Source organism: Pseudanabaena sp. UWO311, from assembly GCF_006937785.1.
GTDB lineage: Bacteria > Cyanobacteriota > Cyanobacteriia > Pseudanabaenales > Pseudanabaenaceae > Pseudanabaena.
Genome location: NZ_SJEE01000004.1, coordinates 57,672 through 173,014, shown reverse-complemented (window position 1 = coordinate 173,014; position 115,343 = coordinate 57,672). Strand labels below are relative to the sequence as shown.

General features: G+C 42.6%; 91 protein-coding genes and 1 pseudogene (2 of these 92 cut by a window edge). 31 read left to right on the top strand and 61 right to left on the bottom strand.

The genetic code is table 11. The annotated features are described in order from the left end of the window. On the top strand, window positions 1-2,381 hold the 3' portion of the coding sequence (locus PseudUWO311_RS05410; protein ID WP_142654185.1) for a PAS domain S-box protein. It extends 292 nt beyond the left edge of the window; only the last 2,381 of its 2,673 coding nucleotides appear in the window; its start codon lies off the left edge, out of view; the stop codon is at window positions 2,379-2,381. A 32-nt stretch (window positions 2,382-2,413) separates the two neighbouring features. Then, the gene (locus PseudUWO311_RS05405; protein ID WP_142654184.1) at window positions 2,414-3,010 is read left to right on the top strand and encodes a Uma2 family endonuclease; all 597 of its coding nucleotides are present in this window, start codon (window positions 2,414-2,416) and stop codon (window positions 3,008-3,010) included. Between the two features lie 80 nt (window positions 3,011-3,090). On the opposite strand, the gene PseudUWO311_RS05400 is transcribed toward PseudUWO311_RS05405, so the two are convergent. The 8 genes from PseudUWO311_RS05400 to sfsA all read right to left on the bottom strand — a co-directional run bounded on the left by PseudUWO311_RS05400 (window position 3,091) and on the right by sfsA (window position 12,762). Then, window positions 3,091-4,719: a B12-binding domain-containing radical SAM protein gene (locus PseudUWO311_RS05400; protein WP_142654183.1), complete on the bottom strand. Its 1,629-nt coding sequence runs from the start codon at window positions 4,717-4,719 to the stop codon at window positions 3,091-3,093. A gap of 83 nt (window positions 4,720-4,802) precedes the next feature. Continuing rightward, window positions 4,803-6,392 carry a B12-binding domain-containing radical SAM protein gene (locus PseudUWO311_RS05395; RefSeq protein WP_142654182.1) on the bottom strand — a complete coding sequence of 530 codons (1,590 nt, stop codon included), beginning with the start codon at window positions 6,390-6,392 and terminating at the stop codon, window positions 4,803-4,805. A 61-nt stretch (window positions 6,393-6,453) separates the two neighbouring features. Then, window positions 6,454-6,909 carry a YlqD family protein gene (locus tag PseudUWO311_RS05390; protein ID WP_103666990.1) on the bottom strand — a complete coding sequence of 152 codons (456 nt, stop codon included), beginning with the start codon at window positions 6,907-6,909 and terminating at the stop codon, window positions 6,454-6,456. Between the two features lie 109 nt (window positions 6,910-7,018). Next, a complete protein-coding gene (locus PseudUWO311_RS05385; RefSeq protein ID WP_142654181.1) occupies window positions 7,019-8,896 on the bottom strand; it encodes an AMP-dependent synthetase/ligase in 1,878 nt (625 codons plus the stop codon). Between the two features lie 112 nt (window positions 8,897-9,008). Further along, window positions 9,009-10,124: a hypothetical protein gene (locus tag PseudUWO311_RS05380; RefSeq protein ID WP_142654180.1), complete on the bottom strand. Its 1,116-nt coding sequence runs from the start codon at window positions 10,122-10,124 to the stop codon at window positions 9,009-9,011. Window positions 10,125-10,398: 274 nt separating this feature from the next. Continuing rightward, window positions 10,399-10,623 carry an Hfq-related RNA-binding protein gene (locus tag PseudUWO311_RS05375; protein WP_142654179.1) on the bottom strand — a complete coding sequence of 75 codons (225 nt, stop codon included), beginning with the start codon at window positions 10,621-10,623 and terminating at the stop codon, window positions 10,399-10,401. Window positions 10,624-11,064: 441 nt separating this feature from the next. After that, window positions 11,065-11,592: a hypothetical protein gene (locus tag PseudUWO311_RS05370; protein WP_142654178.1), complete on the bottom strand. Its 528-nt coding sequence runs from the start codon at window positions 11,590-11,592 to the stop codon at window positions 11,065-11,067. A gap of 456 nt (window positions 11,593-12,048) precedes the next feature. Continuing rightward, the gene (gene sfsA / locus PseudUWO311_RS05365) at window positions 12,049-12,762 is read right to left on the bottom strand and encodes a DNA/RNA nuclease SfsA (RefSeq protein WP_142654177.1); all 714 of its coding nucleotides are present in this window, start codon (window positions 12,760-12,762) and stop codon (window positions 12,049-12,051) included. Between the two features lie 85 nt (window positions 12,763-12,847). Here sfsA and PseudUWO311_RS05360 point away from each other — a divergent pair, with 85 nt between their 5' ends. Further along, complete coding sequence (locus PseudUWO311_RS05360; RefSeq protein ID WP_142654176.1) at window positions 12,848-13,735, top strand: ion channel; 888 nt, start codon at window positions 12,848-12,850, stop codon at window positions 13,733-13,735. A 41-nt stretch (window positions 13,736-13,776) separates the two neighbouring features. On the opposite strand, the gene PseudUWO311_RS05355 is transcribed toward PseudUWO311_RS05360, so the two are convergent. From PseudUWO311_RS05355 to PseudUWO311_RS05340, 4 genes are all read right to left on the bottom strand, one after another. Further along, window positions 13,777-16,830 (bottom strand): response regulator, encoded by a 3,054-nt coding sequence (locus PseudUWO311_RS05355; RefSeq protein WP_142654175.1) that lies wholly within the window; start codon window positions 16,828-16,830, stop codon window positions 13,777-13,779. Between the two features lie 2 nt (window positions 16,831-16,832). After that, on the bottom strand, window positions 16,833-17,255 hold the full coding sequence (locus tag PseudUWO311_RS05350) for a response regulator (RefSeq protein WP_142654174.1): 423 nt from the start codon (window positions 17,253-17,255) through the stop codon (window positions 16,833-16,835). A 3-nt stretch (window positions 17,256-17,258) separates the two neighbouring features. Continuing rightward, entirely contained in the window at window positions 17,259-23,054 is a 5,796-nt protein-coding gene (locus PseudUWO311_RS05345) for a PAS domain S-box protein (protein ID WP_142654173.1), read from the bottom strand. A 131-nt stretch (window positions 23,055-23,185) separates the two neighbouring features. Next, on the bottom strand, window positions 23,186-24,946 hold the full coding sequence (locus PseudUWO311_RS05340; protein WP_142654172.1) for a GAF domain-containing protein: 1,761 nt from the start codon (window positions 24,944-24,946) through the stop codon (window positions 23,186-23,188). A gap of 374 nt (window positions 24,947-25,320) precedes the next feature. On the opposite strand from PseudUWO311_RS05340, the gene PseudUWO311_RS05335 reads away from it, so the two are divergent. After that, window positions 25,321-28,602, top strand: coding sequence for a CBS domain-containing protein (locus tag PseudUWO311_RS05335; protein WP_223807448.1), 3,282 nt, complete (start codon window positions 25,321-25,323; stop codon window positions 28,600-28,602). Between the two features lie 19 nt (window positions 28,603-28,621). Next, the gene (locus tag PseudUWO311_RS05330; protein WP_142654171.1) at window positions 28,622-29,758 is read left to right on the top strand and encodes a hybrid sensor histidine kinase/response regulator; all 1,137 of its coding nucleotides are present in this window, start codon (window positions 28,622-28,624) and stop codon (window positions 29,756-29,758) included. 180 nt (window positions 29,759-29,938) lie between these two features. Here PseudUWO311_RS05330 and PseudUWO311_RS05325 read toward each other — a convergent pair whose 3' ends face one another. The 7 genes from PseudUWO311_RS05325 to PseudUWO311_RS05295 form a co-directional block, all read right to left on the bottom strand. Next, window positions 29,939-32,530, bottom strand: coding sequence for an ATP-binding protein (locus PseudUWO311_RS05325; protein ID WP_142654170.1), 2,592 nt, complete (start codon window positions 32,528-32,530; stop codon window positions 29,939-29,941). 295 nt (window positions 32,531-32,825) lie between these two features. Further along, entirely contained in the window at window positions 32,826-35,126 is a 2,301-nt protein-coding gene (locus tag PseudUWO311_RS05320) for an ATP-binding protein (RefSeq protein WP_190303401.1), read from the bottom strand. 154 nt (window positions 35,127-35,280) lie between these two features. After that, window positions 35,281-39,351, bottom strand: a complete 4,071-nt coding sequence (locus PseudUWO311_RS05315; RefSeq protein ID WP_142654168.1) for a PAS domain S-box protein — start codon at window positions 39,349-39,351, stop codon at window positions 35,281-35,283. Window positions 39,352-39,361: 10 nt separating this feature from the next. After that, window positions 39,362-39,784 (bottom strand): response regulator, encoded by a 423-nt coding sequence (locus tag PseudUWO311_RS05310; RefSeq protein WP_142654167.1) that lies wholly within the window; start codon window positions 39,782-39,784, stop codon window positions 39,362-39,364. Window positions 39,785-39,789: 5 nt separating this feature from the next. Then, window positions 39,790-40,905 (bottom strand): sensor histidine kinase, encoded by a 1,116-nt coding sequence (locus tag PseudUWO311_RS05305; protein WP_142654166.1) that lies wholly within the window; start codon window positions 40,903-40,905, stop codon window positions 39,790-39,792. Window positions 40,906-40,970: 65 nt separating this feature from the next. After that, on the bottom strand, window positions 40,971-42,299 hold the full coding sequence (locus tag PseudUWO311_RS05300; RefSeq protein ID WP_142654165.1) for a sensor histidine kinase: 1,329 nt from the start codon (window positions 42,297-42,299) through the stop codon (window positions 40,971-40,973). 47 nt (window positions 42,300-42,346) lie between these two features. Further along, window positions 42,347-42,796, bottom strand: a complete 450-nt coding sequence (locus tag PseudUWO311_RS05295) for a response regulator (protein WP_142654164.1) — start codon at window positions 42,794-42,796, stop codon at window positions 42,347-42,349. Between the two features lie 442 nt (window positions 42,797-43,238). Here PseudUWO311_RS05295 and PseudUWO311_RS05290 point away from each other — a divergent pair, with 442 nt between their 5' ends. The 4 genes from PseudUWO311_RS05290 (at window position 43,239) to PseudUWO311_RS05275 (ending at window position 50,219) form a co-directional block, all read left to right on the top strand. Continuing rightward, window positions 43,239-44,222, top strand: a complete 984-nt coding sequence (locus PseudUWO311_RS05290) for an ABC transporter substrate-binding protein (protein WP_190303400.1) — start codon at window positions 43,239-43,241, stop codon at window positions 44,220-44,222. Window positions 44,223-44,240: 18 nt separating this feature from the next. After that, a complete protein-coding gene (locus tag PseudUWO311_RS05285) occupies window positions 44,241-47,219 on the top strand; it encodes an ATP-binding protein (protein WP_223807447.1) in 2,979 nt (992 codons plus the stop codon). A gap of 74 nt (window positions 47,220-47,293) precedes the next feature. Beyond that, window positions 47,294-48,295, top strand: coding sequence for a diguanylate cyclase domain-containing protein (locus PseudUWO311_RS05280; protein WP_142654163.1), 1,002 nt, complete (start codon window positions 47,294-47,296; stop codon window positions 48,293-48,295). Between the two features lie 106 nt (window positions 48,296-48,401). Continuing rightward, entirely contained in the window at window positions 48,402-50,219 is a 1,818-nt protein-coding gene (locus PseudUWO311_RS05275; RefSeq protein ID WP_142654162.1) for an EAL domain-containing response regulator, read from the top strand. A 250-nt stretch (window positions 50,220-50,469) separates the two neighbouring features. Here PseudUWO311_RS05275 and PseudUWO311_RS24320 read toward each other — a convergent pair whose 3' ends face one another. The 11 genes from PseudUWO311_RS24320 to PseudUWO311_RS05205 all read right to left on the bottom strand — a co-directional run bounded on the left by PseudUWO311_RS24320 (window position 50,470) and on the right by PseudUWO311_RS05205 (window position 59,572). Next, window positions 50,470-53,274: a PAS domain S-box protein gene (locus PseudUWO311_RS24320; RefSeq protein ID WP_223807446.1), complete on the bottom strand. Its 2,805-nt coding sequence runs from the start codon at window positions 53,272-53,274 to the stop codon at window positions 50,470-50,472. 81 nt (window positions 53,275-53,355) lie between these two features. Then, window positions 53,356-53,604 (bottom strand): response regulator, encoded by a 249-nt coding sequence (locus PseudUWO311_RS05250; protein ID WP_223807458.1) that lies wholly within the window; start codon window positions 53,602-53,604, stop codon window positions 53,356-53,358. Between the two features lie 72 nt (window positions 53,605-53,676). Next, window positions 53,677-54,303 carry a Uma2 family endonuclease gene (locus PseudUWO311_RS05245; RefSeq protein ID WP_142654160.1) on the bottom strand — a complete coding sequence of 209 codons (627 nt, stop codon included), beginning with the start codon at window positions 54,301-54,303 and terminating at the stop codon, window positions 53,677-53,679. Window positions 54,304-54,351: 48 nt separating this feature from the next. Beyond that, window positions 54,352-55,569 (bottom strand): M20 family metallopeptidase, encoded by a 1,218-nt coding sequence (locus PseudUWO311_RS05240; RefSeq protein WP_142654159.1) that lies wholly within the window; start codon window positions 55,567-55,569, stop codon window positions 54,352-54,354. Between the two features lie 126 nt (window positions 55,570-55,695). Then, window positions 55,696-56,040: a type II toxin-antitoxin system PemK/MazF family toxin gene (locus PseudUWO311_RS05235; RefSeq protein WP_142654158.1), complete on the bottom strand. Its 345-nt coding sequence runs from the start codon at window positions 56,038-56,040 to the stop codon at window positions 55,696-55,698. Beyond that, window positions 56,033-56,266, bottom strand: a complete 234-nt coding sequence (locus PseudUWO311_RS05230; RefSeq protein ID WP_142654157.1) for a hypothetical protein — start codon at window positions 56,264-56,266, stop codon at window positions 56,033-56,035. Before PseudUWO311_RS05230 ends, PseudUWO311_RS05235 begins: the two co-directional genes overlap by 8 nt. An 84-nt stretch (window positions 56,267-56,350) precedes the next feature. Then, window positions 56,351-56,704, bottom strand: coding sequence for a type II toxin-antitoxin system PemK/MazF family toxin (locus PseudUWO311_RS05225; RefSeq protein WP_190303399.1), 354 nt, complete (start codon window positions 56,702-56,704; stop codon window positions 56,351-56,353). Then, the gene (locus PseudUWO311_RS05220) at window positions 56,691-56,951 is read right to left on the bottom strand and encodes a hypothetical protein (RefSeq protein ID WP_142654155.1); all 261 of its coding nucleotides are present in this window, start codon (window positions 56,949-56,951) and stop codon (window positions 56,691-56,693) included. Before PseudUWO311_RS05220 ends, PseudUWO311_RS05225 begins: the two co-directional genes overlap by 14 nt. Window positions 56,952-56,963: 12 nt before the next feature. Beyond that, complete coding sequence (locus tag PseudUWO311_RS05215; RefSeq protein ID WP_142654154.1) at window positions 56,964-57,824, bottom strand: tetratricopeptide repeat protein; 861 nt, start codon at window positions 57,822-57,824, stop codon at window positions 56,964-56,966. A 197-nt stretch (window positions 57,825-58,021) separates the two neighbouring features. Beyond that, a complete protein-coding gene (locus PseudUWO311_RS05210) occupies window positions 58,022-58,717 on the bottom strand; it encodes a GvpL/GvpF family gas vesicle protein (RefSeq protein WP_142654153.1) in 696 nt (231 codons plus the stop codon). Between the two features lie 30 nt (window positions 58,718-58,747). Next, window positions 58,748-59,572 carry a DUF1997 domain-containing protein gene (locus PseudUWO311_RS05205; protein WP_142654152.1) on the bottom strand — a complete coding sequence of 275 codons (825 nt, stop codon included), beginning with the start codon at window positions 59,570-59,572 and terminating at the stop codon, window positions 58,748-58,750. Between the two features lie 82 nt (window positions 59,573-59,654). On the opposite strand from PseudUWO311_RS05205, the gene PseudUWO311_RS05200 reads away from it, so the two are divergent. From PseudUWO311_RS05200 to PseudUWO311_RS05190, 3 genes are all read left to right on the top strand, one after another. Further along, a complete protein-coding gene (locus PseudUWO311_RS05200) occupies window positions 59,655-60,947 on the top strand; it encodes a hypothetical protein (RefSeq protein WP_142654151.1) in 1,293 nt (430 codons plus the stop codon). A gap of 59 nt (window positions 60,948-61,006) precedes the next feature. Further along, entirely contained in the window at window positions 61,007-61,399 is a 393-nt protein-coding gene (locus tag PseudUWO311_RS05195) for a RidA family protein (RefSeq protein WP_142654150.1), read from the top strand. Window positions 61,400-61,483: 84 nt separating this feature from the next. Then, window positions 61,484-63,457: a bifunctional aldolase/short-chain dehydrogenase gene (locus PseudUWO311_RS05190; RefSeq protein WP_142654149.1), complete on the top strand. Its 1,974-nt coding sequence runs from the start codon at window positions 61,484-61,486 to the stop codon at window positions 63,455-63,457. Window positions 63,458-63,993: 536 nt separating this feature from the next. Here PseudUWO311_RS05190 and PseudUWO311_RS05185 read toward each other — a convergent pair. After that, entirely contained in the window at window positions 63,994-64,587 is a 594-nt protein-coding gene (locus tag PseudUWO311_RS05185; protein ID WP_142654148.1) for a sulfite oxidase-like oxidoreductase, read from the bottom strand. Window positions 64,588-64,841: 254 nt separating this feature from the next. Here PseudUWO311_RS05185 and PseudUWO311_RS05180 point away from each other — a divergent pair, with 254 nt between their 5' ends. Together PseudUWO311_RS05180 and PseudUWO311_RS05175 are read left to right on the top strand one after the other, a co-directional pair. Next, entirely contained in the window at window positions 64,842-65,444 is a 603-nt protein-coding gene (locus PseudUWO311_RS05180; protein WP_142654147.1) for a DciA family protein, read from the top strand. Between the two features lie 3 nt (window positions 65,445-65,447). Then, the gene (locus PseudUWO311_RS05175; protein ID WP_142654146.1) at window positions 65,448-66,695 is read left to right on the top strand and encodes an ATP-binding protein; all 1,248 of its coding nucleotides are present in this window, start codon (window positions 65,448-65,450) and stop codon (window positions 66,693-66,695) included. Between the two features lie 28 nt (window positions 66,696-66,723). Here PseudUWO311_RS05175 and PseudUWO311_RS05170 read toward each other — a convergent pair whose 3' ends face one another. After that, a complete protein-coding gene (locus PseudUWO311_RS05170) occupies window positions 66,724-67,725 on the bottom strand; it encodes a phosphoribulokinase (RefSeq protein ID WP_142654145.1) in 1,002 nt (333 codons plus the stop codon). 385 nt (window positions 67,726-68,110) lie between these two features. On the opposite strand from PseudUWO311_RS05170, the gene PseudUWO311_RS05165 reads away from it, so the two are divergent. The 3 genes from PseudUWO311_RS05165 to PseudUWO311_RS05155 all read left to right on the top strand — a co-directional run bounded on the left by PseudUWO311_RS05165 (window position 68,111) and on the right by PseudUWO311_RS05155 (window position 71,349). After that, window positions 68,111-68,848 carry a phosphoadenylyl-sulfate reductase gene (locus PseudUWO311_RS05165; RefSeq protein WP_142654144.1) on the top strand — a complete coding sequence of 246 codons (738 nt, stop codon included), beginning with the start codon at window positions 68,111-68,113 and terminating at the stop codon, window positions 68,846-68,848. A gap of 129 nt (window positions 68,849-68,977) precedes the next feature. Continuing rightward, window positions 68,978-69,865 carry an alpha/beta fold hydrolase gene (locus tag PseudUWO311_RS05160; protein ID WP_223807445.1) on the top strand — a complete coding sequence of 296 codons (888 nt, stop codon included), beginning with the start codon at window positions 68,978-68,980 and terminating at the stop codon, window positions 69,863-69,865. Between the two features lie 470 nt (window positions 69,866-70,335). Then, complete coding sequence (locus tag PseudUWO311_RS05155) at window positions 70,336-71,349, top strand: hypothetical protein (protein WP_142654143.1); 1,014 nt, start codon at window positions 70,336-70,338, stop codon at window positions 71,347-71,349. A gap of 11 nt (window positions 71,350-71,360) precedes the next feature. On the opposite strand, the gene PseudUWO311_RS05150 is transcribed toward PseudUWO311_RS05155, so the two are convergent. The 5 genes from PseudUWO311_RS05150 to PseudUWO311_RS05130 form a co-directional block, all read right to left on the bottom strand. After that, window positions 71,361-72,344 carry a beta-ketoacyl-ACP synthase III gene (locus PseudUWO311_RS05150; RefSeq protein WP_142654142.1) on the bottom strand — a complete coding sequence of 328 codons (984 nt, stop codon included), beginning with the start codon at window positions 72,342-72,344 and terminating at the stop codon, window positions 71,361-71,363. Window positions 72,345-72,424: 80 nt separating this feature from the next. Continuing rightward, window positions 72,425-73,471 (bottom strand): phosphate acyltransferase PlsX, encoded by a 1,047-nt coding sequence (gene plsX / locus PseudUWO311_RS05145; protein WP_142654141.1) that lies wholly within the window; start codon window positions 73,469-73,471, stop codon window positions 72,425-72,427. A gap of 146 nt (window positions 73,472-73,617) precedes the next feature. Beyond that, window positions 73,618-74,529 carry a prohibitin family protein gene (locus PseudUWO311_RS05140; protein WP_142654140.1) on the bottom strand — a complete coding sequence of 304 codons (912 nt, stop codon included), beginning with the start codon at window positions 74,527-74,529 and terminating at the stop codon, window positions 73,618-73,620. A gap of 2 nt (window positions 74,530-74,531) precedes the next feature. Continuing rightward, window positions 74,532-75,155 carry a Uma2 family endonuclease gene (locus tag PseudUWO311_RS05135; RefSeq protein WP_142654139.1) on the bottom strand — a complete coding sequence of 208 codons (624 nt, stop codon included), beginning with the start codon at window positions 75,153-75,155 and terminating at the stop codon, window positions 74,532-74,534. A gap of 73 nt (window positions 75,156-75,228) precedes the next feature. Next, window positions 75,229-76,563 (bottom strand): amino acid ABC transporter substrate-binding protein, encoded by a 1,335-nt coding sequence (locus PseudUWO311_RS05130; protein WP_190303398.1) that lies wholly within the window; start codon window positions 76,561-76,563, stop codon window positions 75,229-75,231. Window positions 76,564-77,028: 465 nt separating this feature from the next. Between PseudUWO311_RS05130 and PseudUWO311_RS05125 the strand changes: the two genes are divergently transcribed. Further along, a complete protein-coding gene (locus PseudUWO311_RS05125; protein WP_142654137.1) occupies window positions 77,029-77,628 on the top strand; it encodes a nitroreductase family protein in 600 nt (199 codons plus the stop codon). An 86-nt stretch (window positions 77,629-77,714) separates the two neighbouring features. Here the strand turns inward: PseudUWO311_RS05125 and psaK are convergent, their stop codons facing one another. The 3 genes from psaK to PseudUWO311_RS05110 all read right to left on the bottom strand — a co-directional run bounded on the left by psaK (window position 77,715) and on the right by PseudUWO311_RS05110 (window position 81,376). Then, entirely contained in the window at window positions 77,715-77,987 is a 273-nt protein-coding gene (psaK, locus tag PseudUWO311_RS05120; protein WP_142654136.1) for a photosystem I reaction center subunit PsaK, read from the bottom strand. 196 nt (window positions 77,988-78,183) lie between these two features. Then, window positions 78,184-79,812 carry a transglutaminase domain-containing protein gene (locus PseudUWO311_RS05115; RefSeq protein WP_142654135.1) on the bottom strand — a complete coding sequence of 543 codons (1,629 nt, stop codon included), beginning with the start codon at window positions 79,810-79,812 and terminating at the stop codon, window positions 78,184-78,186. Window positions 79,813-80,254: 442 nt separating this feature from the next. After that, window positions 80,255-81,376: a fatty acid desaturase family protein gene (locus tag PseudUWO311_RS05110; protein WP_142654134.1), complete on the bottom strand. Its 1,122-nt coding sequence runs from the start codon at window positions 81,374-81,376 to the stop codon at window positions 80,255-80,257. 134 nt (window positions 81,377-81,510) lie between these two features. On the opposite strand from PseudUWO311_RS05110, the gene PseudUWO311_RS05105 reads away from it, so the two are divergent. Beyond that, complete coding sequence (locus PseudUWO311_RS05105; protein WP_142654133.1) at window positions 81,511-82,644, top strand: SAM-dependent methyltransferase; 1,134 nt, start codon at window positions 81,511-81,513, stop codon at window positions 82,642-82,644. Between the two features lie 68 nt (window positions 82,645-82,712). Here the strand turns inward: PseudUWO311_RS05105 and PseudUWO311_RS05100 are convergent, their stop codons facing one another. The 13 genes and pseudogenes from PseudUWO311_RS05100 to PseudUWO311_RS05040 form a co-directional block, all read right to left on the bottom strand. Next, complete coding sequence (locus tag PseudUWO311_RS05100) at window positions 82,713-84,479, bottom strand: ABC transporter ATP-binding protein (RefSeq protein WP_142654132.1); 1,767 nt, start codon at window positions 84,477-84,479, stop codon at window positions 82,713-82,715. Window positions 84,480-84,537: 58 nt separating this feature from the next. Beyond that, window positions 84,538-85,116: an SMI1/KNR4 family protein gene (locus tag PseudUWO311_RS05095; RefSeq protein ID WP_142654131.1), complete on the bottom strand. Its 579-nt coding sequence runs from the start codon at window positions 85,114-85,116 to the stop codon at window positions 84,538-84,540. Window positions 85,117-85,257: 141 nt separating this feature from the next. Then, a complete protein-coding gene (locus tag PseudUWO311_RS05090) occupies window positions 85,258-85,647 on the bottom strand; it encodes a type II toxin-antitoxin system VapC family toxin (protein WP_142654130.1) in 390 nt (129 codons plus the stop codon). A gap of 4 nt (window positions 85,648-85,651) precedes the next feature. Beyond that, window positions 85,652-85,891 (bottom strand): DUF2281 domain-containing protein, encoded by a 240-nt coding sequence (locus PseudUWO311_RS05085; protein WP_142654129.1) that lies wholly within the window; start codon window positions 85,889-85,891, stop codon window positions 85,652-85,654. Window positions 85,892-85,920: 29 nt separating this feature from the next. Next, complete coding sequence (gene uvrA / locus PseudUWO311_RS05080; protein WP_142654128.1) at window positions 85,921-88,785, bottom strand: excinuclease ABC subunit UvrA; 2,865 nt, start codon at window positions 88,783-88,785, stop codon at window positions 85,921-85,923. 81 nt (window positions 88,786-88,866) lie between these two features. After that, a complete protein-coding gene (locus tag PseudUWO311_RS05075; RefSeq protein ID WP_142654127.1) occupies window positions 88,867-89,223 on the bottom strand; it encodes a CU044_2847 family protein in 357 nt (118 codons plus the stop codon). A gap of 50 nt (window positions 89,224-89,273) precedes the next feature. After that, window positions 89,274-89,491, bottom strand: a pseudogene (locus tag PseudUWO311_RS05070) (toxin-antitoxin system HicB family antitoxin). 38 nt (window positions 89,492-89,529) lie between these two features. Then, the gene (locus PseudUWO311_RS05065; RefSeq protein WP_142654126.1) at window positions 89,530-89,829 is read right to left on the bottom strand and encodes a type II toxin-antitoxin system RelE/ParE family toxin; all 300 of its coding nucleotides are present in this window, start codon (window positions 89,827-89,829) and stop codon (window positions 89,530-89,532) included. Between the two features lie 6 nt (window positions 89,830-89,835). Next, entirely contained in the window at window positions 89,836-90,093 is a 258-nt protein-coding gene (locus PseudUWO311_RS05060) for a type II toxin-antitoxin system ParD family antitoxin (RefSeq protein WP_142654125.1), read from the bottom strand. 272 nt (window positions 90,094-90,365) lie between these two features. Continuing rightward, window positions 90,366-94,655, bottom strand: a complete 4,290-nt coding sequence (locus PseudUWO311_RS05055) for an AAA-like domain-containing protein (protein ID WP_142654124.1) — start codon at window positions 94,653-94,655, stop codon at window positions 90,366-90,368. Continuing rightward, window positions 94,652-95,077, bottom strand: a complete 426-nt coding sequence (locus PseudUWO311_RS05050; RefSeq protein WP_142654123.1) for an HNH endonuclease — start codon at window positions 95,075-95,077, stop codon at window positions 94,652-94,654. The genes PseudUWO311_RS05055 and PseudUWO311_RS05050 overlap by 4 nt, the downstream gene beginning before the upstream one ends. Beyond that, window positions 95,074-95,472, bottom strand: coding sequence for an STAS/SEC14 domain-containing protein (locus tag PseudUWO311_RS05045; protein WP_142654122.1), 399 nt, complete (start codon window positions 95,470-95,472; stop codon window positions 95,074-95,076). The genes PseudUWO311_RS05050 and PseudUWO311_RS05045 overlap by 4 nt, the downstream gene beginning before the upstream one ends. A gap of 50 nt (window positions 95,473-95,522) precedes the next feature. After that, complete coding sequence (locus tag PseudUWO311_RS05040; RefSeq protein WP_142654121.1) at window positions 95,523-97,124, bottom strand: AAA-like domain-containing protein; 1,602 nt, start codon at window positions 97,122-97,124, stop codon at window positions 95,523-95,525. 176 nt (window positions 97,125-97,300) lie between these two features. Between PseudUWO311_RS05040 and nth the strand changes: the two genes are divergently transcribed. From nth to PseudUWO311_RS05020, 4 genes are all read left to right on the top strand, one after another. Then, window positions 97,301-97,963, top strand: coding sequence for an endonuclease III (nth, locus tag PseudUWO311_RS05035; RefSeq protein ID WP_142654120.1), 663 nt, complete (start codon window positions 97,301-97,303; stop codon window positions 97,961-97,963). Window positions 97,964-98,172: 209 nt separating this feature from the next. Then, a complete protein-coding gene (locus tag PseudUWO311_RS05030; protein WP_142654119.1) occupies window positions 98,173-98,646 on the top strand; it encodes a photosystem I reaction center subunit XI in 474 nt (157 codons plus the stop codon). Window positions 98,647-98,746: 100 nt separating this feature from the next. After that, entirely contained in the window at window positions 98,747-98,857 is a 111-nt protein-coding gene (locus PseudUWO311_RS05025) for a photosystem I reaction center subunit VIII (RefSeq protein ID WP_071590184.1), read from the top strand. Window positions 98,858-99,035: 178 nt separating this feature from the next. Beyond that, the gene (locus tag PseudUWO311_RS05020) at window positions 99,036-99,545 is read left to right on the top strand and encodes a pentapeptide repeat-containing protein (RefSeq protein ID WP_223807443.1); all 510 of its coding nucleotides are present in this window, start codon (window positions 99,036-99,038) and stop codon (window positions 99,543-99,545) included. A 49-nt stretch (window positions 99,546-99,594) separates the two neighbouring features. Here the strand turns inward: PseudUWO311_RS05020 and mraY are convergent, their stop codons facing one another. After that, window positions 99,595-100,698 carry a phospho-N-acetylmuramoyl-pentapeptide-transferase gene (gene mraY, locus PseudUWO311_RS05015; RefSeq protein WP_142654118.1) on the bottom strand — a complete coding sequence of 368 codons (1,104 nt, stop codon included), beginning with the start codon at window positions 100,696-100,698 and terminating at the stop codon, window positions 99,595-99,597. Window positions 100,699-100,943: 245 nt separating this feature from the next. Here mraY and PseudUWO311_RS05010 point away from each other — a divergent pair, with 245 nt between their 5' ends. The 5 genes from PseudUWO311_RS05010 to PseudUWO311_RS04990 all read left to right on the top strand — a co-directional run bounded on the left by PseudUWO311_RS05010 (window position 100,944) and on the right by PseudUWO311_RS04990 (window position 105,769). Then, on the top strand, window positions 100,944-102,299 hold the full coding sequence (locus PseudUWO311_RS05010) for a 16S rRNA (cytosine(967)-C(5))-methyltransferase (protein ID WP_142654117.1): 1,356 nt from the start codon (window positions 100,944-100,946) through the stop codon (window positions 102,297-102,299). A 158-nt stretch (window positions 102,300-102,457) separates the two neighbouring features. Continuing rightward, window positions 102,458-102,928: a helix-turn-helix domain-containing protein gene (locus tag PseudUWO311_RS05005; RefSeq protein ID WP_142654116.1), complete on the top strand. Its 471-nt coding sequence runs from the start codon at window positions 102,458-102,460 to the stop codon at window positions 102,926-102,928. Then, window positions 102,928-103,482, top strand: coding sequence for a PIN domain-containing protein (locus tag PseudUWO311_RS05000; protein ID WP_142654115.1), 555 nt, complete (start codon window positions 102,928-102,930; stop codon window positions 103,480-103,482). Before PseudUWO311_RS05005 ends, PseudUWO311_RS05000 begins: the two co-directional genes overlap by 1 nt. Before the next feature lie 232 nt (window positions 103,483-103,714). Next, a complete protein-coding gene (locus tag PseudUWO311_RS04995) occupies window positions 103,715-104,755 on the top strand; it encodes a 30S ribosomal protein S1 (RefSeq protein WP_142654114.1) in 1,041 nt (346 codons plus the stop codon). Between the two features lie 156 nt (window positions 104,756-104,911). Further along, a complete protein-coding gene (locus PseudUWO311_RS04990) occupies window positions 104,912-105,769 on the top strand; it encodes a cysteine peptidase family C39 domain-containing protein (RefSeq protein ID WP_142654113.1) in 858 nt (285 codons plus the stop codon). 85 nt (window positions 105,770-105,854) lie between these two features. On the opposite strand, the gene PseudUWO311_RS04985 is transcribed toward PseudUWO311_RS04990, so the two are convergent. Continuing rightward, window positions 105,855-107,243 carry a glycoside hydrolase family 10 protein gene (locus PseudUWO311_RS04985; RefSeq protein ID WP_190303397.1) on the bottom strand — a complete coding sequence of 463 codons (1,389 nt, stop codon included), beginning with the start codon at window positions 107,241-107,243 and terminating at the stop codon, window positions 105,855-105,857. 290 nt (window positions 107,244-107,533) lie between these two features. Here PseudUWO311_RS04985 and alr point away from each other — a divergent pair, with 290 nt between their 5' ends. From alr to PseudUWO311_RS04970, 3 genes are all read left to right on the top strand, one after another. Then, a complete protein-coding gene (gene alr / locus PseudUWO311_RS04980; protein WP_142654112.1) occupies window positions 107,534-108,691 on the top strand; it encodes an alanine racemase in 1,158 nt (385 codons plus the stop codon). Between the two features lie 239 nt (window positions 108,692-108,930). Further along, the gene (locus PseudUWO311_RS04975) at window positions 108,931-109,710 is read left to right on the top strand and encodes a uracil-DNA glycosylase family protein (RefSeq protein ID WP_142654111.1); all 780 of its coding nucleotides are present in this window, start codon (window positions 108,931-108,933) and stop codon (window positions 109,708-109,710) included. Beyond that, a complete protein-coding gene (locus tag PseudUWO311_RS04970) occupies window positions 109,710-110,015 on the top strand; it encodes a DUF2288 domain-containing protein (protein ID WP_142654110.1) in 306 nt (101 codons plus the stop codon). The genes PseudUWO311_RS04975 and PseudUWO311_RS04970 overlap by 1 nt, the downstream gene beginning before the upstream one ends. A gap of 334 nt (window positions 110,016-110,349) precedes the next feature. Here PseudUWO311_RS04970 and PseudUWO311_RS04965 read toward each other — a convergent pair whose 3' ends face one another. From PseudUWO311_RS04965 to PseudUWO311_RS04940, 6 genes are all read right to left on the bottom strand, one after another. Further along, a complete protein-coding gene (locus PseudUWO311_RS04965) occupies window positions 110,350-111,024 on the bottom strand; it encodes an esterase/lipase family protein (RefSeq protein WP_142654109.1) in 675 nt (224 codons plus the stop codon). Between the two features lie 60 nt (window positions 111,025-111,084). Then, window positions 111,085-111,288 (bottom strand): hypothetical protein, encoded by a 204-nt coding sequence (locus PseudUWO311_RS04960; protein ID WP_009625027.1) that lies wholly within the window; start codon window positions 111,286-111,288, stop codon window positions 111,085-111,087. After that, complete coding sequence (locus tag PseudUWO311_RS04955) at window positions 111,285-111,878, bottom strand: Uma2 family endonuclease (RefSeq protein ID WP_142654108.1); 594 nt, start codon at window positions 111,876-111,878, stop codon at window positions 111,285-111,287. The genes PseudUWO311_RS04960 and PseudUWO311_RS04955 overlap by 4 nt, the downstream gene beginning before the upstream one ends. Next, window positions 111,847-112,764 (bottom strand): glycosyltransferase family 2 protein, encoded by a 918-nt coding sequence (locus PseudUWO311_RS04950; RefSeq protein ID WP_142654107.1) that lies wholly within the window; start codon window positions 112,762-112,764, stop codon window positions 111,847-111,849. Before PseudUWO311_RS04950 ends, PseudUWO311_RS04955 begins: the two co-directional genes overlap by 32 nt. Before the next feature lie 79 nt (window positions 112,765-112,843). Continuing rightward, on the bottom strand, window positions 112,844-114,469 hold the full coding sequence (locus PseudUWO311_RS04945) for a glycosyltransferase (RefSeq protein ID WP_142654106.1): 1,626 nt from the start codon (window positions 114,467-114,469) through the stop codon (window positions 112,844-112,846). A 355-nt stretch (window positions 114,470-114,824) separates the two neighbouring features. Beyond that, window positions 114,825-115,343, bottom strand: partial view of a ribonuclease III family protein gene (locus PseudUWO311_RS04940; protein WP_142654105.1) — the 3' portion only. Its footprint extends 201 nt past the window's final position; the window shows 519 of its 720 coding nt (coding positions 202-720); its start codon lies off the right edge, out of view; the stop codon is at window positions 114,825-114,827.

Below are 115,343 nucleotides of genomic sequence, written 5' to 3'. Positions count from 1 at the left end.
TCTTACCACCCTATCTCAGTATTTTAGGTCAAGTATTTCCCGAAGAAGTTTTTCCTCAACAATATCATCAAGCTTACTCTTTAGGAAAAGCTCGCTCCATTGCTAACGTTAAGCAGGCTGATGTAGAACCTTGTCTTGCAGATTTTGTCAAACAGTTTGGAGTTCAAGCTAAATTAGTAGTTCCCATTATTCAAGAAAATCGTAAAGGGAATGAGTCAGACACTGCTCAGCCCTATCTCTGGGGATTATTGATTGCTCATCAATGCAATCGCCCGCGCCAATGGGAAGATTGGGAAGTAGAACTAATGAAGCAACTTGCTACTCAAGTTGCGATCGCTATTCAACAATCAGAGCTTTATAAACAACTTCAATATCTCAATACTCAACTAGAACAGCGTGTCCAAGAACGTACAGTCGAACTAGCGACTGTTAATGTTTCTCTGCGAGCAGAAATCTCGGAACGCCAAAAGACGGAAATTGCTTTGCGTCATACTAACGATACCTTGCAAGCTTTAGTTAGTGCATCTCCTCGCGCTATCTTGATGCTCGATTTGGAAGGAAATGTTAAGATCTGGAACCCTGCTGCTGAGCAGATGTTTGGTTGGACAGAATCTGAAGTTATTGATCGCCCCAGTCCGATTAGCCTCGATGAGCCAATTGATGACTATACGACCATCCAAGGTAGTGTTCTGCAAGGTAAAACCTACACAAGAGTGGAGCTATGTCGTCATCGCAAAGATGGAAAAGAGATTAATATTATTTTTTCTGCCGCGCCACTACCTGATACAAATGGTGAAATCAGCGGACTTGTGGCTGTAATTGCTGATATTTCTGAACAAAAAAGACAAGCAGAACAAGTGCGGCTATTGCAATCTGTCGTAGTCAATACCAATGATGCAATTATCGTTACCGAGGCTGAACCTATAGATGCTCCAGGTCCCAGAATCCTTTATGTAAATGAAGCTTTTACAAGGATCACGGGATACAAGCCCGAAGAGGTATTAGGGCAAACACCGAGGATTTTACAGGGAACAAAAACAGATCAGGTTCAGCTCCAGAAAGTTCGTAATGCCCTCTCTCGATGGCATTCTATCACGGTTGAAGTCATTAACTATCGTAAAGATGGATCGGAATTTTGGAATGAGTTTAGCCTAGTGCCCGTTGCTAATGCCCAAGGTTGGTACACCCATTGGATTGCTGTGCAGCGTGACACTACTGAGCGCAAGCAGGTCGAGCAAGCACTTCGACAAAGCGAAGAACGTTTCCGATCGCTGATCGAAAATGCCTTAGATATTATTATGATCCTCGATCCTGATGGCACAATTGGCTATGTTAGTCCTTCTGTCGAAAAAGTTTTAGGTTATGCTGTAACTGAACTTGTAGGAGCAAATGTAAATGCATTTATTCATCCAGAGGATTTGCCTATCTCTCAGAGTTTTCCGCAAGTGACATTGCGCGATCGCCTCACCAATACCAATCAAACCGAAATTCTCAATCCCTTCGAATTTCGGCATCGTCATCAAGATGGCTCTTGGCGGATTCTGGAAGCCATTAGTCAGCCCTTTGCGGATAGTGCCGCAACTTTGCGCGTTATGGTCAATGCTCGTGACATTACCGAACGCAAACGCCTTGACGAAATTTGGCTCGCCCTCGAAAGAGAGAAAGAACTAAGTGCCTTAAAAACGCGCTTTTTCTCAATGGCATCCCATGAGTTTCGCACGCCATTGAGCACAGCCCTAGCGGCTGCACAGGTTCTCGAAAACTCTCAACAGGAATGGGATAACACTGAAAAAAGATTGCGTAATTTACACCGCATTCAAGATTCAGTAAGGAATATGGTGCAGTTACTGGATGATATTTTGACAATCAATCGTGCTGAGACAGGAAAACTCGCATTTAACCCTAAACCTCTAGCACTAGAAGCCTATTGCAGTCATTTTGTCGAAGAGATGCAACTCAGCGCTGGCAATCTGCACCAACTCACTTTTAGTTGTCAAGGCAATTCTCAACATGTGGCTCTGGATGAAAAATTATTGAGATCAATGCTCTCAAATTTACTTTCCAACGCCATAAAATATTCTCCACAGGGTGGGAATATCTCTTTTTCACTAGAATTTCAATCAGATAACCTCATAATTCAAGTCCAAGATCAAGGAATTGGTATTTTATTGGAAGATCAAAAACAATTGTTTGAGCCTTTTCATCGAGGCAAGAATGTTAAAACTATCTCTGGTACTGGTTTAGGATTAGTTGTCGTCAAAAAATGTGTGGATTTACATCAAGGGAATATTTCCATCAGTAGCGAAGTTGGACGAGGAACAACCTGTGTAATCAATATTCCCTTAAAATCCAAGCCCCTGAATGGGGATGTCTTGTTATAATTACTACATCGCTCTGCCAAGGAAAAACTATCATGACTCAAGCGATCGCTCCCCCCGAAATACCAACCAATGTCAAGGAAGATAGCCTTCCATGGACAAGTGCTGACCTAGAGCTACTACCTGAAAACGGCAACCGTTATGAAATTATTAATGGAGAACTTTGCGTGACTAGAGCGCCTCACTGGAAACATCAAAAAACTTGCGGCAGACTTTTTACTGCTTTAGATATTTGGTCGATCGCTACAAAATTAGGCGAAACAGCCATGGGAGCAGGTGTGATCTTTGGTGATAAAGATGATGTTATTCCTGATGTGGTATGGGTGAGCAAAGAAAAATATGAAGCTTTGATTGATGAGTCAGGACATTTACTTGGTGCGCCTGATCTTGCGATCGAGATCCTGTCATCAGGCAAAGAAAATGAAAGACGCGATCGCGAAGTTAAGTTAAAGCTCTATTCATCTCAGGGTGTATTGGAATATTGGATTGCCGATTGGAGAGCTAAGCAAATCCAAGTATATCGCCGTGAGAATGGCATTCTCAAACTAACCATGACTCTATTTGTAAGTGATACAATCACTTCACCATTATTACCAGAATTCTCTTGTCCCTTAGCCCAGATTTTTGAATAAAGAAAAAGCGACGCTTAGCGTCGCTTTTTCTTTATTCAAAAATAGCGGTGCACGGCAAAGCCGTGCACCGCTATTTAGTACTATTTAACTTCTTGCAAATCTTGCAATTGCTCTACTGGTTCAACCTTTGGGAGAACCTTCGGTTGAACGATAGGAGGATTAGCAAGATAGTCAGCGAGCTGTGCTTCAATCTGTTGACGGACAATCATACGATATTCGAGAAAATGTTCTGCTTGAGAACAAACTGATAGATAGCTAATGACCACGTTAGGATAACGCCTCATCAAGTCAAAGAGATTAATCCAGAATTGGAAGCGGGTTTTGCGGACAAAACCTTGTCGCCATGCCAAGATTAACAATGCACGAATGGCTGTCCATTCTGTTTTTTTCTTCTTATCAGTCTTTTCTCGCTTGAGGCTTTTATAGGGTGATTCACCCAAAATCAAGAAATGGCGGTAGGTGCGATTGAGAAAAACCAAGGGATCGTAAAGAGTCCAGAAGGCATGAACATATTCATTGGCGATGTCTTCGAGCGGACGGGTAGGTACGAAGTTCATCAAAGTGGCTTGATGTCCATTACTGTTTTGCTTAATCATCCGCCCTTCTTTATTCAATCGATGCCATAGTCCTGTATCGGGCAAAGCTTGCAGCATACTGAATAGTGCTGTAGGAACGGCGGTTTCTTCAACAAATTGAACAATGCGATCGCCTGCACCTTTTTTCTCACCATCAAAGCCGATGATAAATCCAGCCATGACGCGAATGCCCGCTTTGGCGATGTTAATCACTGATTCTGAGAGTGGATCGCGATTGTTTTGAAACTTCTTGGTCAGCGCCAAACTATCAGTGTCAGGGGTTTCAATACCGAGGAAGACGGAACCAAAATTACATTCCACCATCATCTGCATCATTTCAGGATCTTGGGCAAGATCGACCGATGCTTCTGTGGCAAAGGAGAAGGGATAATTGCGCTCCTTCATCCAAGGTTTTAGCTCTTGGAGCATGACTTTCACATTGCGCTTATTGCCAATGAAGTTGTCATCGACCATAAAGATACTGCGTCGCCAGCCGAGATCGTAGAGATATTGCAATTCGGCAAGAATTTGTGCGGGGGTTTTCGTACGGGGCTTGCGTCCATAAAGAACGATGATGTCGCAAAATTCACATTGGAAAGGGCAACCGCGAGAAAACTGTACCGACATTTCGGCATAGCGGTTCATTTCGAGCAGCTCGAAACGAGGGATCGGCGTTTCGGTTACCGCAGGTCTTTCACCATTGGCTCTGAGGATACCTGAGCGATCGCCTCTTTCAATTGCTTCGACAAACATCGGCAAAGTAATTTCGCCTTCATCAAGGATCAAGAAATCTGCACCCGAAACTTTCGCTTCTTCAGGGAGAGCTGTGGGGTAGGGGCCACCTACGGCAACTAATTTACCGCGTTTCTTGGCTTCTTGAATTTGGACTAAGAAATCTTCCTTTTGGACGATCATTGCCGAGAGGATCACTACTTCCGCCCATTGCCACTCGGCTTCGGTGATATCACGAATATTGCGATCGACTAGCTTAAATTCCCAAGTTTGTGGCAAGATTGCAGCAACTGTAACCATGCCAAGAGGTGGTAGTTGAGCCTTATAACCAACTAATTCTAGAGTTTTTTCAAACGACCAAAAGCTTTTGGGGAATAAGGGATAGACGAGTAAAACACGCATTATTTATATTTTGGGGTTGGGTTTGATTAATGTTGTACTGTAAATATTATAAGGGGCGGTGCGAAGCACCTCCCTTTATGAGCTTAGCTAGCAAGAAGATCAAGCTCCTTTTTAGAAACATCCTGAAGTTTTTTCAGACGTTCTTCTTCTACCCAATAAGCAGCAAGCTGTACTTCAATTTCATTGCGCACGATGTCACGGTACTCCATGAAATGTTCATTGTGAGCGCAGACAGTTAGGTATTGTTCCCAAACTGCAGGATTTTTCTTGATCATGCTAAACAAATGATGCCAGAATTTCCAACGAGTATTGCGTTTAAATCCTTGCCGCCAAATAACGATCGCCAGAGCCTTGAGATCGATCCAGCTAGGAGCGCGATCTGGTGGTTTAACTCTAGGTGCGCCCATCTTCAGGTAATAGCTGTAAACCCGATCAAGGTATGCATTCGGCTCATAAATAGCACAAAAGGCTTCAACATATTCCCGCGCGATTTCTTCGATTGGGCGAGTCGGCACAAAATTTAACAGCGTGGTCTGGTTGATATTGCCATTTCCACTCCGTAAGCGTCCTTCTTTTTCGAGGCGATGTGAGAGTGCCGTATGAGGCAGCGCTTGCAACATTGCAAAAGTGGTGGCAGGAATGCCAGTTTGTTTTACAAATTGGACAATGCGATCGCCTGCGCCAGATTTTTCACCATCAAACCCAATAATGAACCCCGCCATTACCCTCAATCCTGTCTTTGTAATTGTTTCGACAGCTTCAAACAAAGATGAACGTGTATTTTGGAACTTTTGAGTGAGTTGCAAGCTTTCTTCGTCGGGAGTTTCAATACCAACGAACACGGCATCAAAACGACATTCCATCATCAAATCCATCAGTTCTTGATCCGCCGCTAGATCTACAGATGCTTCAGTGATAAAACTGAAAGGATATTGATGATTTAGCTGCCAAATTTTTAACTCTTGTAGCAACAACCTGACGTTACGCTTGTTACCAATAAAGTTGTCATCAACCATAAATACGCTACGTCGCCAACCTAGCTCATTGAGACGGTCAAGCTCTGCAAGTAATTGGGCTGGGGTCTTAGTACGGGGTTTGCGTCCATACAGCACGATGATGTCGCAGAATTCGCATTGGAAGGGGCATCCCCGCGAGAACTGAATCGACATCGAGTCATAAGCATCTAATTCTAAAAGATCAAAGCGAGGCACAGGAGTACCAGTAATATCTGGCTTTTCAGTAGTGCGGAAAATGCCACTGGGTTCTCCCTTGGCGATCGCCTCCACAAACATTGGCAAAGTAATTTCCCCCTCATCCAAAATCAGATAATCAACTCCTGCACTTTGAGGGTCTTCAGGCACAGAAGTAGGATAGGGGCCACCACAGGCAACTTTTTTGCCGCGTTGCTTTGCTTCTTTGATTAAAGACAAAAGGTCATCTTTTTGGACGATCATCGCCGATAAAATAACTAGATCCGCCCATTGCCACTCCGCCTCTGTGATTGTGCGTACATTGCGATCGACTAGTTTAAAGTTCCATTCTTGGGGCAAGATTGCCGCAACCGTGATCAACCCTAGCGGTGGTAGTAACACTTTCCGATTTACTAGCTCTAAGATTTTTTCGTAAGACCAAAACGTTTTTGGAAAAAGTGGATAAACCAGTAGAACGTTCATGCGTTTAGGGATAAGTGGGCGGATACAAAAAAAGCCTGCTGAACACAGCAGGCTTTTTAATTTAGACAGCAGGAAAACCCGTACGGATATCTTCGATGATGCCGTCGCGGAGGACGATTTCTACTCGCATTTGGGCAATCAAGTTATCACCTTTACCTGCGGGGAAGTAGCTGTCAAGCTGCCCTTGGGAAACTTCCTGCTCTAGTTCCAGATTTTGAACTTGAGTCAATTGGGTTAACAATTGATTTTTTTGTTCTAATAATTCTGCCTTGACCCGATTCATTTCGGCGCGAATACCTTCGATCGCATTGGAAACTTCGGCAGAAAATGGTTTGATGCTTTGGCGTTCAATTTCGTTAATCTGACGTGAGCCTTGAGCATCGACTTGCTGCACTTGACCATCAAGTTGAGCAATTTGTTGTTGCAGTTGTTGCTGCATTTCCTCTTTCCAGCGCTGCGTCACAATTACTTGAATATTGGCGGTGCGACGCAATAAAAGCTGATTAGAAAAATCCATCGAATTCACACTTATCTCCAAATTTAGTAGTGTTTAATGTGAGAGCGGCAAAGCCGCTTTCACATTATGAAGTAGTTTTTAATGTGCAAGCGGCTTTGCCGCTCTCACATTATGAAGTAAACATTTTGACAATAATATCTTGATAACGCTCAAATACGATGTTACGTCGGATCTTGAATGTTTGCGTTAGGAACCCATTATCGATGGTAAAAGGCTCAGGTAAAAACTCAAAAACACCGATGCGATCGTTAATGCTATACCCTGGGCGGTTTTGGACTTCACGATTAAGTTCGTCGCGATAGAGATTACGAATTTTGGGATTATTTAACATTGGCAAAATATCCACCAAATTAGAATCAGCAGGAACTAAACCTGCGGCTTCTAATGCCGATAGATTAGGAACAATCAAGACACCCAACTGCTTTTGGTCTTGCCCCACCAGTACTACCTGATCGATATAGGCACTACGTATACAAGCATCTTCGATCGGCTGCGGCTCAATATTCTCACCATTAGTTAAAACGATCGTATCCTTGGCGCGACCTGTGATGACCAAATCATCCCAGTTACTGACATAGCCCAAATCTCCTGTATCAAACCAGCCCTGCGGATCGATCGCTTTTGCCGTGGCTTCAGGATTTTTGTAATATCCCTGCATCACTTGGGGCCCCCGAATTAAAACTAGCCCTTGCTGACCGATTGGCACATCGGCTCTTGTAGACATATCGACAATACGTGTTTCGGTATTGGGCAATGGCTGTCCATCGCCGCCACGAATATTGCGAGATGGACGACGCACATGGGTAATCGGAGAAGTTTCAGTCAAGCCATAGCCGCCCAAAATCTCGATACCGACAATTTCATAGAAGTCTTCGAGGTGTTCTGCGATCGAGCCGCCGCCGCTAACGATGTATTTGAAATTCCCGCCTGTTGCTTCGCGTACTTTTTGATAAACCAATTTGTTACCAAGCTTATGGACTGCCCATAAACCCAAAACTACCAGCGAAGCCTTCAATTTATCCGCTAAAGAAGGATAGAGATTTTCCACATTTACGCCTTGGACAATTCGCTTGGCGGTAATGTATTTCTGGCTCGTTTTTAGAAAGAAATTTACCAAACGCTGCTTCTTAGCAGGTTGCTCCCGAAAATTTTTCTGTACTCCTTCATAGATTGATTCCCATAAGCGGGGCACGGCAACCATATAGTCGGGCTTATGTTCTTTGAGATCCTTTTTGATGGTGCGGAGATTGGTGTAAATCTGCGTGCAGCCTTGGGAAAAGATGAAATATTCAAAGGTGCGCTCGTAGGAATGCCATGTCGGTAAGATACTTAATACTTTTTCGCCGACCTTTAGTTGTAATACTGACTGCGCCCCTTCCACTTCGTACAAGAAATTCCCGTGAGTGAGCATTACGCCTTTGGGTCTAGCTGTTGTTCCTGAGGTGTAGATCAGCGTCGCCAGTGTGTCGCGCTTTATGTCTACATTACCTAGATCTTTGCTACTGCCTCTTGTCAGTAGTTGCTGAAAGTTCAACGCGCCTTCTGGTGGTGTTTCGTCTGAGAGCAAAATAATCTGCTTGACGGGCAATGTGTTTAGTTCAGGTTCGAGTTTTTTGAGGGTGGCGAGATTCTCAACGACGATCGCGACGCTATCACTATGCTCAATGATATAGAGCAATTCGCTACGTTCAGCTTGAGAGCTACGGGTGGCATTAGCTGCCCCGATCGCTAAAATCCCTTGGTCAGCAATCAACCAACGCGGTGAGTTATCAGCAATTAGGGCAACTTTTTCGCCAAACTGGATACCCAGCGATCGCAAACCAGCACCAAAGGCATTAATTTGCTCAAAGGTATCTTTGTAAGAAATTCTGACAGGGGGCTTAGCATGGGGATCATAAAGTGCGATCGCATCGGGATGATTCTTTGCACCATGTTGCCAGAGTTGCCAGAGGCTAGAGGCTTGCGAAGGAGGAAAGGATGTATCCATAATTTAGAGGCGGATCTCACTAATGTTTAATTATTTTTGATTACTAGGAATTGTAGTTAAAAAATAAGCATTAACTTAAGAATTGGATTATTTCTATAACCATTGGTTATTTTCAATGGATTGCATTTGATTTCTCGTATATTTCCTTGAGCAACCCCTTCTGGTTACGACCGCTTTTAGTTTTACCACCAATAACTAGAAGCCATAATTCTGTAAATTGCCATTTGTATATTGGCATAGGATGCGCCGTCAAGTTGCGTAATTTTGCGATTTGATCAATTTTACTAGCGGCTTTTTGGTTGCCTGAGAGCCAGTTAGAAACTGGATGATCCCACTGCTCTAAAAATTCATTTACTAATTGGCGATCGCTGGTAGATATTTTCTGATCATTAACTTTGTGATAGTAAAGACGATCGCGATCGGCAATAGATAAACTGTCTCTATTTAAAATTTCATCACTAAAAGTATCCCATTCCTTCGCAATCAAATAAGGCAAACTCCCAATGGTATATTTTCCTCTATTTTTGAGAATCACTCCAGCGATCATAAAGTCTTTACGCATCGGATTTTGTTTGCAAAGAAAATGATAGAAGCTCTTAAAAAAAGACTGTACAATTTCTCTCTCGACAACGCTGGCAATATATAAACAGGAGGGTTTGTAGTCTGAAAAATCTTCTGTGAAAATGTCGGATTCAACTAAATACTTATGCTTATAGGCACTAAATAGATCATTTTTACTAGATATTTCAATATTTTCCCAAGCTTTAGCTCCAAGCCTTTTAATTAGTTTTGATTCAGTCTCTTGTTCGTCATAATTAAAGGCGGCAATGTTTTGCTGATCGGCTAAAGTTTTGAGTTGATCTCTGAGTTGTAATATCTCTCCTCTTTCTGTATCTGAAAGATTAGCCTTTTCCCTGAAAATAGCGATCTCTGCATTAAGCAAGCGAATTTCCTCATCTTTATCCTTGAGGAGTTTGTACTTTTCGGCAAGATCGAGAGCATTGACAGCGGCTTTGATTAAGTTGTAGTAATTATTTTTTAAAATATCTACTTCCTGTGAAGTAGCCCGACTTTTGCCGCGCAGAGCTGTTTTTTGACCTTGCCGTATGGCTAAAATTTCACCTTCGTGATTGCGGATGCGTAATTCCTTTTTCTCCCCTTGATCATCAGGAAGCACCACAACCATGCATTCATACTTACGCTGACTGTAATAAAATTCTACTTTCATGATTTACTCGTTAATAAGAGCAGCGCTTCGCGCTGCCCCTATTAGATTTCAGCTTGAGGTAATTGATCGGGATTAATCCAATTTTTCCCACTTGATGACGAGTGGAGATTTCACAATAGATTGTGGTGTCGCAACCATACATCCTCAAAGAATCTATTAAAGAATCTATTTAGTTACAGTGCTTTGCGCTGCTAACAAATTATCTAGCTAAGGCTCACGATGCATGTGAGCCTTACACAATTACACCTAGCTTTGCGCAGATCTCAAAAGTTAGTTAGCCTTTGATGAAGGCGATCGCATGTTGCCAAATCACGATCTTATGTCCAGATGCATCCATGCAAATACATTGATCGTCAATCCAAACAAGCTTGCCACGCAATTCATCACCTGTGGTTAGTTTTACTTGGACTTCGTTTTTGTCGCGAATAATGGCATGAATGCGGCGAATACTTGGCAGCGCCGTATTGAGTCCGATTTTAGTTGCTGTTGGTGCGCTCATCGTCTTACCTATGGCAGTTTTACGAATACTATCATTATGAAACCGATTTTGGATTTTTCAGCGACTACAGCGCTGAAAAATCCAAAATCAGTTTTGATGAGAGTCGGTCTTTGGCGGACTTTCATCAAAACTGATTTTATACCTAAGCACAAAGAAGCTACGCCTCTTTGTGAATCAAAACCCAAGAATTGATTGGCGGCACGAAGCGCCGCCAATCAATTCTTGGGTTTTGATTTGTCCTAATACCAATTCACAGAAGTGTTGTCACACTTTTGTGAATTAAAAACCAAACCCTGTAAGGGTTTTAAAAACACAAAATGGCTGCGCCACTTTGTGTTTTGGTATGACTACAGATATAAAAATGAAAATTGCTAAAACTAAAGGCAGCTCCAAGAGCTGCCTTTAGTTTGTTTTTTGAGGACATAATCAAATTAGCCTTTACTAGAATCGTAAACCCAAACCAGTTTGTAAAGAAGTTGCCGATGTTCCAGGAGAATTGCGATAGGCATCAAAGGCGAAGATCACATTGCCAAATAGGACAAGATTACTATTAGGTACTGTGTAATCAATACCGGGCTGAATCACAAAGCTATTTTTGTTACCTACAGGTGTTGTATCAACAGTATTAGAAAGCGCTACACCAGCACCAATATAAACATCGGTATCGAAGTTTAATGGCACATCAAAGGAAACTGTTGGTACAACTGCGGTGCTATTACCAACTAAAATCTGGGTTCTGATCGAAACAGGGAGTTCTAAAAACTTATAGCGAGCTGCAATTAGACCCGATGTGCGAGAACTTTCGCCTGCGGCAGAATTGCCACTTGTAAAGCCAAAACTAGCACCTGCGCCTACGTAGCTGCCATAAGCGGGCTGAGCCTGAACTGAGGGAACTGCCGCGATCGCTGACATGCATCCCAATGCAGTCAAGCCGATCAAAATTTTATTTAAGTTAGTTATATTTTTCATTGATATCACTTCCTTGTGTGAGAAACGATTTATTTACTTAGTTTTTTACTTGGTTTTCTGAGTAACCCCGTCAGGGAGACAGACTATCATAAGTTGGACAGTTTGGCGAAAAAATTTAGCAAAAAATATAGTAGAGTGCAAAGCGCCCCACTTTGTATCCCCCAACTGGATATAGCAAAAATAGAGAAAAGGCTGTATTATTAAGGATCTATCTAGCAGCCTCTGCTATTGATCAAAAACTTACCTATACAAAACTTGTCTCTTGACATATGGCAGAACTAGCAGTTTGTTTTGTTTTGAGTCTTGGTGTTCCTTACACATTCTGGAAAATCGTTAAACCTTTTACAGATGCGTAACTGCTTAACTCAAAAAAATAGAGGAGACGCTTTGCGTCTCCTCTATTTTTTTGAGTAGTCATAGGCGGAGCGAAGCGCCGCCTATGACTATGTTTTTGGGCTAAATTTCTAAATTTGCTAAGCCTAAGTATGTAATTTTTGTCGGCTCGATCGCAAATCGACAGGGCAATACCTTAACGCCTTTGGCGATCGCTTCTTTTAAAAGCCTTGCATATTCGGGATCAGCTTCTGCTCCTGCGGCAAAGCGATCGCAATCCCCTCGATTGATAAAGAAAATTAAAGCAGCAGATGTATCTTCTTTAATTACTGACATCAATTCACGTAAATGTTTTTGTCCTCTTGTTGTCACCGTATCAGGAAATAAAGCTAAGTTTCCCTTACACCAAGTTGTATTTTTAACTTCTACATAGGTTCTTTTAGCAGTAGCACTAGCAGTCAAGAGGAAATCAATACGACTCTTTTCGTTACCATAGCCAACTTCACCTTTTACTTCAGTATAGGGTTCTAATTCTGGAAGTAAATGGCGATCTAACATATGCCCAATTACCCGATTTGGAAGACTCGTATTAATCCCAATCCATTGTTCATCTAAATAAATTGCTTCCCAACTATAGGCAAGTTTACGCTTAGGATTTGAGTGATGAGAAACCAAAACAGGACTGCCAATTTTACATACACCCGTCATTGGGCCAGTATTAGCACAATGCGCAGTAATTAGTTCACCATTATCTAGTTCTATATCGGCAAAGAACCTTTTATAACGGCTGACCAAACGACCTGAGATGAGATCAGCGTAAGTATGAACTTGTGACATTTTTAGTTGAATTAGTTTGATATGAACGGCGCAAGGCGCTGACCATATTAACATGAAGAGAAAGTCACTTTGGCAGTAAGTTAGTATGAGAATCAAACGTAACCTCCATCGTCCTGTAATCAAATTAGAACAGCGTGATGGCGTTCTGCAAGTTGTCGGCGGAAACTCTTGGCATTCTTATTTTCGCGATCCTTATCATCTATTGTTAACAATTCCTTGGATTGGATTTGTGGGAATCGTGGTGGGATTTGATATATTTCTCAATGCGGTTTTTGCTGTTCTCTATTTACTAGATGCCAATGCGATCGCAGGCATTCCAAAGGTAGGCTTTATGGAAGCTTTCTTCTTTAGTGTTCAGACTCTTGCTTCCATTGGCTATGGAGTAATGAATCCCCAAACACTTTATGCTAATCTGCTGGTCACCCTAGAATCGATCGCAAGTTTGATGTTATTTGCGGTGATCACGGGAATAGCCTTTACCAGATTTGCCAAATCTTCTTCTCGTGTGATGTTCAGTCGTGTTGCTACGATTCATAACTACAATGGTATGCCGACTCTAATGTTTCGTGCTGCTAACGAGCGACGTAATAATATTCTCGAAGCGAAACTGAGTGTTTATCTGATGATTGATGAAGTGACGGAAGAAGGGCAGATGATGCGGCGCTTGCATGAATTAAAATTAGTGCGCGAGCATTCTCCTGTCTTTTTACTATCATGGACAGTGATGCATACTATTGATCAGAGTAGTCCTTTGTATGGTTTGACTTTAGAATCAATGGAACGATTACATGCTCAAGTCCTTGTATCTCTGACTGGTGTTGATGAAACAGTTGAAGGTACGCTTCACGCTCGACACTTTTATGCAGCACGCAACCTCATGTTCGATCGCCGTTTTGTCGATGTGATTCATATGGGAAATGATGGACATCGCTATCTAGATTACACTTATTTCCACGAAACGATAGCTATATAATACCAAAACAAAAAATGGCGTAGCCATTTTTTGTTTTGGTATTATTCGTCGTTGCATATTTTTAAGTGGGTTTGGATCATTTGGTCTAAAGCTTTAAGTTTTACAGGCTTAGATAGATAATCATTAGCGCCAGCTTCTAAGCACCTTTCGCGATCGCCTGCCATCGCTAGTGCAGTCAGAGCAATAATCGGTATATCAATCAAATTAGGTTCACAGCGAATTTGCTGAATTGCCTCTATTCCATCTATACCTGGCATCTGAATATCCATTAAAATCAAGTCAGGTTGATGGGCTTTGGCGATCGCGATCGCTTCTAGTCCATCTTTTGCTAAGAGCATTCTATAACTCTTAGCTTCTAGATAGCTAGAGAATGTCATGATATTTGTTTCGTTATCTTCCGCGAGCAAAATCAATGGCGACCATGCTGCTGGATCTCGTTGGCTCTGCTCAGAAGTATCTTCTATATTTAGGTCTGGCTCAAGAGAAAGATTTTGAGGAGATGAGATGACTTCATCGTAGGGAAGAGCAAACATAAAGCTACTACCCACACCTATTTCACTGGCTAGCCATACCCGCCCCCTATGTAGTTCCACAATTCGTTTCACTAGCGCTAGCCCCAATCCCGTTCCTTCATATTTGCGATTTAGGGAACTATCAATTTGCATAAAGGGTTGAAATAGTTTCGAGATATTTTCAGCAGCGATGCCAATACCAGTATCAATCACAGCAACTTGTAAATAAGCCATGGTAGTTTTGGCAAAGGCTGTGGGCATTTGTTCGGAGGTAATTCGTGATATATCTAAGGTAATACTTCCACCTTCAGGCGTAAATTTAACGGCATTATTCAGCAGGTTGATCAGGACTTGACGGATACGCCGCTCATCAACCATTAAATCTGGTAAATCCTGAGGTATTTTTTCTATTAATTGAATGGATTTTTGGAATGCCTGCTGTTTGATAAATACTAAGCTTGATTGGCATAACATTTGAATGGATGTAGCTGTCAGATCTAGGGTGATTTTTCCTGATTCAATTTTTGCGACATCGAGAATATCATTGATCAATGATAAGAGATGATTTCCACTGCGTTCAATTGTTGATAGTGCTTTGACTTGGCGATCGCTGATGGAGCCTAAAATCTGTTCTTGCATTGCTTCGGTCATCCCCAAAATAGCATTGAGCGGCGTACGCAGCTCATGGCTCATATTAGCAAGAAACTCATCCTTGAGCCTTGTTGCGCGGATGAGTTCTTCATTTGTGTGGGCGAGCTTTTGGTAGCTCTCAGATAGCATTGCTTCAGCTTGCTGCTTTTCTGCTATTTCCAGTTGTGCTTGTTCCAATAGACTTGCTTGCTGAATGGCGATCGCTAACTGATCGGATATCTGATAGCAAAAGTTAATCTCCTGTTGGAGCCAATGGCGAGTTGACGCGCATTGATGGATGCATAACAAGCCCCACAACTCTTGACCGCAAAGCAACGGCATCACGATATTTGCTTTCACCTGAAACTTTGCCAAGATATCAACGTGACAGACTTGCGAACCATTCTTATAGATATCATCGACGATATAGGCTCGTCCCTTAGTGTAGAGTGCGGCATAGTTTTCGCCAAAGGTATGGTCATGAACCCTAATGGCTAAAGCTGATGGGAACCCTGCGACAAGAGCTTCAGAGACAAATTCCCCATCATCAAAATTAGATTCGGGATAGAACTTAAAGATCCCGACGCGATCGGCATTAAGGAAATTCTGCATTTCCTGTGCAGCAGTATCAAAAATGGTTTGCAGATCTAACGATTGCCTTATCCTTTGGGTGATTTCCGCCATCAAGATTTGCTGCTTTATTTGTTGTTGCAATTGGGCTTCAGATTGTTTGCGATCGCTTATATCCATCACAATCCCAAACAGTCTCGTCACTACATCTTCTGCATTCCAGACAGCTTCCACTTTGACAAACACATAACCCCAAGAACCATCTGCGCGAATAATTTGTAAATCTATCTCAAAGCTTTCCCCAAGCTGAATTGCCCTATCGATGAGTTGGAGAACTCGTATGCGATCATCGATGGGGAAATAGGCTAGCATCTCTTCATAGTTTGGCACTGGGACGTTAGGATCGAGCCTAAAAATCCGAAAAACTTCTATCGACCAAGAATTTTGTCTGGTTGGTACATCTAACTCCCAACTACCAAGACGGGCAATTTGCTGTGCTTCTCGCAAGCGGCTCTCACTTCTTTGTAAATCAGCAGTCCGCTCCTGTACTCTTTTTTCTAAGGTCTCATTAAGTTTTAGCAACATCTCAACTGACTGTTTACGTCCGCTAATATCGAGATGCGTCCCCGTCATCCGCAGTGGCTTCCCATCAGTATCCCATTCTACTACCTTGCCACTAGCCAAAACCCACACCCATGCACCCAGCTTGTGGCGCATCCTGAGTTCACACTCGTAAGTCTCAGTTTCTTTGCGGAAATGTTGCTCTAAAGCTAAGGTGGCTTTCTGTAGATCATCAGGATGCGTATTTTGCCGCCATGTTTCAACATTGAGCGGATCTAGCTCCTCAATGCTATAACCAATTATCTCCGCCCAACGATCGTTAAATGTCACAGCTCCAGTCTGAACTGCCCAATCCCATAAGCCAATACCCGAAGATTCAACTGCTAGTTGCAGGGTTTCTCTAGTGCGCTCTAACTCTAGAGTTTGTTGTTGACGCTCTATACGGATCTTGGAATCCTTCATGCTTCGGCGTATCGCCTCGGCTAGTCGGTTTAAGTGATCTTTTTGCAGGTAGTCATCTGCCCCTTGCCTCATAAGATCAATTGCTAAAGATTCATTGATTTTTCCTGAAATGACTATAAAGGGTAGATTGAGCTGTCTTTGCTGGAGGATCTCGAATACTTCAGGTGCTGTAATTTGAGGTAGATGATAATCAGCAATGATCACATCCCAAGTTCGCTTATTCAGAGCATTATGAATTGCTTCAGAGGTCTGTACTCGCTCCCATTCAACGCTAAAATCTCCACGATGTAACTCTCGAACGACCAAAAGTGCATCATCTTCTATATCCTCGACGATTAAAACATTTAAAACATCAAGCATGTTTATCTCTCTAAAGTGATTGGTTCATTAATACCTGTCCAGTAAATTGCTAATTGCCCTACAGCTTCAGTAAATCGATCAAATTCAATTGGTTTCCGAACATAGCTATTTGCCCCTAGGTCATAGCTGTCAATAATATCCCGCTGTTCACTTGATGAAGTGAGGATTACTACTGGTAGTAGACGAGTTTTTGCATCAGCTCGGATAGCTCTTAAAACATCCAGACCATCAATTTTTGGCAATTTTAAGTCTAGAATCATAACGATAGGAAGGCAATTTGTATTAAATACTGTGGCTAGAGCTTCTTCTCCATTACGAGCGATGAGAATTTCAGCAGAGATATTGGCTCGACGCAAAGCCCTGATAGCCAAACGCTCGTCATCGGGATTATCTTCAACTAATAAGATGGTCGCTTGAGTTGCCATGATTTAGCCTCCTGCTCTAGACGATGTATACGGTACTGTAAAGTAAATTGTCGCACCTTTTTCTACAAATCCCTCAGCCCATACTTTTCCACCATGTCGATGGATGGCTCTCTGTACGCTTGCCAGACCGATACCAGTACCTGCAAATTCATTGGTGTTATGTAGACGCTGGAAGACTCCGAAGAGCATTTTAGCAAATGCCATGTCAAATCCTGCCCCATCATCACGGATAAAATAGACTAATTGATCTTCTAGATGCATTACGCCAAATTCAATGCGTGAAGACACATGATGGCTAGTAAATTTCCAAGCATTTTGGACTAAGTTACTGATCACAACTCGCATCAAAGTGAGATCGGCTGATACGAATATGTTCGGAATGATGACTACTTCTACTTCTCGTTCAGGCTCTAATACTTGTAGTTCACTTACTTGTTCTTCAACCAATGCACTTAGATTAACATAACTATATTGCATTTCCGATCGCGATACGCGGGAGAGCCGTAATAGGTCTTCAATCAGCATTCCCATGCGTTTGATATTGCGGCGGATGCGATCGAAGTAATCTCGCGCCTCGTCATCAAACTTGTCATAATAATCTTCAATTAATGCATTGCTATAGCCATCGATCGCCCTAAGAGGAGAGCGGAGATCATGGGAAACAGAATAAGCAAAGGCTTCTAGCTCTTGATTGGAAGCTTGTAGCTGGGCAGTGGTTTGCAAGATTTGAGATTCAGCAAGTTTGCGATCGGTGATGTCAATGTTAATCCCAACCATACGCTGCACTTCACCCTGCGCGTTGTGCTGCACCATTGCATAGCCTTGAATAAAGCGGATTGTTCCGTCGGGATGCACTACTCGAAATTCGGTGTCAAAGTCTTTTTCACCCTTTAGGGCTTGTTGGAGTGCCAATTCACTGACGCTACGATCGTCTGGATGTAAGCTGTTTGACCAAGCTTCATAGGCACTCGTGAACTGATTGGATTTGATGCCATAGAGTTCGTACATGCGATCATCCCAAGTGAGGATGTTTTGCACGACATCCCAGTCCCAAATGCCGATCGCGGCTGACTTTGCGGCTAAGGTGAGACGCGCAGAAAGGTTTTGTAGTTCTTCTTCTTGTTGTTTGCGTGCAGAAACATCACGACAGACACAAATCAGCAAGCCATCTTCGGTCAAGGTGAGTGATAACCCCTCAATAAAGGTAGTTCCATCTTTACGGATAGCGATCGCTTCGCCTTCCCAATGTCTCTTAGTCCCTAGGACTGGGAACACTTCGCGCTCAAAACGCTGAAGCTCTTCTGAGGAATAGAGCATTCTCCAGTTTTTGCCCAAGAGCTCTTCTGGGCGAGTATAGCCAAATAAACTAACATGTGACGAGTTTAGGTAAATATAGCAATCGTCTTTGAGGATCGCAATGCCATCCACAGCGGCTTCGATCGCAGTGAGTTGTTGTTTGAGCCGCTGCTCTGCTTGCTTACGTTCGCTAATGTCCTGTGCAGTCCCAATGGTCAGCTTTATCTGTCCGCGATCGTCTCGGCTAAATACTGTGTCGCGACTATAGAGCCATCGCCATTCGCCATTAGCATGACGCATCCGATATTCAATTTCAAAAACTTCCTCCGATTGCGCAGCTTCGATTTGTTGATAGTAATCAGGTATTTTCACAAGGTCTTCGGGATGCATCAAGTTTGTGAATAGAGCCGCTCCCATCGCTTGAATCTCAGTGGGTGTGTAGCCAAGCACTGATGCAATCTCGCGATTGCTGTAAACGTTGCAATGTTCTTGTAGGTCGTAGAGATAGAGAATGTTCGGCGATGCCTCGGCAATTTTCTGAATAAATCTTTGGTTTTCTAAAATCTCCTGTTCGATAGCTTTGCGATCGCTGATATCAGTGCAAGTGCCGATATAGCCCAAAAATTCACCATCGGCATCAAATCGGGGTGTACCCGTATCTAGCATCCAGCGATACTCACCATCAAATCTTCTGAGACGATATTCCATCTCAAAGGATTGACGCATATCAAAGGAAGTCGTGTAGACATCTAAATAAAAATGAAAATCGTCAGGATGAACTCCTTCAGTCCAGCCATTGCCAGATTCTTGCTCCATCGTCCGGCCTGTAAAGTCTAACCAAGTTTTATTAAAGTGGAAGCAAAGTGTATCTAAACCCGACAACCAAATCAACACAGGTGCATGATCCGCCAAATAGCGAAATCTGGCTTCACTTTCTTGAATAGCTAACTCAGCTTGTTTGCGTTGGGTAATGTCAAAGCGAATGGCGAGATATTGAAATGCTCGTCCTTGCTCGTCCAAAAAAGGAACTATCGTGCTTTCCATCCAATACAGACTGCCATTTTTAGTACGATTGCAAATTTCGCCGCGCCAAATTTCACCATTGGCAATAGTTCGCCAAAGATCTTGAAAAAAGCTAGGGGGATGGTATCCAGAGTTGATAATGCGATGGGTTTGACCAAGTAGTTCTTCGCGTGTGTAACCAGAAATCTCGCAGAGACGATCGTTGACGTTGGTCATTATGCCTCTGGCATCGGTAATCGCAACAATTGCAGATCGATCCAAAGCGATCTTAAAGTTAGACAATTCCTGAAGTAACTGCTGGCGTTCTAGTTCTGCCTGTTTGCGATCGCTAATATCTTGGGCAATACCTAGGAATCCAATAATTTGCTGATTGATATCCTTTAGCGCGGTAACAGATAGCAACACAGGAAAACGAGAACCATCTTTGCGGATATAAGTCCATTCGTCTTCACTAGCAATACCTAGACGAGCCTTGGCGACAAATACATCAAAGCCGATGGGAATATCTTGCTCTAGTTCCAAAGAGAGTATTGTGGCTCGATTAATTACCTCCTGAGGTTCGTGAATAATTGCTGGTGTGAGTTTACCAATTACTTCATCAGCACTGTAACCTAACATTCTTTCCGCAGCTTTGTTAAAGGTCTGAATTACCCCATTTAAATCGGTGGAAATAAATGCATAATCAGCACCATCGAGAATAGCTTTTTGCAAACTATTCACTTGCCAAAGTGCTTGGGTGCGTTCTTCGACCTTGGCTTCTAGTTCTTGATTGAGTTGTTGTAGAGCCGCCTCGGCTTGTTTGCGATCGCTGATATCCCTCGCGATCGTAGAATAATGACTGATAGCTCCATCTTGCTGGCGATGGCACACGATTGTCTGTAGGACAGGAAATTCGCTGCTACCATCCCATCGTCGGAATCGGGTCTCTCCTGCCCAAAATCCATTCTTTACGCACTGGGGGAGTGCTTCTTGCAGAAGGAAATCAGCCATTTGGGGAGAATGATAGTCGGGGATATGGGTCTGAGAAATGTCTTCGTCTAGAGCAATTCCTAATAGATCTCTCCCCTCCCGATTCAAATAGGTAACTTTCCCTGTGCTATCTGTAGAGGCAATGATATCCCTTGCAGCTTCTAGGATATCCAGACGATGCTGGGCTTGTTCTTCAGCTTGTTTGCGATCGCTAATATCCGTAATCGTGCCGACATAGCCGATTATTTCGCCCATCGCATCTCGTTCAGCCTCCGACTGACCAAGAGCCCAAGTAATCTGCCCAAATTTATTTAGAAATCGATACTCTAAATAAAAAGGTCGATTAGCTTGCACAGACTCATTCCATTCTGCCGAGACTAGTTCGCGATCTCTAGGATGGATACCACTGATCCATCCAAATCCTGCGGCATCAGCGGCGCTGAGTCCCGCAATCTCACACCAACGCTTATTTACATAGAGACAGTTGCCTTCGGTATCCGTGCGAAAAATCCCGACAGGTGCAGCAGTCGCCAAAGAGGTGAATCTTTGCTCGCTCTGTTTAAGTTCCAACTCTCGCTGTTTTGCTTCCCTGAGATCTCTCGCTTCAGGAATCAATAAATTGATCCGTCCAGATTCATCAAAGATCGGACGCAATGAGAAGTCAACGGGAATAATCGTTTGATTTATTCCTAAGATATCAACTTCATAGCGCACAAATTCACCCCTGGCGGCACGGGCGATCGCCTGTTGCAACTGTAGTTGTGCCTCTGGCAAACCCTGCCACCAATGAGTTTCCCAAAAGGGTTTCCCCACGACATCTTCAATCTCTACCCCAGCCACCGTTAGCGAAGCTGGATTAGCTTCCAGCAAAATCCCTGCGGGCGACAATAGACCGATCAGTTGGAACATGTTGTCAAAAATGGCGCGAAATCTTTGTTCGCTCTCCCTGAGAGAGGTTTCAGCGCGTTGCCGCTCTGCTTGTTCGATTTGGGCTTGCTCATAGGCGGAAGCTTGCTGGATCGCGATCGCAATCTGCACTGCTAACTCATTTAACAACAACAAATCTGCATCTTGCCAATCCCGATAATCGTCACACTGATGTCCAATCAACAATCCCCATAATTTGCCTGAGACATGGATTGGGACGACAAGATTGGACTTAACTTGATATGCCTCTAACATCTCAATATAACAGTTGGGATAACCAGCCTGATGGATATCGGCGATCGCGATCGTGCGACCTTCGCCATATCGTAGAGCAATATCCCCACGAAAACAGGGATCGTCAATTGCCTCATGCAATGAGGCTCGCCAACCAGCACCCACTGACTCAGAGACAATCACACCGCTCCAATCGGGCTCAAACTGCCAAACTAACATGCGATCGCAACCAAGGAACGATCTCAGTTCTTGGACTGCGGCGTTGAGGATTTCTGGCAAACTAAATAAAGCCGCAATACCTGTTGAAATCTTGGAGATCAACTGCTCCCGCTCGAACTTAGCATGGAGGTCAGCCGTGCGTTGCTCTACTTGATGCTCTAGTTCAGCATTGTAATTTTCCAGCAGTTTTAGTTTCTCGGCCTCCAGTTGCGAAACCTTTTGCTCCAAAATCTTGGATAGGGTATAGAGCTCCAATGGATTGAGTGCATTTAACAAACTGGTCTGAGTCACAACACCCAATAGTTCACCCTGATCGCCTGTCACAACCAAGCGGCGGATTGATCGCTGCTCCATGATCTGCTGTACCACCATCAAGGTGTCGTTAGGACGTACCGCAAACACAGGTGCACTCATCACCATCTGCACTTCCACGCGCTCTAATTGCAACCCTAGAGATTGAAACTGGACAATATCACGTTCAGTTGTAATGCCCAAGGGGATTTGCAAGGGGTTGCCCTCTAGATCGAATTGGGTTTCCACAATCAAGACTGAGCCAACTCGTCGCTCAGCCATAGTTTGGGCGATCGCAAGCATCGATGTCGAGGGTTCGGCACAGACCACATTTGTTGTCATTACCTCAGACACTAAACGCAAGCGTAATAAATCGACAGGTCGCGCGAGTTGCCTCAAGCTCTCGTGGGTAATCATGCCCAAAAGGCGATCGTCGCGATCTAAAATAGGCATATGGCGAATGCGGCGCTGCTGAAGCAGATTTACCGCTGAAAACAGATCGGTAAAGTCAGCTTCTCGCAACGTGACCACAGGTGTTGCCATCACCTCGCGCACGGTCACAGTGTCAAGCGATCGCTGTTGAGCGCTGACACGCACCACATCGCGTTCGGTCATAATGCCGACAACTTTTTCCCCTTCCATCACCAATACACAACTCGATCTTGCTTCGAGGTGGACGTTATCTGAGTCTCCTGTATGGTCGGCGGCGCAGATTGTCCTTGTCTCGCTCATTTTCGCGATCGCTTCCATCACAGTAGTTTCCGCAGTGACGACTAGGGGGGTACGCACGATTGCCGATTTTAATTCAGTTTGAGTGAGTGTCGTTGTGGGCGTAGACATGACGGTTTGCCGCGTAGTGTGAATAGAACATACTTTCCGAAACGAGCGGTAGCTCTCTTTTTGTAGCGGTTTTCATTTTGCTGTAAGCAAAATGAAAACTCCAAAACCCTACTGAAACTAATTTTGGGCTTTCAAGGTGGATTGGGTAAGGTGAAGTAAAAAGTGGCTCCCTGTTCAATTAATCCTTCTGCCCAAATTTTGCCTCCATGACGATGAATTATTCTCTGGACTGTTGCCAAGCCAATCCCCGTGCCTGGGAATTCACTGGTGCTGTGTAATCGTTGAAATACTCCAAATAGTTTAGAGCTTTGCTCCATATTAAACCCTGCACCGTCATCATGCATAAAATAAGTCGTTTGTGCTAGCGTTTGATCTAGATTTTGGGCAATACCAAAACTAATCTGAGCCGTGGGATGACGACTAGTAAATTTCCAAGCATTCTGCAAAAGATTCTCTAAGACTACGCGCATGAGGTTGCGATCGGCGTAAACAAAGACTTCTGGCACAACACTCAGATCCACTATTCTCTCTGGTTGCAAAGCTTGGATGTCGCCAGAGATCTCTTGGACTAGTTCGCTAAGGTTGACCTTGTCATAGCGCATTTCCGATCTGGATATCCGCGATAGCAATAATAAGTCGTCGATCAGCGTTCCCATGCGATTGACATTACGTTGAATGCGACTAAAGTAATCTTTACAATCGTCATCAAAGCGATCGCCATAGTCTTCAAGCAAGATTTGACTGAACCCATTGATCGCCCGTAATGGTGCACGTAAGTCATGGGAAACAGAATAGGAAAAAGATTCTAGCTCTTGATTAGATGCTTCTAGTTGAGCACTGGTTTTGCGTAGTTCGAGATTAGACATCGAGAGCTGGGCATTAGACTCGATCAGTCTGTCTTCGGTTCGCTGTCGTTCTGCTAGCTCCGACTGTAACTGTTCCACTAAATTAGCTTGCTGGATGGCGATCGCAAGTTGATTGGCGATTTGCTGTATAAACTCAATCTCAATCTCTTGCCATTGCCTCGGTGCAGAACATTGATGAATGCATAACAATCCCCACAAAAAACCTTCTCCTTCGAGCAAGGGTACAACTAAGTTAGCTTGGATTTGAAATTGATGCAAAAAATCTGTATGACATTCTGATAGTTGCGAATTCTTAGTATCTTCAATTATTTGGATGCGTCCATTGAGATACAAATCAGCATACTTTTCAGCAAAAATGTGATCGCCAATTTTAATGTCAAGAATTGAGTCGATGTTATCAGCGATTGATTCAGAAACGAATTCTCCATCATTAAAATTAGAGTCGGGTGTAAATTTGTAGATGCAAACGCGCTCAACCTGAATAGATTTGCGAATCTCCAATGTAGCAATTTCCAAGGTTTTCACCAGATCAAGGGATTGACGAATCCGATGAGTAATTTCTCCAATTAATATTGCGCGATCATATTGCGATCGCAACGCAATTTCGGCTTGCTTTTGGGCAAGTGTCGCTGCCTCTGCTGCTTTCTTCGCCTTCAGGATTTCATCTTCGTACTGAATACGTTGACGAATGGGAATAAAAATACAATCATTGACAAAATCTTCTCTCTGACTGCGACGAGATGCGTTAATTAGCATTGGAATATCATTCCCATCTTTTGCTCTCAATGAGAAGTAGATTTCTTCAACTTTGCCATAAAGTTTTAAAAGTGGAAAGAAATGTGTTTGATAGAAAATACGACTAGCGATCGGCAAAATTATTTCCAACCTCTTCCCAACAAGACTGTCAGATTCATATCCTAATAGTTGCAATAGCGTAAAATTAGCTAGCACAATCAAGCCATCGTCGGTAAACGAGAGAAAGCCACATGGGGCTTTGTTCAGTAGTTCTTCGATCTGTTGGCTCACAGGGATAGATAGTAAGAGGTTTGAACAATTTATTTAACTCATGTTATACCACTTCTTAAATTAAGAGCGTGTTTGAGAAGTTTTGTACCCCCTCTAACTCCCCCTTACAAAGGGCTATCGTGTATATATCAAGTCGGACTTACCCCCTTTAATTCCCCCTTGCAAAGGGGGAAGACCAGAAATCTTGTTCCCTCCCCTTTGCAAGGGGAGGGTTAGGGTGGGGTAATTCCCTTGCTATAGATATTTATCTGCGCCTGTGTCTGGTGAAACACTAACGAATCCCCATCATCCGCTTAGGAATGTATCTAGATTTTGGCGCATTGTTGTTGGTCGTGTGCTGTGCAATAGTATAAATATCGATAGGGGAAAGTATTGTGAACTCAGACATTATCAAACTTTCTGAACTGAAGTCAGCAATTATTCGAGATCTTTTGGTCGTCGATCGCGCTGCGACAGTCATGGAGGCGATCGCTTTAATGAGTAGCGGGCGATCGCAATGTGATGCTGACAGTAATAGCGATATTCACCAGCAAGAATTTTTGCAAGAGTCGCGATCGAGCTGTGTATTTGTGGTCGAAGATCGCAAAGTCATTGGCATCATGACCGAGCGAGACGTAGTACGTCTGAGCGCTCAGACGCAAAATCTCGATCTCCTGTTGGTGAGTGAGGTTATGGCGCATCCCTTGGTGACCCTGCGTGAGTCTGCCCTCACAGATTTATTTTTAGCAGTCAACCTCATCCAACAGTTCCGCATTCGGCATTTGCCAATCCTCGACGAGCAAGACTGCCTAGTGGGGATGGTTACTCACGAAAGCTTAAGGCAAGTTTCGCGTCCCATCGATCTCATGCGACTGCGGCTAGTATCGGAGGTAATGACTGGCGATGTAGTTTGTGCGGCGAGCGATCGCTCGATGTTAGCCGTCGCCCAACTAATGGCGACCCAAAACGTTAGTTCTGTCATTATCGTCGAGGCGATCGGTAATGAAACATCTCTAAGGAGACCAGTAGGCATCGTCACCGAGAGAGACATCGTCCAGTTTCAGGCGCTAGGCTTAAATCTTAATAGCTATCAAGCAAGTACAGTGATGAGTAAGCCAATTTTTGCGGTTACAAAAGAGGATACTCTCTGGACTGTGCATCAGATCATGGAGCAGCGGTTGATTCGGCGTTTGGTAGTAACGGGGGAACTGGGCGAACTATTAGGAATCGTTACCCAGACCAGTTTACTAAACGCACTAAATCCAACTGAAATCTATAATTTAGCCAAGATTTTAGAAGCAAAAGTAGAACAACTAGAATCAGAAAAAGTAACTCTGCTAGAAAATCGCAATATTGAGCTAGAAAGTCAAGTTCATCAAAGAACCGCATCTTTATCAGAAGCAGAGAAAACACTGCAAAAGCTTAATCAATCGCTTGAGTTGACAATCCAAGAGAGAACTCAAGAGCTATGGCAAGTCAATAAACTGCAACGGGCAATCCTTGATGGTACTGACTACGCGATTATCTCCACCGATTTAGCTGGCATCATTCAGACTTTTAATGCTGGCGCGGAAAAGATGTTTGGCTACAGTATGGGAGAAGTTGTCGGCAAGGTTACACCTGAAATTTTCTTCGATGCTCAAGAGGTGAGCGACAAAGCCGCCAAACTCTCAAAAATATTGGGTAAAGATATTGGTGTGGGCTTTGAAGTGTTAAAATATTTGGCGATAGAAGGCTTATTTGATGAGGAATGGATTCATATTCGCAAAGATGGCTCATGTTTTCCCGTATCATTATCGGTGACGGTTCTTTGGGATGACAGTGGGCAAATAATTGGCGCTTTGAGTGTCACAAAAGATATTAGCGATCGCAAACAAGCCGAGCAAATTATTCTCCAACAGGCAAATCGAGAAACCCTATTGCGAGGAATTACTCAGCGTATCCGTCAATCCCTCGATCTCTCAATAATTTTTGATACCGCTTGTCAAGAAATTCAGCAATTACTGCAATGCGATCGCGTCGGTATTTTCAAGTTCTACCCCGAATCCAATTTTGATGATGGTGAATTTGTCGCCGAATCCGTTGTCGATGGATTTAGTTCAGCAATGGAAGTTCACATTCACGACCATTGCTTTGGCGAAGGCTATGCCGCCGCCTATGCCCAAGGTCGAATGCAAGTCGTGAATGATATAGATAATGCTGGGCTGAAGGACTGTCACCGTGATGTCTTAGCACAGTTTCAGATACGGGCAAATCTAGTAATTCCATTACTATGTGGCAACAACCTATGGGGCTTACTGTGCATCCATCAATGCGCTCATACTCGCCAATGGCAAGAGCATGAGGTTAATCTGATTCAACAAATTGCTATTCAATTAGCGATCGCCATTCAGCAAGCTAGTCTATATGCTCAATCTCAACAAGAAATTACGGAACGTAAACAAGTCCAGCAACAATTAACCGAAACCAACCTACAACTCGCCCGCGCAACCAGACTCAAAGACGAGTTTCTCGCCAATATGAGTCACGAACTCCGCACGCCCCTTAATGCCATTTTAGGACTGTCAAATGCTCTCAAAGAGAAGCTTTTAGGCTCGTTGACTGAATCTCAATTAAACGCGATCGGCATCGTCGAATCAAGCGGCATACACCTACTAGAACTGATTAACGATATTCTCGATTTATCAAAAATTTCATCAGGGATGGTGGAATTAAAAATTGAACCCGCCTCAGTCCAAAATCTCTGCGATTCCAGCCTAGTCTTTATCAAACAGCAAGCATTTCAGAAGGAAGTAGAAATCTATAGCAATATTCCTCAAAATATCAACAAAATCGATGTCGAAGAACGTCGCATCAAACAGGTTTTAATTAACTTACTCAGCAATGCCGTCAAATTCACCCCAAGCGGTGGGAAAGTAAGCCTTTTAGTTGCGATCGGTAGTGGTGATACATGGCAAGGAGAGGCAACGATTCCGCGACAAATTAGAGCCATGAATTCGCCAGCGATCGTATTTCAAGTCACGGATACTGGTATTGGTATTGCTCCTGAAGATTTGCAACGACTCTTTCAACCCTTTGTGCAGTTAGATAGTGCACTTAACCGACAATACGAAGGTACTGGCTTGGGTCTAGCTCTCGTTAAAAAGATCGTCGAACTTCATGGGGGGCAAGTCATCGCCGAGGGGCAAATAGGAATGGGTAGTTGCTTTACCGTTGTCCTACCCTATAAGATGTTTGGATCTAGCGCTCCCTCGACCGACATGACTGATGCTAATCGACGATCGATCGCAGGTAATTCTGGCAAAGCGATCGCTCCTCTGATTTTGCTAGCCGAAGACAATGAGGCAAACATTGCAACCCTTACCGCTTATCTGACCGCACTCAATTACCGCATGATCATTGCTAGAAATGGCGAAGAAGCTGTGGCAATGGCTAAAGCTCATTCCCCAGATGCGATCATTATGGATATTCAAATGCCAAGAATGGATGGGCTAACAGCGATTCGCCTGATCCGAACCGATCCACAAATTGCGGCAATTCCAATTATTGCCTTAACAGCTCTGGCGATGGAAGGCGATCGCGAAAGATGTTTAGAGGCGGGAGCCAATGAATATCTGACTAAACCGATCATGTTTCAGCAACTTAACGATGCAATTCAACAAATCTTAGCTCAATAAATTTAGCTCAATAGAAAATATGAACGCACCCTCAATTTTGATCGTTGACGACGAACCAAATAATTTTGCAGTGATTGCTGCCCAATTAAGCGATTGTGACTATCAGATACATTATGCTTCCAGCGGTCAACAAGCTCTTTCATCCCTAGATATCTACAATCCCGATCTAATTTTGCTGGATGTGATGATGCCTGAAATCGATGGTATTACCGTCTGTAAGCAACTCAAAGCCATGCCAAAATGGCAAGCAATTCCCATCGTGATGGTGACAGCCTTAAGTTCCAAATCAGACCTTGCCAAATGTTTAGATGCTGGAGCCGATGACTTCATCAGCAAGCCTGTCAATCCTGAGGAGTTACGCGCCCGCGTTAAGTCAATGCTTAGAATCAAAAAGCAGTTTGACAAGATTCAGTCCTTATCGCAGATTCAAGAAAATACGATCGACACCTTAAAAATTTCTCTCGGAGCGCTGCGTGGAAACTTAGCCTCAAACCTATCCCACGAATTAAATACCCCCCTCTATGGCATCATCGCTCCGATCGAGTTAATCAAAGACTTTCTCAAAGATATGGAGGAGATAGCTCCAGCCCTTGAAATGCTGGACTTGGTAGAGCAATCCGCTTGTCGTATAGAAATGCTAACAAAGAGATTACTTGTTTATTTTGAGTTGGAAGCATTCGTAAGTAAGCAATATCCTGTTAAACCAATGCGAACTAAATTCTCTAGTACCGCCATTGAAACGACATTGCGATCGCAGGCTCAGAGTGCCAACCGTAGTAACGACCTAGTATTTTCGCTTGAGGATGCCGAGATCATGCTATCAGAGCAATATCTATCCACACTTTTGTATGAATTAGTCGATAATGCTTTGAAATTCTCCACTTCAGGGACATCCATTACAGTTAGCAGTCAAATCGAGGGGGATATGCTGAAGTTATCCGTATTGGACTTAGGTCGAGGCATGACCGAAGATCAAATTGCTAAAATTGATGCCTTTATTCAGTTTGAGCGCGAGACTTACGAGCAACAGGGAACTGGGCTTGGCTTAACCATCTCCCGAAAAATTGTCGAACTAACTGGAGGACAATTTTGGATTACGAGTGTCTATCAGTATGAAACTAAGGTACATCTGACACTGCCGATCGCTCGCGGCTAGCCAAGAATCTATAGCAATGTAAGGTTTGCTTAGGATATAAAACCCAAGTAAGTGAAGGCGGCACGAAGTGCCGCCTTCACTTACTTGGGTTTTGATTTGTCCTATCTATCTCTTGCGTTGCTATAGAAGCATGGATAATTGAGGGAGTCATTTAGAAAAATAATGCTTTCTATACTCCAGTCAAGGAGATGCTCTATTCAACAATGTTTGAATCATTTGATCTAAAGACTTTAGCTTAACTGGCTTAGCTAAATAATCACTAGCTCCAACTTCAAGGAATCTTTCGCGATCGCCTGTCATCGCCAAAGCTGTCAGCGCAATAATTGGAATATCAACCAAATTAGGATCGAGACGGATATGCTGGATTGCTTCTAAGCCATCCATGACTGGCATTTGAATATCCATCAAAATCAAGTCAGGTTTATGGACTTTAGCAAGGGCGATCGCCTCCCGTCCATTGCTTGCCAAGAGCGTTCGATAACCCTTAGCTTCTAGATAGCTAGAAAATGTACTGATATTAGCTTCATTATCTTCTGCTAATAGAATTAGATGCGATTTTTTGCGAGTTGTTGTGGAAATTAGAGCCTCTAGGTCTGAAGTATTTATATCTGGGAGAGATAGAGGGATCGGAGAAGAAGAATTGCAGGGTAAATCGATCGCAAAACAACTGCCGACTCCCAGCTCACTCGTTAATGAAACCTTTCCACCATGGAGTTCTACGATACGTTTTACGAGCGACAAACCCAATCCTGTACCAGCATATTGGCGATTTAAGGCGCTATCAATTTGGATGAATGGCTGAAATAACTTGGAGATATTTTCTGGTGCAATACCAATACCAGTATCGATCACGGCGATGCGGATAAATTGTGGCGTAGAGAAATCGAGATGCTCAATATCGGTAGGTAGCTGCGTGACTTCTAGTGTAATCCGTCCTTCCTCTAAAGTGAATTTAACCGCATTATTAAGTAGATTAATCAATACTTGACGTATCCGCCTCTCGTCAATTAATAGTTCTGAAAGCTGTTGCGGTAGTTTAATCTCCAGTTGGATGCGCTTTTTCACAGATTGTTGTTTGATGAAGGCAAGACTAGATTGGCAAAGAGCAGCTACATCAGTGAGTGTGTAGTCTAGCTCGATCTGACCCGATTCAATTTTGGCAACATCGAGGATATCGTTAATTAGCGATAATAGATGCGAACCGCTGCGTTCCACAGTTTGTAATGCTTTAATCTGTTTTTCATTTACTGCACCAAAAACACCCTCCTGTAGTCCTTCGGTCATACCTAAAATGGCATTGAGAGGAGTACGGAGTTCGTGACTCATATTAGCAAGGAATTCGTCTTTAAGTCGAGTAGCACGAGCGAGTTCTTGATTAGATATCTCCAGTTGTTGATTGCTCTCACTCAGCTTAGCTTCTGCTTCCTGACGTTCCGTAATATCATGTAGCGATATTAAATATGCAGGATGATTATTCCACTCAATCAGTACAAATTGCAGAACGCTTGCTCCTATTTTGCCGTCTTTCTTGAGGTGATTGATTTCAAATTGTCTACTCAGTGAGTTCGGTATGCCAATGCTCTGACCAATAATTTCCGCGATTGATAGATCAAATATTTTTGCTGCTGCTGGATTTGCAAACACTATTTTCCCATATTGATCGACGATCAATATGCCATCAGATACATTTGAGACAATCAGATTTAGACGGGTTTCACTGGTTATTAGTGCTTTTGTTCTCTCTAGTATTTTATTCTCTAGTTCCTGATTGAGCTGTCGCATCTGCGCCGTTGTATGTGCTTGTCGGATCGCAATGCCAACGTGCGTTGCCAACTGCTGAAGTAATGTTACTGATGACCGATCCCAAAACCGCGATCGCAAACATTCCTGTGCTGCTAATAATCCCCAAAGCTGTCCTTCTTGGAGAATTGGGACGACAATGAGCGCCTTTACCTGAATATCCTCTAAAAAATTGGTATGGCATTCCGTCAGCCCTAAATAAATATTATCTGTTACCTGAATGCGTCCATTTTTGTAAGGTTCCACCATCGCCTCGCTAAAGTACGGATCGATGAGAACTCTACCTAGGAGGGAATTGCAACTCTGAGTAACTGATTCAGCAACAACGACTCCGCTCCAATCTGGCTCAAATTTATAAGCAATGACGCGATCAGTATTCAGAAATTGACGTATTTCCGCAACTGTTGTGTCAAGAATAACTTGCAAGTCAAGGGATGCATTTATCCGATTGGCGATCGCTGTTAACAATGATTCATGTTCAATCTGATGTGTTTGACTTTGCTGATGCGATCGCACTTTGCTATCTAGTGTTAGCAGCGATCGCAGGGTAACTAATCCGACTGGATAGTTATGTTCATCGACCAATGGTAAATGACTAAAGTGATGTTGATAAAACAAATTACGAGGTGTTTCCACATCCTGAAAATCTTTTAGCGCTAATGACCTAACAGGTTGAGTCATTACAGCCGACACCTTAATTTGATTAATGTCTGAGTCCTTAGCTATTAATCGAATTAAGTCAGATTGAGTCACGATCCCGACTAGTTGAGACTCAGCAACAACCAAAACACAGGATACGCAACTTTGAAAGGACTCGCTCTCTCCCCCCCACTGCTCAGCTTGCATTACATCAATTGCTTGCGCTTGAGCAATCAACTTAACCACATCACGTACAAGAGCATCAGCTTCGACAATCAGTAGGTTATGGGCGATCGATTGTTCTAATAAATTGGGAGTATAGGGTTGGAGCACAACGAAATCCCATATATTAACTTCAATTCAGTAACAGCAATTCTCATTAAAAACCTAAAAATCGGATCTTGGATTTTTAGGTTTTTAATGAGAATTGCTGATCTAATAATATATATTATCTCTCAAATCCTAAAAAGCTGTTTAAAGATTTATCAACTAAGCAATAACTAAGCAATTCTCATTATGAAAATTGCTTAGTCCTAAAAAGGTAAGGATGTGCGGTGCAAAGCGCTGCACATCCTTACCTTTACAAATCTTTTCCTTTGTAGGACTACCCAATTGGGGCTTCATATAACTACAATAAGCTTTTGATCGTGACAACAAGCTCTTTCAGCTTAACTGGTTTTGTTAGATATTCATTCGCTCCTACTGACAGACATTCTTCGCGATCGCCTGCCATCGCTAGAGCCGTCAGTGCAATAATTGGAATATCCACCAGATTAGGATCGAGACGGATCTGCCGAGTTGCCTCTAAACCGTCCATGACTGGCATTTGAATATCCATCAAAATCAGGTCAGGTTTATGGGCTTTAGTAAGGGCGATCGCTTCTTGTCCATCTTTTGCTAAGAGAATTCGATAACCCTTAGCTTTAAGATAGCTCGAAACCGTCATAGAATTGACATCATCATCATCTACAACCAATATCAGAAAATCTTGCCTGATATCTTTATCAGTGTTTGAGAGTTCCAGTTCTGAAGTCTTAACTGGCAGATTTTCTGTGACCATTGCAATTTGAGAGGTTGAGAGAGGTGGACAAGGTAGCAGGATTGTAAAGCAACTGCCCACACCCAGTTCGCTAGTTAAACCCACATAGCCACCATGAAGTTCGACAATGCGCTTTACCAAGGCTAGCCCCAATCCCGTTCCTTCAAATTGCCGATTTAAGGCACTATCGATTTGAGTAAATGGCTGAAATAGTTTCTGAATATTCTCTGGCGTGATGCCTATACCAGTATCGCTTACAGTAATTTGTAGATGGTCTTGTGTTGTTTCTATTGTTTTATTCAGACTAGAAGGTAATTGCGTGACCTCTAAGATGACAGACCCTCCAGTCGGCGTAAATTTAACTGCATTACTGAGCAGATTGATTAATGCTTGACGAATACGTCGTTCATCTATTAGCAGGTTAGGGAGGTTAGGCGCAAGTTTGATTGCTATTTGAATTTGTTTTTTTAGGGCTTGCTGCTTCACAAATTCCAAACTTGATTTAGCTATCAGAGGGAGTGAAGCGATCGCAAAATCCAGCTCAATCTGTCCAGACTCAATTTTTGCCAAGTCCAAAATGTCGTTAATCAATTCGAGAAGATGGTTACCGCTACTTTCGACAATTTGCAATGCGTTAAGTTGGCGTTCATTCACTGTGCCAAACACGCTATCTTGCAGTCCTTCTGTCATGCCCAAAATAGCATTGAGCGGAGTCCGCAATTCATGACTCATATTTGCCAAAAAACTATCCTTCAGTCGATGAGACTCAATTAATTGGACATTGGCCTGTTGCAATTGCTGCAAAAGATTCTCTTGGCGCTCCATCATATTGAAGAAGGACGTTGATAAACGACCAATTTCATCTTTGGATTTAATCTGCACACTACTTTCTGTGCATGTCTCGTCGCAGGCTTCTAAAATTGGTTGCAATCGACGGTTTAGATAACGGATAAATAGCATCACAACAAAAGCCAAGACTATCGCTGTCGATAGAGTGGCACTGATGGATAGCAAGAGCGCAGGCTTGATAACCGTACCATAGGGAATAGATTGCAGCATCACCCATTGACTACTAGGCACTCTCTCATAAACCCAGTAACTTTGTGTCGCAGTTGACTCGATAAATCCTTGAGATTTCCCTTGAGCTAATGCATGTTGAATCTCATCCCAAACACCTTTATATGAGGGGATTGATGCAATATTTTCTAGTTGAGATGCTTTGTTAGGGTCAGGAGCATAGCTTAAGAGTATTCCTTCTTGAGTGACAAACACTGAATATCCACCTTCCTTGGACTTGCTTTGCTCGTTAAGATTAAGATCTCTAATGTTAATATCACCATTCACAATTCCAATTAAATTCCCATTGCGATCGCGAATGGGACCCGCAAATGTCACCAATGGAACGGGATAAACTTCATTGATATATGGCTTTGACCAAAAAAACTTGTTCTCCTTGACAGCATCGGTATAATATTGCAATTCATGATATTTATCGACTTGCCAAAGTTCCACCAGACTATAATTGGCATATTCGGGAAGTTTAACACCTCGATTTGGTTGTGTCTCTTCGATATAAGATCCAAACCACTGGCGATCTACCAAGCCATTTGGAGTCTGCATCACGCCAAAGCCAGTAATCAGTTTGGGACGAGCAGACATATATGATAGAACTAGTTGGTCGTAAGCAGATGGCGATCGCACCCCGTTATTTTGTAAATTGATAGTTGCTACGGCTAAACTCTTTAAAAAAACCTCACTGTTACGAAGCTCAGTATCTATATCTTGAACTTTGAGATGAGCTTCCATAGTTAAATGGTGTAGCTTGTCAGCTTCCAAATTAAAATAAAATAGAGTCCCTAATCCAGCTAATCCGATAGTAACAGGTGTCATTATTGATAAAAATAATCGCGTACCAATAGAAGAAATCCCAAATTCTCCTAACTTAAATGAATTGATGGACTTCTTTTTAGATAAACTTTTTCTCATATATATCCATATCAAGGCTAAAAATATTAAGGCTAGAACGAACCCAAAAAATTACACATTATTTTTTCTCTGCATTTAAAACTTGTTGAATACTAGTAGCCAATTGCTTAAGCTTGACGGGTTTTGTCAGATATTCATTTGCTCCAGCATCCAGACATTTTTCGCGATCGCCAGCCATGGCAAGAGCAGTCAGAGCAATAATGGGAATATCAGCCAGATTAGGATCGAGGCGAATTTGCTTGATTGCCGTTAATCCATCAATAACTGGCATCTGGATATCCATCAAAATCAAGTCAGGATGATGCTCTTTTGTACGATCGATCGCCTGTTGTCCATCTGTAGCAAATACAAGGCGGTAGCCTTTAGCTGTTAAGTAGCTAGAGAATGTACCGATATTAGCTTCGTTATCTTCTGCAATCAAGATTAAGGGTGAGCTTAGGCTCTCAGGCTGACTTTGAGATGTCCGAGATTGATCTGTCAAGTCGTACTCAGTTTGGACTTCGAGGATAGGAGCTCCAGTATTAAATGGAAGATTAATCACAAAGCGACTCCCGACCCCCAATTCGCTAGTGAGTTCTATGCTGCCTCCGTGAAGTTCGACAATCCTTTTGACTAGAGCCAGACCCAAACCAGTGCCAGTATATTGACGGTTCAACGCACTATCAATTTGGACAAATGGCTGAAATAGTTTCTGGATATTCTCGGCTGAGATGCCTATACCTGTGTCAATCACAGATATTTTCAAATAATTTTGAGTGGTTAGATTAGTTGCACCTATATCCAGTTTAACTTGTGCTACTTCTAAAGTAATTGTTCCTCCCTCCAGAGTAAATTTAACGGCATTATTTAGAAGATTGATTAAGACTTGACGAATGCGACGCTCATCTAGCAATATTTCTGGCAAATTCTTAGGAACTCTCAGTGTTAGCTGAATTCTTTTTGTCAGTGCTTGCTGCTTGATAAATGACAAACTAGATTTACATAAGCTCTCTATACTAGTAGAGGATAAATCTAAGGTAACCTGTCCAGATTCAATTTTTGCGACATCAAGAATGTCATTGATCAATGCTAAAAGATGCGTACTACTATGCTCGATAGTCTGCAATGACTTGAGCTGTCGCTCATTAATACTGCCAAATATTTCTTCTTGGAGTATCTCAGTCATTCCCAAAATAGAATTGAGTGGTGTGCGCAGCTCATGGCTCATATTGGCGAGAAACTCATCTTTGAGGCGAGTAGCTCGCATTAGCTCTTCGTTAGCTAGCTGTAACTGTGCCTCAGCTTGTTTGCGATCGCTAATATCTTGAACACTAGACCAAATCAAAATTTCTCCATTCTGAAGAATCATTAATCCTGATAAAAGAACTGGCACAAGGTATCCATCTTTATGAATGTATTCTTTTTCATAGGGGCCATAACGACCTTGAGTTTGAATTAATTGAACTTGCTCGGCTTCTTGCTCGGCATACTTACTAGGTGTGATATCCCAATAACTTAGAGACAGAGTTTCCTCAACCGTGCGTCCTAATATTTTGGCAAAAGCTGTATTGACAAACACTAATTGTCCATCCATTCGACAGCTAGCTAACCCAATCGGAAATTCTTCGACTAATTGGCGATTAAATGCTTCACTCTCAGCTAGGGATTCCTCGGCAAGCTTGCGATCGGTGATGTCCTGAAACGTACCGACTATACCAACAACCTCTCCCGATGCATCTCGCAGAGGGATTTTATTGGTTTCGATCCAGTTTATTTGACCATTGGGTAAGGTAATCGTTTCTTGAATGCCGATCTTCGAGAGTCCAGACCCCATTACGGCTCGATCATCTTTGATATATTTAAGAGCCTCCTCTTCAGTGGAGGAAAAGTCAAAGTCAGTTTTGCCGATAGCTTCCACAGGCTCACCCACTCCAGTTGTTTGAGCAAAAAGTTGGTTGCAGCCCAATAGAACTGATTGGCGATCTTTCCAAAATACTGCTAAGGGGAAGGAATCAAGGACGGTTTGTAGTAGTCTTTGCGATTCTTCTAATGCTTTTTGAGCTTGTTTTCGTTCTGTGACATCTCTAAAGATTCCTCTTGTGGCGATTGGTATGCCATCTTTTAGCTGACAATTTACATTACCTTCAACAATGATCGCTCGACCATTTTTAGTTATAAATCTAGTTTCGATGCCTATACATTGCTCCCCAGCAAATAGATTTTGCATCGCAATCTGACAATGATCAAGGTCTTCTGGGTGGATGATTTGAAAAATCGATAAATTTTCTAGATCGACTTCGCTATAACCCAAAGTTTCTTTCCATGCTCGATTTACAAACAAAAAGCGTCCTTCTGGAGTCACACTTTGGATTAAATCAGTAGCATTGTCAAAGAAATCCCGAAGTTGCTCTTCCCTCTCTTGTAGTTCTTGGGTTCTGCTTTCCACCCTAGCCTCAAGGGTGGCGTTAAGTTCTTTGAGTTCTGCTTCGGCAAGTTTGCGATCGCTAATATCGGTAATCGTCCCCACATAGCCAATAATTTCGCCATAGATATCATGTTCGGCATTGGCTCGCGAAAGTACCCAAGTTGCAGTGCCATCGGGCTTTTGAAAACGGCATTCAAGCTCAAACGGGCGATTCTCTCGTACGGAGGCATACCATTCTGCGCCAACTTTTTCGCGATCTTCAGGATGCAAAGCTCTCACCCAGTTAGGTCCAAACGCTTCTGCTGCGGTCAAACCTGCGATCTCACACCAGCGATCGTTGAGGTAGATCGCGTCACCATTGATATTAGTGCGATAAATTCCCACAGGTGCAACTGCGGCTAGAGACTCAAAGCGTTGCTGACTCTCACTCAAGGAAATCTCGATCTGTTTTCGAGCCGAAATATTTACGCCAACTCCCAAAACGCCATCAGTATCGCCAAATATTTTAATGGGACGCTTTTGCCACTGTAGCCATTGGGAACCAAGTTCTACGTGAGGTATTTTCTCTTCGGGCAGAAACAACTCTTGTTGGGTTGTAATTATCTGGCGATTTTCTTGAAGAAAACGCTCTGCATCTGTAACGTTGGGGTGGAAGTCTGCATCTACCTTACCCACCAGATTTTCAACTGTAGTGTTATAAAATTCAGCCATAGTTTGATTGGCTAGGAGATAGCGACCATCCCAATCTTTGACAAATATCATATTGGGATTACTATCAATGACTAATCTAAAAAATTCCTGTTGCTGCTGAATTTGATCCTGAGTTGCACGCAATGACTCTTCGATTTTTAAGCGATCTTGATTTTCTTGTCGTAATTCCGCGATCGCCAGTTTTAATTGTCTTGTGCGCTCCTCAACAATTTGCTCCAAACCTTCTTGTGCAATTCTTAAGTCAAACTCGACTTGTTTTAGAGAAGTTACATCACGAATTAAGCCAACCCTCTGAAAATCTGTGCCTTCATAAATACAAGATTCTGAAACCAATGCCTGGAAGTATGCACCATCAGCATTACGCAGCATAATTTGTCCTTCCAAGGTTCTATCAGTTACTGGACAGGAGTTGTATTGAGCGATCCATTCCTCAAGTTGTGGTTGCTTTAAGATAGAAATTGGTTGACCAATCGCATCCTGTAGATCGATGTTACTAAGACTTGCTAAAGTATTATTGATATATTGTAAGTTTCCATAGGCATCAAGGATGTAGATACTGTCTTGGATACTTTGGATAGCATGATTGAGTAAATGTAACTGGGACTTATTGGAGTGACGTTCTAGAGTCTTATTTACTGTTGCCGATAAAACCTTAAGATAATGACGGTCAGGATCTTTGATTAAATAGTCTGAAGCTCCCTCATTCATCAATCGTGCAGCAGTTTCCTCATCACCACTACCAGTGGAAATAATAAATGGACAATTTTTCTCTCTTAAAATTGGGAATAACTCACTAGATAGACCATCGCCCAAGTTGTAATCGAGAATTGCCACCTCAAATATGCGATCATTTAGAATAGTAAATGCTTCAGACAGAGAACTAGCGATTGTATATTCATAGGGAAGTCCAGCTTGTTTTACCCCTCTCGTAAAAGCTAGGCGATCAATCTGATCGTCTTCGACAAGTAAAACTTTAATTTGAGCAGATTTTGATGATTCAGCTGGAGAAATCATAATAAATAAGTTAGATAATTAAATTAGGAATTTCACTTAAACGCCAATACTGATAAATCACGAGCAGTTTATCGACAAAATCAGGATATTCAAGTGGCTTGACTATATAGCCTGCGGCACTGGACTCAAAACTTGCGAGTCGATCTTGTTCTTCCTGCGATGTTGTCAACACGACAACAGGGATTTTGCACCATCGGGGATCAGCCTTCAAAATTTTGAGTAACTCCAGTCCATTCATCCTTGGCATATTCAAATCCAGTAAAATCAATGCTGGAATAGGATTGCAAGGATCACGCAAAAACTCTAGAGCAGCCTCACCATCATTTCTGATATAGAGAGGATTATTTGCATGGATGTCCTTTAACCCGCGTTTGAGGGTCATGATATCTAGCAGATCATCTTCAACTAGTAAAATCGGATCGAAGTCTCTCATGATTTTTAAGCCTCAACCGAATTTTCTGATATGGGCATGGTGAAATAAAACGTACTCCCCTTACCAACCTCAGATGAAAGCCAAGTTTGACCGCCATAAATTTCGACAATTTTTTTGACGATCGCTAATCCCACCCCCGTGCTTTCAGATTGATCACGCGGCACTAAAGTTTGAAAAATCTGAAACACTTTATCAAAATGTCTAGATTCAATGCCAATACCTGTATCACTGACATAAAATTGCCAGGAGCCATTAGCCTCTATTTGCCCAACATGAACCTCCCCTTCTAGTTTACCCATATATTTGACAGCATTGCTCAGCAAATTTTGAAACACCTGATGCATACGGTGTTTTTCGGCAAGTAATGTTGGCAAATCTGTATCAATTTCAATTTTTATACCCGATGGCGGTGCGATCGCGTCAATCACATCATGAACTAGGGTTTTGAGATTTACGATCGTTTTGTCTTCGCGCACTCGCCCTACACGAGAATATTGCAGCACTCCGTCAATTAGGTCGCTCATGCGGCGCACCCTACCACTCATCAGTTGCAACATCTCGCGACCTTCGTCATCAAGGCGATCGCCATAGTCCTTAAATAACCAATCTGAGAGTGAGGCGATCCCACGCAGCGGAGCTTTAAGATCGTGGGAGACAATATAAGCAAAGTCCTTGAGTTCTTGATTTGCCGCCGCTAGTTCTGACAATAGCTCCATTTGGCGAATCTCGGCACTTTTACGCTCGATCGCATGCAAAATCGCTCGTTCTAACAAAACTGCACTTAAGAATCGTCCCTTGACTAAATAATCAGCAGCACCAGATGCCATAGCTTGACGATCAATTTCGCTGTCTCCAACACCAGTAAACAAAATAATTGGTTTGAGGCATCCGAGTTTGAATGCCTCATTCATTAATTCCAAACCGTTTTCCTTGCCAAGCCGAAAATCAATTAGATATACGTCATATATATTCTTGGTGATTTCTTGCAAGCCTTTTTGAAAATTATCAACCCAATTTAGCTTAAATACAGCTTGCTCAGCCTCGCTCAAAAAATCACGGGCGACAATATAATCATCTTCGTCATCATCGACAAGTAGCACTCGATAAATCTGTAAAGCCATGGTTTTGAATGTTTCTCAATCACATATTTTCTAGTAAAAGCATTTCTAAAGCATTTCTCAAGTGTTTAAGCTTCGGGTTCTGGCTGCGTTAGAGGCAAGTTAATCACAAAGGTTGCTCCACAGTCAGGCTGACTATAGGGAATGATGGTTCCTTTATGGCGTTCGACTATTTTGCGGCAAATAGATAACCCAATGCCCGAACCTTCGTATTCAGTGCGCCCATGTAGTCGCTGAAACACTTCAAAAATGCGATCGCGGTATTGCTCATCAAAGCCAATACCATTATCGGCAATTTCAATAATGGCGCGATCGCCTTCAATCTTCGTTTTTACGGTGACAACAGGCGGCACACCTTCTCGGCTAAATTTGAGGGCATTGCCAATCAAATTTTGAAATAGCTGGCGCATTTGAGGAGGATCGGCTGATATTGTCGGCAATTCACCAATTTCGACAGTTGCCCCCACCTTTTCGATCCTTACTTCGAGGTCAGACAACACCCCATCAACAATCTCGCGTAGAGAGACCAAAGAAAAAGGTTGCTTTTTGGTGGTAACTCGCGAAAATGTCAGTAGATTTTCGATCAATAATTGAGCGCGATTCGATGCACTGAGCATTCGTTGCAGATAGTCTTGGCTCTTTTCATCAAGATTATTGCCACTCCGACTCTTGAGGCGATCGCCAAACGCTTGAATCTTCCTGAGCGGTTCTTGTAAATCGTGAGAGGAGACATAGGCAAAGCTTTCAAGCTCAACGTTACTGCGTTCTAGTTTTGCAGTGAGGACTCGTAGTTCCGCCTCAATTTTTTTGCGCTCTTCTAACTCTTCTTGTAAACGCCGAAAAAGCTCTGCTTGCTCTAACGGGATTTCTAATTGCCTTGCAAGTTGACGCATAAATGATACTTCCCATTCTTCCCAGTGGCGAGGCTCTGAACAGTGATGAGCGAGTACGAGCCCCCACAGGAGATCTCCTACTATTATCGGAACAGCAAGTTTTGCACGGATTTGGAAGTCTTCATAAATCTTATACATACAGTCGATCATTGGATATTGATCGCGATCATGCATCAAAACAATTTTGCCTTTTAGATAGCCTTCATAACAACTTGGGGGGAATGACTCTGAAGGAAACACCTCCTCAAAAATACTCCGCCAAGGCTCTCCCACTGACTCTGCTGTAGCCTTGCTCGTCCCATCACTAAACACTTGAAACACTACAACACGATCAGTCTGGAGAAAGGCTCTTACCTCTTCAACAATCGTCTTCAAAATATGTTCTAGATCCAACGTACTGCGAACCTTCTGTAAAACTGAGGCTAGCAAGTTTGCCTGAGTCAATTGTTTCTGCAATTCTATATCGCAGTCAGACAATGAGTTTTTTTCTATAGTTTGGTTCATGATTATTTGTTATCAAACACCTAATAAATTAGCAGTCTTGACTAAAATTATTTTGTTGGTAGTTCGACAATTTCAAACCAGTAAGTCCCTAACATCTTCATGATTTGCACCATTGAGTCAAACACAACTGGTTTAGCAATGAAAGAACTTACGCCCAGATCGTAGGTTCTCAAGATATCTTCTTCAGCTTTAGAGGTTGTGAGTACCACGATAGGGATTTGGCGAAGATCGGGATCAGCCTTGATTTCTTTGAGAGCTTCTCTACCGTCCTTGCGAGGCATATTTAAATCCAGTAGGATCAAACTTGGTCGAGGCGAGCTTTTAGGATCGGTGTAATCACCTCGACGATTTAGATAGTCCAACAATTCCACCCCATCACCAACAAAATGTAAGTCATTGGCAAGGCGATTCTCTTCCAATGCATCTTGCATGAGTAGACGATCATCTTCATCATCTTCGGCAACTAGAATGGTAATACTTTTTCCTTTGTTAGGCATTATGAAGCTCTCCTTTGAGTTTATGAATGGGTAGAGTAAAAATAATAGTCGCGCTTTGTTCGGGTTCGCTTTCTGCTGTTAATGTAGCATTGTGTCTATCTACAATTTTACGACAATTTGCAGCCCAAGCTTCCCCCATCACAGGAAGTCCTTCCACGTAACACCAGTATTAATTACTCGACACAAATATCATGAACTTTTTCTATGATTAACGAGAAACATTTTAGCTATTTTAGGACTTACGCAAAAGGACGAAATGTAGGGGCAATTCATGAATTGCCCCTACGATAAAATGAGGGTTTCAAGGCATTTTTGCGTAAGTCTTATATTTATAAAAATATTTATAAAAAACATTCAGAGCCTTAAAGGTTCGCATAAAAATCAGATGAAATCATTTCTTTTCATATTCCATATATGGCTCAGACAAATCCACAGTAGATTTATGAGTGCAATTACTCATAATCTAAAATATGCAATGCTGAGCCTGTTGACAGTTACTATGGCGATCGCCTTAACGAATTGCACTCCTGAAACAAACATACCATTGCGCATCGGCTCGAACCTCTGGACGGGATATGAGACTTTATATCTGGCGCGGGACTTGGGCTACTATAACGACAAACTGATTCGTTTAGTTGATTACCCTTCAGGCACAGAGGAAGTTCGCGCCTATCGTAATAAAGAAATTGAGGGGGCAGGACTATCAATCGATCAAGCCTTAGTCCTCGCTGCGACTCAAGAAAATATTCGGATTATCGCGATTATGGATGTGTCCAATGGCGGTGATGTGATCTTAGGTAAGCCAGAATTCACCGATATGAAAGCCCTCAAAGGGAAGCGTGTGGGTGTGGAATCAACTGCACTCGGCGCTTTCTTCATCGCCCGTGCATTAGAAAAGAATGACATGACCACCAAGGATATTCAAATCGTGTCGTTGGAATTGACGGAACATGAACGCGCTTACAAAGAAGGTAAAGTAGATGCAGTGGTTACTTTTGGACCCGCGAGAATCAAGCTGTTAGAGGCTGGCGCGAAATTGTTGTTTGATAGCAGTCAGATTCCTGGGGAAATTGTCGATACATTGACGGTAAGTACGGAGGCGATCGCTAATTCTCCTGATGCGATTCAAGCTTTAGTAGATGGTCGATTTCGCGCCTTAGATTATTTTGAAAAAAATCCTCAAGATGCCGCAACACGGATGGCTAAGCGTACCAAAGTCACCCCTGAGCAAATCCTCAATGCCTTTAAAGGACTCAGCCAACCGAATTTACAAGCAAATCAAAAACTTCTTGATAAAAGCGATCCTGTGCTGATTAATGGCATGACTAAACTAGTAAAGATTATGGTTGACAACAAATTACTCCCCAAAACTATCGATCCTGCTAGTATTCTAGATGACCGTTTTATTAAGAAGGCGAAGATCTAAATTTATCCAACGGTTCCCATGAAAGGATTGTCAAGTTTTCCGATCTCTTTAAGGATTTCAATCCCTACAATTTTAATCTTTTGTGGGGGCTTGTTGGGCTTAACTTCTTTTAATCAGGAAATTAATCAGGCTTATCAAAAGACAGAAATTAATACAAAAAATTATGTCCAAATTTCCGCAGGACAGACATCAAGAATCTTAGATTATTTGTATCGTAGAGCAAATATTGAAGAAGCCGAAATTACGATTATTAGTCAGCTTGGCAGCGATCCGAATCTTAATTTGGTGATGTTGATTGATGATCTCAATGTTGTGCATCTCTCTAACCTTTATGAATTGAAAAACGAACCAATTGCAAAAACAAGAGGTGCTGAGTATGTCGAGAAATTTGGGGCGGTACGCAAAAATTTATCGGGAGATGTGCTGATATCGGCGGATCGGTCGAAACTAATTGCGATGTATCCTGTCATTTTGCCAGTGCAGCCCGATGAGATTCAGTCCTCAAGAGTGGGAGTTCTATTCTTTGAATATGATTTAACCCGCACCAAACAGATTGCGTTTAATGATGCTTTAAAGCGATCTCTATTTTTTAGCAGTAGTTTAGTAATCTTTTGCTTAGGAGTTTGGTTCTTTTTTGAAATTACACTCACAAGGCGAGTCTCACGTTTAGTGGCGGTGAGCAATAGCCTCGCGGAAGGAAAACTAGACGAACGCGCAGGACTAACAGGCTCAGATGAATTATTTCAAATCTCTGTCGCCTTCGATCGCATGGCAGGCAAAATTCAAGACAATGCCAATACTTTACTGCGCCAAAATGCCGTGTTACAAGCCCAGATTGAAGCCTCCATTGATGGCATTTCCATTGTTGATGAAAATCGCAGTATCGTCTCTTACAATCAGCGTATTTGCGACCTCTGGCAGATTCCTGTGAATATTATTGAAACAGGGGACGATCGCGAATTCATGAAATGGTTATTGAGCAACTTAGTCGAACCCGAAATATTTTGCGCTAAAATCGAGCACTTATACGAAAATCCCCATAGCAGCAGCGTTGATGAAGTAGTGCTGAAGGATGGACATATTTTTGATTGTTATTCAACAAGTGTGAAGTCATTAGCGGGAGACTTTTACTATGGCAGGATTTGGTATTTTCGGGATATTACCGATCGCCGCAAAGCCGAAAAATTAATTCAACAACAAGCAGAAGGAGAAAGGTTACTCAGGGAAATAACCCAACGAATTCGTCAATCTCTAGATCTCGTAACGATCTTTAACACTGCTACCGAAGAAATTAGGCAGTTTCTGAATGCCGATCGCGTGGGGGTGCTGAGATTCGAGCCTAAATCTAATAATACCCAAGGCGAATTTGTCTCCGAATCCTTAATCGATGGAGTTACCTCAATTGTGGCGATTTCCATCGATGAACATTGCTTTGGTGAAAAACATACCATCTACTACCAAAAGGGTCGAATCCAATCTTTAGATGATATTAATCAGGCAAATATAAAAGGGTGTTATCGCGAACTCTTAGAAAGCTTTCAGATTCGAGCTAATCTGGTCGTGCCATTACTAAATGGCGAAGATCTATGGGGACTGCTCTGTATTCATCAATGTCATGAGCCACGAGCTTGGCATCAATCAGAAATCGAGTTTGTGCAGCAAATTGCCAATCAATTAGCGATCGCCATTCAGCAAGCCAATCTATTTCAACAAATCCAAAAAGAATTAGCCGAAAGACAACAAGCCGAGTCACGACTGACAGAAAGTAATCAACAACTTGCCATCACCAACCAAGAACTAGCTCGCGCTACGAGGCTTAAAGATGAATTCCTTGCCAACATGAGCCATGAATTACGAACTCCCCTCAATGCGATCTTAGGTATGTCTGAAGCTTTGCAAGAGCAGGTTTTTGGTACAATTAATGAGGAGCAGAAAGAGTCGTTAGAAACAATTGCCAGCAGCGGTAAACATCTATTAGAATTGATTAATGACATTCTGGATGTTGCCAAAATAGAATCTGGACAAGTGGAGATCGATTGTTCGCAAACATCGATCAATGAACTATGCCAATCGAGTTTGCCCTTTGTTAAGCAGCAAGCATTACGAAAACGCATTCATCTTGAATTAAAAATCGCACCTAATTTACCAGAACTATTCATCGATGAGAGACGTATCCGCCAAGCTCTGATTAATCTACTTAGTAATGCAATTAAGTTTACTCCCGAAAGAGGTAGGGTGTCATTGGCAGTTAGCCTCCAGCAAAATCCAGCAAAAATCACGAATGAAGTTACGAGCGAAATTACGAGCGAAATTAGATTTGCTGTAACTGATACAGGGATCGGCATTTCCCCAGAAAATCTGCAAAAATTATTTCAACCCTTTGTCCAAATTGACGGCGCTCTCAATCGTCAAAACTCAGGCACTGGCTTGGGGCTGGCGTTAGTTAAGAGCATTGTGAAGATGCATAAAGGCACGGTCAGTGTCACGAGTGAGGTGGGCGTAGGCAGTTGTTTTACGATCGCACTTCCCTGCGAAAATATATCAATTCCATTGCCTATATTTACCAATCAACCTACAAATCCTTTAGAGCCAAGCCCTGACAATGGTATTGCTGAGGGACTGCCCACCCTATTACTCGCGGAAGATAATGAAGCAAATAAGCTGACAATCTCTAGATACCTCAAAGCCAGAGGCTATCAATTGTTGTTTGCTAAAGATGGTCGAGAAGCGATCGATCTTGCAAGGTCGATGCAACCTGATTTAATCTTAATGGATATTCAAATGCCCCGTATTGACGGGCTAGAGGCGATCAAAATCATTCGTGGTAGTAATATTCCTGAATTAGCGAACATTCCCATTATTGCCTTAACTGCATTGGTGATGACAGGCGATCGCGATCGATGCATAGAAGCTGGTGCAAATGAATATTTAACTAAACCCGTCAAACTCAATCACCTAGCCACGACAATCAAACAAATTTTAGCCCAAAAGCAATAAATAACCGATTTTTTGTGTCGAGGCGAAGCCTCGACACAAAAAATCTTAAATCGTAGCACCCTAACCTAATAATCATGAATAGTCAGTCTATTTTAATCGTTGATGATGAGCCGCGCAATTTTGATGTCATAGAATCATTTTTAAGTGAATATGACTATGAATTAAATTATGCATCTAGTGGACAGGAGGCACTCGAATCCTTAGAAATCCTAGAGATAGATTTGATTTTACTGGATGTAATGATGCCAGAGATGGATGGAATTGAAGTCTGCGAACACATCAAAGCCATCCCTAAATATAGACCGATTCCGATCATTATGGTCACAGCCCTTACCGCCAAAGAAGATCTTGCTCAATGCTTAAATGCAGGGGCTGATGATTTTATTAGCAAGCCTCTTAATGCTCTTGAACTGAGGGCTAGAGTGCAATCAATGTTGAGAATAAAGCAACAATACGATGCTTTGCAAATATCCCTCGATCGCCAGTTAGTCTTAGAGGCAGAAAAGAGAGCGTTATTAGAGAATCGTAATGCCGAACTAGAGCGGCAAACCGAAGAAGCATATTTGCGAGCCAACACTGATGGCTTAACTCAGGTATCCAATCGTCGTTGTTTTGACGATCGCCTACAGAAAGAATGGCAACGTCTGAGGCGGGAACAAACATGGCTTTCCCTCATTTTGATCGACATTGATTATTTTAAAAATTATAACGACTTCTACGGGCATCTCTCTGGAGATGATTGCTTGATCCAAGTTGCACAAACTGCCGCCAAACAACTCAAACGCCCTGACGATCTATTTGCTCGCTATGGAGGGGAAGAATTTATAGTACTTTTGCCCAATACAGAGATAGATGGTGCGATCGCAGTTGCTGAGTCCATCCAAGAGGCTATCCGCAACCTAAATATTCCTCACGAAGATTCCAAGATCAATGAAATCGTCACCATTAGTATGGGGCTTTCTAGCTTGATTCCTACTTCGGATAAATCATCAGAGCATTTAATTGCCCTGTCTGACAAGGCCCTTTATGAAGCTAAATATCAAGGTCGCGATCGATATGTGGTAGCAATTTCATGATATTGACCGTTGAATATTTAATTTAACCTTTCAAATTCAATCAACTTGCAAATACAATCAAACAAGTTTTAGCCCAACAACAATAGTCTAATAATCTAAATAATTCATGTCTAATCTATCCATTCTAATAGTTGATGATGAGCCAGGTAACTTTGATGTCATAGAAGCATTGTTGAATGAATATGACTATGAGTTAAATTATGCATCTAGTGGACTGGAAACACTCGAATCTTTGAAAATCCTAGAGATAGATTTGATTTTACTGGATGTAATGATGCCCGATATGGATGGTATCGAAGTCTGCGAACGCATCAAAGCCATTCCTAAATATAGACCGATTCCGATCATTATGGTCACAGCCCTTACCGCTAAAGAAGATCTTGCTCAATGCTTAAATGCAGGGGCTGATGATTTTATTAGCAAGCCTCTTAATGCTCTTGAACTGAGGGCTAGGGTACAATCAATGTTGAGAATAAAGCAACAATACGATGCTTTGCAAATATCCCTCGATCGCCAGACTGCCTTAGAAGCAGAAAAGAGAGAGTTATTAGAGAATCGTAATGCCGAACTAGAGTGGCAAGTGTCGTTGCGGACTGCTGCACTTAAAGCAGCTTCTGATATGATTACGCACAATGCGCTCCATGATGTCCTTACAGATTTACCAAATCGACGGCTGTTGTTGCAACGGATTGAATTAGCAATTCAGCGATCGCATCAATTAGATTCCTATGGTTACGCAGTTTTGTTTCTAGATTTAGATCAATTTAAAATCGTTAATGATAGTTTGGGGCATATCATTGGCGATCAACTGCTAATTAGCATTGCTGAAAAGCTAAAAGCTCATTTAGAGGATGTTTATTTAGTAGCTCGATTTGGTGGTGATGAGTTTGTCATTTTGTTGGAATATATTGCCGATATTGATGAAGTAATTAAGATTACAGAATGCATTCTTAATGATTTTCAAATACCATTAATTTTGAATGGCGGTGAAATATTTATTAATGTCAGTATTGGCATTGTCTTGGGCAATAAAAATTATCATCAAGCCACAGATTTACTCCGTGATGCCGATCTCGCTATGTACAAAGCAAAGGCACAGGGACGCAATTCCTACAAGATTTTTGATGTCAAAATGCACGATCAGGCGATTAAGCGACTGACTCTAGAAACAGATTTGCGTAATGCGATCGATCGTCAAGAGTTTATGGTTTATTATCAGCCAATTATAGACATCCTTAATGGCGATCGCTTAATTGGTTTTGAAGCCTTAGTCCGTTGGCAACACCCAACTCGTGGCATGGTTTCTCCTATGGATTTTGTAGTGATCGCTGAAGAAACAGGATTAATTATCGCTCTTGATAGTTGGATATTTCACGAAGCTTGCCATCAACTCATCAAATGGAAGGAAAAATTTGCGAGTTCTCACGACCTAAAAATGAGTATCAATCTATCGGCACAGGATATTCGCAACCCCAACTTACTGACAGATATCGATCGCATATTGGCGAAAACTGGCTTAGATGGAAAATCGATCACTTTAGAAATTACTGAGAGTATGTTAATTGCGGATATTAACCAAACAATCGATCTACTCTCTCAAATTAAAGCCAGAAATATCCAAGTTAGTATTGATGATTTCGGTACAGGCTATTCATCGCTAAATTATATCCATCGTTTACCTGCGGATTACTTGAAAATCGATCGCTCCTTTGTCAATCAAATGCAAGAAGCAAGCCGTAATTACCAAATCGTGCGTACCATCATCGCCTTAGGCAATCAAATAGGATTAGCCGTTGTTGCCGAAGGTATTGAGACATCAGGGCAGTTGCAAATACTGCGAGACTTAGGATGTCAATTCGGGCAAGGTTATTTATTTTCTGAGCCCTTGTCCGTTCAAGAGATCGAAGCAAAATTTATTCCCTAGAAGCGCGATCGGGCAATTCTACAATTTCAAACCAATATGTTCCCCTCATTTTCATGATTTGCACCATCGAGTCAAGCAGAACGGGCTTACCAATAAAAGTACTCATACCAATTCACAAAAGTGTTGCCATACTTTTGTGAATTAAAAACCAAACCCTGTAAGGGTTTTAAAACACAAAATGGCTACGCCTTTTTGTGTTTTGGTATCACGCCTAGATCGTAGGTTCGCAGGATATCTGCTTCAGTCTTTGTTAGGCATTGTGAAGATCTCCTTTGGGTTGATGAATGGGTAATGTAAAAATAAAAGTCGCGCCTTGTTCGGGTTCGCTTTCTGCTATTAATGTACCATTGTGTCTCTCTGCAATTTTACGGCAAATTGCTAGACCAATCCCTGTTCCTTCAAAAGTCTTTCGACCATGCAGGCGCTGAAAAATCTGGAAGATACGCTCAGCATATTGTTGCTCAAAGCCAATGCCGTTATCAATGACCCGAATTTCGCACCAGTCTTCCCCATATTCAAAGTAAACCCGCGATCGCACCTGCACCACAGGCGTAACTCCTTCTCGCAAAAATTTTAGAGCATTGCCAATGAGATTTTGGAGAATTTGACGCATTTGTAATGCATCAGCTTCAACGACTGGGAGAGGATCAACTTCAAGGATTACGCCTGATTTTTCAATTCGCACCTCTAGGTCAGAGAGAACTCCCTCTAAGATTTCAGACAATTTGATCGGTTGAAAGGGCTGTGCCTTGGTTGTCACCCGCGAGAAATCGAGCAGGTCATTGATTAAGATCTGAGCGCGACTCGCTGCATTTAACATGCGTTCTAAATAATCCAACCCTTTTTCATTTAAAGAATCTTGACATGTAGATTTGAGGCGATCGCCGAAAGCCTGAATTTTGCGTAAAGGCTCCTGTAAATCATGGGAAGAAACATAGGCAAAGTCTAATAATTCGCGGTTGCTAATTTCTAAACGTTCCGTTAAAACACTCAATTTTTGGGAAGCAATGCGGCGCTCCTCGATTTCTCGCTTGAGGTTGCCTTCCATTTCTTTGCGGGTTGTGATTTCATTCTCGATCGCAATGTAATGTAGCAAATTACCATCATCATCAAACACAGGATTAATCTGTAACAATAACCAATAGGGCTTACCATCCTTGCGATAATTCAAAATCTCGCCGCTAAATGGTTCGCGTCTTGCCAAGGCATTGCGAATTTCGGCAATGGTCTCCTTAGAAGTTTTCGCGCCTTGCAAAATGTCTCCTGGTTTTTGACCGATTACCTCTGCCAAGGTGTAACCAGTGACTCGATGGAAACTCTCATTAACCCATTCAATCCGTCCTTGCGGGTCAGAAACGATCGCCACATTATCAGTTTTACTAGCAATCAATGACAGCTTTTGTAACTCAATCTCAGTAGCTTTGCGATCGGTAATATCCTTCCGAATCGCAAGATATTGATAGGGTTTACCATCTTCATTTAGGAAAGGAACGATTGTAGTATCGACCCAATAAAAAGAACCATCCTTAGCTCGGTTTTTGATTTCAGCCCGCCAAGTTTGACCAATAGAAATTTGTTTCCACATATCAACAAAAAACTGACGCGGATGATGTCCAGAATTGAGAAGGCGATGATTTTGTCCGATTAATTCCTCACGGCTATATTTAGAGATTTCACAAAATTTATCATTGACAAATTTAATCGTTCCTTGCACATCAGTAATGGCAACAATTGCGGTTTGATCGAGGGCAGAAGTGATATCTTTTACTCGCTTCTCCGATTTCTTCTCAGCAGTAATATCTTTGGCAATGCCCAGAAATCCTGTAATTTTGCCGTCTGTGAAAATGGGGGTTATCGTCAGCATTACAGGAAATCGCGAACCATCTTTACGAATATAAGTCCATTCCTGTTCAGAAACCTCTCCTAGTTTAGATTTGGCAACAAAAACTTCAAACCCAGGTTCGATATTTCGTTGGAGTTCTGTGGATAACTGATGAGCTTGGGCAACAACCTCATCAAGATCGTGCAAAATAGCAGGGCTAGTCTTGCCCACAACCTCCGATGCTGCATAGCCTAACATCTTCTCAGCAGCGATATTAAAAGATTGAATGATGCCCTCCACATCGGTGGAAATGACGGCAAAGTTGACGCTATCTAAGATCGTTTGGTTGAGGTTTAAGGCTTCGCCCAGTTGTAATTCTGAAGCCTTGCGATCGCTAATATCATGCAAAATTTTAGAAGCCCCAACAATCTGTCCGTCATTGTCGAATAAAGGAGAAATGGTCGCTGATACTTCAATACACCTACCGTCTTTACCTTTGCGGATAGTTTCAAAATGTTCTATCCGTTCTCCACGTTTAAGACGTTCAAGAATTTGAGATTCTTCATCTAATCGATCGCTGGGAAAAAGGATAGAGACTTGCTGTCCGATCACTTCAGCTTCTGAATAACCAAATAATCTCTCAGCAGCAGGATTCCAACTGGTGATGATCCCATCTAGAGTCTTGGTAATAATCGCGTCATCAGAAGATTCGACTACAGATGCTAACAACCGAGATGAATCCTCTTTGAGCCTTAGCTCAAATTGACTGATGACCAAACGGCTTAGGGCTTCTAGCTGTCTAATTTGTTGGTCGGTAAGTTCGCGAGGTTGGCGATCAATTACGCATAGCGTCCCCAAAGCAAAACTATCATCAGTAATTAGAGGAACTCCAGCATAAAAGCGAATATTTGGATCTTGTGCCACTAGTGGATTGTCAGCAAATCGCGGATCAAGACTAGCATCAGGAACATTTAAAATTGCACTTTCGGCAACGGCATGACCACAAAAGGAAATATCGCGAGGTGTTTCTGTCGCGTCAATTCCCACCCGCGATTTAAACCATTGACGATCTTTATCAACTAAGGAGATGAGTGCGATCGGCGTTCCACATATATCCGCAGCAAGTTGAGTCAAGTCGTCATATACTTGTTCTGGCAACGTATCAAGAATTTTGTAGCGATCTAGCGCAACTAAGCGATCGCTTTCATTTGCTGGAGTTTCAGGGTGTTTCATAGGACAAATTACTGTAATTTGTTAATAGCAAAATCTTGGGAAAGCACTCTAGAGATTTGAGTAGCTTCAGTGTTCACATCTCTAGAGCAATTGTTGCACTAAAAGATCTAATTGTTTTAGTTTGATAGGTTTGCTCATGTATTCATTAGCGCCAGCCGCCAAACAGCGATCGCGATCGCCTTCCATTGCCAATGCAGTTAAGGCGATAATCGGAATGTTAATCATGCTAGGGGCAAGACGGATTTGGGCGATCGCTTCAAGTCCATCCATAACAGGCTTTTGGATATCCATCAAAATCAAATCTGGGCGATCACTTTTGGCAAGGGCGATCGACTGATAAAACTTGCCCTAACTAATTCGAGCATTACTATGAACCCCCAAAAATCTATGGATACAATTTTATCACTTTTCAATTTGTTCACTATCAAGAAAATCTATATTTTCGTAAAGTGCTGATAGAGGAAACTGGAGATCGATACTGGTGATGTGAATAAGCGGATCATCTTGATCGAAATTTGTCTGCTCGATCGCAATCGATATATATTCCCAAGCTCGATCAAGCTTCTGGTAAATTTCAATTCTTGGACGTTCAGAGTTGATGAGAATATAAGTTTGCAGCGTATCGATCAACATATAGTTTTGCTGCTTGATACCGCGATCGCGAGCTTCTGTTGAGGGCGATAAGACTTCGGCTATGAGAGTAGGATATTGAAAGAAATCACGAGAGAAGCGATCGCGCTCATCACAGGAAACCACCACATCAGGATAATAATACTTCCCAGATTTGATGGTGACTTTGGCATCACTAATGGTAATCTTGCAGCCTTTACCTCGAAGATGAGCAAGGAGCAATGAGGCAAAATTAAGCGGAATTTGACTATGAGGAATCGTGCCGCCTGTCATCGCAATAATTTTACCGTTTTCGTATTCATGTCTGCTATCTTGCACACTTTCCCAAGCGAGATATTCTGCGGGCGACATGATTAGTTGTTCATCTTGTGGGCTTATGTATTGTGGTTGGGCAATCATTACATAACTCTCCTATAAATCTCCAAAGCGATCGCGATATCGTAAAGTCTAGCCCAAAAACTTCTCTACACAACGGGCAAAAATCTCCACACCTGTTGCCAGAGCCGTCTCATCAAAATTAAAGCGAGGATGATGATGGGGATAGGCTAAGCCCTTATCTGGATTTGCAGAACCGAGAAAGAAATAACATCCAGGCACAGCTTCCAAAAAGAAAGATACATCTTCACCTCCCATCGTTTGACATTCAGGAACGATACCTGCGGGAGTTTCGATCACAGTTTCAGCAACGGAGCGAACTAATTCTGCGATCGCATAATCATTAATTACAGGTGGATAGAGCTTAGTATATTTCAACTCGTAAGTAGCACCATGCGCCGCACATACACCTGCGATCGCTTCTTCCAATCGTAACGCTAACTTTACACCAACTTCAGGATTAAAGAATCGCACCGTTCCACTGATTCGGGCGGAATCGGCAATGATATTTGTCGCAGTACCAGCATGGAATTCTCCGATACTAATTACGGCGGATTCGATCGGACTAACATTACGCGAGACGATTGTATGGATTGTATTCACCACTTGAGCTGCTACCAAAATTGAATCAATCGTTTGATGTGGAAGTGCCCCATGTCCACCCCGTCCAAAAATTTTGCAATGAAAAAATTCGGTTGCTGCCATCAATGCACCTGCTCGCACTCCGACCGTACCAAGGGGCAAGCTATTCCAAAGATGTAAGCCAATCAACGCATCTACCTTTGGATTTTCGAGTACTCCCGACTCGATCATTGGTTTTGCGCCACCAGGTCCCTCCTCGGCTGGCTGGAAAATTATTTTCACAGTGCCACTAAACCGATCGCGATTTTCCCATAGATATTTTGCCGTACCGATCGCGATCGCTGTATGCCCGTCATGACCGCAGGCATGCATCAGTCCATCTATTTGCGATTTATAACTAACGATATTTTCTTCTTGAATTGGTAGCGCATCCATATCGGCACGGATCGCTAAAACTTTGTTATTGCCTTTTTTTGTCCCTGTGATCGTGGCGACGAGACCAGTTTGGGCGATGCCTGTTTGGTGTGGGATACCCCATGCGGTTAATTTTTCAGCGATCGCATTGGCTGTGCGCTTTTCTTTAAACCCAAGCTCAGGAAAGCGATGAAAGTCTCTCCGCCATTGCACGAGGCTAGATTTCAGTTCAAGAATATCGGCACGAATCTTGAAATTGGTATGGATAGGTAAGGCGGTGGTAGCAAAAGTCATGATCTTGTGGTGCGATCGCTATATAGGCAAAATTACTATCTCCAATATAACAACCTCAGCTTTACCATTCATATCAAGGTGTGAAAACTGCGATCGCAGTGGATGTTGTCGAAATCAGTATTTTTTCTATGGGAATATGTCTAAAACGATGAGTAAGGCTTGCTGAATATCCTGCATAGATTTCGCTTTTAGCTGACCTAGTTTGCAGACAAATCTCTCTTGAGATAATGAACGTACTTGAAAGGTGTCAGCCGCAGAAGTTTTGGTCAGCCCATTGTCTGTTGTGGATTCAAGTTTTACCATCCAAGTACGAATTGCATATCTTTCTTTCCAGTCAGTAATTGGAATAATCACTTTTAGGGGCAAAATCCCTATGGCATTGTTGCTAACAATAACGACTGGACGGGTTTTCCCGATTTCACTGCCAACGGAAGGATTGAGTTGAACTAGCCAGATTTCACCTCTATTCATATTCGTAAAAGTCCTCGCCATCAAGGGCAGTTAGGGCTGTTAGTTCTGGATCATTAGTGTAGTCGTCAACGGCAAGTAAGGCGGCAATTTTTAGCTGTTGGTTGATTTGGGCGCGGGTGGGTTTTGTTTGAGTTAGTAGTCTTTGTAAAAGTATTTCTGCTATTTGGAAGCAGTCTTCTTGGGAGAGTTTGGGAATGGTTTGGAGGATTTCTGTAGTTGTAATCATTTGTTTTTCTCCTATTTTATCAATGCTTGAAAGTAGCGATCGCAGTGGATGTTGTCAAAATATGAGTCGGTCTTAGCTCGCTTGTTACTCTGGTGTGTATTCGATTACTAGAGCGATCGCAATTGTGAGTTCCATCATGATCCCTTCAGTAAGTTTTCCTAGTTGTCGGATAAACCTTGTAGTATCTAGGCCTCTGAGTTGAAGAGTATCAATTGCTGAGACTTTACTTAATCCATTAATGCTATCTGGCTCAATCTTGATATGCCAAATATTTTCCTCAAAATATGGTTTCCAGTCAGTAATGGGAGCAATCAGTTTTATTGGTAATTTGCCGATCGCATCTGAGCTAATCACAACTACTGGTCTAGTTTTCCGAATTTCTGCACCGACGGTTGGTTCGAGATTTACCAGCCAGATTTCACCTCTATTTGGTTTCATTGTTGTATTCAAGGATATCTCCTACTCCTAGTTCTTTCCATTCTGGATTTTGTTGATAATGCTCCACCATCTTTTCTGCTTGTTGAGTGAGGATTTGGCGGCGTTGCTCTAATGGCATTTTTAGTAAGGAGCGGCGAGACTTTTTTCTGGATTCAAGTCTTCGGAAAATATCATGGGCAATTTCTTCTTGTTCTGTCTGGGGTAGCGCAGAAGCGGCGGTAAAGGCTTGTTCGAGTATGGTAGTCATGGTGTTTTTCTCCTATTGTATCAAGGCTTGAAAGCGTGGATCGTGACGGATGTTATCAAAATCTGAGTCAGTCTTTGCTAGTTCGTGATACTTCTCAGGATTGAGTTGAATTGCTTTTTGCAGATTCTCTAAAGTAAGTTCGATCTGATTTTGGAGAGAATAAGCACAGGCTTTGTTGTACCATGCATCGAGCTTGTCAGGATTAATTGCCAATACTTTGTCATAGGAAGCGATCGCTTCTTCATATCTGCCTAAATCACTTAGTGCAATGCCTCGGTTTTCCCATGCTTTATCGTCGTCAGGATTAATTGCCAATACTTTGTCATAGGAAGCGATCGCTTCTTCGTATCTGCCTAAATGTCTTAGCGAAATACCTCGGTTTCCCCATGCTTGTCGTAAGTCAGGGTTGATAACAAGTGCTTTGTCATGGGCAGCGATCGCTTCTTCGTATTTTCCTAAATAAACAAGTGCATTACCTCGGTTGCAATATGCTTCGTAGGAATCTGGCTTGATAGCAAGAGATTGGTCGTAGGAGGCAATCGCTTCTTCGTGTCTTCCTACTTTTTGTAGCGCAATGCCTCGACTGTTCCATGCTTCGTGATAGCCAGATTTAATTTGCAAGGCTTGGTCATAGGAGGCGATCGATTCTTCGTGTCTTCCTACTTTTTGTAGTGCAATGCCTCGACTGTTCCATGCTTCATGATAGTCAGATTTAATTTGCAAGGCTTGGTCATAGGAGGCGATCGCTTCTTCGTATCTTTCTAAATAAAATAGTGCAGTGCCTCGGTTGTACCATCCTCTATAGTTTTTAGGATTGTCTTGTAATTCCTTGTCATAGAAAACTAAAGCTGTTTCATGTCTGTTATCTGTCATGAGTTTTGCGATTGTTACTTGCCGCGTTTAATATAGCTAGGGTTTACAAGATGAATTTCTAGTTTAACTAGACCAATCGTTATAAACCTGAGTTAGCAGATCTTGAGATATAGGATTAGATCGCGAGAGGTCTTATCAGCATTATAGATCGCCAGATCAATTACTGAGCAAGTCACCGAAGCGATCGCATATATTCGTTAATTCAGAAAATGATAGGGCGGCAAAGGCTGACTCCATGCGATTTGCCAATGGGGATGTTCCGCTTCCCACGATCGCAATGATTCTTGCAAATACTCAACCTGCGATCGCGGCAACAAAGCGTAAACTCGCACATCCTCAGATCCTTGAGTTTCCACATGCTGAAATTCAGGTTTATAGAGATCAGGATTTAAGCTATCAGTTATCGTCTGGCGATAGGCGAGAACTTCCTCTTGTAACTGCGATCGCCATTGTTCCTGTTGCAGATATTGCGATCGCTTCGCCAAGAGATAGTCTTTGCCTTTGAGATTCGCAGCAGCTTCTGCTTTCGGCGCGATCGCCGAACCAGTAATCAAAAATTCCGCATATCCATCTAGTCTCTCCAAACTTGCTAATAATCTAGCGCCCTCTTCTTTTAAATAAGTTTCTAAAGCCTCAATCGACACAAACGCAGTCCCAAAGCGCAAAGGTAAAAGCGTGCGATCATTAAACAACTCACAAATTAAGCGATCGTGCTGAACGATCGCTTGCATCAAAGACTGCTCAGGTAAAAGCTTCAACGCCTCAATATCCACATCTGCTTCAATCGCCGCAATCAAGCGATCGCATTGCAAATACTGAATAGGCTTACCCATAATTCCCAATGGCAAATTGTCTGGAACAGGCGCAAGCAAAATCGCAAACGTATAAAGCATTTTCCTTTTTCCTTTTTCCTTGCCAAAGGTTTATCTTCTCAGCTTAATCTGCTTGGGAACCTTAATCTCATGGGTCTTGTGAAAATCATCTTGCACCTTCGCCGTTAGACTCTTAGAGACTCGCTTCACCACAAACCCCAGAACTCCATCACCCGTTTTTTGGAGCATATCCTGAGACAAGCGCTGAATGAATTGGGGAAATTGCAGTGTCACAGTGAGATTTAAATCCCACTCAATGCTAGTCATCACCCAGTTTTGTCCTAACTTTTGACCTGCTTGTAAATCCAGAGTTTTTTCCTGCAAGCGCATCTCAGCTTGAAAATCCACTTCATAGCCTTGTGGAGCTTGATTTGGGATCGGAATCGTGGTGATACGGTAGACTGAGTTTTCATCGGGAGGTAATAGATTTAGTCCCACCCTCGCATCAACTTGGAAGCCCATCGCCCCGACTTGCCCCACACCCATGGCATAGCCCATTTCCCCAATTGGGTCAGCCTTAAATGGATTAGCGCAACGCCTGAACCAACCTTGATGGGCATTGAGGTATTTCATTACTGTCTGCTTATCGGCAAACAAGTCCATGTAGCCAACATAGTGATTATGAAATGCACTTTTATCACCCTTTAGAGATGGCTTCAGATCCTGATTTTTCTCAGTACTTTGCTTGTTTGTTGGATCCTGCTCTGCGGCATCAGGATCTTGGAGGTCGAACTTAGAATCATCATTACCCATGCCATAGGTAGCCAGCATGGCTGCTTCTTGTTCAGGTGTTAACAAAAAATCAGAGTCATTCCCCCCCAGTATTTCTGGATCTGGCTCTTGATTTGCAGGTGATCGCATTGGTTCTTGCTGCATGACGGATATCCTAAGCTGCTTATGCGCTAGTTGTTAACTATTTCCATCATAATAGTCTTAGAAGTTCGATTAGGGAAAGCATATGGCTCCGCGTACAGCAGTGATGGAAGCCGTCGAAAAGCTCAACTATCGGGTCACGATAGGTGATGTGGCGGCACAATCTGGACTTAGTTTGAATGTAGCACAGCGTGAAGTACTGGCGCTTGCCTCGGAGACTGGGGGCAATATCCAAGTTGCCGAGTCGGGTGAGATTGCCTATAAATTTGCGCCCAATTTTCGTCAAGTCCTTGTCAGTCGTTCATTTTGGCTACAGGTCAAGGAATGGCTAAAGGGCGCATGGAAATGGGTATTTTACGCGATCCGTATTTCCTTTGGTATTTTGCTGATTGTTTCGATTTTGATCGTAGTGCTGGGTATTATCGCCGCGACGATCGCAATCCAAAGTCAGGGACGCAGCGACAACGATCGCGATGATCGCCGTAGCGATAATCGTGGCGGTGGCGGTGGATTTATCTGGCTCGGTGGTTGGGGCAGCCCCTTCGGTAACCCATTCATTATGTTTGATCCTTACTACTATGAGCCAGAACAAGTTCGTAAACGGGATCCCGATGAAATGGGCTTTTTGGAGAGCGTATTTTCATTTTTGTTTGGTGATGGCAACCCCAACGCCGATCTTGATGAACGTCGTTGGCGCGATATTGCTTCAATGATCCGCAGTAACAATGGTGTAGTCATTGCTGAGCAAATAGCACCCTACCTCGATGAAACTAGCCGTCTAGAGGGTGATGAATATTTTGTGATCCCTGTGCTGTCAAAATTTAATGGTTTTCCCGAAGTCAGTGATGCGGGAACCCTTGCCTATAAATTTCCTGAATTGCAAAAGGTAGCCTCAGAGCGCAAATCTAAAACTAGCAGTTCCTATTTGCAAGAAAAACTTTGGAAATTCAGCCAAGCCTCTCAAGGCAAAATTGCTTTAGCGATCGGCTTAGGTGTTTTTTATCTAGTTGCCTCGCTGTATCTGGGTAGTTTGCTAGGCGATCCGCGTCTCGCTAAGTCCCTTGTTGGATTTTTGGGTTTTATCAAAGCAGCTTATGGCTTCCTACTAGGCTATGCCGTGCTATTCCTATCCACGCCTGTGGTGCGATATTTTGTCTTGCAATATCTGAATAAGGGTATCGGCGATCGCAACCAAAAACGGGCAGCCCGTGTTGAGCAATTGCAAAAACCATCGTCTGCTCTACGTGAAAAGCTAGATTTTGCGAAGACTTTTGCGATGAAACAAGAGGCGATCGATCAAGATAATCTTGCCTACACCACCGAGCAAGATTTGGCGGATCAAGAATATGCCAAAATGCTCAAAGAGCAAAAACCATAGTTTTTGGGCAGCTAAAGCTGCCCCAAAATATTAATTCGCGATTTTTTTAAAGATAAACAATGACTCAGAAAGAAGTAATCCTAACCGATAAAGCGCCTGCTCCTGTTGGCCCCTATAATCAAGCGATCGCAGTTCCTGCCACCAGCAAGTTAGTGTTCATGGCGGGACAAATTGCGATCGATCCTGCTGTTGGCAAAGTCGTTGCTACGACAATTGAAGATCAAACCGAGCAGGTTCTCAAAAACATTCAAGCTGTTCTCGCTGAAGCAGGTGCAGATTTTGCCAATGTCGTCAAAACCACCGTCTTCCTAGTAGACATGGCAGACTTCGCTGCCATGAACGCCATCTATGGCAAATATTTCACTGCTCCCTATCCTGCACGTTCTTCAATTCAAGTCGCCAAATTGCCCCTTGATGTGCGCGTAGAAATCGAGTGTATCGTCGCAATCTAGAGAAAATAATACTATTTTTCTTCAGCAAAAGCCTTGCCTAGCGAGGCTTTTTTGAATTTTAGAGAGTTATATAAAGAGGTAACAATGAAAAGCTTGTGGAGCGATCGCGAGGCTGCGGAATATAAAGGTGACTTGGGGTTAAGAGTATATACATCAAAGCTATTGGGACGAGATCCATCGTTGGTGCTGCATGGTGGTGGTAATACTTCCGTCAAAATCCGTGTGCAGAATCTTGTGGGTGAAGAAGAAGAGATTCTCTATGTAAAAGGAAGTGGCTGGGATTTAGAAACGATCGCAGAGGCAGGTTTTGCCCCTGTCCGCATGGCGCATTTGTTGAAATTAGCCAAGTTGCAAGTTCTCTCCGATTCACAAATGGTGAATGAACTGAAAACACAGATGACTAAGGCAAGTGCACCTGCACCATCGGTAGAGACGATTCTCCATGCCAGTTTGCCCTATAAATTTGTTGATCATACCCATGCTGACGCGGTCATTTCGGTGACGAATACGGCGAATGGATGGGAACGCATTCAAGAAATCTATGGCGATGATGTGGTGATTATTCCCTACGTGATGCCAGGATTTGACCTAGCAAGAGTCTGCGCTGAGAAGTTTGCCGCCGAGAAGAGCGATCGCACCATCGGCATGGTGTTAATGAATCATGGTATTTTCTCCTTTGGCGAAACGGCTCATGAATCCTACGAGCGAATGATTGCTTTGGTTGATCGTGCTGAAGTTTATCTTCAAGAACATCATGCTTGGGAAATCTCACCACCAGCTTCTCTAATTAGGGAAAGCGAGGCAAGATTAGAGATCGCCAAACTCCGCTCTGAAGTTTCTCAAGTTGCCAAGTTTCCTGTAGTCTTAAGTTCCCATGCCGACGAAAAAAGTTTAGCCTTTGCGCAAAGGAAAGATGTAAACATCATTTCGCAACAGGGCTGTGCGACTCCCGATCACGTCATTCGTACTAAGCGCTTGCCCCTAGTTGGGAGAGATACAAAGGCTTATGCTGAATCCTATCGCACCTATTTTGCGGAAGAATCTTCTAAGTCAACCCAGTCTGTGACAATCCTTGATACTGCCCCCCGTGTAATTATCGATCGCCAATTAGGACTAGTCACAGTTGGCAAATCCGCCAAAGATGCCGCAATCGTCGCGGATATCTACGAACACACAATAGAAATTATTCAGCGATCGCAGCTTTTGGGTGGCTATCAAGCATTACCTGCCAGCGATATCTTTGCAGTGGAATATTGGGAATTAGAACAAGCTAAACTCAAAAAAGGTGGTTCATCTCCCGCTTTTACTGGGGAAATTGCCTTGGTTACTGGTGCGGCTTCAGGTATTGGCAAAGCTTGCGTAGATTCGTTACTAAAACGCGGCGCAGCTGTCGTGGGCTTAGATATCAATCCTGTTATTGAGAAGCTTTACGATCGCCCAGATTTTGTCGGTATTACTTGCGATGTTAGTGATGAATCTGCGATCGCTCATGCGCTTGATCAAGCCGTAAAGTCTTTTGGAGGGCTAGATATTCTCATTCTCAATGCAGGAATTTTCCCATCGGGCTGTCGCATTGAAAATCTTGATACTGCTACATGGCAAAAGGTGATGCATATCAATCTCGATGCAAATTTAATTTTGATGCGCGAGTGCTATCCATTGCTGAAACTTGCACCTAACGGTGGTCGCGTCGTGGCGATCGGGTCTAAGAATGTTCCTGCCCCTGGCCCAGCAGCAGCAGCATATTCTGCTTCAAAGGCAGCGTTAACCCAACTGATGCGTGTCGCAGCACTGGAATGGAGTAGCGATCGCATTCGCATCAACACTTTACATCCCAATGCAGTCTTTGATACGGGCATCTGGACAGAGGATGTATTGACATCTCGCGCTCAGCACTATGGATTAACGGTTGAGGAATATAAGACTAATAATCTCCTCAAAGTAGAAGTCACCAGTCGCCATGTTGCTGAACTTGCCGCTGAGATGTGTGGTGCGCTGTTTGCCTGTACGACTGCGGCTCAAGTTCCCATTGATGGCGGTAACGATCGCGTGATTTAACCAAGAAAGACTCGCAATGCGAGTCTTTCTCTCATTATGACTAAAGCCGCGATCTCGGTCACAAAAAAACTATAGCAATTACCAAACAAAACCCAAGAAAATCTTGAAAGTGTTGCTTCGCAACACTTTCAAGATTTTCTTGGGTTTTGTTTGGAGCACAAAGTGCTGTAAATGAAAAAACTAGGAGATCAATGATAGTCAAAGTTATGAGGGAGCTAAAGTGTAGAGAGCGCATTTGCCAAAACTAAAACAGCGATCGAACCAAAGTAGAACTTAAGAATAAATCTACCAAAATGAAATACTGACATTGCTTTGCTCCTCACTTCCTTGTAACTCTTGATGCAATTAGTATCAGGTTTTTTCTCAAGATATGACGTGATGAGATCCTTTGAGGTTTTGTGATTGTTTGGATTAAAAGATGCGATCGCGATCACTAGTCACTGATGTTGCGAACCTATAAATCTCCTAAAAGTGTTGCTTTGCAATACTTTTAGGAGATTTATAGGTTCGTTTGTGAGTATAAAGCGCTGTATGACTTAAAGCGAACTATATCTTTCTTCTGCAAAGGGTTCGCCGCGATGGTGGTAACCATTACGCTCCCAGAAACCGAGTTGCATTTTATCGAGAAACTCAAGCCCATTTATCCATTTAGCACTTTTCCAAGCATAAAGATGGGGAACTACTAGTCGCATGGGGCCACCATTATCAATAGGCAACGGCTCATCAAAAAGCGTATGGGCAAAAAAATTCTCTTCCCTCACAAAATCTTCCATTGCAATATTTGTCGTATAGCCGCCATAGCAATGTTCCATTAAATGTACAGCTTGAGGATCGACTTCAATATATTTCAAGAAATCCGTAACTTTGACACCCTTCCATTTCACATCGAGCTTTGACCATGTGGTTACGCAATGAAAGTCAATTGTATATTCTGTTTGCGGCATTGACATGAAGTCATCCCATGAGAATGTTTTCTCTGTTGCTAATCCCCATACGTGAAATTGCCAGTCTTGACGCTGAATTTGGGGCGTATCTCCATAGGTCATGATGGGGAAGCCATTGGTCAGCCTCTGCCCTTTAGGAATACGGTCTTGATTTGGCGATCGGGATTGAAACAAACTTCCAAACATAGAAAATTCTCACTCAAAATCAACTGTAAAAATCAACTGTAAATATTATCGCTGTTTTTAGAAAATAAAGTGGTTTCTCGTTGGAAATTGACCCCATCCTAAGCCTCCCTTATCCAAGGGGAGAGAACAAGATTTTTAGTTTTCTCCTTTCCAAGCTACATGATAAAAATGAGTAGCGCACAAATTGCTGTAATTTAAATGGCGACAGCTATAAAAATGCTAATCTTAAACAAAGTTATGTTTAGTTTACGATAATGTCCCTAACAGGATTACCAAATATTTTGAACGGCATTCAGTCGCGTACTAGTTGGCAGCAGCGTTGTCAATATTTACTGATTGTCGAAAAATGGGCGGAGATTGTCGGTGAATCAGTTGCAAAACAAACTTGCCCAATTGGGGTATATCAAAAAGCTCTACAGGTCGCTGTATCGAATTCAGTTTGGTCGCAGGCTCTGACCTTTGAGCGCGTCAGGATTTTAGCAAAAGTTAATGCGCTGTTTGGTGGTGCTGGAACTTTTGCGATCGCTGATATTCATTTCTCGACGGCAAAATGGGCAACCCAACAACAAACCCTAAAAGAACAAAAGGTTGTCGCCGAAGATCACCCTAGTTATTTACCTCCAGCGATCGCGAATGAATTAACTAACCGTAAACTGAAACCCAATCTTAAAATTAAATTAGAAGCTCCTAAAGCCCCTGAAACCGCTAATGAAGCATTCCAACGTTGGCAAAATGTCATGAAGTTGAGAACCCATCAAATGCCTCAATGTCCTCGATGCGATCGCCCTGCCCTCACTGGTGAAATATCTCGCTGGCAAATGTGCCGAGTTTGCGCGATCAAATATTTATTTAATTAAATCATGTCAAATCTAGAATTCCTTCGGGCTTGTAATCCTAGCTTTTCTATCTGTTTGCAAAAAGAAGCAAATTACTACATAGATTTGACTGCGGCTAGGGGCGAAAATGTTGTGAAGCGAATGCGGAGAGTGATCGCTCTATCCTCTAATAAACCTACCTATCAAATACTTTCAGGACAGATTGGTAGTGGTAAGTCAACGGAACTCCTCAGATTAAAATTTGAGCTGGAGCAACAGGGCTTTGCGGTAATTTATTGTGCGGTTGACCAGTATTTGCAAATCCATGATCTTGGCTTAACAGAGCTTTGGCTAGTGATTCTGAAGCTAATTTTGCAACAACTAGAGAGCAAAGGAGATTCAATCTCCCTAACCTATTTGCCAAATACGATCGCGGAAATCGAAAAATGGATGAGGATAATTCCATCTGTTAACATTTCAACCTCTGTGCAACGCTTACAAAGAATTTTGCGAACCTTACAAGATAACGAACAAAATCGCCGCCAGTTGCACCGACACCTAGAAACACGTCTTACCAACTCACTAATTGCGACGCTCGAAAAAGTAACGGGAGTCGCTAGTGAACGTGTTAAGCAAACAGGAAAAAAGGGACTAGTAATCTTGGTGGACAATCTTGATCGACTATCCATTGAGCAGTCTGATTTGATTTTTGGTAAAGGTAATAAATATTTCCGTCAATTTCAATGCCACGCAATCTATACTTTGCCACTGCTAGCAAGAGCTCATCTCATTGAGCAGTTTCAACTAAAGGGTACTGCACCAATTGAATTGCCTAATTTGCAGCTATACGATCGCCATGATGTTGTTAAGCCTGAAAGTTTAAATCTACTGCGCCAAGTTGTTTTAGCAAGGATGTTACCCAATATTGTTTCTGATCTGAGGTTAGAGCAAGTTACCGATTGCTTTGATCATCTAGAAATCCTTGATCGACTATGTCTGGCTAGCCATGGTCATCTACCATATTTACTATCCTTACTGCAAGGTTGTTTGCAATTGCAAGATCCGCCGATTCGTCTTGATACGCTCAACCAAGTCTTGGAGAACGATCACATTACCCGATTATCAACAATTAGCGATCGCGATCGGCAAGCTTTACAGAAATGTCTGACTAGTGATTATGCAATCACATCCGAAACAATCAATCTGTGCCGTCGTCTCTTACTTTTTTCACATCATGATCGTCAGGGCTACTGGTTTAGCAGTCCTTTCATTGTCAAAAAACAAGGAGAGTAGCAAAGCTACTCTCCTTGTTTTTTGTAAGTTAGGCTGTAACCAATTGTTCGGCTTGTTGGGTAAGACGCTCGAAGGTTTCACGCATCTTCAGACCCACAATAATTTGTAACAGACCAGTACCGTTATTAGAACCTGGATAATCAGGGTGTTTACGTAATAGCTCAGTCAACTCACCGTAATATTTAGTATCTAGGCTGCTGAGATGACTTTCGATATAGACCATTTCATCAAGGCGATCAAATTGTCCATCGATTTCCAAGATGCTGGCGGGTTGACCAAGCCAGCTATCTGGTCCCGAAAACAACTTAATACCTGGATAGGAGCAGGTTAGCTTTGTACCACAGGGAATCCAAGAAATTGTCGAACCTTCATCAAATAAATAAGCTGGCTTCAGGCCCTCAACACTGCTGCGTTGAACTAAACGCACACGCAAAACTTTACGCTCAGTGTCATTAGGAATAAGATTAGTCGGCAGAATCTGGATGACAACATCAGCATGGGCTTTTTGGGGATCAATATAAGCCTCAAAGTCTGGTCTACGAGATTCGATCGCTTGCATAACATCAGCAAGGGTGTGACCACGCTCAGCCATATCACGCTGAATCTTCCAAGCAATTTTGACTTCGTCACTGAGGTCTAGGTAAATACTGAAATCGAGAAGTGCACGCACTCGCTCGTCATAAATTGGATGCAAGCCCTCGATCACAATTACTTTATTAGGCTCAACCAATTCGGGCGGATCAAGTAAACCTGTTTCATGGTTGTAGATTGGCTTCATGATCGATTTGCCTTCTTTGAGGGCTTTGACTTGCTCGTACATTAAGTCAAAATTGTTGGCACGAGGATCAAGCGCAGTAATTCCCGTTTCTTTGCGTTGTTTGCGATCTAGGCAGTGATAGTCATCTAGACAAATCACGGTCATAAATTCTTCGCCGAACAAGTCATTTAATCTGCGTAAAAATGTGGACTTGCCGCAACCAGAGTCTCCTGCAACTCCGATTACAACAACGCGGTTGGGCTTACTGCTCATAATTCTGAACCAATCCTTATAAAAATGTATTTATTATTACTTCTTTCCCAACCTCCAATCTACCAAAACAGTGATCTCCATACAAGTTTAATTTTGACTTGATTTTAATAATTGCTGTTGTTTGTGAATTTAAAGCAAAAATAATAAGCAAATTATGATCCTTAGCTTCATTAACGGTGGAAGACTTAATTATTTAGTAGGATGGTTTAGGGCAACCTAACCCATCCATTAGGTGAAAATCATCGATTACGCGATCTCTTGCTGAGACTTTAACGATCGCTGCCTGTAGGGAAGTAAAAACCGTAATATCGCCATATTTCTGTGAGCCTGAGTGCAGGTCATAATAAAATTATATTTTCATCTCAGCGCATTTACTAAGTAACTAATGACCTTACAAACAGACATTGACACCGCCGCCGCACAGCTTAAGGATAAAACCCCTCAAGAAGTACTCACATGGGCACTCGGTAACTACGACAAGATATCGCTAGCTTCAAGTTTTGGAGCCGAAGATGTCACCTTGATCGACATGATCGCCAAAATTAAACCTGACGCAAATGTATTCACACTCGATACAGGTCGATTGAATGCAGAAACCTATGAAGTAATTGCTAAAGTACAACAAAAATATCCACAACTACAACTGCGCATCATGTTTCCTCAAGCCGAAGCAGTGGAACAGATGGTCAGCGACAAAGGAATCAATCTTTTTTATGACAGCGTCGAAAATCGCAAGCAATGCTGCTTCATTCGTAAAGTAGAGCCACTCGGTCGGGCTACTAAGGATCTGGATGCTTGGATTACAGGGCTACGCCGCGATCAGACTGCTAACCGTTCCACAATGGAAACCGTTGAACTAGATGGCGATCGCAATATTGCCAAGATTAATCCTTTAATCGATTGGACAAATGAGCAAGTTTGGGAATACATTCACGCCAATGACGTTCCTTACAATGCACTACATGATCAAAACTTCCCTAGTATTGGCTGTGCGCCATGTACTAGAGCCGTCGAAGCAGGAGAAGATCTCCGTGCTGGTCGTTGGTGGTGGGAAATGAGCAATCAAGAATGCGGATTGCATGTCACCAGTGACGGTCGATTGGTTCGCGCTAAAGGCGAATAAATGATAAAGGCTCGCAAAGCGATCCTTTAAAAACCCAGAGATTGTAGATGCGATGCTTTGCACCGCATCTACAATCTCTGGGTTTTGGAGATAGCGATATTGTTTGCAAGAATATATAAAGTGATGAACATGGCTAATGTAATGCAATATCGCGATTGGTACTTTCGAGGATGGCGATCGCGTTATGGGTTTCGCCGATCGCAGAATGTTGAGCACTCTAAGCCCCCGATTCTGTTAATTCATGGATTTGGCGCAGCGATCGATCATTGGCGCGGCAATATTCCAGCTTTGGCAGAAAATCATACGGTCTATGCGATCGACCTATTAGGATTTGGTAATTCCGAAAAACCCCCAACTCGCTATTCGATACATCTGTGGGTAGAGCAAGTTTTCCAGTTTTGGCAGAAGTTTATTAAAGTACCAATGGTGATTATTGGGAACTCGATTGGTTCTCTTGTTGCTGCGATCGCCGCTAGCCATCATCCTGAAATCGCTTCAAGTGTAGTCGTGATTAGCTTGCCTGATATCGCCGCTTTTAACGACATGGTTCCCAAAGCACTGCAACCAATTGAACGCACTGTCAAGGCAATCGTCTCCGCAGTACTTGTTAAGCCTCTATTCCATTTAATCCGCCAACCCTTCACGATCCGTTTAGTTCTTAAAGGAATTGTCTATTGCGATCGCCGTCGTGTCGATAATGAATTAGTGGAAATTATCGCTAAGCCAGCTCGCGATCGCCAAGCTGCCGAAGCTTTTCTAAGATTAAATCGCAGCATTAATCAACCCAACTATTCACCGAGCTTAACTCAAGCCCTTGAACAATTGCAAGCTCCCTTATTGATTTTGTGGGGAAGTAGCGATCGCTTAATACCACCATCAGAAGGTAAGCGATTGGTGAAGTATGCACCTAATGCCACATTAATGTATTTGGATGGAATGGGACATTGTGCTCACGACGATAACCCTGAGCGAGTTAATTATGAAATTTTAACTTGGCTAAGTATCTCATCAACTTAGCCAGTTGTACAACTTAAGTGGCTGATCATAATTAAACCCCAACCCAAGAATCCTGTCGCGATCGCGACAGGATTCTTGGGTTTAAAGTTACTCTTAGCTACTTGCTAGTCACAGCACTTTATTCTCAAAACCAAACTAAAAACACTTTAAAAGTATTGCTCTCAAAACTTTTAAAGTGTTTTTGTGGTTATTTAGCTCGAAAACTGTTATAAGTAATGTCGATATTCTAGCTTCATTACATTTTGTATCGTAATCAAGCAAATTATTACATTCTATATCGTAGTCAAACAAATCATTCAATTCATTCAGGAAATCACCCAATTGTGTGACAAGCTCATGAGTAAAGTAGAGTTTATAATATATAAATATAAAAATCCTATAAATATTAGGAACTTTACTATAATTTATAGAGTCCTCCGTAAGATCTGAGACATGTCCTTGCAAATGATTATTTCTAAGGTTTTATTGGGATGCATCAAAAAATTATATCTCAGGCATATCAGACCTTTGAGAAGCTATGGCAAAGAGCCATTAGCGCTCCATCAGATATAGCTCTATTTATTAGCAATATTGATGTGGTTGAGCAAAAGGTCTTATATCCGCGTTATCAAAGATTTATCCGCGAATATCAACCATTACTTAATTGCCCAACCTCTGAAGAACAAAAAATTGTTCAAGAACTAGAAAAATATGGAGTAGCGGTCACAACTTTAAATGACTTGGCAATTCCTAATAGCGATCGCTTTTTTCTTGCCGCCGAAAATATTTCGCAAGAACTCAAAAGAGATGCCCAAAATCCTCTGTATATGGGCAGACATACATTAAATATTAATGCTGAGAAGATTATGCGCTATCCAGAATTATTTCTGTGGGGTGCAGATGCTAAGCTTCTACGAATTATTGAAAACTATCTCAAGCTACCTGTTGCTTACGATGGCTTATCTTATTACTACAGCCTTCCAGATGGAAGAGAAACTGGCCCCCGTAAGTGGCATCAGGACAAAGAAGACTGGCAAATGGTCAAAATTGGCGTTTATATCAATGATGTAAATGAAGATGGAGGACCCTTTGAATGTGTTACTCCCGAAGCTAATGAATTTCTATGCAAGACTTTAAAAACTAAATCTGTGCGCCGTTATAAAACTGCTTTTCATCATGAAATTCAGGAAATGTTACCCGAACATATGCAGGAAAATTGGCATAAAACCTGTACTGGCAAGGCTGGAACGGTAATTTTTGTGGATACGGCGCGATACTATCATCGTGGTAAACCACCCACTAAATTCGATCGTTCGGCGATCTTTTTTGGTTATTGTAGTCGCAAACCCCGACATCCCTTTTTCTGTGGCAGATCGCCGCTCTCTGATGAAGAGCTGAAATATATGGCAAGTCTCTTGCCAGAAGATACGCGAGACTGTGTAACTTGGCGCGATCGCTTAACAGGATTAGCTAAATGGATCCCTAAAAATCGTCTCAGAGTATAAAAGCTTATTTATTATCCCCAACGCAATACCGCTGAACCCCAGCTTAAACCTGCGCCAAAACCTGCGATCGCAATTAAATGATCGGGTTGAATTTTGCCTGCTTGTACCCACTCATTAAGTGCGATCGGAATTGAAGCGGCGGAAGTATTGCCATATTTACCCATATTGCTGACCGCCTTGGCAGGATCGATGCCAAAACGATTTACTACTGCCTCAATAATACGTTGATTAGCTTGATGCAAAATTAGCCAATCAAGATCATGGACTTCCAAATGAGCATAGTGCAAAGATTTTTCGATCACTTCAGGAACGCGACGTACTGCAAACCGATAGACCTCTTGACCATTCATACTGATGGATTCAAAGGTACTCCGACCAGAATAATTGATATTAAGTAAATCATTGCCCTTGCCATCACTACGCATCTCAAAGCCTAAAAGATTGTCTTGAGGCTTACTTTCGCTACTGGCTTGCAAAACTATAGCTCCCGCACCATCGCCAAACAAAATACATGTGCGACGATCTTGCCAATCGACCCAGCGCGAGAGCACATCAGCACCGATCAGCAAAACATTTTTGTAAACCCCTGTACGAATATATTGCGATGCAGTAACCACACCAAACACAAATCCAGAACATGCTGCAACCAGATCAAAAGCGACAGCTCGTTCTGCACCTAAGATTTTTTGAACTCTTCCTGCTGTCCCAAACAAGTCATCGCTAGTCGATGTAGACAAAATAATTAGATCAATGTCTTCTGGTGTCAAGCCTGCGGCTGCGATCGCCTGTTGTCCTGCTCGAGCAGCCAGATTTGCTACTGAATCATTTTCGCCATCGGCAATATGACGCTCTCTGATGCCTGTACGTGAGGCTATCCACTCGTCAGTGGTGTCCACCATCTGCGCGAGATCATGATTAGTAAGTACGCGATCGGGAACGGCGGAACCGCTACCAATAAAACGCACTCCGACGAGAGAAGATTCAGTATTAGTCATTGGCTGTGTTTGATCAGAATAGCTGGATAAAGAGTGTTACAGCGCTTTGCGCTGAATTAAAACCTAATCGTAAAAAGAAGCTAAGTTGGCGGATCATCGGGTGTGTCATCGATCGCAGGTACAGGGACTTTAGGCTTGATTTGACCACGAATACGCTCAAGCACTTCATTATCGACAGCATCTTTAGCAACACGGATGGCATTACGAATACTCACAGCGTTGGAGCTACCGTGACTAATCACGCAAATACCAGCTACACCTAGTAATAAAGCCCCACCATACTCGTCGGCATCGATACGCTCTTTCACCTTTTTTAGATTTGGTTTCAGGATTAATGCGCCTAGCTTGCCTCGCCAACCCTTAGGTAACTCTTCCTTGAGGATTTGTATGACAGCATTGCCGACACCTTCAGCAAACTTGAGCACAATATTGCCCGCGAAACCATCACAGACAATCACATCAAACTGACCTTTAAGAATGTCGCGACCTTCTGCATTACCTGCAAAGGTAATCTGAGGATTTTCTTGTAAGGCTTGATGAACGCGAATTGCTAGTTCGTTACCTTTACAAGCTTCTTCGCCAATATTTAGCAAGCCAACTTTTGGCTCTTTAATACCGATCGCATATTGACTATAGAGCGATCCCATGATGGCAAACTGCTCTAAAAATTTGGGGCGACAGTCAACATTTGCGCCCACATCAAGCAAAAGTACAGGCTTATGTGCAACCTGCGTGGGAAACAATGCGCCGATCGCAGGACGATCTACCCCTGGCAATCGCCCCAAACGTAGCAACGCCGCCGCCATTGCTGCCCCAGAATGTCCTGCCGAAATCACGGCATCGGCTTGCTTGCGCTTAACCAAGTTCATGGCAACGGCGATCGAGGAATTAGGTTTGCGGCGCAATCCTTCGAGAGGCTCATCATCCATTTCGATGATCCCTTCCGATGGCACGATCTCAAGGCGATCGCTCTCTTGATAATTATGTTGCTTGAAGTAGTTCGCGAGAATATCGCGATCGCCTACTAACGCTATATCTACACCCAATTGGGTTTGAGCTAATATTGCTCCTTCGATTATTTCGCGTGGGGCAAAATCTCCACCCATCGCATCTACTGCAATTCTCACTATTTGTGATCCTGTCTGAGTTTTATGACTAAAACTGTAAAGAATTTTATTTAACCTTGCAAAAATTTTAACAGTTCAAGTCACCTCACCCATCAGTAATCTCAAAAAAAACATAAAACTGAGGAGTGTTAAGGAGTCCATTATTTTTACGGTGCTGGAACAACGTTTCTACTAGCTTCGCGATCAAGTGGCAAAATTAATGGCGTGCTTTGACCACTGCCAAGAATTACAATTTTAGAATTTGGTGATAGCGATAACTTTTCAGTTGCCTCGATCGCACGTAATTGCAGCACCGCAGGCGTAAGCCCCTCAGCTAGAATTTTTTGAGCGTCCGCACTGCCCTTTGCCTCAATGCGTTTGCGATCGGCTTCTTGCTTTTCTTTTTCTAAGACAAATTTCATTTGTAAATTTTCCTGCTCAGCCTTGAGCCTTTGTTGGATCGCGGCTTGCAAAGTTTCAGGGACTTTCACATTTCGCAACAGGGCTTCATCGACGATAAAGCCAATGGGAGCGAGCTGCGATCGCAATTTTTCGGCAAGTTTTAAACTTACTTCTTCGCGTTTAGTAGCATAGACCTCTTCTGCGGTATATCCAGAAATAATTTCCCGTGAAATTGATCGAAATCTAGAAACTACAATTTCTCTTTCTTCAGTACCAATATTTAGATAAATACTCGCCGCCTTAGCAGGATCGATGCGATATTGAATGCTGACATCAATTCCCAATGCTAAGCCTTCCTTTGAGGTTGCTCCAATCTCTTCTTTGAGATCGCGTAAACGGACTGAAAATTGCACCACATCCGCAAAAGGATTAATGGCGTGAATACCTGCGGGTAAGCTGCGATCGCTGACTTTGCCCTGAAAATCTTCCACACCAACATTTCCCGCAGGAATGACGATGATCAATCGGCTCAGGGCATTTATCGTTGCCAACAGCGCAATCAATCCCGAAACTGATTGGATGACTAATTGAGCAATGCGATTGTCAACTAGCCTTTTGCTACTAAAAAATACAACTATCGAGACTAATGAGGCGATCGCGGAAATAATAAACGACATTTTTATACCCCTAGATTACCAGAATTAAAAATTTGGGCTGCGGTTAATATTAGTTGTGGAAAAGCGATTGAAATCAAGCGATCGCTGCCACGAAACTGTCGTACTTCGTATTCTCCATCCACGAGCTGATAAATTGACAAAGTTGGCTGTTTAGGAAAGCCAATATAGCGCTTTCCTCCTAAACCCAAGTAATCAATAATCCAATATTCAGGAATATTTAAAGCTTCATAATCCCGTAATTTCGTCAAATAATCATCCTGCCAATTAGTACTGACAACCTCAATGATCAGCCGAATAGTTTCGCCCTTAGTAATTGTGGAACGTTTTTTCCAGATCGGTTCTGACTCCAGACTAGATTGATTTAACACAATCACATCAGGAATATAGCCAGACTTATGAGAATCAATAGGCTTCACAAATGCTTGACGAGGAATAAAGCAATCCATCAAGTGGCGATCAATTTCCACAGATAGCTTTGAGGCAGTGAAGCCGCCAACTTGTTCATGGGTTCCTGTTGGCTGCATTTCGACAATTGCTCCATCATAAAGTTCATAACGACCATAGCCATCTGGATACCAATCCAAAAACTCATCCAAGGTAACTTCTCTAGTCGCAGATTGAAACATAACTACCTCCGCATTTGGTATTTATACTCTAAGTATAGGCGGCGCGAAGCGCCGCCTATACTTACCTGTTTAGTTAACGAAATGGCATCGAGTAAAGTAAACCACCTTTCTTCCATGTGCGATTTAATCCGCGTGGAATATCTAGTGGGGCAAGATTGCGATTGTAGATATCATTGTAATTTCCCACTTGTTTGAGGATTTGGGTTGTCCAGTCGGGTGCAAGTCCAAGCTCAATACCTAGGGAATCGGATGTCCCGAGAAATCTGGCAACTTCAGGATTTTTCGTATCTTTAAAAATCTGGTAGTTATCCATATTAATGCCCAATTCTTCGGCATAAAAAGTGGCATAAACGACCCAAGTCACGACATCTCGCCAGCGATCGTCATTACCAACTAGAGCAGGACTAAGTGGTTCCCTTGACAAGCTGAGATCGAGAATTTTGTGATCAGCAGGACGGGGTAGTTTACTTCTCCATGCTGCAAGCTGTGATTTTTCTGAAGAAATCGCATCACAGTCCCCTTTTGCATAAGCGTTCAAAACTCCATCAAGATCAGGCAGAATAATCGACTCGATCGCAATATTTGCTTCTTTGAATGTAGATTCCAAATTTGTGGCGTTGATTCCAGTTTCTACACAGATTTTTTTATCAGTTAACTCTTTGAGTGCGATCGCAGATTCTTCATTGCTTTTTGGGGCTTCGATGGTTCCTGGTGTTTGTTTATCGGATTTACTGTCTTTATCAGGGCTACTAGTGGGGCTAGGCGAAGCCGATGGCGAAGATGTGGGACTGGGGCTAGGAGAACTGAGGCTAGGAGAACTAGGACTAGAAGCGCTGGGGCTAGGAGAAATACTAGTTGGTTTTGCCCCAACTCTGAGCATTACTCCCTGTCCATCAAAAAAAGTTGTGGGAGCAAAGGAAATATTTAGGGTGACATCACGGGTTAATGTGCGTGAGGTGTTGCGCATCAAGATATCAACATCCCCATTTTGGATGGCGGTAAAGCGATCTTTGGCTAGCAATGGCTTAAACTCAACTGCTTTGGCATCACCCAAGACCGCAGCAGCGATCGCGCGGCAATAATCGACATCTAAGCCACTCCATCCCACTTTATCATCAACATAGCTAAATCCTGAAAGCTTTCCATTCACGCCACAAATTAGCTTGCCGCGAGCTTTCACCCGTTCTAAAATCCCCTCTGGCTCTTTTCCTTTAGTCACAGCCGCAGTTGGTATGGCTGTAGCGGTTGGCGAGGCTGTGGGGCTTGGTGCTGGTTTCTCCTGACATCCTGATAGCAATGCGATCGTTAGGCTTGCAAAAAAGCACCATTGCCGCAGCGGTGTCTTTTTAGAATGGCTTTGGGCTTTAAGTTTCAGGAGTGAAGCAATGTTAGATAAATGCTTGGGCATTAAGCTCATGGGATTACTGATTTCTAGCGCGATCGATCTATGGTCTATATTTGCAGCTTACATCGATCCATCAAATTTTTAACAAATCAAAACCCAAAAGATGAGAGGCGGCGCAAAGCGCCGCCTCTCATCTTTTTTAAATCGAAAGGTAAGCCACAAGTTCCTCAAGCTGGCGATCTCCTTCTGCGTGATCGAGAAAATTATTAGCTATATCCACAAGATTTGCTATAGATGTTTTAAATTTACCTAAGGTAAATTTAAAAACTAAAAACCATACTAGAGTTTGTTTTTTAGTTTTCCAATGAGCATTTGCCTATTGGAAAAACCAATTTTCAAAATGAGAATTGCTGTGGTTTTTCTTTAGATTTAGGAACTATTGACTGATAGAGATTATATTTATCCTTACGACCTTCCATTTGTTTTAGTACCAAAATAAATTTGGCTCAAAATCCTCAAAATATTAATATGGAAAATCCTGCCATTAACGACCATCAACTTCATCCTCTGATCTCTCAGAGATGGAGTCCCCGTGCCTTTGATAGCAAACTTGTTGAAAAAGATAAACTTGCGCAGTTATTTGAAGCGGCAAGATGGTCTTCTTCTTGCTTTAATGATCAACCTTGGGCGTTTATTGTGGCAACTAAAGATGACACAGTAAACTATCAGAAACTACTTGATTGTCTGGTTCCTGCTAATGTTATTTGGGCGCAGGTTGCGCCAGTATTGGGTTTAGTGATAGCCCAAAAGAACTTTAAGCACAATGGCAAACCTAATGCTTGGGCAGAGTATGACGCTGGGCAGGCTACCGCAACTTTAGTATTGCAGGCTACGGCTTTAAATCTGGTCGTGCACCAAATGGGTGGATTTGATCCTGCTAAAGCGATCGCTACTTTTAATATCCCTGAAACGGCGAAACCTGTGGCAGCGATCGCGATTGGCTATGCAGGAGAAACTAGTAATTTGCCCACGGAGTTACAAGATCGTGAAATTGCTCCTCGCGCTAGGTATCCCCTCTCAAGCTTTGTCTTTACAAGTGAATGGGGGATTTCTGCTCCGTTTGTATAGTCTTAACTTCGATCTATCTAGCTCAGCCCAAATAAAAAATTAGAGAGTACACGAAGTGTACTCTCTAATTTTTTATACTAATTTTTTTATACTAAGCCTGCTTGAGCTAAGCCCAAAATCAAACCTGCTCCAAGAACATGACCAAAGCTAGTAACAGCTAGCAATTCTGCCAAACCAAAACCTGCAAACAAACCAGGTAATTCTACAGGTAAGCTAGGACCAACACCTTTTACTTTGATGCCATAGCGAGCAACGACCAACGCAAATGCATTAGCTGAAATCATAAGCAAACCTACACTTGGTGACCAAGTAGGAGTAACTGGAACTGCGGCAAGTAAGTTGAAAGCTAGATGTGTCATAAATTTGTATTCCTAAGTCTAATTACCTATAATTTTTTTTAATTTACATAATCCTAAGAGGTATCCAGACATCAAAAAATTCTTCTTAAGCTAAATTCATTAAACTTAGTAATCATTTACAGTTATAGCGATCTCTTAAGAATCTAAATTCAAAAAGCAAGTGGGGGGCGCTTCGCCCCCCACTTGCTTTTTGAATTTAGATTTCTTCTAAAACTTTGAAGCGCACATGATTGAGAGCTAGCTCGCCAATGGAATAGGGCTGAGGTTGAATCGTCTCAAAAAAGATGCCTTTGCCAATTTCCACATGATACCAAGGTAAACCCATAAACCATCGAGTCGGATAAGGTCGATAGCCAGTATCATCTGGATTAGATTCCATTGGCAACCATCCAATACTGGGAATATAGAACTCAATCCAAACATGATTGTAATATTGATGGAGAGGAATGTTCATCATCAATTCTCCATCGTGAGGACATTTGTATCGTCCGACCGTGCGACAAGCAATTCCATTTAAGCGAGTTAATGCTAATAATAAACCGACATATTCACCACAAGAGCCTGTGCCTCTGACTAGAACTTCTTCTGGCGCGGCAATGTAAGGTGTGACACGGTATGAGAGCTTGTCATAGACGTAGTCACGAATCAATAGCATCTTGCGCAAAATATTTGTTTCGTTACCCACAGCTTCCTTGGCGGCTGCTTGAATGATCGGATGATCCATGCTTAATCCATCATCATCAACGAGATAAAGCTTCTGCATTTCGGGAGATAGTTCAGGGACAAATTCTACTTCACTATCTTTAAGTTCATATTTGATTCCACGAAGTTCTAAAGTTGCTTTCCAACCGAACATTCTCGATTCTTCAGGTTTTAAGTTTCCAAGCTTGAATGCGGCAACACGCTGACCATCAACAATTTCTTCTTCAAAGGGAATGCCAATTGGCTCGATCGCTAATAATTTTTGGCGATAGGTATCTGTAGGATAGGCAACTCGCCATGTGAGGTTATAGACTGAAGTTGGTTCCTCCGAGGAGAGTTCCTCAAGATAGATCATCTCTACTTTGTAGCCAGTGGTGAGAGTGTAGTTTAACTTTTCATCTTGGTATTGATTAAACTTGAGGCGATGAATAAAAGTCTTTTCGCGGGTGGAGACCGAAAATGGCTCATCCAAATCATTAGGATTGTCTCGAATATAGTTTTCGTCACCTGAATAAACTACATATAAATCATTGCCCAAAAATCCTAATCCCATAGGATTGGGGAATGGAGTCAAACCACGATGTACCACTTCGCCTGTTTTGGCATTAAGTCGATAAACTGTCTCCTCGGTGCGATCGCTAACCCACAATTCTTCACCGACTAACGTCAGTGCCTCAAATCCTGCCCCAGGAGCATCCATAATTCGGAGCAAAGTGCGAGTGGCGCGTCCGAATACAAAAATTTTGCCGACTTCACTAGAACTTACATACACGCCACCATCAGAGACTGCTATGCCATCGACCTTGTTGGGTAGCTCCATAAATGGTTGCAGATCAAAATCAACCATATTGCAGTAATAAATTCCATTGTCCTTAGTAATCCAAAGGGTCTCCCCTGCGATCGCTAAACCTGTCGCGTCTCGAAACTGCAATGCTGTGTAATTATTCAGTACCGTTGCACCTTCAGAAAAGGGATCGATTTTGAGCAGGTGTCCCTGATAGGAATCTACACAAAGCGCGTAGGGTTTGCCATTATCTACATCAGTACTTACATCGGTTTGCCACACTAAACCATGAAGGTTATAAGCGCCAATGGGATAAATCGTGCTTGGTAAGCTAGGCATAGGGTATTTAGGCGGGTGTATGGGCGGATAAATTTAGAAAAGCTTTAGTCTTTCTACAAATTCTGATCTGACTTCAAAAGCAACATTAGTTCCGTAGCGAAGACAACAGTTGTGATATCTGGACAAGTATATTGCGTTCTCTGGTATGTTGCTGATATACAACACTTTATACAGAAAGTAAAAAGCAAATTTTTCATTAAAAGGCTTGCATTACAAGTCTTTTAATGAAAAATTTGCTACAGAGATTATATGGCTAAACGAATTGCTACAAAGAAAAGCTTTCTGTTTTGACAATGTTATTGAGCACGATTACTGACATCATTTTACGCTCAAGCCCAAACTACGGAAACCATTGAAAGTTTTGCTTTGCAACACTTTCAATGGTTTCCGTGTAGTTTTTTGATCGGTAATTGCTGTAAGAGGCAATTTTCTCCAATCACAATCATTTCATATCAGATTTATCCTGAGCCTGAGTATTGGGGCTATTAAGAGGACAAGGAACAGACTTTTCTCCTGCCCAATCTGTCAGAGTATTGTCATTCTTGTAATGTCTAGGGGTTTGCATGAGTAGGTGCCAAGCCTCGCCAACATTCAATAAATTAAAGCGTTCAGGGTAGTGAATTTTTAATAGTTCTTGCACCATTGGATAATAGTTAGAGTTCATTCCAGGAAAAACATGGTGTTCGGTATGGTAAGAAAAATTTAAATGCAAAACATCAAATATTTTAGGAACTCGAATGGAAACACTATTAATCAGTGGATCGTTAACGCTGGTCATCCGACAAATCAGGTGATGCGTATAAATATAAAATATCATTCCCGCATATCCAATCCCAATTGGTAAAAAATAGCTAAGGATTAGTTTTAAGGGATCAAATTGTAGATAAATAAAAATACTTAGATGAATAATTAACATAAACAAAAATTCCCCCGCGATCGCCCAACGCTCTTTAGTACTGACCCTAAATGAAGCAGGAAGATAATCAACAAATTCTCGATTAAAAAAAAGTACAGCGGTCAGATTCCGGAAAGTATAGTAACCCCATGCTGTTACCATACCCAACGCTAATGCTATAGGATTTACCTCAAGAGAAGGGAAAACTAGATTCTGAATCCATTTACTCGAAGTATTAGGTTGCTCGTATAAGTAATTACGATCAGGATCTCCCAAGGAGTTTGTTTTATTATGATGTACTCGATTATGAACTGCTTTCCATAACGTCGGCGGCATCCACAAGATCGTTTGCCCTAGTAAGCTAATAATATACGTCAGGCGGGAGTTTCTAATCACAGTGCCATGCATGAGGTCATGGCAGCTAAATGCCATAAACATGACGCTATTGCCCATCACGATAGCTAGAGGTAAATACAACCATAAAAGATATGGATTCCAACGATCTAGGTGAGCCGCTATCATCCAGCCAAATACCAGAATTGCAAGATTAATGAATATGAGGACTAACTTGCTTGGATCGGGAGCAAACGCTTCAGGCGGAAGTAAGGGACGCAATGTTTTAACATACGTTCTTTGGGGGATAAGGGTTTGAATACTAGTGAGTTGCATAGAAATGTTGACTTTAACGGGTTAGAGTCAAAATGTTGGGACTAATCTATCTTAACAATTCTGTCTAATTGGCAAAATCAGTAAAATGTGAGATATCATTAAAAAATCATTTAATGTTAACTGGGAGTAAAGATATGGCTTCTGTCGGCATTTCGCAAAATATTCAAAACCATATCCCCATTATTGGAGATATGACTCTCAAAAGTCCGATAGCGTACAAAACCACTCGATTAATGGCTGGAGTTTTCAATACAGCTCAAATGGCATTGGCAGAAGCCTATATTAACGGGTTAGAAATACCAGATTCTGTCTTTCAATCGTTGTTGCACACATCCATGCCGCTTCTATTTAAACATGCTCCAGGTTTACTCGCTCCCTATGAATGGGTATTAAAGGAATCCGATCATCTAGCTGAATCTTCACGAGAATTGATGAAGATTCAGTATGACTTACCCCAAGCCCTTCTGAACCGTATGTTAGGGGATTGGGATGTCATTTATCCAAAGTACAGCATGGGGCTTTGGGAGAATGGGGCGATCGATCTCGAACAATCGCAAATGCACATGATCGATCAGGTGATTGAAAGACTAGAAATCGTTGATGGTGACCATATTTTGGATTTTGGCTGTGGCTGGGGCTGTGTCGCCAATTACATCATGTCTAAGTTCCCTAATGTACGGTTTACGGGACTAAATCTGAGTCATCAACAGTGTGAGTATATGCGTGGCAAAATGCAAGATCCACAGAGCCATCTCAGTGGAGGTCGATTTACTTTGTATGAAGGTGATTTGAATGAGGCACAATTTACCGAAAAATTCGACAAAATTCTCTCAATTGGAGTTTTTTGTCATGTAGGTAATCTGACCAACGCTTTCCAAAAGTTATCCTCTTTTCTTAAAAGTGATGGAAAGTTATTCATTCATATCATCACTGTTCGTATCCCCAACAATTTGTCAACTGGCTTTACACACAAGTATATTTTCCCCCATGGTCGCTACTGGAATTATGATGCAGTTCCGAGTCATAATAGCGATCTTAAAACTGTCGATCAGTGGTATATAAATGGAATAAATTATCACAAAACTGCAATGGCGTGGTTGGAGAGATTTGATGCATCCCAAGATCTTGTCAAGTCTTTAGACTATGGTATGGACTATGCTAAGTTCCGTCGGATGTGGCGGTTTTATTTACTGTTGCTAGGTACAATTTTTGCGACTTGCGATGGTGAATACAATGGTAATGGTCAGTATCTAATGACTCATGCCTGATTGCCTTAAAAGCCTGAAAAATATGGCACTTTGCGCCATATTTTTCAGGCTTTTAGTTGATATCTTCTTCAGATTTTTTGTCCTGTTTGCAGATTCCATAAACCTGCATAGATTCCATTGTTCGCAACTAGCTCATCATGAGTTCCCAACTCCACTACTTTGCCCTGATCCATTACATAGATGCGATCGGCACTACGAATGGTGGATAGACGGTGAGCGATCGCAATTGTTGTGCGGTTTTTGGTGATGTAATCTAGGGATTTTTGGATTGCTGCTTCTGTTTCATTATCCACTGCCGAAGTTGCTTCATCGAGAATTAAAATGGGGGGATTGCGTAACACTGCACGAGCGATCGCAATGCGTTGTCTCTGACCACCTGATAGCTTTTGACCACGCTCACCGACAATCGTATCGTAACCATTGGGCAGAGATTGGATAAAGTCATGGGCTTCGGCAATCTTGGCTGCTTCGACAATCCGATCCACGGTTGCATCAAAGGAACCATAGGCAATATTTTCTAGAACTGAACCATGAAATAGAAATACATCTTGGCTTACCCAACCCATGCAAGAACGTAGCGATCGCAATTCTAAGTCGCGAATATCAATGCGATCGAGAAAGATATTGCCTGATTGAATTTCGTATAAACGTAGCAGCAGCTTTACCAAAGTACTTTTGCCTGAGCCAGTCGCCCCGACGATAGCAGTAGTTTTATGGGCGGCGATTTCTAAGGATAGATTTTCCACAATTGGGAAATTAGGAGCATATCCAAAGGTAACATTCTTTAATTGGATATCACCATTGACTACAGAGTCTAGTACCTGTGAGCCTGAATGAATTGCGATCGGGGTATCGAGCAAATCAAGAATACGATTAGTTGAAGCCATTGCTCTTTGATATTGATCGAGGGTTTCGCCCAAGCGCGTAAGCGGCCATAACAAGCGCTGAATTAGGTAAATCATCACGGAGTAATTACCGACCGACAGCCTGTTTGCCTGAACTTCTAAACCACCGAAATAGAGAATTGCAATAAATCCTATAAAGATCAAAACTCTGATTAAAGGAACGAAAGCAGCACTATAGGCGATCGCTTTGCGATTACTTTGACGATATTGATTGCTTTCTTTCTCAATGCGTTGGCGTTCATATGCCTCAGTGACAAAAGCTTTAATCGTCGTAATCCCGCCAATATTATTTGATAATTGCCCGTTCAGCATCCCCACCTTTTCGCGAACTTCAGCATAGCGCGGCGCAAGGAATTTCTGAAACCAGATCGAACCCCATAAAATAAACGGCATCGGTGACAGGGCTAACCAAGCCACATTCGGCGTAATCACAAAAAATGCGCCGCCAATCAACAAAATAGTTGCTGAAACTTGAATAACTTCATTCGCACCACCATCCAGAAAGCGTTCTAATTGATTGACATCATCACTCAATATCGACATCAATCCACCTGAACTGCGATCCTCAAAAAAGGCTAGTTCTAACTCCTGCAAATGCTGATAGGCATCGAGTCGCAAGTCATGTTGTACAGTCTGAGCAAGATTTCGCCACTGAAGCGCATAGGCATATTCAAAAATCGACTCTAATCCCCAAATCACACCACTGATAGCTGAGAGGACTAGCAATTGCGCGGCTAATCCTTGCACACCAAAGGGATTTGCCCAAAAGTTCTCTTTTTGTAATACCAGATCGATCGCCGCCCCAATCAAAACTGGTGGTGCTAAATCGAAGAATTTATTTAAAATCGAGCAAGTTGTGGCAGTCCAAATCTGTTGCCGATACTTACGAGCATAGGACATCAGACGGACAAACGGATGAACATTAGACATGGGCAGTAAATTAGTTACTCTGGGCTTGTTCTAAGATAAGCGATTTTCATTTACACAGCTAAACATCATCTGCATTGACGATACCGCCGTATTCCTCAGAAAGAACAAACCTCCCTTCTTTTAGTCCTTCAGCATATTCCTGCAACCATTCACGAAAACTTGATGCAACAAGTTTTCTGTTAGAATCATCATGCCACATGGTAATAATCTGCCCGACATTACCAGCTTCAGACGGCTCTAAATCAAGACAATCATGATTGCCACTACCATCATAGGTAAGCGGTATCCACTTTGCACTCCACCAAACGTTGCGAATTCCTAGCTCAGGCTCACTTCCTATATCATGACCATCTTGATCTTGAAATGTACCACTATCCAGCAGATCTTTCCAAACAGTCCATTCTTGTTTGATCCGCTCAATAGATAAAAATTCACGCCCATCTAGTAACCCATAAGAACCGTCTGATTGACCATTATGAATACGATAAGAATCTTTGACATCTTCAGGCAGCTTGATCGAAAGAGATTCTTCTAATTCACTGATCTCTTTTTCAGAGGCTCCTGATTGTAAATCTTCAAATATTTGTGGAGCATTAGCTATTAGCCAATCATCTATTTGTGTCCAAATTTCTTTCATGATGTCCTCTAGAATTAATAGCTTCTAACAATTTACCTTGATTCTGCTGAGTTCATTAAAATTTACCATCGGGGAAAATTATCTCAAATAAGCCGCGATCGCTAATGCGATAAAACAGAAAATCTGAAACTAAACTCTATTCTATGGATATGGCAAAAGTTTTAGCTCTTGAATAAATTTGTAATCACGTTGATTTTTGGTGGCTAGGGGATAATCCCAAACAATTGCAGTAGCAGCAATTAGACTGTCAGCAATTAGTAATCCGTGGCCCAGACGATAAGATTTCAGGAGCTCAACTGATTTGTCTGAAATATCTTGATCGATTTTGATGATAGCAAATTGTTTGAGGAAATTTTCTACCTTTCTTAGATCAGCTTTATTTGTGCAACCAACAATGAGTTCCATTTGTGTAACTGCACTAATTGCTAGAATGCTAGTTGATTGTAAGTTTTGCAGATAATCAATTGCTTCACTTTTATTGCGCGAAGTATCGATCAAGATGTCTGTGTCAATGATGGTTAAATTCGGCATTGCCTCATGACCACTCCTTTTCTCGAATATCGCGTACCCATGTTGTGCTGTCGTCCATATCTTGACGCTCTTGCCACATTCCTATGAAAGGATCATTTGCCCAATCAATTTCCATTTTTTGTGGTTTAGCGATCGCTGGGGCATATGTTTGTTGCAAGAAGGCGATGAAGTTTAGGGCTTGGCGTTGTGCTTCGGGCGGAAGGCTCGCAAAGGTCTTGAGGAGTTCTTGTTGGGTAGCAATCATAAATTTAACCTCCTATTTTTTACAGGTTACTACTTAGCACGGGGATAATCCGCTAATACTTGTTTGAGATACTTGCCAGTATAGGATTTTTTGACCTTGGCAACCTGTTCGGGCGTACCTTCGGCAATAATCTCACCACCGCGATCGCCTCCTTCAGGGCCCAAATCAATCACCCAATCAGCACAACGAATCACATCGAGATTATGCTCAATCGTGATGATGCTATTGCCTTTATCCACAAGACGCTGCATCACATCCAGCAATTTATGCACATCGTAAAAGCTTAAACCTGTAGTCGGTTCATCGATGAGATAGAGAGTTTTACCTGTAGCTCGTCGCGCTAATTCTGTGGCAAGCTTCACCCGTTGAGCTTCACCACCTGAAAGCGTGGGCGCAGACTGACCGAGACGTACATAGCCTAAACCAACATCCACTAGCATTCCCAATTTGGTGTGAGCTGAGGGAATATTTTCAAAGAAATGCATCGCTTCTTCGATGGTCATATCTAGCACATTGGCGATCGTCTTCTCTTTGTACTTCACCTGTAGAGTTTCACGGTTATATCTTGCGCCTTTGCAAACATCGCATTGCACATAGACATCGGGAAGAAAATTCATTGAGATAACATTTACACCCTGTCCAGAGCAAGCCTCGCAACGTCCACCCTTGACGTTAAAAGAGAATTGCCCTGCTTTATAGCCTCTAGTTTTTGCCGCCGTTGTTAGGGCAAAAGTTTCGCGAATGACATCAAATAAGCCTGTGTAAGTCGCTGGATTGGAACGAGGTGTGCGTCCAATTGGTGATTGGTCAATCACAATAAATTTATCTAGAGCTTGGAGTCCCTTAATTTCATCAATACCTTTAGGTGCTGGTTTTTTGCGCGAAAAATGATGATCTAGAGAGTTATGCAATAGGTCATTAATGAGCGTAGATTTGCCTGAACCTGATACACCTGTGACACAAACTAGCTTGCCAAGTGGAAGAGTGACATTGACATGTTTCAGGTTATTGAGATAGGCATTACAAATTTCTAAATATTTGCCATTACCTTCGCGACGCTCTGCGGGTGTATGAATCAGCTTTTGTTTAGATAGATAAGCACCTGTGAGGGATTCAGGATGCTGCTCAATATCCTTGACAGTACCCTGCGCGACGATCTTACCGCCATGTACTCCTGCCCCTGGCCCAATATCTACGAGATAGTCAGCAGCGCGAATTGTTTCTTCGTCATGTTCCACTACGATTAAGGTATTCCCAAGATCGCGCAGTTTGGTTAATGTCGCAAGCAGCCGAGAGTTATCGCGTTGATGTAGTCCTATGCTCGGCTCGTCAAGAACATAGAGAACGCCTGTCAAACCAGAACCAATTTGGGTAGCAAGGCGGATGCGTTGGGCTTCACCACCAGAGAGGGACATCGTAGAGCGATCGAGGGTGAGGTAATCTAAGCCCACATCCAGCAGAAATTGCAGTCTGGCTTCAATTTCCTGTAAGACCCGATCGCCTATTTGGCGAGTTCGCTCATCAAGGTCGAGATTTTTTAAGCGATCGCGACAAGTGCCAATTGGCACTGACACAAAATCGTTAATGTTATAGCCACCAATCCGAACTGCTAGGGATTCTGGCTTAAGCCTTGTTCCTTCGCAAGTCGAGCAAGACTCTTCGATGAGATAGTTCTCTAATTTCTGTCTTTGCGATTCTCCAGCTTCTTTATATTGCTGTTCGAGGATAGCGATCGCACCTTCATAGCGCTTGTAATATCCCTCACTGCGATCGCGATAGAGCGAGTCTGGCTTAATTAAAATCTTCTCTGTAGTGCCATGCAGAATAATATCAATCTGTGACTGGGTAAGTTTTTCCCAAGGTGCAGTAATCTCAAAGCCTGCATATTCGCCAACACTGGCTAACAGTGAAATGTAATAGGTATGGGTTTTATCTGCCCAAGGTGCGATCGCGGCATAAACTGGTAAAGACGGATCGGGAACTAACAACTCAGGACTAAAGGTTTTAATACTTCCCAATCCATGACAGGCTGGACAAGCGCCATAGGGAGAATTAAATGAGAACATGCGTGGCGATAGTTCTTCCATTACCGCGCCATGTTCAGGACAGGCAAAGTTTTCTGAAAAAGTTAGCAAATTGCTTACCTCTTCAGATTTGGAATCTGGATATGAGGGCAAAATCTCCACCATCGCAATCCCTTCGGCACGTTTTAAACAAGTTGCGAGGGAATCAGTCAAACGTTCTTGAATATCATTCTTGCGAACTAGACGATCAACCACAATTTCAATATCGTGCAGTTTGTTTTTATCTAATTCGATATTGTCACTAAGTTCTCGAACTTCTCCATCTACTCGCACCCGTGCAAAGCCTTCACTGGCTAGAGTAGATAGTAATTTTTTATGAGTTCCCTTTTTGCCACGAATTACGGGCGCTAATAATTGAAACTTAGTGCGATCGCTAAGCTCCATAATCGCATCTACCATGCGATCAATCGTTTGTGGTGCAATATTGCGATCGCAGATCGGGCAATGGGGCGAACCTGCGCGACCAAATAACAATCTTAAATAATCATAAATCTCAGTAACCGTGCCAACGGTTGAGCGTGGATTATGGGAAGTTGACTTTTGATCAATCGAAATCGCGGGACTCAAGCCTTCGATGTAGTCCACATCAGGCTTATCGACTTGCCCCAAAAATTGCCGCGCATAGGCACTCAGGGATTCGACATAGCGGCGTTGTCCCTCGGCAAAAATCGTGTCAAAAGCTAGAGATGACTTACCAGAGCCAGACACACCTGTAAACACGATCAGGCGATCGCGGGGAATTGTCAGGTCAACATTCTTGAGATTGTGCTGTCTAGCACCTCTAACGTGGATATGGGTATGGTCTGGCATTCGATCGCGATTTATGCTTTAGCTGGCGTAAAGATTTGTTACTAGTGTATGCGATCGCTGGGAGATTTGTGGTGCTTGTAGTTATTCTGGCTTCTTGGGAAACACGCATTTTACAGTAATTTTTAGATTGGAGCTTGCGCCGCCTGATGCGATGAAGGGTACTCCTGCTTTGGCATCGAGGCTCACGCCAAACTCTAGGGTGACTTCACTGACTTCGGCACTTCCTAAATTGCGAAAGGCGTTGAGGGTGTTAACGGTATAGCCTCGCACGAGGCTTTGCATGGCTTGAAAACTTTGGATTGCTTTTTCTTTGGCGGCGGCTTGAGCCTTTTCCCCGACCAGAAAATCACGGTTGTGGGAGGTGATTTTATCAGTTTCTTCGACTTGAAAATAAATGATGCTGCCGTCTTCGAGTTCGGTGGGGATGAGTTGGGGCATGGTTTCTCTCTTGTAAATTAAGGGATTTATGAATGTGATTGAGTTTGATCTTATTTGCTTAGTGCATCTAATTTATCGAGAAGTTTTAAACCTTCTTTTGGATAGTCTTTGGCAGCTAACAGTTTAAATCTGGTATGGGTGTCAAATTTGACAAGGGCGATCGTTGAAAGTTCTTCAATTATCTTATTGATGCTCAAGCCTTGACTCTCGGCGAGTTTTTTAGTCTGAGGTGTTTGACATCTGGTAGGCGAATGGTTAAGGTTGCCATGAGTCACTCCTGATAATTTGTTCTGGTTTGAGAAGCGTTTACAATTTTTCCTCAAACATGGCTTCTAGATTCCGATCGCCTCTAATCACTCGCATAATTTCTATGTCTTCATCAATGACGCGATAGAAGATGATGTAGTTTTGCATGGGAATACCGCGCAGATAATTGCGAATCTGGGAATAGCTTCGACCAATTAATGGAAATTGGGTGAGATATCGACATTTTTTACTGAATTCATTGAGTAACCGATCGCCTGTTTCTACGTTTCTTTCTGTGAAATAGTCGATGATGTCTTCAAGGTCGCGGATGGCTGTGGGGGATATGGTGTATTGAGGCATGGGGCATTAGGCTTCGCGTTTTTGGTGAAGTCTTGCTCTTAGCTGATTAATAGCTGTTTCGCCATCAATACCTTCACCGCGATCGAGTTCTGCGGCGGCTATGTCGATTTTGTTTCCGAGTTCTTCGACCCAGCGATCGTAATGGTTGCGTTTTTCTAGAAGTTGCAATGCTTCGGCAATTACTTCAGTGGCGTTGGTGTAGCGCCCTGTGGCAAGCTGGGTTTGAATAAACTGCTCTTGTTCGGGTTGTAGGGTAATAGGCATAGGTTAGTTGATGTGATCGTTATATCGATTATATCTTTATCTCTAGTGTTGGGATTAGTAAACATTCGTAGGGGCAAAGTATTCCCGCGACAATTTCTAAATTCTTAGGTTCCTTTGATTTGGGAATGCTAGGCTCCAATACCTGACAACGCAGGGACAAGCGATCGGTGAAGGCGAAGAGTGTTCTGCATTTGTAAATGGAGGTTTATGTGGGGTGTTTGGGAATGGTGGCGCAAATGCAAAACCCCTACAAATTTTTTCCTTTTACCTTTTTACTTTTGCCTTGGAGCAATGCCACACATCTGTCTGTCCTCATCACTGACATTAGGGTTATTAGTCAAAAGATAGTTATGTAACCAACCGCATCCCTTTGTTAGCAGTTCACTTAGGCTATCAATATGCCAAATTCTTACCGTCCCATCATAGCCTGATGTGACAATAGTCTGATCAGTTGAACTAAAAGACATGCTACTAATTTTTCCACGATGTCCAGCAAACTCAGCTAATTGTTGTCCTGAACGACTCCATACCTTCACTAATCCATCATCTCCTACTGAAGCAATACGTTGATTATCAAGAAAAATAGCACTTCTAACCCATCCTTGGTGAGCTTTCCATTGAATTAGTTGATTGCCTGAAAAATCCCAAAGTCTAACAGTGCCATCCATACCACTTGTAATAATTGCTTTTTCATCAGGACTAAAATTTGCACTTAGTACCCCTCCTCTATGCCCTTTAAATTCAGCTAACCGTTGACCTGAAAAATCCAAGAGTTGAACTGGACTATCTACAATACTGTAACGATTGATCTGCAAAGTCCCTGCTATAAGTATTTTTTGAGAATCTTTACTAAAGCTCATGCTATAGACTGATATATGTCCCTCCTTTGACTGAGATAATGACCATCCCTTTAACAGACGCTTTTGGGGTTGATTCCATCTATCCCAGATTTGCACTTTATCGCCTTGTTCATCGCTTAGCACTGTAGCTAAATATTGCCCATCATGACTAAAGCTCATATTGTACGCTCCAGAATATTGGGTAATGGTCTGACCTGATACGTTCCAAATTTTGACTGCACCTTCAGCTGTTGTAGCAAGATATTTTCCATCTGGACTAAAACTAATAGTAGAAATCCCACCACTATCACCAAATTTCCATTGAGTTAATTCCTTCCCTGAAGAATTTAGGATGCGAACTTTTCCATCCATTTCAGCAATAGCCAAGTTTTGTCCATTTCTATTAAAAGTTAAACTGCTGACCATATTCTCATTTTTAGGAGACGTTCCTAATGGAAATCTATCTGATGATGTTTTAAAAACATGCCAGTTTTTATCAAGTAAATTCCAATTTGCTACCCTACCAAGAATACAAATCTTTGAGTTGTCTACTTGGATTCCCCAGTCACTGCCAAATCCATAATTTTGACCTTCTGGAGGGAAAGTCCAAGTTGCCCTTGGCTCAACTGCATAAGTTCCAAATATCATACCAGGAGAATCGGGATGATAGAGCTTAACTTCAACGACTCTATTTGTATAGTTCTCAAAAAATATCTTTCCAACTTGGTTATCTTCAAACAGTGAAGAAGCAACCCTTTCAGGATACAGACCAGGTGCATACAAAGAGGAACAACTGGTGTTACTGTCTGAACCAGCATTCATAAGAAAAGAGTTTGCTGAATACAAGATGTTTGACTTAAGCTGTTTATTAGAAAAACTCCAAATCCTTGCAGTGCCATCTGTGCTGCCTGTGGCAAGAGAGTTTTGTTGCGGGTTAAAACTTACGCTCAGCACTCCGCCTAGATGCCCTTTTAATTCGCCTACTTGTTCACCTGATATCTTCCAGATTTTTGCCTTGCCATCTTCTCCTGCTGTAGCAATTAATCTTCCATCTGGACTAAAGCTTATGTCTCTAACCCATCCCAAATGTGCTTTAAATTCAGCTAGTTGTTCACCTGACATCTTCCAGATTTTTGCCTTGCCATCTTCCCCTGCTGTAGCAATTAATCTTCCATCTGGACTAAAGCTTACCCTAAGCAATCGCCCATTAAAATTTTTAAATTCAGCTAAACGTTTCCCATTCAAATCCCAAATCTTAACACTACTATTATGTCCTGCTGTAGCAATGTATTGGCTATCTGGACTAATACTAAGGCTGTAGATTGCACCTTGATCTCCTTGCCAACTTATTTTTTGTTTATCATTCAAGCTCCATAAACTAATATCACCGTCCTCTCCTACCGTAGCAATATGATTCCCATTCGAGCTAAAAGCAACGTCATGAATAACATTTGAATGTTTATACTCATGTAGCATCTGTCCTGATAGATTCCAAATACGAACTATTCCATCATCTGATGCAGTAGCTATAAGTTGACCATCTGGACTGACGTTTATATTTAAGATGCTGAGAGAATGAGCTTTAAATTTAGTTTGCTGTTTCCCTAAGGCATCCCAAGTCTGAACTGTACCATCTGAACCAGCAGTAACTATCATCTGTCCATCTGGATTGAAGCGAACACTCCTGACCCAACCTTGATGACCTCTAAGTTGATTTTTCTCAGAAATTCTATTGAGTATTTTTTGTAGTGCAAATAGAGGGCTAAAAGCTGGATACTTGTCTAGAGAAAGTCCATCTCTAACCAATTCTTGTAAATCTTGACTGCCTTGCATTGCCTTCAGTAAAGAATTTAGTTCGTCAGAATCAAATTGTTGCAACGCAATAGATCCTAATTGCTCTAGAGAATTTCCTTGTAATGCAAGTTTTGTATTCGCTTGAGCTCTAAGAGATGCTTGTTCAGAATCTCTACGAAGTTGTGTTGCTTCCTTAACCTTTACTTCCGCATCTACGATTTTCGCCTGAGCTTCCAAAACTTTCTCCTTTGACTGCTGTGATACATTCTCTAACTCAGCCTTGGCTGCTTCCACATCCTTTTGCGCCGATGCAACTTTCTCATCAGCCTCTATCACTTTCTGCGCCGCCTTGTTCTTCTCCTGCTCAGCATTTTTTCCAATGCGATCAGCCTCTTTATTTGCAAAGTCTACCTTCAGATCTGCATCTTTCAATTTAGTCTGAGCGTCTTTTTGGGTTTCTGCTACCTTCAAATTTGATTCATTCACCGATCTCGCCGCCCATAAACCCACCGCCGCCGCCAACAACAGCATCACCCCCAACACCACCGAACCCACCCTAACGCGATCGCTTGCCTTCCGTTCCGCCGCAACCAAAATCGCATTCGCCTCTTCCGTCGCCGCCAACTGTTGACTCGTCTCTAACCTCTCAAACTCCCGACTCTCTCGCAAAAACTGCTCATCTACATCGCTAAGCCTCTTCCCTCTCGCCCAAATCTCCGCCTCCTCCAACGCCTGTCCCCGCAACAGAAAACCCTGATTCTGCCCCTCCTCCGCATCCCGCCAAGCCCGAAACGCCGAACCATAAAACTCTGGACGCAAATCCGCTAACTGACCCTCCACCCAAGCATTATTAAACACCGCCCCATAGATCGGATTATAGGAAACCAACTTCCCATCCCGTCGCACCACCAACCCCGTCAAACGCAACTTCGATCGCTCCTCACTGCGATCGTCTTCCAATGCTCCATCTGCCAACACCTGCTGATAGCAACCCAACATCCGCCCCCGCAACTTCTCTTCTACACTAATCACGCGATCCCTAATCGTCGTCAAATGTGGCGGCGCATCCTGCGGTTCCCAATTCGTGACAATCCGCTCCTGTACTAAATTCTCAACCCAGCCCGCAATATTCTCAGGTGGTGCGATTCCTGCTAACTCCTTCTCCATCATTCCCAACAATCGCTGAATCAGAAAAGGCTGTCCCCCCGTCCACTTCACCGCCTCTTCCAGATAATCCTGCGGATTTGCCACCTTACTCGCCAACCCTTGCATCAATGGCAAAGCCTCCGTCAGCGTAAATCCCGCCATCTCCACCGCATAGCCAATATTAAACGCCGAAGTATTATGACTCTGAATCAAATCCGTCGGTGTCGCCACACCCAAAAAGGAAAAAGTGAGGCGATTATAGTCAGGCTTAGTCGGACGATCTTCAAAAAATGACCTTACCAAACCAAAGAAATCATCCATGCCAAACTTGAGACTCAAGAGGCGATCTATTTCCTCCACAAAAATCACAATCGGCGCATCAATCTCTTGCAACACCACTGTTTCAATAAACTCCGCAAAGCGCTGCACAGGCGACAGCAATTCCCGTTCCCTAATCCAACTCCGCAAATCAAACTTACTTTTTAAATCCAAATCCCCCACCAAACTCCGAATCGCGCTGGCATACCACTGCTCGCAAGTCACCTCCACCCCAATCTTCTGCGGATCGATCGTCGCACACACAATCCCTTCCGATTGTAACTTATGCGTCACCCGCACCCGCAAACTAGATTTGCCCATCTGCCGACAGTTAAACACATAGCAATATTTACGCTCCTTGAGCAACTCGTAATAGTCGCGATCGCATTGTCGCTCTACATAACTAGGCGCATCCGCAGGGAGACTACCACCAACTTGATAATTAAAAGAACTTGCACTAGTCATAATGGCGGGTGATTTCCTGTTGCATAGAGAATACGACGCAGATTTACAACTCCTTCGCGATTGAGTTTAAGCAATTCTACAGTTACTCGTCCTGTGGGCGTTAAACCAATGATTTCGCTGTAGTCATCATTCCAAGTAAAATGCTCTTTCCATTGCTGTTGTCTAGGATGATAAAGATCTGTTACTTGTGAAGTTTTAGGATCAACTGCTTGAGTTTTAGTATGCTTGTAATTGTTGCATCCTTGACAGGCGAGAGCAAGATTCTCAACCGTAGTTTCACCATTTTTCCAAATTGGAATGATATGCTCGACAGAAAGCCTCTGTGTAGAATAATTCTCTTGGCTAAGACAATACTCGCAACAACCTTTTGCTCTTTCCGTGACTATTTGACGAAGCTTTTCGCTGATTGATTTAGCCGTCATAAAGCCTGTGGTTGTAACTGAAAATCTTGGATTAGCTCATTCAAAGATATTTGTCGAAGTTTCGCAAGTTTAGTTAAATTTTCTAACCTTTTAACATCAATTGCTTCAATATGTTCTCCTAGGTTGATTAACTCTTGATATTCTTCATCCGTAAGGGCGTTATCTTGACGCTTACCAATAAGCAAGTCATAGCGCTCTTGTAGTTGATTGGGAATACATTGAGTAATTTGTTGCAATAGCAAAGATTGATCCTTTGGCAAGCTAAGAGTTTTGCGCTTAGTCTGAACTCGGATTGCTTGAGCAATCAATTGTTCTAGCTCAGACGCATCTAGCTGCTCTACAGTTTGAATAAGCTGCTCAAAGGGAAGTTGAGTTTGAACGGTAATTTGGCTCATAGTTTTACTCTTGAGGACTATGCTAATTTCAGTTTAGTGCGATTTCTAAGCTATAGCCGATCGCGAAAATAACGACGATATAACTGATTACGAATAATGACACCTGTTTCTGTGCGTAATATTAAACCCATTCCATCTAACTTTGCCGTAGTCGCTAGATCAAAACGGATGGGTTGCGGTGAGTTAACCAGCGATCGCAAAACTTCCGTAAGATGAGCATCTTTTTCGACCTTGGCTAAACGAGTGGTGAGATGTTTGCCAAAAAGCCCCACTTCTGTCGCTGCACTTTGGATGATCTGCTCAAGGGAATTTGCGCCACTAGCTAAATTATAAAAAGCTAGTCGTACTAGATAGGGATGTCCACCGATTAATTCTGATATCGGTTCGATTTGTATAGATGAGAATCCATGCAATGCGGCAAGTTCTTGCACTTGAGCAATTGTGAATTCATCCAAATCGATGGGCGTACCGACATTAAACGGTGATTGGTTAATATCCTTCGTTGTAAAAGATTCCATCGAATAGGCAAGCACTAGCCGCAACTTACCCCATCTTTTGTCATGCTTGCCCTGCTCATGCCACCCGCGCAATAAACCGCAAAAATCCACCTCGATCGCTTCGTGGAGAAATATGCGATCCAGATTTTCAATGGCAATCACCAAGGGGCGATCGTCGTCGTCATTCAATAAATATCTTTCAAAAAATTCCTCACAGTTGCTGTTTGCGCCAAACATTTCATCCCAGTCATCGGTCGGTTTAGCCTTCACTCCCAAATCACGCCCAATCACCGCACAAAACCACTGCAAGAAGCGATCCATATTTTCAAAGAACTTGCGATCGCATTTTTGTAAATCAAGCCATGTGGTGCGACTATCCAACCGCCGCGCTTCTTCCAAGACGCGCACCAATAGCGAAGACTTACCCATGCGATCAGGAGATTTTAAGCGCAGCAAGGTATGGGGCATGGCGATCGCTTTAAAGCATTGTTCCTGTTGTGGCGATCGCGGAATATAAAAATCGGAACCAATCCGCACCGCACCTTCAGGTTCTTCGATTGCAATATTTACCCTTGGCAGAATCTGACTTTCATAATTGCGTTCTAGTAAAACAGGTGTTTGCGCCTCAGGAATATTTTTGAGCGCAATTAAGTTTTTGCCTAACTCAAAAGACTCTTTGACCGATCGCCCCTCAAACAAAGCCCCATAAAACCCCTTCGCAAATTCGATCGCCGCCAAATCGCCAATTGCCTGATTCATCCCCAACACATACGGCACATATCGGGCGATCGCCTCCGCTTGCACCTCTGAGAAGCAAGCATTTAGCACTACGCAGTCGATGCCATTTTGGAGTATGCGAAACAAATCTGCTAGAGCATCAGTGGGAGCGAGTTGCCAACTACCATCATCATGTTCTAACACCAACCCATTTTCCGCCGCCCCATGTCCTGAGAAATGCACCACACGCGGCACTTCTTGTAGCAAAATTGGTTGCAAATCATCAATGCGGACTGCGCCTTTAGTCACAATCGCAAAGCGATCGCGCAAACTCGATTTCTGACAACATTCCTCAATTTCTCGAAATTCCGCCTCAACCCGCAAGCGATCGGTATTCGCAGGATTCGCCGATAGCAATAATACTTTTTTCTTATCCATTTGCGAGCTTGGGGGAGGCTATTTAAGTTGGAAGCAATGTGTTTTGGTGCGGCGAAGCCGTACTACTCAATTTTAAATGAGTGCTGCCCGAATTATTTAGCATTGTTTAAAAAAGCTCCTTCAGGTGCTTTTTTAAACAATGCTAAACTGCAAATCATCGGTGTATCGCGCTAATCATGGGAATTATTACCAAACGTTCATCCAAAAAAGTTCGGGCTAACGAAATCCTGATCCGTCTTAAACGGCTTTATCCCGACGCAACTTGCTCGCTTGATTACGAGACACCTGTGCAGTTATTGGTAGCAGTGATCCTCTCGGCACAATGTACCGATGAGCGCGTGAATATGGTCACCCCAAAATTATTTGCCCGATATCCCGATGCGATCGCCCTAGCCAACGCCGATCTCGATGAACTCATGGAGCTAGTCCACTCCACAGGCTTTTATCGCAACAAAGCCAAAAACATTAGAAGTGCCTGCGAAATGATTGTGCGTGACTTTGAAGGCACAGTACCTAATACGATGGATAAACTGCTCAAGCTGGCAGGAGTAGCCCGAAAAACCGCTAATGTCGTATTAGCCCATGCCTACGGAATTAATGCAGGTGTGACCGTTGACACCCATGTAAAGCGACTGACCAAAAGACTAGGACTAACTAAATTTGAAGAACCTCTAAAAGTCGAACGGGATCTGATGGGAATGTTGCCCCAACGGGACTGGGAAAACTGGTCGATCAGGATTATTTATCATGGACGTGCTGTTTGTAACGCCCGTAAACCTGCTTGCGATCGCTGCGAACTTGCTGATTTATGTCCATCAGCAAAGTATCAAAACCCATAAAGTTGCGACCCTGCGGGGCGCAACTTTACGGGTTTTGGTTTGTAATTATTTATGTCTAGCTACTCAAAATAAAAACTTGGCTTTGCCAATTTTTTACTAGAGGTTGTGAAGTTTTCTAAAGATACGCACCCTTTATGCAGTGACATCCGCGCTTATTCCCTAAAATGAAGACAAAATTCTCCCTGCAATCTTTAACTTAATAAAGACTTATGACAGATTTTGTAAAACCCTTCAAGAACGATCCCCAACTAGGGAATTTGTCTACACCCATTAGCGATTCCGCGATCGTTAAGGCTTTTATCGGCAACCTTCCCGCTTATCGCGCAGGCTTGTCTCCTAGCCGTCGTGGTCTAGAAATCGGCATGGCACATGGCTACTTCATCTACGGGCCATTTGCATTATTGGGACCTCTGAGAAATACAGAATTGGCTAGCCTTGCTGGTCTATTGGCAACGATCGCATCTGTTGTATTGTTGACAGTTGGCTTGTCCTTATATGGTCAAACTGTAACTAAGTTGCAGTCTAGCTCTGCATTAGAAGCCCCTGCTGAATTGGGTACTCCTGCTGGTTGGAGCGAATTTGCAAGCAGCTTTTTGCTTGGTGGTGCTGGTGGTGCTGCATTTGCATACTTCCTCAACTACCTAGAGCCAATGCAAAAATTCCTTGGTCTGCTTTGGAATTAGATTTATTTTTGGTGTTGTTCACTTCAGCTCCAAATCATATTAATTTAATCTAAATCAGATCCTCAAAAATTTATATCTTAATTCAAGGAACCCCACGACCATGACTGGATACTACGCACATTACTACGTCTCTTTCATCTTCGTACCACTTATTGGTGTAATCCTCCCGATCGCCACCATGGGTCTACTTCTCAACTACATCGAGAACTAATTTACAAAGTTGGAAACTAGGCTTTTGGTAGTCTGATTTTCAATATCTTTAACTTGCTCTTCGTATCTTTTTTTATTACATTCTCAACAGCAGGAAAGGCGATCGCTACAATGTAGCGATCGCCTTTCCTGCGTTTGACAGACGCTAAGATAAAGCCATTATCTTTAGATTTATTTTTATGTCATTTTTTAAATTTTTAAATTTTTCATTTTTGCGCCTAGCGATCGCGATAACTATCATGCTTGTCTGTTTACTGACTTGTCCCATTAATGTTCAAGCAGAAACTCTTTCATTTAGCCATGCCCAGCTAAAAAACAGAGATTTTTCAGGGAGAGATCTGGTCGGTTCAGGTTTTGCCAATGCCAACATGGAAGGGGCAAACTTTGAAAATGCTGATGTACGCGGAGCTGTATTTAGCGCTTCTGTGTTGCGCAATGCTAATCTCAAAGGAGCAAACTTTTCCAGTGGCTTACTGGATCAAGCTGATTTCGCTAAGGCTGATCTTAGTGATGCTTTACTGGTCGAAACAATTTTGTTACGTAGTACTTTTGATTTTGTGAATATTGATGGGGCAGATTTTACTGACTCAATCATGGATGGGGGACAGCGCAAATGGCTATGCACTAAAGCTAAAGGCACAAACTCAAAAACAGGTGTCGATACTAAAGCCTCTTTGGAATGCGAATAAAAAAGCCACCCGATTGGGTGGCTTTTTTGTGAGTGTTTTTAACTTAAGTTTAAGGGAGTTTACTAACTACAATAGCGATCCCAACCAAAAAACCACCTGTTAGATAAAAGAACCTAACCACATGTAGCTCATGCCAGCCACTTAGCTCTAGGTGATGGTGAAAAGGAGCCATTTTGAAAAGACGTTTGCCCATCCCAGTTTCATCTTTGGTTGCTTTGTAATAAGAAACCTGCGCAATCACCGAAATTGATTCCCAGATAAAAATTGCGCCAATAATCAGAAATGCCCAGAGCAAATTACCAAGTATCGCAGTCGAGGCAAGTGCACCACCTAGAGCTAGCGATCCCGTATCACCCATAAATACGCGGGCAGGATAGCGATTGTGCCAGAGAAATCCTAAATAGCTACCACTGAGGCACATGCAAAAAATGGCTAGTTCTTTGTTCTGAGGAAACAGTAGTAGCCCCATACCAAATAGGGCGATCGCACCCGTACCACCTGCTAATCCATCTAAGCCATCGGTTAGATTTGTAGCATTACTGCTCCCAAGAAATACAAACAAAGCGAGAGGGAAAAACAGCAATCCGAGGGGGATCACAAAGTGCAATGGCAAATTAATCGTAGCGATCGCTTGCCAGTTTTGGGTTAGCCCTAGCCATGCACAGAAACAAGCGGCGAAAAATGCTTGCAGGAAAATCTTGGAGCGCGGAGACAAGCCTTTATTGGAGTGACGACGCAAAATTTTCCAATCGTCTAGCCATCCGATAAAGCCAAAAGATACAGTTAGCAAACTACAAGCTATTACTTTGTCATTAAAGCCAGACCATACTAGCGCTAATAAAATTCCGACAGGTATAATAAATATCCCACCCATTGTCGGTGTGCCTTGTTTCTTGAGATGAGCTTGTGGTCCGTCTTCACGAATGATTTGCCCCGCCTTAAGCTGACGTAAAGCTGGAACAGCAAAAGTACCTAAAAATGCAACTCCAGCCCCCCCAAACGTGAATGGCAGCAGCAGACTTGAACTTATATTAGGATTCAAGAAAAGATCGACACCAACAATTAAACTTATTAAACCGATTGCTAAACCAAGTGCTAGGCTACTTCCTGTCGGAAATTTTGCTTTCCTAACTCTCACACCAGTATCAACCATTGCCGCTCCTCACACCCACAGTAACCATCACACTTTTTTTAGATCGAACTTTAGATCAGAAGCTTTTTTACAGCTTTGTAACAGATGATTAAATATCATCGGAATATACGCTCTTAGATACCAAATAATGACCGCATTTGTCTACAGTGCAACCATTGAATTTTGATAATTCTTGAATCCTTGCCCTCAATCTTTATAAATAGCACTCTAAATTGACTCCATTAAATAGCCAAACTAAATTGCCGATGGCAAGTAAGAATTCTCGACAAATTGCTTTAGAAGCGCTTCGTTTGATTCAAAGACGTAATGCGTATGCTGATGTCGCACTTGACTGTACGCTTTCGCGGGCGCGTCAAGAAAATATTACCCTCTTAGAGAGCGATCGCCGTCTAATTACGGAATTAGTTTATGGATGTACGCGCCGCCAAAAAACCTTGCAAGCGGTTTTGCAAAACTTCTCACAAAAACCAACTACAAAATTACCACCAGACTTATTAATAATCTTACAGATTGGTGTCTACCAGCTATGTTTTCTCGATCGCATTAAGCCATCAGCGATCGTGCATACCACAGTGGAATTAGTCAAAGAAAACAACTTAAAAGGTTTGTCTGGCTTTGCGAACGGGATCATGAGATCTATACTCAGAGCTAAGGATAAGGAAGATATTCTCGCCAAAATTACTGACCCAGCTAGTTTTTATAGTTATCCTGAATGGTTAATCGAGCTATGGCAAAAAGAATTTGGGAAAGAGGCGATCGCTAGCATTTGCAATTGGTTTAATCAAACACCTCATCTCGATTTACGAGTAAATCTTTTACATGCAACGCGGGATCAAGTTCTATCAGCTTTTGCAGAAGCCGAGATCAAGGCTGAGCCAATTCCCCATTTGCCCGATGGTATTCGCGTAGCTCAAGGTGCGGGCGATGTTAGTCAATTACCGAAATTTAAAGAGGGTTGGTGGTCAGTGCAAGATGCGAGCGCTCAGTTGGTTACTTATTTATTAGATCCTCAACCGAATGAGATCATTATTGATGCCTGCGCTGCCCCAGGAGGTAAAACTACGCATATCAGCGATCGCCTGAAAAATACGGGTAAAGTTTATGCCTTTGATCGCCTAGCCAATCGTCTAAAAAAGATTGATCAAAATACGGCTCGTCTGGGGATCACTAATGTGCAAACTATTGAGATCGATGCTCGTGAATTTGACGCTGACAAAGTATTAGACGAAAAATGCGATCGCGTTTTGCTAGATGTGCCTTGCTCTGGACTAGGTACACTTCATCGCCACGCCGATGCCCGTTGGCGACAAACTCCTGAAGAACCTTATAAATTAGCCAAAACTCAAGCCGAAATACTTGAACGCGCTACACAATGGGTAAAACCTGAAGGCGTAATTGTTTACAGCACCTGCACCCTACATCCTGCCGAAAATGAAGAAGTAATTACCCAGTTTTTAGCAAATCATCCCGATTGGCAAATTGTGCCTCCGAGTGTAGATAATCCTGCGGCTCACTTTGTTTGCGATCGGGGCTGGGTAAAAGTTCTGCCCCACGAACATGATATGGATGGATTCTTTATGGTGAAGTTACAGAAAATATGATGTCCATCGGCGGCGGCGGCGATCGCAAAAACAATGCTCCATAAAATGCCAGTCGTGAGATTGAGTCGATCGCTTAATTGGCATATAGTATATTTACACTTATTACACTTACTTCAAAAGTCAACCCATCTCAACATCAGCAATCTTTAAATATGTGTATGTTGAACGACCTACCAGATTCTGTCTTTGCACCTGAGCCAGACACCCTACCTATACAACGCCTAGAGGCAATGCTAGAAAAGGCATATCCCAAGCTTGTCGGTCTAGATGGTGAAGAAATTATGTTGCCTGACTCCATATATCAAGCCCTTCGGCAAGTTATTCACATGATGGCATCGGGACAAGTTATATCGTTGGTTCCTTATAACCTACATTTGAGTACGATTCAAGCCTCTGACTTGCTCAATGTTTCACGCCCTTATTTATATAAATTGTTAGATCAAGGCGATATCCCCTATATCAAGGTTGGTAAGCATCGCCGTATCCAGTTTCAAGATTTAATGCAGTACAAAAAAAAGAGAGATGCTCAGCGTCATCAGGCTTTGAGTGAGCTTACTGAACTTAGTCAAGAGATGGGATTTTATACACCAGAGGATGACCGCTTAACTGAGGCTATTTCACCAGCGTAATGAGTTTGCCATCCTCTCGATTTCCCGTTGTACTTGACTCCTGTGTGCTTTATCCAATGTATTTGCGGGATACTTTACTTCGTGCTGCTGAGGCTGGGTTATATCGTGTGCATTGGTCACAAGAAATCTTAGACGGGGCGCTCCGAAATTTAATAGCAAACCAGAAAATGCAGATCCAGCAAGTAAATGGGCTAGAAATGCAAATTAATATGGCTTTCCCCGATGCGATGCTCAACGTGACCGATCGCTTAATTCCTTGTATGGATAACCATGAAGGCGATCGCCATGTTTTAGCGACTGCTTTGATTGCCAAAGCCCATGTAATCGTCACCGAAAATCTGAAGCACTTTCCCGCAATAGTTCTGAGCCAATATCAAGTTGAAGCCCAAAGCGCCGATCAATTTTTAACCTATCTACATGATTTGTTTCCTCAAGAGATTAGGCAAGTTCTCCAGACTCAGGCAAGTGATTTAAAAAAGCCACCCATGTCGGTTACAGATTTGCTGAATGTTTTAAAAACTTCTGTGCCAAACTTTGTAAGCAGGCTTAACTAAAAGCGATCGCCTAGAAGGTTATCGAAAAAATATTTGTCAACACTTTCGAGATATAGCTTAAGTGCGCTATAATTGCAAACCTATGCCTATACATTTTACTAAATATCAACAACATATTAACAACATCAATAGGCGTAGGATGTAAACCGCAACAAGCTTTAATGGCTAATGCTCTTACATTTCTGGGAGGAAACCAGATAAATTCAAAACAGGAACAAGGAAAAATTTAGTTATGATCAATCGGGCCAAAACTGCCACAGCTACCAATGTCGGCTTCACTCATGAAGATTTTGCAAAACTTTTAGACAAATACGATTATCACTTCAGCCCTGGCGACATCGTTGCAGGAACAGTATTTAGCATTGAGCCGAGAGGCGCACTTATTGACATTGGTGCAAAAACAGCAGCTTACATCCCGATTCAGGAAATGTCGATCAACCGCGTTGATCAACCTGAAGAAGTTTTACAAAATAATGAAACCCGTGAGTTTTTCATTCTCGCTGACGAAAACGAAGAAGGGCAACTGACCCTTTCGATTCGTCGGATCGAGTACATGAGAGCATGGGAACGTGTACGTCAGTTGCAAGCAGAAGATGCAACCGTGCGATCGCTAATTTTTGCCACCAACCGTGGTGGTGCTCTGGTCAGAATTGAAGGACTACGTGGATTTATACCTGGTTCTCACATCAGCACTCGTAAGCCTAAGGAAGAATTGGTTGGCGAAGAGTTGCCACTCAAATTCTTGGAAGTGGATGAAGACCGTAACCGTCTCGTCCTCAGTCATCGTCGCGCCCTTGTTGAGCGCAAGATGAACAAGCTCGAAGTTGGCGAAGTCGTCATCGGCGTAGTACGTGGCATCAAGCCTTACGGTGCATTTATTGACATCGGTGGTGTCAGTGGTTTGTTGCACATCTCCGAAATCTCCCACGAGCATATCGAAACTCCTCACAATGTCTTCAATGTCAATGACGAAGTGAAGGTAATGATCATCGACCTTGATGCAGAGCGTGGACGCATTTCGCTCTCTACTAAGCAACTTGAAGCCGAACCAGGTGATATGGTCAAAGACCCTCAACTTGTTTACGCTAAGGCTGAAGAGATGGCAGCTAAGTACCGCGAACAACTCAATGCGGCTCCTGCGGTAATGGAAATTCCTGTGGCAGCAGTTGAAGAAGAAGAGTATGAAGTTCCTGATGCTATGGAAGAAGCAGAAATCCCTGAAGAAGTTGCTGCTGAACCCGAAGCAGTAGAAGAAGTTATTGCTGAAGCTTAATTAAGCTTGCAGAAAAGTTAATATTTTCTATAAACAAGGTGAGATTGTCTCACCTTGTTTTTTGTTTTGTAGTTAAATCAATTCATAGAAGTGTCGGCACACTTTTGTGAATTGATTTAACAGAAACTGCGGCGACTATAATAATCCCTAAAACTGATGTTTCTTATAGTCGCTATTCTGATCTTTTTCTTGGCAGGATCTTGGCTGGGATGGAGCTTAGCTAGAAAAGGAGTAACCGCTGACAATGCCTTGAAACGAAACCAACGGCAGGTCTATTTGATTGGCTGCATTACTTTGGGCGCAGTTACGCTTATTAGCATTCTGATGGCATATGGACGCAATAGCCCTTGGGTTCCTTCTTTCCTTTTGCTTTATGTAGGTGCATATTTCTGGTATGCCATTTTACTCATCTGCTTTTTTTGTTTAGGATTACTTATCCTCATGGAGTTGCCAGGATGGAAAGATCTCCGAAGATTTCAGCAACTTATTGTTTTTTTAGCTGTTAGTTTTTTATCTATTTGCTTTTTGCTTTATCAAGGTTTGCCAATTACTGATTTAGTGGAAGCTCCTCGTATTTCGGATGGAGTTGTGTTTCAGACAACCCCTTACAGTTGTGCTGCTGCCACGATCGCTACTCTTGTTCGTAAGGTAAATCCCCATCTCAAAACAACCGAAAGAGATGTAGTCAAGATCGCAGGAACTAGTCGGCTAGGAACAACCACTCTTGCCGAAATTCGAGCAATGGAAGAACTTGGTTTAGAGCCCCAGTATGAACGAAATCTTACGATTAAAGATTTATCTAATCGAAGACAAATGGCAGTTTTACATGTCATGGAACCAGTTGCAGGTCAGAGAATCCAACATGCGATCGCTCTATTTGAAATCGATTTATCAAAAGGCAATTTAGTTGTCGCCAATCCTCTGTATGGAAAACAGATTAAGACCTTCGAGGAAATGAAAGACTATTGGATCGGAGAAGCAATATTTGTGACAGTGAGTTCAAATAAAAACTAAAACTAAAAAAGACAAATCGCCCGCGTAGCGGGCGATTTGTCTTTCGGTAATCAGCGATTACGAAGTTTAGTGATCGCTAAAAAAATTATGGATATCTATTCGCAAACCTTGGTGCAGGACTTCGGAATAGATATTGCAATTCTTTTTGTCGTTCAGCAACTGTTTCTGGCCCATAGCCCCACAAGCTCCTGTAATAAAAGAACGAAACACCTAAGCCTCTACTTTGGGCATTTATAGCTTGGGAATAAACCCTTGACATTGGCACATTACTATTGCGAAGTCCAGAAAGAATTGCGATCGCTGTGGAAATTTTATTTTGGACTTCTGCAATCTCAGGACGGCTAATTTGAGAAAGATAATCATCTAGGTCATTACGATATACCTGAACCAGTAATTCATCGACAAAACCTTGACGTACCCAGCCTAGCCAGTCTTGCAACTGCTGTTTATAGGCAAAATCGTAATAGTTAGGAGATACGGAGAAGAGCACATTAGGCTTTCTTTGTTTCACGGCTTTACTTAGTCTTGCCATAAAAGCTGAAATTTTATTTGCTCGCCAGCTCACCCAAGCAGGATCGTTGACATCAGCAGGAGCATCTCTTTTCGTCTCTTGGCGATAGAGGTTGAGGGTGTAGCGATCATAGCCAAAGGTCTTAGGGAGGCTAGTATGATCGTCAAATTGAATGCCATCTAAATCGTAATTTGACACTGCTTCCAATACTAATTCCATCAGGAATTTTTGCACTTCAGGATGAAAAGGATTAAGCCAAGCGACTTCGCCAGCAGCCGTGATTGAAGTTTTATCACCATTGCGTTGTTGTGTCAGCCAATCGGGATGTGCGATCGCTAGCTCAGACATTTCTGGAGCCATAAATCCAAACTCAAACCAAGGCATTACTAATAAATTATTTTTATGTCCCTGCGTGATGATGTCGGCAACAATATCATGTCCTTCAGAACCGCGATATACAAATGGCTGTGCTCCTGCTTCTTGAGCGACAGTACTGGGATACATGGCATAGCCTGAGTTCCAGACAACGGGATAGATAGTGTTGAAATTGAGTTGCTTGAGTTGTTGTAGAGCCTCACTCAGCTGTTTGCGATCGCTAAACATTGCAAAGTCATTACTCGTCAACCATACCCCACGAATCTCTTGACGCTTGTCTATGGGTTGGTTGATTAGCGCATTGGGAGGGACAACAGGTTGCTTTAACGGTGGGACTAGTAGTTTTATTTGCGGTTTTGTTTGCGGTTTTGTTTGTGGGTTTATTTGAGCGATCGCTTGATCATTGCCCAACAATGGAGGGATCAGGCTATGTAAAAGTAGCGTGGCTGCAAAAGTTACGACAAAAAGAAATGACAAAAAACGTTTGCGCGATCGCAACATTTGCCTAAAGATATGTCTAAGATTGTGACTAAATTTATGTTTCCGCCAATCTTGAGGCATAAAACTTGGTAGTTGCATAAGTCGCATAAGTATAGATAATTAGACTAAGTAAAAATACTGATCGCAATTCTCATTGTAAATCTAGTTTTGGCGATGCTGGTCTTAAACAAGACTCGATAAACTTAGATTTGGTTTCTATTCTGAGAATTATGGGGGCTATCAAAAGCTGATTTGAGTTTGTTACAGATCTTGCTAGAAAGACAAGCGTGTTTTTGCCGAATCAAATTAATATAACGTCTTGCAAGCTAAAAACAATTTAGAGGTTTGCATTATCGTAGTTGCTGCAAACCAGATTAACGTATGAGGAGTGCGCTGTAATGCTCAAGCAAAACCATCGGGCCTGGGTGGAAGTCGATCTCTCGATAATTAAGCATAATGTGCATCAATTAAAATCCTTGCTGACTTCGCCAACTGAGCTAATGGCGATTGTAAAGGCTGATGCCTATGGACATGGGTCAATTGATGTTAGTCAATCTGCGATCGAGGCAGGAGCGACTTGGTTAGGTGTTGCCACAATTCCTGAAGGTATTCAGTTGCGTCGAGCAGGAATTACAGCGCCAATTGTGGTTTTAGGTGCGACTAATGGCGTTGATGAGATTAAGGCGATCGCAGAGTATCGATTACAACCGACGATTTGCAATCCTAAACAAGCACTGATTTATCACGAAGTGCTCTCTCAAACTGGCGAGCAAGTTCCTGTCCATCTTAAAATTGATACGGGCATGTCACGGCTAGGGGTAAATTGGCAGGAGGCGATCGCCTTTGCTCAACTGGTGCAGCATTTACCTAATTTAGAAATAATGAGCGTTTATTCGCACTTTGCTACTGCCGATGACAGCGATCGCACTTTCATGCAATTACAAACCCAAAGATTTGAGCAAGTAATTGCAGAACTCAAAGCTGAAGGGATCTATCCGCCTCGTATTCACATTTGCAATACAGCCGCGATGCTATGTGATCGCCAAATCCATTACGACATTGTACGAACTGGTTTAGGACTATACGGACTTTATCCCGCGCCCCATCTCAAAAATATTGTTGATCTACGTCCTGCGCTCACGGTCAAGGCTCGGATTACTCAAGTCAAAGAAATTAAGGCAGGGACAAGTGTTAGTTACGGTCGCTCATTCATCGCCGCACAAGATATGAAAATGGCAACTGTAGCGATCGGCTATGCAGACGGTATTCCTCGCGGTTTGTCTAATCGGATTCGTGTGGCAGTAAACGGTCAAAAAGTTGCTCAGATTGGCACAATCACGATGGATCAATGTGCGATCGATGTAACTCATGTTCCCAATATAAATGTTGGCGATGTGGTGACATTTTTGGGTGGCGAATCTGAAAATACTGCTGACGACTGGGCTAATCTATTAGGTACGATTTCATGGGAAATTCTTTGCGGGTTTAAGAATCGATTGCCAAGGATTAATGTTGTCAATGCGATCGGTCTTATGACTTTACCGAAGGCTATCTAGCACCAAAACATAAAATGGCTAAGCCATTTTATGTTTTAAAACCCTTACAGGTTTTGGCTTTTAACTCACACCCTTTTGTGAATTGGTATAAATTTGCATCGTGGAGTTTATCCTTCCTCAAAGAATTAGTGATATTTCAAGAAATTAAAATACAAATTACTGAAACGTGTTTTCAAATAACTTGCTGACACAGGTAAGATATTAGCAATAAGCAATGATTTGGGGCGCATAACCTGTCTATGACTGACAAAGAACAAATGAGCCTGTTTGATCTGACTCCATCGGAGGTTCCTTTGGTAGAGCTTCCCCACGCAGAGACATCTGCTGATCTCTCACCTGCAAAAAAAACTACGCGGGCTGCTAAAAATACTAGCCCCGTACCTGCTGCCCCATTGCCAGCGCATGAGCAATTTACTAGCCTAGACGCATTGCGAGAAGCCGCTTGCAATTGTCAGAAGTGCCCGCTTGCCCCAACACGGACTAATGTTGTCGTCGAAAGAGGCGATCGCAATGCCAAAATCCTCATCATCGGCGAAGCGCCTGGTGAACAAGAAGACCTATCAGGATTGCCATTTGTTGGAAAATCTGGACAGCTTTTAGACAAAATCTTGGAATCAGTGGGATTTGACACTAATAAAGATATCTATGTTTGCAATACCGTCAAATGCCGTCCTCCCAATAATCGTGTCCCCACTGAAATAGAAACCACCACCTGCAAACCCTACTTGCTTGAGCAAATTCGTCTCGTTGATCCTAAAATTATCTTGTTAACAGGCGCAACATCACTTAAGTCAATATTGGGCGAAAAGTTAGGCATTACTAAAGTGCGTGGCAAATGGTACGAGTGGGAAGGGCGTTTAGTAATGCCAATATTCCATCCCTCTTATTTATTGCGAAATCAAAGTCGTGAACAAGGCAGTCCCAAGTGGCTAACATGGCAAGATGTGAAAGCGATCAAAGCCAAGTATCTAGAAATTATTGGTGCTGATAGCGTAGTTGATGATGACGAGGAATTTTAGTGAGTAATTTAAAAGAAGATTTAACCAAAATGGTAGATGTAGCGATATGGGACTGGCTGTCTCCCCACGCTGCAAGAGCACGAGTAATTTTGGTTGGGGCAAAACTGGATATTGTCGATGTGGGCGTTGCGCTGACTGAGGATAATACGCAGCTAGTCCAAACATGGATCGAGGATGGCTGGATACGTCATCCTGTGGCTGAGGAGCTTAGCGATTGGAATGCAAACAAAGAAAAAGAGTTTATTAGCCTTGTTGTGCCACCATTTGTTCTTGTAAGACTTGACCCTATTTCCACATCAGAATAAACAAAGCCTCGCTTAGCGAGGCTTTGTTTATTCTGATGCGGTGCATTAAAATTTATGAAAAAAAGAGAGAGCAGCTATTAGCTACTCTCTCTTTTTTATTAACGGTAACCAAAAGAAAAAGCCTAGGTTACTTTCCCTGTTTCGTTCCTAGGCTTTTTCTTTTGTTCGCTCCTCACACCTCTATACTATACATCCCTCATCCCGAAATGTCTACTAGTTTGTCGAGCAATATTGGAGTTTTTCGTAAGCCTTTTGGCTGATGTTTGCACTTTTATTTGTTTTTTATAGACATATCTACCCATTCAGAGGAGTCGCTTTGAGTTCCCCATTTGGATTACAGATACTCTGCCCAGATATCAACCACCTCTTGAGAGCCATACCATTTACCCGATCGCGGTGAATGATAGACCCCATCGATCGCCATATTCTTAGCACCATCCAAATAAGCCGCCTCAATCGGAATTATGCCATCACCCCAGACATCGCCTTGCCCAATCGTGAGTTCATAACTACTATAGGCAAGCCATTTTTTGGGTGTAGATTTTTTGCCCTGTACTGCATTTCCTGCCACACAGATATATTCAATATCATCATAAAAAGCATCAGGATAATTGTCATTGACAAAACCTAAATTTGGCAGTGACCAAGGTTCGAGACTACGTTGAGGAGTTCCTAGACAAACCAGTTTGGCAACCTTAGGACGTGCATTCCAAACCTTGTCGTAATAGGGGCGATCGCCTAGATAAATCCGTGATAGCCAGCCCCCTGCGGAATGGGCAATGATATTTACTTTCGATGCACCCGTTTTGGCTAATTCCTGATTTACGGTTTGGTCGAGCTTTTCTAAGATTGGCGCGATCGAGCGTCCGCCGACAGTCGGAACCCAGTCCCACCATTTCAAAGGAACCACCGTTGCTGATAAATTTTTCTTTTCTAACTTCTTGGCGATCGGTATGTAATCAGATGCACCCGCCAGATATCCCGCCAGAATTATATTTGGAGTATTCATATATTCACTATCAAAGTAGAAATGACGCAAAGCGACCTCTCTACTTTAAAGCGCAAAGTACTAAATTTCGTCAGGGCGTTGACTAAGACAACTGCCTCCGCGTGCTGCATTCCGAAAAGTTTGCACTGCTTCCACTGTATTAATGTGACCACAATAGGGGCAATAAACCTGCTCACCAATCTGTGGCTCAATGTCCGCTCGGCTCCACCACTTACGACAGCGATCGCAATGAAAATGGTAGAGGAATTCTAGGGAAACTTTCATAGACTTTGCCGAAAAGCCTGTCTAAAAGTTTTTAGGGCTTCAAGTGGTGATGTAAATAAAATACAACGTTGCAATGTTGCCATGTCGAGGTTGGGTAAAAATTTGCTAGTGGATGATTTGCAATATTGGCGATCGCTTTGAGTATCTAGATGATAAATATCAAGAACTCCATCCTCCCATAACCAAACTTCAGGGACTCCGAGCAAATAATATTTCTTTAATTTCTCAGTATTGCCGCTAGTCAAAATTACTTCAATGGTGAGATCAGGAATCTTTTTAGCACTACCAAAGCTATAGGATTCATCTGGCTGTAAAGAGACTTGTTCTACTTTTTCTTGAGTGGCTTGCCCCATAGGGAAAAACTCAATTTCCATCTCTAAGAAATATAATTCCAACAATGCTCCAATAATCGTTTTAATTAGCTCATGATCGACTGACGTAGACACAATCTCTAAAATGCCCTCGTAATAAGCTAGCCGAATTCCCCGTGCATCCGCAAAACCTCGTTGAATCAGCTTGAACTGTTCCCATGTAATTAGAGGTTGTTCAATTCTGACTTCAGGATTTGGCTTGGATTGAGTTAGTATCATCTCGATAGGCGGCGTATACGCCCTTGACGTTGTACCAATTTAAGAAAATTCTAGCGATTTCTAGGGCTAATTGGGGTTTGCCTTGATCGATGAGCCACTTGAGTAAGGGACGTAGCGATCGCTCATTTAGCAAACCACCTAAAGACAATACCCCCCAGAGCGTTACATGCAGCCATGTCATCTGAATCATCATTCTGACTGTCCATGTGGGATGCTTTTTGTAAAAGACTACACCCATGCGTCCGCGTTGGGCTTCTACATCGACAAGTCGCGGTAGTTGGTCAATTGTAAAGGCGGGATGCCAATGATAGCCAACAGCTTCGGGACATTTAATTAATTTCAATCCTAAATTTTTGAGGCGTACACCCAGCTCTAGATCTTCCCAGCCATATTGACGAAAGCTAGTATCAAATTTTCCAGCTTTGATCAGCCAATGCTTAGCGATCGCCACATTACCAGTCGCAAAAAAGGCTGTGGAAATATCTTGGATTTTAATTTTCTCAGAGGTCGGATTATCAAAATTATTAGTATTAATTACTAACCCATAGGTAAAGGCAGAGTTACTCTTGGCAAGAGCCTTGGCATGGGCTGACAAAAATACAGGTGTAACGACAAGGTCACTATCAATAAAGACAATCGTTTCGCCTAGGGCAACATCGATGCCTGTATTTCTAGCGATCGCTGCACCTTCATGGTTTTGTAAGATTAGACAAACATGAGGAAATTCGTCTACATGGCTTTGCAAAAATTCTACCGTGCCATCGGTGGAGCCATCATCAACTACTACAACCTCATAGGGTTGAGTAAAGTTTTGCGCTTCCAACGCTTGCAAACACTTTTGCAATATGGGTAAGCGATTATAGGTTGGGATAATAATTGACCACATACTGACAATTATAAAATTAGAGGGTGCTTTGCAATCTCTAATTTTATTTATAAAAAAAGGGGTGCTTTGCACCCTTTTTTTAATTTCGTGATTGTTGCCAATGTTGCCAGAGGGTAAGCCCACCAACATAGCCATAGCTCAACGCATACAACACCATAAAAGGCAAAGTGATATATAAGCCTTTACTAAATGCTAATCCCACAGCAATTACGCTATAAACGCACAAACTTAGCTCGATCATTGCAGTAGCATCTAGGGGGATTTTGTAAGCTTTATTTTCCCAGCGATCGCTCTTGTGCTTAATATCAAACTTAGGAGTACGACGGAAATTTGCACCCGTATTCGATAAACCAGCAAATACGGCTCGGCTATTGCTCCAAGAAATACCTGTGCCAAGCACGGCAAGTAGAAAAATTCGACCGAGGCGACGATGCCAAGACTTTGGGTACAGCTCGCGTTGGGCATGGAAATATAAAAATGGGGGACCAAAGGTTGCTGGCAACATAAAGATTGACCACATCCCCTCAAAGGAAATTCGTAAAGCGATCGCATCATCAGGCGTAATCAACATCAGAGGAATTGAAAGCAATACCAAGAGCAACATCAACGGATGCGCTGAATACCCTGTCAAATGCATTGTGGCTTGAAATTTTACAGGCAGACTAAGATCACCAGCCTTCCAGATTGGGGCAATTAGCTTCTTGGCGCATTGAATACTACCCTTAGCCCAGCGAAATTGCTGTAATTTGAAGGCAAGCATAGCAACAGGCAACTCGGCGGGCGCGACAATATCATTGTCATAAACCACTTGCCAGCCCTTGAGTTGAGCACGGTAGCTCAAGTCCATATCTTCGGCTAAAGTATCGGCGTGCCAACCACCAGCATCAATAATTGCCTCACGATTCCAAATTCCCGCTGTACCATTAAAGTTTAGGAAATAGCCATTATTGGCTCTGGCTTGCTGCTCGATCGCAAAATGTCCATCAATTCCTGTCGATTGCAACTTGGTAAGTAACGAATATTCAGAGTTGATATGCCCCCAACGAGTTTGCACAACTGCAACTTTCGCATTGGGGGATTCGACATAATGCCGAATGGTATCCTTGAGCCAGTTTACCGAAGGAATAAAATCAGCATCAAAGATGGCAATGTAATTTCCCTGAACAAACGGCATTGCATCCTGCAAAGCTCCTGCTTTAAATCCTGACCGATTGACACGATGGATATATTCAATCCAAAAGCCATGATTTTGATATTCTTGGACAGTTTCGCGAAGAATTTCTTGTGTATCGTCAATGGAGTCGTCGAGGACTTGAATTTGCATTCGCTCGCGTGGATAATCCATCTGACAAACGGCATCTACTAGACGGCGCGAAACATAGCGCTCATTAAAGATTGGTAGCTGAATAGTGACAATTGGGAAATCTTCTAAGGCGATCGCATGATGCTCAGGCGGCTCAACTGCCAAAACATAACCACTAAAGCCATTAGTTAGAGGCTTGTCGAGGCGAAATTTCTTAAAGTTATCAAAATTATTGACAGCGAGCATGCCTGAACTTGGCGATGGCGATGTTGCAGCTTGAACTGTTTGGTATTCTCTTGCAGGATTAAGTCGCGAGAGAACAAGCTGCTTTCTTAGAGAAAGCTTAGGCTTATGGACAGCAGTGAGCCAATAAGCATTAAGCCCATAAAGTAGTAGCCACATTGCTGCCACAGCATTTAGGGCGGCTAGGATCGATATTAGTATCAGAATGACTCTTGACTCCTTCTTACCACACGAAGCACTAATCTTAAAAAATTGATCAGACGAGCGAAATTAGCACACTAAGAAATATTACGATGCTTATCCTGTATTTGCAGAGAAATTTATGATTTGACGCTAAGTATTTATACACCTATCCGTAAATTTTTAATAAGAAAAACAAAAAGGAGTCTCAAAGCGCCCGTTTTTTGTCCTAAGTCGAATTTGCATTGCTATGTAGATTTAATAAATTACAAACCCAAACCATTAAGGTTTCACCCCTGCGGGGCGAAACCTTAATGGTTTGGGTCGCAGTTACTTATAACTGCGACATTTGTTGTAAAGCGATCGCTGCTGCCTCTTGTTGAGCAGCTTTAATGCTTTTCCCTTGACCTTTGCCCCAGCAGCGATCGTCAAACCATACTTCTACACAAAAAAGATTGTTAACTCCATCAACATTGCGGTATTCAGGTAAACGTTTCCAGCGACCTTGAGTTAATTCTTGCAAGGCAACTTTGTAATTTCCCAGTGCAGGAATCGCCAATAATGATTCGGCAAAATGCTGCATATGTGGATCGAGCCATTTGCGAATATAGGCTAAGTCGCAAGTCGCAATATATAGCGCAGCCATTAGAGCCTCAAGGGCATCTGCCAGTAGCGATCGCAAAGCCTGAGGATCATTACGCGCCGCATTAGAGACCACAACATATTTTTGCAACTCATAAATACTCGCTATTTCAGCTAGGGTTTTGTCACTCACAAGATGCGAGCGCAGAGCGGCTAAGTCCCCCACTTTGCGATCGCCATAACGCTCCTTTAAAAATAAACTCACAGACAA

Excerpts from the sequence above, each read along its gene's own strand:
- PseudUWO311_RS05360 (WP_142654176.1), top strand. The coding sequence starts at position 12,848 with ATGAGAATCAAACGTAACCTCCATCGTCCTGTAATCAAATTAGAACAG.
- PseudUWO311_RS05380 (WP_142654180.1), bottom strand. The coding sequence starts at position 10,124 with ATGAAAGTAGAATTTTATTACAGTCAGCGTAAGTATGAATGCATGGTT.
- PseudUWO311_RS05180 (WP_142654147.1), top strand. The coding sequence starts at position 64,842 with ATGTCCCTAACAGGATTACCAAATATTTTGAACGGCATTCAGTCGCGT.
- PseudUWO311_RS05330 (WP_142654171.1), top strand. The coding sequence starts at position 28,622 with ATGAACGCACCCTCAATTTTGATCGTTGACGACGAACCAAATAATTTT.
- PseudUWO311_RS05005 (WP_142654116.1), top strand. The coding sequence starts at position 102,458 with ATGTTGAACGACCTACCAGATTCTGTCTTTGCACCTGAGCCAGACACC.
- PseudUWO311_RS05315 (WP_142654168.1), bottom strand. The coding sequence starts at position 39,351 with ATGATTTCTCCAGCTGAATCATCAAAATCTGCTCAAATTAAAGTTTTA.
- PseudUWO311_RS05225 (WP_190303399.1), bottom strand. The coding sequence starts at position 56,704 with ATGAAACCAAATAGAGGTGAAATCTGGCTGGTAAATCTCGAACCAACC.
- PseudUWO311_RS05100 (WP_142654132.1), bottom strand. The coding sequence starts at position 84,479 with ATGTCTAATGTTCATCCGTTTGTCCGTCTGATGTCCTATGCTCGTAAG.
- psaK (WP_142654136.1), bottom strand. The coding sequence starts at position 77,987 with ATGACACATCTAGCTTTCAACTTACTTGCCGCAGTTCCAGTTACTCCT.
- PseudUWO311_RS04985 (WP_190303397.1), bottom strand. The coding sequence starts at position 107,243 with ATGCGACTTATGCAACTACCAAGTTTTATGCCTCAAGATTGGCGGAAA.
- PseudUWO311_RS04950 (WP_142654107.1), bottom strand. The coding sequence starts at position 112,764 with ATGTGGTCAATTATTATCCCAACCTATAATCGCTTACCCATATTGCAA.
- PseudUWO311_RS05165 (WP_142654144.1), top strand. The coding sequence starts at position 68,111 with ATGACCTTACAAACAGACATTGACACCGCCGCCGCACAGCTTAAGGAT.
- PseudUWO311_RS05195 (WP_142654150.1), top strand. The coding sequence starts at position 61,007 with ATGACTCAGAAAGAAGTAATCCTAACCGATAAAGCGCCTGCTCCTGTT.
- PseudUWO311_RS05345 (WP_142654173.1), bottom strand. The coding sequence starts at position 23,054 with ATGTCTACGCCCACAACGACACTCACTCAAACTGAATTAAAATCGGCA.
- nth (WP_142654120.1), top strand. The coding sequence starts at position 97,301 with ATGGGAATTATTACCAAACGTTCATCCAAAAAAGTTCGGGCTAACGAA.
- PseudUWO311_RS05285 (WP_223807447.1), top strand. The coding sequence starts at position 44,241 with ATGAAAGGATTGTCAAGTTTTCCGATCTCTTTAAGGATTTCAATCCCT.
- PseudUWO311_RS05075 (WP_142654127.1), bottom strand. The coding sequence starts at position 89,223 with ATGCCCCAACTCATCCCCACCGAACTCGAAGACGGCAGCATCATTTAT.
- PseudUWO311_RS05175 (WP_142654146.1), top strand. The coding sequence starts at position 65,448 with ATGTCAAATCTAGAATTCCTTCGGGCTTGTAATCCTAGCTTTTCTATC.
- PseudUWO311_RS05280 (WP_142654163.1), top strand. The coding sequence starts at position 47,294 with ATGAATAGTCAGTCTATTTTAATCGTTGATGATGAGCCGCGCAATTTT.
- PseudUWO311_RS05305 (WP_142654166.1), bottom strand. The coding sequence starts at position 40,905 with ATGGCTTTACAGATTTATCGAGTGCTACTTGTCGATGATGACGAAGAT.
- PseudUWO311_RS05300 (WP_142654165.1), bottom strand. The coding sequence starts at position 42,299 with ATGAACCAAACTATAGAAAAAAACTCATTGTCTGACTGCGATATAGAA.
- PseudUWO311_RS05150 (WP_142654142.1), bottom strand. The coding sequence starts at position 72,344 with ATGACTAATACTGAATCTTCTCTCGTCGGAGTGCGTTTTATTGGTAGC.
- PseudUWO311_RS05065 (WP_142654126.1), bottom strand. The coding sequence starts at position 89,829 with ATGCCTCAATACACCATATCCCCCACAGCCATCCGCGACCTTGAAGAC.
- PseudUWO311_RS05020 (WP_223807443.1), top strand. The coding sequence starts at position 99,036 with ATGTCATTTTTTAAATTTTTAAATTTTTCATTTTTGCGCCTAGCGATC.
- PseudUWO311_RS05040 (WP_142654121.1), bottom strand. The coding sequence starts at position 97,124 with ATGGATAAGAAAAAAGTATTATTGCTATCGGCGAATCCTGCGAATACC.
- PseudUWO311_RS04975 (WP_142654111.1), top strand. The coding sequence starts at position 108,931 with ATGACTGACAAAGAACAAATGAGCCTGTTTGATCTGACTCCATCGGAG.
- PseudUWO311_RS05095 (WP_142654131.1), bottom strand. The coding sequence starts at position 85,116 with ATGAAAGAAATTTGGACACAAATAGATGATTGGCTAATAGCTAATGCT.
- PseudUWO311_RS05395 (WP_142654182.1), bottom strand. The coding sequence starts at position 6,392 with ATGAACGTTCTACTGGTTTATCCACTTTTTCCAAAAACGTTTTGGTCT.
- PseudUWO311_RS05215 (WP_142654154.1), bottom strand. The coding sequence starts at position 57,824 with ATGACAGATAACAGACATGAAACAGCTTTAGTTTTCTATGACAAGGAA.
- PseudUWO311_RS05055 (WP_142654124.1), bottom strand. The coding sequence starts at position 94,655 with ATGACTAGTGCAAGTTCTTTTAATTATCAAGTTGGTGGTAGTCTCCCT.
- PseudUWO311_RS05110 (WP_142654134.1), bottom strand. The coding sequence starts at position 81,376 with ATGCAACTCACTAGTATTCAAACCCTTATCCCCCAAAGAACGTATGTT.
- PseudUWO311_RS05025 (WP_071590184.1), top strand. The coding sequence starts at position 98,747 with ATGACTGGATACTACGCACATTACTACGTCTCTTTCATCTTCGTACCA.
- alr (WP_142654112.1), top strand. The coding sequence starts at position 107,534 with ATGCTCAAGCAAAACCATCGGGCCTGGGTGGAAGTCGATCTCTCGATA.
- PseudUWO311_RS05235 (WP_142654158.1), bottom strand. The coding sequence starts at position 56,040 with ATGAATAGAGGTGAAATCTGGCTAGTTCAACTCAATCCTTCCGTTGGC.
- PseudUWO311_RS04995 (WP_142654114.1), top strand. The coding sequence starts at position 103,715 with ATGATCAATCGGGCCAAAACTGCCACAGCTACCAATGTCGGCTTCACT.
- PseudUWO311_RS05375 (WP_142654179.1), bottom strand. The coding sequence starts at position 10,623 with ATGAGCGCACCAACAGCAACTAAAATCGGACTCAATACGGCGCTGCCA.
- PseudUWO311_RS05220 (WP_142654155.1), bottom strand. The coding sequence starts at position 56,951 with ATGACTACCATACTCGAACAAGCCTTTACCGCCGCTTCTGCGCTACCC.
- PseudUWO311_RS05170 (WP_142654145.1), bottom strand. The coding sequence starts at position 67,725 with ATGAGCAGTAAGCCCAACCGCGTTGTTGTAATCGGAGTTGCAGGAGAC.
- PseudUWO311_RS05135 (WP_142654139.1), bottom strand. The coding sequence starts at position 75,155 with ATGTTTCAATCTGCGACTAGAGAAGTTACCTTGGATGAGTTTTTGGAT.
- PseudUWO311_RS05010 (WP_142654117.1), top strand. The coding sequence starts at position 100,944 with ATGGCAAGTAAGAATTCTCGACAAATTGCTTTAGAAGCGCTTCGTTTG.
- PseudUWO311_RS05030 (WP_142654119.1), top strand. The coding sequence starts at position 98,173 with ATGACAGATTTTGTAAAACCCTTCAAGAACGATCCCCAACTAGGGAAT.
- PseudUWO311_RS05050 (WP_142654123.1), bottom strand. The coding sequence starts at position 95,077 with ATGACGGCTAAATCAATCAGCGAAAAGCTTCGTCAAATAGTCACGGAA.
- PseudUWO311_RS05000 (WP_142654115.1), top strand. The coding sequence starts at position 102,928 with ATGAGTTTGCCATCCTCTCGATTTCCCGTTGTACTTGACTCCTGTGTG.
- PseudUWO311_RS05085 (WP_142654129.1), bottom strand. The coding sequence starts at position 85,891 with ATGATTGCTACCCAACAAGAACTCCTCAAGACCTTTGCGAGCCTTCCG.
- PseudUWO311_RS04965 (WP_142654109.1), bottom strand. The coding sequence starts at position 111,024 with ATGAATACTCCAAATATAATTCTGGCGGGATATCTGGCGGGTGCATCT.
- PseudUWO311_RS05240 (WP_142654159.1), bottom strand. The coding sequence starts at position 55,569 with ATGACTTTTGCTACCACCGCCTTACCTATCCATACCAATTTCAAGATT.
- PseudUWO311_RS24320 (WP_223807446.1), bottom strand. The coding sequence starts at position 53,274 with ATGAAACACCCTGAAACTCCAGCAAATGAAAGCGATCGCTTAGTTGCG.
- PseudUWO311_RS05370 (WP_142654178.1), bottom strand. The coding sequence starts at position 11,592 with ATGAAAAATATAACTAACTTAAATAAAATTTTGATCGGCTTGACTGCA.
- uvrA (WP_142654128.1), bottom strand. The coding sequence starts at position 88,785 with ATGCCAGACCATACCCATATCCACGTTAGAGGTGCTAGACAGCACAAT.
- PseudUWO311_RS05400 (WP_142654183.1), bottom strand. The coding sequence starts at position 4,719 with ATGCGTGTTTTACTCGTCTATCCCTTATTCCCCAAAAGCTTTTGGTCG.
- PseudUWO311_RS05310 (WP_142654167.1), bottom strand. The coding sequence starts at position 39,784 with ATGAGAGACTTCGATCCGATTTTACTAGTTGAAGATGATCTGCTAGAT.
- PseudUWO311_RS04955 (WP_142654108.1), bottom strand. The coding sequence starts at position 111,878 with ATGATACTAACTCAATCCAAGCCAAATCCTGAAGTCAGAATTGAACAA.
- PseudUWO311_RS05290 (WP_190303400.1), top strand. The coding sequence starts at position 43,239 with ATGAGTGCAATTACTCATAATCTAAAATATGCAATGCTGAGCCTGTTG.
- PseudUWO311_RS05045 (WP_142654122.1), bottom strand. The coding sequence starts at position 95,472 with ATGAGCCAAATTACCGTTCAAACTCAACTTCCCTTTGAGCAGCTTATT.
- PseudUWO311_RS05275 (WP_142654162.1), top strand. The coding sequence starts at position 48,402 with ATGTCTAATCTATCCATTCTAATAGTTGATGATGAGCCAGGTAACTTT.
- PseudUWO311_RS05060 (WP_142654125.1), bottom strand. The coding sequence starts at position 90,093 with ATGCCTATTACCCTACAACCCGAACAAGAGCAGTTTATTCAAACCCAG.
- PseudUWO311_RS05140 (WP_142654140.1), bottom strand. The coding sequence starts at position 74,529 with ATGTCGTTTATTATTTCCGCGATCGCCTCATTAGTCTCGATAGTTGTA.
- PseudUWO311_RS05320 (WP_190303401.1), bottom strand. The coding sequence starts at position 35,126 with ATGACACCTGTTACTATCGGATTAGCTGGATTAGGGACTCTATTTTAT.
- PseudUWO311_RS05155 (WP_142654143.1), top strand. The coding sequence starts at position 70,336 with ATGCATCAAAAAATTATATCTCAGGCATATCAGACCTTTGAGAAGCTA.
- PseudUWO311_RS04990 (WP_142654113.1), top strand. The coding sequence starts at position 104,912 with ATGTTTCTTATAGTCGCTATTCTGATCTTTTTCTTGGCAGGATCTTGG.
- PseudUWO311_RS05385 (WP_142654181.1), bottom strand. The coding sequence starts at position 8,896 with ATGGATACATCCTTTCCTCCTTCGCAAGCCTCTAGCCTCTGGCAACTC.
- PseudUWO311_RS05090 (WP_142654130.1), bottom strand. The coding sequence starts at position 85,647 with ATGCCGAATTTAACCATCATTGACACAGACATCTTGATCGATACTTCG.
- PseudUWO311_RS05190 (WP_142654149.1), top strand. The coding sequence starts at position 61,484 with ATGAAAAGCTTGTGGAGCGATCGCGAGGCTGCGGAATATAAAGGTGAC.
- PseudUWO311_RS05230 (WP_142654157.1), bottom strand. The coding sequence starts at position 56,266 with ATGATTACAACTACAGAAATCCTCCAAACCATTCCCAAACTCTCCCAA.
- PseudUWO311_RS05390 (WP_103666990.1), bottom strand. The coding sequence starts at position 6,909 with ATGGATTTTTCTAATCAGCTTTTATTGCGTCGCACCGCCAATATTCAA.
- PseudUWO311_RS05185 (WP_142654148.1), bottom strand. The coding sequence starts at position 64,587 with ATGTTTGGAAGTTTGTTTCAATCCCGATCGCCAAATCAAGACCGTATT.
- PseudUWO311_RS05205 (WP_142654152.1), bottom strand. The coding sequence starts at position 59,572 with ATGCAGCAAGAACCAATGCGATCACCTGCAAATCAAGAGCCAGATCCA.
- PseudUWO311_RS05405 (WP_142654184.1), top strand. The coding sequence starts at position 2,414 with ATGACTCAAGCGATCGCTCCCCCCGAAATACCAACCAATGTCAAGGAA.
- PseudUWO311_RS05200 (WP_142654151.1), top strand. The coding sequence starts at position 59,655 with ATGGCTCCGCGTACAGCAGTGATGGAAGCCGTCGAAAAGCTCAACTAT.
- PseudUWO311_RS05210 (WP_142654153.1), bottom strand. The coding sequence starts at position 58,717 with ATGCTTTATACGTTTGCGATTTTGCTTGCGCCTGTTCCAGACAATTTG.
- PseudUWO311_RS05160 (WP_223807445.1), top strand. The coding sequence starts at position 68,978 with ATGGCTAATGTAATGCAATATCGCGATTGGTACTTTCGAGGATGGCGA.
- PseudUWO311_RS04960 (WP_009625027.1), bottom strand. The coding sequence starts at position 111,288 with ATGAAAGTTTCCCTAGAATTCCTCTACCATTTTCATTGCGATCGCTGT.
- PseudUWO311_RS05295 (WP_142654164.1), bottom strand. The coding sequence starts at position 42,796 with ATGCCTAACAAAGGAAAAAGTATTACCATTCTAGTTGCCGAAGATGAT.
- sfsA (WP_142654177.1), bottom strand. The coding sequence starts at position 12,762 with ATGTCACAAGTTCATACTTACGCTGATCTCATCTCAGGTCGTTTGGTC.
- PseudUWO311_RS05130 (WP_190303398.1), bottom strand. The coding sequence starts at position 76,563 with ATGCCCAAGCATTTATCTAACATTGCTTCACTCCTGAAACTTAAAGCC.
- PseudUWO311_RS05350 (WP_142654174.1), bottom strand. The coding sequence starts at position 17,255 with ATGGCAACTCAAGCGACCATCTTATTAGTTGAAGATAATCCCGATGAC.
- mraY (WP_142654118.1), bottom strand. The coding sequence starts at position 100,698 with ATGGTTGATACTGGTGTGAGAGTTAGGAAAGCAAAATTTCCGACAGGA.
- PseudUWO311_RS04945 (WP_142654106.1), bottom strand. The coding sequence starts at position 114,469 with ATGTGGCTACTACTTTATGGGCTTAATGCTTATTGGCTCACTGCTGTC.
- PseudUWO311_RS05125 (WP_142654137.1), top strand. The coding sequence starts at position 77,029 with ATGGAAAATCCTGCCATTAACGACCATCAACTTCATCCTCTGATCTCT.
- PseudUWO311_RS05105 (WP_142654133.1), top strand. The coding sequence starts at position 81,511 with ATGGCTTCTGTCGGCATTTCGCAAAATATTCAAAACCATATCCCCATT.
- PseudUWO311_RS05115 (WP_142654135.1), bottom strand. The coding sequence starts at position 79,812 with ATGCCTAGCTTACCAAGCACGATTTATCCCATTGGCGCTTATAACCTT.
- PseudUWO311_RS05355 (WP_142654175.1), bottom strand. The coding sequence starts at position 16,830 with ATGCTTGATGTTTTAAATGTTTTAATCGTCGAGGATATAGAAGATGAT.
- PseudUWO311_RS05245 (WP_142654160.1), bottom strand. The coding sequence starts at position 54,303 with ATGATTGCCCAACCACAATACATAAGCCCACAAGATGAACAACTAATC.